The 115343-nt window shown below is 36.6% G+C and carries 101 protein-coding genes and 1 pseudogene; 61 read left to right on the top strand and 41 right to left on the bottom strand.

All coding sequences use genetic code 11. The features are described 5' to 3' along the window. Positions 1-538: 538 nt before the first annotated feature. The 4 genes from hemE to CXF79_RS03370 all read left to right on the top strand — a co-directional run bounded on the left by hemE (position 539) and on the right by CXF79_RS03370 (position 4181). A complete protein-coding gene (gene hemE / locus CXF79_RS03385; protein WP_011041309.1) occupies positions 539-1606 on the top strand; it encodes a uroporphyrinogen decarboxylase in 1068 nt (355 codons plus the stop codon). Positions 1607-2056: 450 nt separating this feature from the next. Continuing rightward, positions 2057-2416: a GntR family transcriptional regulator gene (locus tag CXF79_RS03380; protein WP_011041310.1), complete on the top strand. Its 360-nt coding sequence runs from the start codon at positions 2057-2059 to the stop codon at positions 2414-2416. Between the two features lie 2 nt (positions 2417-2418). Continuing rightward, positions 2419-3276, top strand: coding sequence for an ABC transporter ATP-binding protein (locus CXF79_RS03375; protein WP_101153964.1), 858 nt, complete (start codon positions 2419-2421; stop codon positions 3274-3276). Further along, on the top strand, positions 3276-4181 hold the full coding sequence (locus tag CXF79_RS03370; RefSeq protein ID WP_101153963.1) for an ABC transporter permease: 906 nt from the start codon (positions 3276-3278) through the stop codon (positions 4179-4181). The genes CXF79_RS03375 and CXF79_RS03370 overlap by 1 nt, the downstream gene beginning before the upstream one ends. A 116-nt stretch (positions 4182-4297) precedes the next feature. Here CXF79_RS03370 and CXF79_RS03365 read toward each other — a convergent pair whose 3' ends face one another. After that, positions 4298-5578, bottom strand: coding sequence for a sensor domain-containing diguanylate cyclase (locus CXF79_RS03365; protein WP_041736578.1), 1281 nt, complete (start codon positions 5576-5578; stop codon positions 4298-4300). A 265-nt stretch (positions 5579-5843) separates the two neighbouring features. Next, positions 5844-6173 (bottom strand): met regulon transcriptional regulator MetJ, encoded by a 330-nt coding sequence (gene metJ, locus CXF79_RS03360; protein WP_011041315.1) that lies wholly within the window; start codon positions 6171-6173, stop codon positions 5844-5846. 248 nt (positions 6174-6421) lie between these two features. Here metJ and metB point away from each other — a divergent pair, with 248 nt between their 5' ends. The 4 genes from metB (at position 6422) to CXF79_RS03340 (ending at position 12911) form a co-directional block, all read left to right on the top strand. Beyond that, positions 6422-7588, top strand: coding sequence for a cystathionine gamma-synthase (gene metB, locus CXF79_RS03355; protein WP_101153962.1), 1167 nt, complete (start codon positions 6422-6424; stop codon positions 7586-7588). 26 nt (positions 7589-7614) lie between these two features. Next, the gene (locus CXF79_RS03350; protein ID WP_101153961.1) at positions 7615-10161 is read left to right on the top strand and encodes a bifunctional aspartate kinase/homoserine dehydrogenase II; all 2547 of its coding nucleotides are present in this window, start codon (positions 7615-7617) and stop codon (positions 10159-10161) included. A gap of 202 nt (positions 10162-10363) precedes the next feature. Continuing rightward, positions 10364-11743 (top strand): hypothetical protein, encoded by a 1380-nt coding sequence (locus CXF79_RS03345; protein WP_101153960.1) that lies wholly within the window; start codon positions 10364-10366, stop codon positions 11741-11743. A gap of 40 nt (positions 11744-11783) precedes the next feature. After that, complete coding sequence (locus CXF79_RS03340; RefSeq protein WP_101153959.1) at positions 11784-12911, top strand: DUF1624 domain-containing protein; 1128 nt, start codon at positions 11784-11786, stop codon at positions 12909-12911. 63 nt (positions 12912-12974) lie between these two features. Here the strand turns inward: CXF79_RS03340 and argE are convergent, their stop codons facing one another. Further along, entirely contained in the window at positions 12975-14123 is a 1149-nt protein-coding gene (argE, locus tag CXF79_RS03335) for an acetylornithine deacetylase (protein ID WP_101153958.1), read from the bottom strand. Positions 14124-14244: 121 nt separating this feature from the next. On the opposite strand from argE, the gene argC reads away from it, so the two are divergent. From argC to argA, 6 genes are all read left to right on the top strand, one after another. Further along, a complete protein-coding gene (gene argC / locus CXF79_RS03330) occupies positions 14245-15300 on the top strand; it encodes an N-acetyl-gamma-glutamyl-phosphate reductase (RefSeq protein ID WP_101153957.1) in 1056 nt (351 codons plus the stop codon). A 73-nt stretch (positions 15301-15373) separates the two neighbouring features. Next, entirely contained in the window at positions 15374-16156 is a 783-nt protein-coding gene (gene argB, locus CXF79_RS03325; RefSeq protein ID WP_011041322.1) for an acetylglutamate kinase, read from the top strand. Between the two features lie 52 nt (positions 16157-16208). Continuing rightward, positions 16209-17150, top strand: a complete 942-nt coding sequence (locus CXF79_RS03320; protein WP_101153956.1) for an ornithine carbamoyltransferase — start codon at positions 16209-16211, stop codon at positions 17148-17150. 117 nt (positions 17151-17267) lie between these two features. Beyond that, entirely contained in the window at positions 17268-18524 is a 1257-nt protein-coding gene (locus CXF79_RS03315; protein ID WP_011041324.1) for an argininosuccinate synthase, read from the top strand. Between the two features lie 2 nt (positions 18525-18526). Further along, positions 18527-20464 carry an argininosuccinate lyase gene (argH, locus tag CXF79_RS03310; RefSeq protein ID WP_011041325.1) on the top strand — a complete coding sequence of 646 codons (1938 nt, stop codon included), beginning with the start codon at positions 18527-18529 and terminating at the stop codon, positions 20462-20464. 42 nt (positions 20465-20506) lie between these two features. After that, on the top strand, positions 20507-21817 hold the full coding sequence (gene argA / locus CXF79_RS03305) for an amino-acid N-acetyltransferase (RefSeq protein WP_011041326.1): 1311 nt from the start codon (positions 20507-20509) through the stop codon (positions 21815-21817). Positions 21818-21959: 142 nt separating this feature from the next. Here argA and CXF79_RS03300 read toward each other — a convergent pair whose 3' ends face one another. Then, complete coding sequence (locus CXF79_RS03300; protein WP_101153955.1) at positions 21960-24551, bottom strand: penicillin-binding protein 1A; 2592 nt, start codon at positions 24549-24551, stop codon at positions 21960-21962. Positions 24552-24678: 127 nt separating this feature from the next. Between CXF79_RS03300 and CXF79_RS03295 the strand changes: the two genes are divergently transcribed. The 11 genes from CXF79_RS03295 to CXF79_RS03245 all read left to right on the top strand — a co-directional run bounded on the left by CXF79_RS03295 (position 24679) and on the right by CXF79_RS03245 (position 37491). Continuing rightward, positions 24679-25758 carry a pilus assembly protein PilM gene (locus CXF79_RS03295; RefSeq protein WP_101153954.1) on the top strand — a complete coding sequence of 360 codons (1080 nt, stop codon included), beginning with the start codon at positions 24679-24681 and terminating at the stop codon, positions 25756-25758. Further along, positions 25746-26312, top strand: a complete 567-nt coding sequence (locus CXF79_RS03290; protein WP_101153953.1) for a PilN domain-containing protein — start codon at positions 25746-25748, stop codon at positions 26310-26312. Before CXF79_RS03295 ends, CXF79_RS03290 begins: the two co-directional genes overlap by 13 nt. Further along, positions 26312-26908 carry a type 4a pilus biogenesis protein PilO gene (locus tag CXF79_RS03285; RefSeq protein ID WP_101153952.1) on the top strand — a complete coding sequence of 199 codons (597 nt, stop codon included), beginning with the start codon at positions 26312-26314 and terminating at the stop codon, positions 26906-26908. The genes CXF79_RS03290 and CXF79_RS03285 overlap by 1 nt, the downstream gene beginning before the upstream one ends. Beyond that, on the top strand, positions 26905-27459 hold the full coding sequence (locus CXF79_RS03280) for a pilus assembly protein PilP (RefSeq protein ID WP_101153951.1): 555 nt from the start codon (positions 26905-26907) through the stop codon (positions 27457-27459). The genes CXF79_RS03285 and CXF79_RS03280 overlap by 4 nt, the downstream gene beginning before the upstream one ends. Before the next feature lie 11 nt (positions 27460-27470). Then, positions 27471-29591: a type IV pilus secretin PilQ gene (locus CXF79_RS03275; protein ID WP_101153950.1), complete on the top strand. Its 2121-nt coding sequence runs from the start codon at positions 27471-27473 to the stop codon at positions 29589-29591. 240 nt (positions 29592-29831) lie between these two features. After that, positions 29832-30350 (top strand): shikimate kinase AroK, encoded by a 519-nt coding sequence (aroK, locus tag CXF79_RS03270; protein ID WP_011041333.1) that lies wholly within the window; start codon positions 29832-29834, stop codon positions 30348-30350. Positions 30351-30385: 35 nt separating this feature from the next. After that, positions 30386-31450, top strand: a complete 1065-nt coding sequence (gene aroB, locus CXF79_RS03265) for a 3-dehydroquinate synthase (RefSeq protein WP_101153949.1) — start codon at positions 30386-30388, stop codon at positions 31448-31450. 61 nt (positions 31451-31511) lie between these two features. Beyond that, positions 31512-32921, top strand: coding sequence for an SPOR domain-containing protein (locus CXF79_RS03260; RefSeq protein ID WP_101153948.1), 1410 nt, complete (start codon positions 31512-31514; stop codon positions 32919-32921). Positions 32922-33359: 438 nt separating this feature from the next. Next, positions 33360-34169 (top strand): Dam family site-specific DNA-(adenine-N6)-methyltransferase, encoded by an 810-nt coding sequence (locus CXF79_RS03255; protein WP_101154026.1) that lies wholly within the window; start codon positions 33360-33362, stop codon positions 34167-34169. A gap of 740 nt (positions 34170-34909) precedes the next feature. Continuing rightward, on the top strand, positions 34910-36598 hold the full coding sequence (locus CXF79_RS03250; RefSeq protein WP_198560028.1) for a DUF262 domain-containing protein: 1689 nt from the start codon (positions 34910-34912) through the stop codon (positions 36596-36598). A 122-nt stretch (positions 36599-36720) separates the two neighbouring features. Continuing rightward, entirely contained in the window at positions 36721-37491 is a 771-nt protein-coding gene (locus CXF79_RS03245) for an ATP-binding protein (RefSeq protein ID WP_198560027.1), read from the top strand. Between the two features lie 854 nt (positions 37492-38345). On the opposite strand, the gene CXF79_RS03240 is transcribed toward CXF79_RS03245, so the two are convergent. Then, positions 38346-39365 carry a tyrosine-type recombinase/integrase gene (locus tag CXF79_RS03240; protein WP_101153946.1) on the bottom strand — a complete coding sequence of 340 codons (1020 nt, stop codon included), beginning with the start codon at positions 39363-39365 and terminating at the stop codon, positions 38346-38348. A gap of 109 nt (positions 39366-39474) precedes the next feature. Here CXF79_RS03240 and CXF79_RS03235 point away from each other — a divergent pair, with 109 nt between their 5' ends. The 13 genes from CXF79_RS03235 (at position 39475) to CXF79_RS03175 (ending at position 55972) form a co-directional block, all read left to right on the top strand. After that, positions 39475-39732 carry a hypothetical protein gene (locus CXF79_RS03235; RefSeq protein ID WP_101153945.1) on the top strand — a complete coding sequence of 86 codons (258 nt, stop codon included), beginning with the start codon at positions 39475-39477 and terminating at the stop codon, positions 39730-39732. Between the two features lie 403 nt (positions 39733-40135). Next, a complete protein-coding gene (locus CXF79_RS03230) occupies positions 40136-40741 on the top strand; it encodes a restriction endonuclease subunit S (RefSeq protein WP_101153944.1) in 606 nt (201 codons plus the stop codon). Between the two features lie 46 nt (positions 40742-40787). Beyond that, positions 40788-42317 carry a type I restriction-modification system subunit M gene (locus CXF79_RS03225; RefSeq protein ID WP_101153943.1) on the top strand — a complete coding sequence of 510 codons (1530 nt, stop codon included), beginning with the start codon at positions 40788-40790 and terminating at the stop codon, positions 42315-42317. After that, positions 42307-43371, top strand: coding sequence for a restriction endonuclease subunit S (locus CXF79_RS03220; RefSeq protein WP_101153942.1), 1065 nt, complete (start codon positions 42307-42309; stop codon positions 43369-43371). Before CXF79_RS03225 ends, CXF79_RS03220 begins: the two co-directional genes overlap by 11 nt. 14 nt (positions 43372-43385) lie before the next feature. After that, positions 43386-44660: an SMODS domain-containing nucleotidyltransferase gene (locus CXF79_RS03215; protein ID WP_101153941.1), complete on the top strand. Its 1275-nt coding sequence runs from the start codon at positions 43386-43388 to the stop codon at positions 44658-44660. A 7-nt stretch (positions 44661-44667) separates the two neighbouring features. Then, positions 44668-45282, top strand: a complete 615-nt coding sequence (locus tag CXF79_RS03210) for an SLATT domain-containing protein (protein ID WP_157825830.1) — start codon at positions 44668-44670, stop codon at positions 45280-45282. A 2-nt stretch (positions 45283-45284) separates the two neighbouring features. Next, on the top strand, positions 45285-48593 hold the full coding sequence (locus tag CXF79_RS03205; protein WP_101153940.1) for a type I restriction endonuclease subunit R: 3309 nt from the start codon (positions 45285-45287) through the stop codon (positions 48591-48593). A 5-nt stretch (positions 48594-48598) separates the two neighbouring features. Then, positions 48599-49420 (top strand): M48 family metallopeptidase, encoded by an 822-nt coding sequence (locus CXF79_RS03200; protein ID WP_101153939.1) that lies wholly within the window; start codon positions 48599-48601, stop codon positions 49418-49420. Positions 49421-49795: 375 nt separating this feature from the next. Further along, on the top strand, positions 49796-51217 hold the full coding sequence (locus CXF79_RS03195) for a site-specific integrase (protein ID WP_101153938.1): 1422 nt from the start codon (positions 49796-49798) through the stop codon (positions 51215-51217). Beyond that, positions 51218-53014: a hypothetical protein gene (locus CXF79_RS03190; protein WP_101153937.1), complete on the top strand. Its 1797-nt coding sequence runs from the start codon at positions 51218-51220 to the stop codon at positions 53012-53014. It abuts the gene before it with no gap. Further along, entirely contained in the window at positions 53011-54936 is a 1926-nt protein-coding gene (locus CXF79_RS03185) for a hypothetical protein (RefSeq protein ID WP_101153936.1), read from the top strand. Before CXF79_RS03190 ends, CXF79_RS03185 begins: the two co-directional genes overlap by 4 nt. Before the next feature lie 16 nt (positions 54937-54952). Next, positions 54953-55387 carry a hypothetical protein gene (locus tag CXF79_RS03180; protein WP_101153935.1) on the top strand — a complete coding sequence of 145 codons (435 nt, stop codon included), beginning with the start codon at positions 54953-54955 and terminating at the stop codon, positions 55385-55387. A gap of 342 nt (positions 55388-55729) precedes the next feature. Beyond that, complete coding sequence (locus CXF79_RS03175) at positions 55730-55972, top strand: hypothetical protein (RefSeq protein WP_101153934.1); 243 nt, start codon at positions 55730-55732, stop codon at positions 55970-55972. Between the two features lie 210 nt (positions 55973-56182). On the opposite strand, the gene CXF79_RS03170 is transcribed toward CXF79_RS03175, so the two are convergent. The 3 genes from CXF79_RS03170 to CXF79_RS03160 all read right to left on the bottom strand — a co-directional run bounded on the left by CXF79_RS03170 (position 56183) and on the right by CXF79_RS03160 (position 59312). Next, on the bottom strand, positions 56183-57658 hold the full coding sequence (locus CXF79_RS03170) for a serine hydrolase domain-containing protein (RefSeq protein WP_101153933.1): 1476 nt from the start codon (positions 57656-57658) through the stop codon (positions 56183-56185). A gap of 393 nt (positions 57659-58051) precedes the next feature. After that, positions 58052-58579 (bottom strand): GNAT family N-acetyltransferase, encoded by a 528-nt coding sequence (locus CXF79_RS03165; RefSeq protein ID WP_101153932.1) that lies wholly within the window; start codon positions 58577-58579, stop codon positions 58052-58054. A 124-nt stretch (positions 58580-58703) separates the two neighbouring features. Next, complete coding sequence (locus tag CXF79_RS03160; RefSeq protein ID WP_442871889.1) at positions 58704-59312, bottom strand: DUF998 domain-containing protein; 609 nt, start codon at positions 59310-59312, stop codon at positions 58704-58706. A 110-nt stretch (positions 59313-59422) separates the two neighbouring features. Between CXF79_RS03160 and CXF79_RS03155 the strand changes: the two genes are divergently transcribed. Further along, the gene (locus CXF79_RS03155; RefSeq protein WP_101153930.1) at positions 59423-60319 is read left to right on the top strand and encodes a LysR family transcriptional regulator; all 897 of its coding nucleotides are present in this window, start codon (positions 59423-59425) and stop codon (positions 60317-60319) included. A gap of 251 nt (positions 60320-60570) precedes the next feature. Continuing rightward, positions 60571-61359, top strand: a pseudogene (locus tag CXF79_RS03150) (Dam family site-specific DNA-(adenine-N6)-methyltransferase); the annotation flags it as partial. Between the two features lie 216 nt (positions 61360-61575). On the opposite strand, the gene CXF79_RS03145 reads toward CXF79_RS03150, so the two are convergent. Both CXF79_RS03145 and CXF79_RS03140 read right to left on the bottom strand, forming a co-directional pair. Beyond that, positions 61576-61752 carry a DUF2970 domain-containing protein gene (locus CXF79_RS03145; RefSeq protein WP_011041337.1) on the bottom strand — a complete coding sequence of 59 codons (177 nt, stop codon included), beginning with the start codon at positions 61750-61752 and terminating at the stop codon, positions 61576-61578. A 447-nt stretch (positions 61753-62199) separates the two neighbouring features. Beyond that, on the bottom strand, positions 62200-62889 hold the full coding sequence (locus tag CXF79_RS03140; RefSeq protein WP_101153928.1) for a TorF family putative porin: 690 nt from the start codon (positions 62887-62889) through the stop codon (positions 62200-62202). 318 nt (positions 62890-63207) lie between these two features. Between CXF79_RS03140 and rpe the strand changes: the two genes are divergently transcribed. Together rpe and trpS are read left to right on the top strand one after the other, a co-directional pair. Next, positions 63208-63882 (top strand): ribulose-phosphate 3-epimerase, encoded by a 675-nt coding sequence (gene rpe / locus CXF79_RS03135; RefSeq protein WP_101153927.1) that lies wholly within the window; start codon positions 63208-63210, stop codon positions 63880-63882. A 59-nt stretch (positions 63883-63941) separates the two neighbouring features. After that, complete coding sequence (gene trpS / locus CXF79_RS03130; RefSeq protein ID WP_011041341.1) at positions 63942-64949, top strand: tryptophan--tRNA ligase; 1008 nt, start codon at positions 63942-63944, stop codon at positions 64947-64949. A 104-nt stretch (positions 64950-65053) separates the two neighbouring features. On the opposite strand, the gene CXF79_RS03125 is transcribed toward trpS, so the two are convergent. After that, entirely contained in the window at positions 65054-66124 is a 1071-nt protein-coding gene (locus CXF79_RS03125; protein WP_101153926.1) for an FHA domain-containing protein, read from the bottom strand. After that, positions 66115-67386: a S1 family peptidase gene (locus CXF79_RS03120; protein WP_101153925.1), complete on the bottom strand. Its 1272-nt coding sequence runs from the start codon at positions 67384-67386 to the stop codon at positions 66115-66117. Before CXF79_RS03120 ends, CXF79_RS03125 begins: the two co-directional genes overlap by 10 nt. Positions 67387-67867: 481 nt before the next feature. Between CXF79_RS03120 and CXF79_RS03115 the strand changes: the two genes are divergently transcribed. From CXF79_RS03115 to CXF79_RS03095, 5 genes are all read left to right on the top strand, one after another. Beyond that, positions 67868-68779 (top strand): penicillin-binding transpeptidase domain-containing protein, encoded by a 912-nt coding sequence (locus CXF79_RS03115; protein ID WP_101153924.1) that lies wholly within the window; start codon positions 67868-67870, stop codon positions 68777-68779. Positions 68780-68960: 181 nt separating this feature from the next. After that, the gene (locus tag CXF79_RS03110; protein ID WP_101153923.1) at positions 68961-71195 is read left to right on the top strand and encodes a TonB-dependent receptor; all 2235 of its coding nucleotides are present in this window, start codon (positions 68961-68963) and stop codon (positions 71193-71195) included. Between the two features lie 247 nt (positions 71196-71442). After that, entirely contained in the window at positions 71443-73551 is a 2109-nt protein-coding gene (locus CXF79_RS03105) for a TonB-dependent receptor (protein WP_101153922.1), read from the top strand. Between the two features lie 22 nt (positions 73552-73573). Beyond that, positions 73574-74809 carry a sialidase family protein gene (locus tag CXF79_RS03100; protein ID WP_232769066.1) on the top strand — a complete coding sequence of 412 codons (1236 nt, stop codon included), beginning with the start codon at positions 73574-73576 and terminating at the stop codon, positions 74807-74809. After that, a complete protein-coding gene (locus tag CXF79_RS03095) occupies positions 74806-75327 on the top strand; it encodes a TlpA family protein disulfide reductase (RefSeq protein WP_101153920.1) in 522 nt (173 codons plus the stop codon). Before CXF79_RS03100 ends, CXF79_RS03095 begins: the two co-directional genes overlap by 4 nt. A 34-nt stretch (positions 75328-75361) precedes the next feature. Here CXF79_RS03095 and CXF79_RS03090 read toward each other — a convergent pair whose 3' ends face one another. Beyond that, entirely contained in the window at positions 75362-75670 is a 309-nt protein-coding gene (locus CXF79_RS03090; protein WP_101153919.1) for a hypothetical protein, read from the bottom strand. A 125-nt stretch (positions 75671-75795) separates the two neighbouring features. On the opposite strand from CXF79_RS03090, the gene CXF79_RS03085 reads away from it, so the two are divergent. Next, positions 75796-76200: an MmcQ/YjbR family DNA-binding protein gene (locus CXF79_RS03085; protein ID WP_101153918.1), complete on the top strand. Its 405-nt coding sequence runs from the start codon at positions 75796-75798 to the stop codon at positions 76198-76200. Between the two features lie 5 nt (positions 76201-76205). Here CXF79_RS03085 and CXF79_RS03080 read toward each other — a convergent pair whose 3' ends face one another. The 4 genes from CXF79_RS03080 to CXF79_RS03065 are packed head-to-tail and all read right to left on the bottom strand — an operon-like array spanning position 76206 to position 80947. Then, positions 76206-77957 carry an alpha-amylase family glycosyl hydrolase gene (locus CXF79_RS03080; protein ID WP_101153917.1) on the bottom strand — a complete coding sequence of 584 codons (1752 nt, stop codon included), beginning with the start codon at positions 77955-77957 and terminating at the stop codon, positions 76206-76208. Positions 77958-77986: 29 nt separating this feature from the next. Next, positions 77987-79213 (bottom strand): glycosyl transferase, encoded by a 1227-nt coding sequence (locus tag CXF79_RS03075; RefSeq protein WP_101153916.1) that lies wholly within the window; start codon positions 79211-79213, stop codon positions 77987-77989. Then, on the bottom strand, positions 79206-80069 hold the full coding sequence (locus CXF79_RS03070) for an HAD-IIB family hydrolase (RefSeq protein ID WP_101153915.1): 864 nt from the start codon (positions 80067-80069) through the stop codon (positions 79206-79208). The genes CXF79_RS03075 and CXF79_RS03070 overlap by 8 nt, the downstream gene beginning before the upstream one ends. After that, entirely contained in the window at positions 80066-80947 is an 882-nt protein-coding gene (locus CXF79_RS03065) for a kinase (protein ID WP_101153914.1), read from the bottom strand. The genes CXF79_RS03070 and CXF79_RS03065 overlap by 4 nt, the downstream gene beginning before the upstream one ends. Positions 80948-81406: 459 nt before the next feature. Here CXF79_RS03065 and CXF79_RS23480 point away from each other — a divergent pair, with 459 nt between their 5' ends. After that, positions 81407-81556, top strand: coding sequence for an MmcQ/YjbR family DNA-binding protein (locus tag CXF79_RS23480; RefSeq protein ID WP_187148286.1), 150 nt, complete (start codon positions 81407-81409; stop codon positions 81554-81556). 82 nt (positions 81557-81638) lie between these two features. Here the strand turns inward: CXF79_RS23480 and CXF79_RS03055 are convergent, their stop codons facing one another. The 3 genes from CXF79_RS03055 to CXF79_RS03045 form a co-directional block, all read right to left on the bottom strand. Continuing rightward, positions 81639-82328, bottom strand: a complete 690-nt coding sequence (locus CXF79_RS03055) for a DUF3667 domain-containing protein (protein WP_101153913.1) — start codon at positions 82326-82328, stop codon at positions 81639-81641. A gap of 211 nt (positions 82329-82539) precedes the next feature. Continuing rightward, positions 82540-83403 carry an alpha/beta hydrolase family protein gene (locus tag CXF79_RS03050; protein ID WP_101153912.1) on the bottom strand — a complete coding sequence of 288 codons (864 nt, stop codon included), beginning with the start codon at positions 83401-83403 and terminating at the stop codon, positions 82540-82542. Positions 83404-83533: 130 nt separating this feature from the next. Further along, positions 83534-84400, bottom strand: coding sequence for a kinase (locus CXF79_RS03045; RefSeq protein ID WP_101153911.1), 867 nt, complete (start codon positions 84398-84400; stop codon positions 83534-83536). Positions 84401-84645: 245 nt separating this feature from the next. On the opposite strand from CXF79_RS03045, the gene CXF79_RS03040 reads away from it, so the two are divergent. The 4 genes from CXF79_RS03040 (at position 84646) to CXF79_RS03025 (ending at position 86531) form a co-directional block, all read left to right on the top strand. Continuing rightward, complete coding sequence (locus CXF79_RS03040) at positions 84646-84906, top strand: DUF3081 family protein (RefSeq protein WP_101153910.1); 261 nt, start codon at positions 84646-84648, stop codon at positions 84904-84906. Between the two features lie 56 nt (positions 84907-84962). Then, positions 84963-85574 (top strand): HAD family hydrolase, encoded by a 612-nt coding sequence (locus CXF79_RS03035; RefSeq protein ID WP_198560026.1) that lies wholly within the window; start codon positions 84963-84965, stop codon positions 85572-85574. A 49-nt stretch (positions 85575-85623) separates the two neighbouring features. Then, positions 85624-86223, top strand: a complete 600-nt coding sequence (locus tag CXF79_RS03030) for a CIA30 family protein (RefSeq protein ID WP_232769065.1) — start codon at positions 85624-85626, stop codon at positions 86221-86223. A 92-nt stretch (positions 86224-86315) separates the two neighbouring features. Then, positions 86316-86531 (top strand): TIGR02450 family Trp-rich protein, encoded by a 216-nt coding sequence (locus CXF79_RS03025; protein WP_101154022.1) that lies wholly within the window; start codon positions 86316-86318, stop codon positions 86529-86531. A 103-nt stretch (positions 86532-86634) separates the two neighbouring features. On the opposite strand, the gene CXF79_RS03020 is transcribed toward CXF79_RS03025, so the two are convergent. Both CXF79_RS03020 and CXF79_RS03015 read right to left on the bottom strand, forming a co-directional pair. Next, positions 86635-87048 carry a DUF3429 domain-containing protein gene (locus tag CXF79_RS03020; RefSeq protein WP_101153909.1) on the bottom strand — a complete coding sequence of 138 codons (414 nt, stop codon included), beginning with the start codon at positions 87046-87048 and terminating at the stop codon, positions 86635-86637. Positions 87049-87086: 38 nt separating this feature from the next. Beyond that, the gene (locus CXF79_RS03015) at positions 87087-87752 is read right to left on the bottom strand and encodes a flavin reductase family protein (RefSeq protein ID WP_101153908.1); all 666 of its coding nucleotides are present in this window, start codon (positions 87750-87752) and stop codon (positions 87087-87089) included. 221 nt (positions 87753-87973) lie between these two features. Between CXF79_RS03015 and CXF79_RS03010 the strand changes: the two genes are divergently transcribed. Continuing rightward, the gene (locus CXF79_RS03010) at positions 87974-88243 is read left to right on the top strand and encodes a DUF6482 family protein (protein ID WP_101153907.1); all 270 of its coding nucleotides are present in this window, start codon (positions 87974-87976) and stop codon (positions 88241-88243) included. Between the two features lie 208 nt (positions 88244-88451). Here CXF79_RS03010 and CXF79_RS03005 read toward each other — a convergent pair whose 3' ends face one another. The 4 genes from CXF79_RS03005 to CXF79_RS02985 form a co-directional block, all read right to left on the bottom strand. Continuing rightward, a complete protein-coding gene (locus tag CXF79_RS03005; RefSeq protein ID WP_101153906.1) occupies positions 88452-88976 on the bottom strand; it encodes a hypothetical protein in 525 nt (174 codons plus the stop codon). A 438-nt stretch (positions 88977-89414) separates the two neighbouring features. Beyond that, a complete protein-coding gene (locus CXF79_RS02995) occupies positions 89415-90161 on the bottom strand; it encodes an SDR family NAD(P)-dependent oxidoreductase (protein ID WP_101153905.1) in 747 nt (248 codons plus the stop codon). Then, positions 90124-90549 carry a thiol-disulfide oxidoreductase DCC family protein gene (locus CXF79_RS02990; protein WP_101153904.1) on the bottom strand — a complete coding sequence of 142 codons (426 nt, stop codon included), beginning with the start codon at positions 90547-90549 and terminating at the stop codon, positions 90124-90126. The genes CXF79_RS02995 and CXF79_RS02990 overlap by 38 nt, the downstream gene beginning before the upstream one ends. 102 nt (positions 90550-90651) lie before the next feature. Further along, complete coding sequence (locus CXF79_RS02985) at positions 90652-91524, bottom strand: LysR family transcriptional regulator (RefSeq protein ID WP_011041392.1); 873 nt, start codon at positions 91522-91524, stop codon at positions 90652-90654. Between the two features lie 94 nt (positions 91525-91618). On the opposite strand from CXF79_RS02985, the gene CXF79_RS02980 reads away from it, so the two are divergent. After that, complete coding sequence (locus tag CXF79_RS02980; protein ID WP_011041393.1) at positions 91619-92119, top strand: lactoylglutathione lyase family protein; 501 nt, start codon at positions 91619-91621, stop codon at positions 92117-92119. Positions 92120-92429: 310 nt separating this feature from the next. On the opposite strand, the gene CXF79_RS02975 is transcribed toward CXF79_RS02980, so the two are convergent. From CXF79_RS02975 to CXF79_RS02955, 5 genes are all read right to left on the bottom strand, one after another. Continuing rightward, entirely contained in the window at positions 92430-92960 is a 531-nt protein-coding gene (locus CXF79_RS02975; protein ID WP_101153903.1) for a hypothetical protein, read from the bottom strand. A 516-nt stretch (positions 92961-93476) separates the two neighbouring features. Then, entirely contained in the window at positions 93477-95180 is a 1704-nt protein-coding gene (locus tag CXF79_RS02970) for an RluA family pseudouridine synthase (RefSeq protein WP_101153902.1), read from the bottom strand. Between the two features lie 296 nt (positions 95181-95476). Next, on the bottom strand, positions 95477-96310 hold the full coding sequence (locus CXF79_RS02965) for a THxN family PEP-CTERM protein (RefSeq protein ID WP_101153901.1): 834 nt from the start codon (positions 96308-96310) through the stop codon (positions 95477-95479). A 269-nt stretch (positions 96311-96579) separates the two neighbouring features. Then, a complete protein-coding gene (locus CXF79_RS02960) occupies positions 96580-97545 on the bottom strand; it encodes an NAD(P)-dependent oxidoreductase (RefSeq protein WP_101153900.1) in 966 nt (321 codons plus the stop codon). A gap of 138 nt (positions 97546-97683) precedes the next feature. Further along, the gene (locus CXF79_RS02955; protein ID WP_101153899.1) at positions 97684-98175 is read right to left on the bottom strand and encodes a putative 4-hydroxy-4-methyl-2-oxoglutarate aldolase; all 492 of its coding nucleotides are present in this window, start codon (positions 98173-98175) and stop codon (positions 97684-97686) included. A 326-nt stretch (positions 98176-98501) separates the two neighbouring features. Here CXF79_RS02955 and prmA point away from each other — a divergent pair, with 326 nt between their 5' ends. After that, positions 98502-99383: a 50S ribosomal protein L11 methyltransferase gene (gene prmA / locus CXF79_RS02950; RefSeq protein WP_011041401.1), complete on the top strand. Its 882-nt coding sequence runs from the start codon at positions 98502-98504 to the stop codon at positions 99381-99383. A gap of 171 nt (positions 99384-99554) precedes the next feature. On the opposite strand, the gene CXF79_RS02945 is transcribed toward prmA, so the two are convergent. The 10 genes from CXF79_RS02945 to CXF79_RS02900 form a co-directional block, all read right to left on the bottom strand. Further along, positions 99555-101381, bottom strand: coding sequence for a GGDEF domain-containing protein (locus CXF79_RS02945; protein WP_232769064.1), 1827 nt, complete (start codon positions 101379-101381; stop codon positions 99555-99557). 91 nt (positions 101382-101472) lie between these two features. Further along, positions 101473-101727 carry a hypothetical protein gene (locus CXF79_RS02940; protein ID WP_101153897.1) on the bottom strand — a complete coding sequence of 85 codons (255 nt, stop codon included), beginning with the start codon at positions 101725-101727 and terminating at the stop codon, positions 101473-101475. Positions 101728-101780: 53 nt separating this feature from the next. Next, positions 101781-102602 carry an SAM-dependent methyltransferase gene (locus tag CXF79_RS02935; RefSeq protein WP_101153896.1) on the bottom strand — a complete coding sequence of 274 codons (822 nt, stop codon included), beginning with the start codon at positions 102600-102602 and terminating at the stop codon, positions 101781-101783. A gap of 152 nt (positions 102603-102754) precedes the next feature. Then, positions 102755-103375: a GNAT family N-acetyltransferase gene (locus tag CXF79_RS02930; protein WP_101153895.1), complete on the bottom strand. Its 621-nt coding sequence runs from the start codon at positions 103373-103375 to the stop codon at positions 102755-102757. Between the two features lie 140 nt (positions 103376-103515). Then, positions 103516-105387, bottom strand: a complete 1872-nt coding sequence (locus CXF79_RS02925; protein WP_101153894.1) for a GGDEF domain-containing protein — start codon at positions 105385-105387, stop codon at positions 103516-103518. A gap of 34 nt (positions 105388-105421) precedes the next feature. Continuing rightward, on the bottom strand, positions 105422-105691 hold the full coding sequence (locus CXF79_RS02920; protein WP_101153892.1) for a hypothetical protein: 270 nt from the start codon (positions 105689-105691) through the stop codon (positions 105422-105424). A gap of 72 nt (positions 105692-105763) precedes the next feature. Further along, positions 105764-106024 (bottom strand): hypothetical protein, encoded by a 261-nt coding sequence (locus CXF79_RS02915; RefSeq protein WP_101153890.1) that lies wholly within the window; start codon positions 106022-106024, stop codon positions 105764-105766. Positions 106025-106421: 397 nt separating this feature from the next. Beyond that, a complete protein-coding gene (locus CXF79_RS02910; RefSeq protein ID WP_157825828.1) occupies positions 106422-106688 on the bottom strand; it encodes a hypothetical protein in 267 nt (88 codons plus the stop codon). A 115-nt stretch (positions 106689-106803) separates the two neighbouring features. Next, a complete protein-coding gene (locus tag CXF79_RS02905) occupies positions 106804-107364 on the bottom strand; it encodes a GNAT family N-acetyltransferase (protein WP_157825827.1) in 561 nt (186 codons plus the stop codon). Continuing rightward, positions 107357-108697: a pepsin-like aspartic protease gene (locus CXF79_RS02900; RefSeq protein WP_101153885.1), complete on the bottom strand. Its 1341-nt coding sequence runs from the start codon at positions 108695-108697 to the stop codon at positions 107357-107359. The genes CXF79_RS02905 and CXF79_RS02900 overlap by 8 nt, the downstream gene beginning before the upstream one ends. A 291-nt stretch (positions 108698-108988) precedes the next feature. On the opposite strand from CXF79_RS02900, the gene dusB reads away from it, so the two are divergent. The 5 genes from dusB to purD all read left to right on the top strand — a co-directional run bounded on the left by dusB (position 108989) and on the right by purD (position 114800). Further along, positions 108989-110005 carry a tRNA dihydrouridine synthase DusB gene (gene dusB, locus CXF79_RS02895; protein WP_101153883.1) on the top strand — a complete coding sequence of 339 codons (1017 nt, stop codon included), beginning with the start codon at positions 108989-108991 and terminating at the stop codon, positions 110003-110005. A gap of 62 nt (positions 110006-110067) precedes the next feature. Then, a complete protein-coding gene (gene fis, locus CXF79_RS02890; RefSeq protein ID WP_011041412.1) occupies positions 110068-110355 on the top strand; it encodes a DNA-binding transcriptional regulator Fis in 288 nt (95 codons plus the stop codon). Positions 110356-110502: 147 nt separating this feature from the next. Then, complete coding sequence (purH, locus tag CXF79_RS02885) at positions 110503-112104, top strand: bifunctional phosphoribosylaminoimidazolecarboxamide formyltransferase/IMP cyclohydrolase (RefSeq protein ID WP_101153881.1); 1602 nt, start codon at positions 110503-110505, stop codon at positions 112102-112104. A gap of 511 nt (positions 112105-112615) precedes the next feature. Next, positions 112616-113464, top strand: coding sequence for a class I SAM-dependent methyltransferase (locus CXF79_RS02880; protein WP_101153879.1), 849 nt, complete (start codon positions 112616-112618; stop codon positions 113462-113464). Positions 113465-113504: 40 nt separating this feature from the next. Next, positions 113505-114800, top strand: coding sequence for a phosphoribosylamine--glycine ligase (purD, locus tag CXF79_RS02875; protein WP_101153877.1), 1296 nt, complete (start codon positions 113505-113507; stop codon positions 114798-114800). Positions 114801-115343 lie beyond the last annotated feature (543 nt).

The raw sequence follows: 115343 nt of genomic DNA, 5'->3' as shown, positions 1-115343 counted from the left end.
CTTCTTATTATTAATTTTTTGTAGCTACTATTTTTTATTATTTTTAGTTTGAGCTACTTTTGTTTTCTTTCTGTCTTTGTTTTTATTTTTTGTTTTTATTATTGTTTTTCTTTAGCGCAGGCATTTTATACCAAAGCCTTTTTACCACCGCAACAACTTTAGTAGAGCATAAACTCGACGATGCCCTTCGTAGTAGGCTTGTTCAACAGGCATAAACTGCTAACCTATTGATTCAAAATTCATTGATGAAAATCAAGTATAATTTAGCGTATCAAAAAAAAAGTTATATAAATTGAACTTTTATATTTCAAAGGACTTTTATTATTGATTCAACGGTAGTTTATTTTTTCAGGAGTGTTGATTTAGCGCATAGATCAAATGGCTGGTCGATGCTAAACTGCGCAACATAAAAACCATTAACGAGATGCTTTTCAAATAGCAGCTGTTAAATCACTAAATTAAATGATTCATGGTGACACTATTACGCGTAAGTAATTTGTCTAAGTGATTACAAAGCATAAGATAAGAGGAACTATTGGTGACAGAATTAAAAAATGATACCTATTTACGTGCGCTATTAAAGCAACCAGTAGATTACACGCCGGTATGGATGATGCGTCAAGCGGGTCGTTATTTACCAGAGTATCGTGAAGTACGTAAAAATGCCGGTGACTTTATGTCGGTATGTAAAAATGCTGAATTGGCTTGCGAAGTAACTATTCAACCATTACGTCGTTTCCCATTAGATGCTGCGATTTTGTTTAGTGATATTTTAACTATTCCTGATGCTATGGGTTTAGGTTTATATTTTGAAACAGGTGAGGGACCAAAATTTGAACGTCCTATTACCTGTAAAGCGGATGTTGATAAAATTGCCGTACCTGATCCAGAAGATGAATTAGGTTATGTAATGAATGCCGTGCGTACTATTCGCAAAGAACTAAAAGGCGAAGTACCGCTGATTGGTTTTTCAGGTAGCCCTTGGACATTAGCAACCTACATGATTGAAGGTGGTAGTTCTAAAGCTTTCACTAAAATTAAAAAGATGATGTTTGCTGAGCCACAAACCTTACATTTGTTACTTGATAAGTTGGCTGACTCAGTCATTAGTTATTTAAATGCCCAAATTGCTGCAGGCGCGCAATCTGTAATGGTATTTGATACTTGGGGCGGCGTATTATCTCCACGTGATTATAATGAGTTTTCATTACAATATATGGCGAAAATCGTTGATGGTTTAACGCGTCATAATGAAGGTCGTCAAGTGCCAGTGACATTATTCACTAAAAATGGCGGTATGTGGTTAGAATCTATCGCGGCAACTGGTTGTGATGCAGTTGGCCTAGATTGGACCATTGATATTGAAAATGCAAAAGCACGTGTTGGTGATAAAGTTGCTCTACAAGGCAATATGGATCCATCAATGTTATATGCACCATTGCCACGTATTGAACAAGAAGTTTCAAAAATACTATCAGGCTTCGGTGAAGGTGGTACAGGTCACGTATTTAACTTAGGCCATGGTATACATCCAGATGTGAATCCTGATCATGCAGGTCACTTCATTGAATCAGTACACCGTTTAAGTAAGCCTTATCATAAATAAGATGCTTTAATTATCGCTGGAATATAAACCCAGCTTTATAGTAAATAAAAAAAAACCGCTATTAACTTACTTTAAGTAAATTAATAGCGGTTTTTTATTGCTCTATTTTAATCGGTAAATAGAATCATATTTTTGTAACTCCCTATTAATTTTTTCCCTTGCCAAGCTTCTTATCCTTCAATGGGGGTGTGTTGCGTTTGTCTATTTACACCTTCTAAACTCAGCATTTCATAAATTAATACCGAAAAACATACTCTGTTACATTGTTACTTCGTTCATAATATAAAAGTCATTTCCTATTAATTATCAATATTTTGAATGCCTTTGTTTAATCGTTAAGGTCTTGTAGTACGACAAAAAACTAAAAATTAATAATAACTGTACTTGTGTTTCGGTGTGCTAGTGATGTATAACACCAGTATCTTTTTGGTATTATTCAAGGAATAGGGCATGACACCTCAATGGGATCCAGAAAAACCAATCTACCTACAACTGTATCAGCAAGTAGTCACTCGTATATTAGATGGCTATATCAAAGAAGGAGAGGCTTTACCTTCTGTTAGAAAGGTAGCTGCTGAGTATCAGCTTAACCCAATGACTATTTCAAAGGCGTATCAAATGTTACAGGATGAAGAGGTTGTAGAAAAACAACGTGGTAAAGGTTTGTTTGTTATGCCTGGAGCACAAGTTTTGATGCTAGACAGAGAACGTGAAAGCTTCTTGTCACACCAGTGGCCAGAAGTATTAAAGCAAATCACTCGACTTAAACTCTCGCCAGAACAACTATTAACCAGCAGCTGGGACGGGTAATTATGAACTCATTAATTTCAGTAAATAATGTCAGTAAATCATTTGGCAACAAGCAGGTGCTTTCGTCAGTGAACTTTTCTGTTAACGCAGGACAAATTGTTGGTTTGGTTGGACCTAACGGCGCAGGTAAAACTACCTGTTTACAAGCTATATTGGGCTTGACCGATTTTGAAGGTGATATCAGTGTTCTAGGTCATCATCCAAGAAAAGATCGCGTTAGCATGTTAAATGATGTCGCTTATATTGCCGATGTAGCTATATTGCCTAAATGGTTAAAAGTTTCACAAGCCTTAAGCTATATGCAAGATATCCACAAGAATTTTAATCTAGAAAAAGCCCATGAATTTTTAGCAAAAACCAATATTGCGTTAGGCGATAAAGTTAAAGCTTTATCTAAAGGTATGGTGGCGCAATTGCATTTAGCGCTGATTCTGGCCATTGATGCCAAGGTGCTGATTTTAGATGAACCAACCCTAGGTTTAGATATTCTAACTCGTCGTGAGTTTTATAATCATTTATTAGAAGATTTTTATAACGAAGATAAATGTATTGTGGTTACTACTCATCAAATCGAAGAGATTGAACACATATTGACAGACGTTGCTTTTATTCAGGATGGGAGAATAGTATTGGCACAAAGTACTGAGGAGATAAAACAGCGCTTTAATATAGTGGCAGTAGCTAATGAACAGTTACCTCAAGCGGATGAACTGAATCCTTTATTTAAAAATAGCATGATGGGATTAACGACCATGTTATTTGATAATCAAGATAAAGAAACGTTACAAGGTTTAGGTAAAGTATCAATACCGAGCTTAGCCGATGTTTTTGTTGGTGTGATGAATAAGGAGACTTGTTAATGAATACAACAATAATGAAAGCCTCAATTAAAAAAGAGTTGTGGGAATTTAATGGCATGCTGACTTGGGTGCCAGTGACTTTAGCCGGAGTCTTTATATTCATTCCTCTACTTGGTGTGATATTAAATGGCGTTGATATGAAAGAATTGATGATAGGGATTGAGAATTTAGCTCAATTTCAATCATCTGACCGTATCAGTGAAGTATTTTTTGTTTCTGCGATAGCGCTGTTTAGTCCATTCATTGCAATAGGCTTTATTGTGCAAGTTTATTATTTTGTTACCTGCTTATTTGACGAAAGACGAGACCAATCAGTGATGTTTTGGCGTTCGTTGCCTGTGTCAGATAAAATGACTATTGCCAGTAAAGTATTAACCGGTGCTATTGTCATTCCAGTGATATTCTTTATGGCAGCGACATTGCTGATGTTATTTATATTGGTACTGGCAGTGATTGCTTGTTCAGTATTATCTATTGGGTTTGATATTTCATTATGGGGCATGCTGGCAGGCGCAGACATAATAAGTGGCGTAGGTTATATTTGGTTAACACTCGTACCAATCGCTATTTGGTTATTACCTCTGTACAGTTGGCTAATGTTGGCATCTATTTACGCGAATAAAGCACCTTTTTTATGGGCGGTATTACCGATAGTCGCGTTATTGGTCATTGAAGCAATTGTGGTTCACTATCTACATTTATCGCAACCATTCTTTGGGCATTTCTTGATGGATTATTTCTCTATGACTCCTGAACATCTTGCTGATGTATCAGTCGATCAAGATACGTCACGCTCAGCAACATTACTGATGTTAGTCTCTCAAATTGATTATCGAACAGTGTTGATTTCTACGGGGTTATTATTCACTACCTATTGGTTTAGAGTGAATAAGCAAGAATCATAATGAGTAAATGAGACACTAAAAGTATAGTTAAATCAGATGATTAAGTAGTTAATGCCAATATACTCGTTACCATGTATATTGGCTTTTTTCATATCGATAATTTAATCCGATTGGTATTATAGATAACAAACGGTATTCCTACCGGTATTCTTAGCTTGATATAAGGCTTTGTCTGCACGAGAAAATAACACATCAAAGGCCTTGTCGCTGGCGATAAGACTTGAAACACCGATACTCACCGAAAGGTTTATTTCTCCCTGCCAATCACCAGTAATGATTAACCTGCTTTGTTCTTCTTTAATACGCTCTGCAAAGGTCATGGCTGACATCGCCGAGGTTTCAGGTAACAGAATAGAAAACTCCTCACCACCGATGCGCGCTAGAATATCTGTTTGCCGTAAACTCGCTTTTAATTGCTTAGCAATTTCTATTAATACTTGGTCACCCGCAGGGTGACCAAATTGGTCGTTGATGCTTTTGAAATGATCAATATCAATGGAGATCAGTGTCATAGACAATGAATAGCGTTTTGCACGTTGATACTCTTTTTCTGCTTGCTCAATGAAAAAGCGTCGATTATATAAATTGGTTAATGGGTCAGTATTGGCAAGTAGTTTAAATTCTTCTTTAAGTTTGAATAGTTCGGTCACATCAGTTGAAAAACCGATTAATGCGGGTAATTTATCTGGCCGATCAAAGGGGACTTTAGTGCTGATGTAGTGACAGTTATCACCATTTTCACCATGAGTCGTTTCTTCAATGACCTGTTTTTGATTGGTTTCAAAAACCTGCTTATCTGATTGGTAAAAATGTTCGGCAATTTCTTTGGGTAAAATATCAGTATCTTTTTTACCTATGATGTTCTCGGCCTTATCGCCAAATAACTCGGCAACGCGATTATTCACATATAAAAAGGTACGTTCACAGTCTTTAACATAAATATGGGCATCTATATTATTAAGCATGGTCTCAAGTAAGTAACTTTGTTCATTGACTTGTTCTTGTAGTTGTTTTTCTACTGTAATGTCTGTCGATATACCACAAATGCCGTTTACATTACCTAAGTGGTCAAAAAGTGGTTTTTTGACCACTTTAAATATACGGGTTTCATTTTTCGCTCTGATAAAGTTACTTTCTTCATTTTCAATGCGGATTACTTGATCCATCACCATACGATCGTTTGCTTTTAATTGTTTAGATAAAGCTAAATCAAAAAAGTGAGTATCATCAAAACCAATAACATCTGCTAAGTTTTTTTCAAATAAATCTAAAACCGCTTGGTTTGCATAGGTGTATTTGCCCGATAAATCTTTGGTATATATAAAGGAATCGATACTGGCTAATATCTGATCTTTAATGGTGTCATCAGCGTTGTTTATGTTTTTTTCTTTACTCAAAGTATTCGCCTTAGGTAGAAGAGCTAACGAATCACAACCCAAATAGCTATGAATTGCTAAGTTATATATTAGCACATATAGATAACTAGCAAATTATCTGACCTTGCTCTTGGCGGTATTTTTAAGTGCAGTTAAGCGCTATGCTTTGTTTTTTCAGCTTTGTAGACAGAGGCGCATGCCTTACTCAGATTTTTCAAATACAAAGTGGCAATAAAAAAGGCACTTATTAGGTACCTTTTTTGTGTGTTTAACTTATCGTTAAACGTTATTCATCCTCAACTTCGTAAGCACTAAAGTCAGTAATTCCCTTTGCTTCAAGCAAGCGTCTGACACTTGCAGGTAACTTCTCATTATTATCTTTTGCTAAATCTTCATCATCAGGCAGGGGTTGCCCAGTAAATGCATGTAAGAACGCTTCACATAACAATTCACTATTTGTAGCATGGCGAAGGTTATTTACTTGGCGTCTAGTACGTTCATCTGTCAACACTTTTAAGACGCGCAAAGGAATAGAAACGGTAATTTTCTTTACTTGCTCGCTCTTTTTACCGTGTTCGGCATAGGGATTTATATACTCTTCATTCCACTGAGCCATCGATATTCCTCTATCTTGTTATAACGTATTCTAAAATGTAATAGTATAGATTTTACCTGTTGCATAAAACCAGTCAAGTAGAAGTTTAGAAGTCTAAAATTACTTGACCCAATTAATGAAAGTGTTTAGAGTTATAGACGTCCAAACATCTAAACGCTGATGTTGCTATATATCGGCGTTATTACTGATAAAACATGCGAATTAAACACTGCGTTTCATTACCTAGCATAATTAATGGAGAGAACTAAATGTCGATTACTAAAAAAGGTAATATTACCACTTCGGCAGTAAGAGCCGGTATTAATACCGACCAGCAGCATGGCGCTGTGGTTGCTCCTATTTACCTATCCAGTACCTATTCATTAAAGGGCTTTAATAACAAACGCCAATTTGATTATTCTCGTACGGGTAACCCAACACGAGCTACTTTTGCTGGCGCGATTGCAGAGTTAGAGCAAGGCAGTGTTGGTATTGTTACCAGTACTGGCATGGCAGCAGTGCATTTAATTTGTCAGTTATTATCTACCCAAGACACGGTCGTCATTCCTCATGATTGTTATGGCGGTAGTTTTAGATTATTTACTCATTTAGCTAAACGTGGTCAATTCAAGCTTATTGTTGTGGATCAAAATAATCAACAAGCACTGGATAATGCGTTAGCACATAAGCCAAAATTGGTGTTACTTGAAAGCCCAAGTAATCCTTTATTACGTTTGGTAGATATTGAAGTAGTAACCAAAGCGTGTCACGCAGTAGGTGCATTAGTCGCGGTAGATAACACGTTTTTATCTCCAGCGCTGCAACAACCTCTTACGCTAGGCGCTGATATTGTTTTTCACTCAACCACTAAGTACATTAATGGTCATAGTGATGTAGTGGGCGGTGTTGTCGTTGCTAAAACCGAAGAGTTAGGTGAGCAGTTAGCGTGGTGGGCGAATTGTATTGGTATTACCGGCAGTGCCTTTGATAGTTTCCTCGCGTTACGTGGTTTAAAAACATTACCGGTGCGAATGAAGCAACACCAAGAAAATGCGCTACGAGTTGCTGATTTTTTAAAAAATCACGATGCTATTGATGCGATATATTTCCCAGGTTTTCCTGAACACACAGGTCATCATATTGCCAAAAAACAGCAGTATGGCTTTGGTGCAATGTTAAGCTTTGAAATAAAGGGTGACGTTGAAGCGGTAAAAAAATTATTTGAAAACCTCGAATTGTTCACCCTTGCACAATCATTAGGTGGTGTTGAAAGTCTGATCAGTCACCCATCAACTATGACACATGCAGGTATGACAATCCCAGATCAGCTTGAAGCGGGGATTACTCAGTCTTTAGTACGTATATCTGTAGGCATTGAAGATATTGATGACATATTAGCTGATTTAGCCCATGGTTTAACGCAGAGCCAACTGTAATAACAAACAGATTAGCAGGCAGAGAGATGAAACAAGAGAATACGATTGTAAATAAGGTCAACGAAGATAAAGCAGTGTCTAGCAACGAAATTGCAGATATTGATTTTATTGCTGAAGTAGATGCAGAAAATAAATTGGCTAAACATGCTATTCAAGTACATAAATTTGGTGGTAGTTCATTAGCAACGCCCAAATGTATTAAACGTGCGCTTGAAATTATCCGTGAAAATTGTCAGTTAAACGATATCGTTGTGGTCTCAGCTAATGGTAAAACAACTGACCGTTTATTTGCTCTCTATTCTCTGGTCGAACGAACCATCGCAGAAGATACAATACAAAAAAGTGATGAATTAACTCAAGCGATTGATGAGTTAGCGAAAGAGCAAGCGCAACTTATTACTGAATTATTGAATGCTAATAATACCAAGCAATTATTGCTTAGGTTGCATAAAGACATTGAGCAATTAACGACTTGGTTAACCGCGGATATTGTTCAGCATCACAATGATGTTTTAGCCTTAGGTGAAGTATGGTCAGCAAGATTGTTGTCGGCGTTACTTAATGAGCAAGTTTGCCCAAGTAATAGTATCGATTCTCGTGATTTTCTTGTTATCGATAATGAACAAAGTTGCGTAGTGGATACTGCGCTAAGTGCTGCACAATTAAGACAAAGACGTCAGTTTGGTAAGTTAGCGGTTATTACTGGTTATATCAGTAAAGATTCTCGTGGTAAAAGCTGTACCTTAGGCCGTAACGGTAGTGATTACTCCGCGACTATTATCGCGTCTTTAGTTGCCGCTGGAAATGTGACTCTATGGACAGATGTTGATGGTATTTACAGTGCCGATCCTCGTGTTGTTCCTAGCGCTAGAAAATTACATCGTTTACCCAATGGCGTCGCAAAAGAACTAGGCCGCTTGGGTAACCCCGTTTTGCATGCTAAAACCTTATTACCATTGATTAACCCATTAAGTGAGCATCATACCCATCTGCATGTCGCTAGTAGTTTTGATGCCCAAGTCATCGGCACTGAAATTGGTAAGTTTGGGCAGATTGCTAAGCAAGAGTTATCTGTAACCTACCTTAATGATTTATTGCTAGCGCAATCGGTGAGCTTTATAGGTGAAGCTGCAACTAGGGCGAAGGCTGAGTTTTCCCCTATCTGTATAGATGACCAAAAGGGCTTTATGGTCATCACACAAGGACAACAAAAAGCCTTGAGTGATTGGTTGGCGAGTCATGATGTTGAAATTACTTTTAAGCCGGTTGCTATTATCGCAACCGTTGGCCATCGCGTAGCTGAACGTGGTGATATCAGGGCGCGCTTTAAACGCTCATTAAAAGCCGCTAAACCATTGAACTTGGTTGGTAGTGATAATAATCATAGCGTGATTGCTATTTTACCTGAACCTTGTTCAATTGAGCTCTTAAATACAGTCCACCATGAGATGACAAAAGATGCTCGTCATATTGGCTTAGTTGTTGCGGGTATGGGCAATATAGGCGAACGTTTTTTAGAATTATTACCCGCGCAGCTTAATAAAGTATACGCGTTAGAGAATTTACATTTAGTTGGTTTGCTTTCATCGAAAAAAGCGTTAATTAACAATGATGGTATTGATGTAAACCAAGCAACTTCATTGTTTGCTCAAGAAGCCCAAAGCTATGATCACGAACAGCTTATTTCTTGGTTGACCCAAAATCCATACGATGAGTTAATTGTGGTAGACATCACGCCTAGCGAAGATTTTAGTTTATTGTATGAACAGATGTTTGCTCTAGGTGTACATGTGATTGGTGCCAATAAGTGGGCTGCTTCAAGCAGTACAGCTCATTATAATAATTTAGTCAATACTGCGGATAGTCATAATAGTTTATGGTTAGGCAATACTACGGTAGGTGCGGGTTTACCAATCAATTATGCTATTGATGACTTGCGTCAAAGTGGCGATAGCATCAGTGAGTTATCAGGTATATTTTCAGGTACGCTCTCGTGGTTATTTGAAACCTATGATGGCAGTTCAAAGTTTTCAGAGCTGTTATTAAATGCTTTGGCACAAGGCATTACCGAGCCTGATCCTCGAGAAGATTTATCAGGTAGAGATGTAAAGCGTAAGTTACTCATTTTAGCGCGAAAAGCGGGTTTTGAATTAGCATTAGATGATATTGATTGTCAAAACTTAGTGCCAGAAGCATTACAAGCTTTATCAACTAGTGAATTCTTAGCCAGAGCTAATGAGCTAGATGAGTATTTTGCTACCGCGTTATCTGAAGCGAATCGTAAAGGTGCGTGCATTCGCTATGTTGCTCGTTTTCAGCATAATCCAGAAACAGGTATTAGTGCAAAAGTCAGTTTAGAAGTGCTGCCGCAAAGTGATGCTTTTGCCAACCTAACCCCTTGTGACAATATTTTTCAAATCAGTAGTCATTGGTATCAAGATAACCCTTTGATTATTCGTGGTCCCGGTGCTGGACGTGACGTCACGGCTGGCGGTTTACACTCAGATCTCGTTAAGATTTGTCAGCAGCTTGCTCATAAACAAAGTCAAGTGAAGATAAAGGGCATTAACTAGAGATTACGAGTGACAAAGTGCTGAAAAAACCAATGTTTTATGCCGTTCATTAGGTGTTTATCCTCAAAAGTAAACTGTTATTATCTTGATTCATAATGTTAATCAAATCATTGTGAATCAAGGTAATTGTCCTTTCTCTAAGTATTGCTTTTAGTAATAATTCCTAGCATGATAGATATTATTTATTCACTCTAGCGGTGCAATGGCTAAAGATACCCCCCATCAAACACATTACACACGACAAATTCATCATTTGTTGGCCAAAGTATACGGACGAAGTGCGGTTAAAGACTCTTTATTAGACCGCGCCGTTGGCTATTTTGAGCAAGAAGAATTTACTCCTTCAGACGAGAAAAAATCTGCAGAAGAGTCTCCTTTAAAATTAATGGAACGTACCGAGAGACATGCGAGTTTATTGGCCATTTCGTTAACAATCATAGAGCTCGCGGAAGGAGATAGTTATGCTGAAAATAACCGAAAATCAGCCCAATTCCTCGGTACTATTCAATTATTAAGTCCAACTGAGGGTAAACGTGTCGCCACGAGTAATGAGCAGAGTAAATCGATTTATAAAGCGTTATTATGCTTACGATTACTTGACCGCTTAATTATTGATGGTCAGATGCGTGAGCCTTACATTAATAAGTTTTTAACCGATATCTCTACTGAGCAATTTATTGATTTTGCTAATCATGATGCTGAAAAATATCAACGCTTTGTCGCGCAAGTTAAAGTGCCACTGGTTATAGCGGCGTTATTACAAGATATTGGTAATTATCACCCAAAAGCGCAAACTATACTGTGCGGTGCTGAGGGAGGATTAGACCCTTTTCGCACCCTAGAAATTAAGCAAAGAAAAGAATTACTACAAATTAATTATCGTGAGACTATAAAATACATCAGTGAAGGGATTGGCATTCCTACTTTTGTTGGTAATACAAAGGCAGAGCGAGAGCAATTCTTTTTAGATGAAAAAGATAAATTAGCTTTCATAAAACAATTACTGAAAAGTAGCGTTAATCCAAAAAATACTATTGGTAATATACTCAAAGTACCGCAAATTTACACTTCGATAATTTTATCTACCAAAGCAAGTTACAACTACAAGTTATTACCAAAAGTTTTTCAGGTATTAAATAAAAATGCTGAGCTTGGTGCTTGTGCACAAAGCGTTGTTGATGCCTTATATAAAATCACCGGTATGTTTCCACAAGGTTTTGGTGTTGTTTATATGCCGTTAGGGGAATTTGGTGACCACAGCGATTGTTATGAATATGCCATTGTAAATAGGCTTTATCCGACGAGTCCAGAGCAGCCTAATTGTCGAATGGCCACACGACAATTAACATTTATTGGCTATGGCCAGAATAGTGTCATTAAAAATACGAGCAATTTATATTTCACTCAAACAGCGAAGAAGTTGGCAACTTTGAGTAAAGAGCGCTTGAATGAAATATTAGCGTTATTAAGCTCAAACTCCCAAGAGAGGCAACAGTTAGATTTATTACCGCGTTGTTGGCATGCTAATGAGTACTTCTCAATTAAAGCCAATCAAAATCTTTGGAATAACATTGAGTCATAATACTTTGAGATAAAGTGATTTTACATAAGGATATGAAATAATGACAAATAAAGTAAAAAGTAAGCGTATTGCGGCAATTGATTGGATGCGAGGCTTTGTCATGATCATCATGGTGCTTGATCATGTGTCAATGGCCTATAACAAAGAGCATTTATCGACGGACTCAGCAGCCAGTTATATAATAGGCTCACCGCTGCCAGCATTTGAATTTTTTACCCGTTGGATAAGTCACATTTGCGCACCCGTATTTGTCTTCCTTGCTGGCACCGCTTTAGCTATAAGTGTCGAACGAAAGCTCTCTCGAGGTTTTGACAGCAAAGCGATTGATAAAGATATTTTGCTTCGTGGTGCTTTTATTGCGTTACTCGATCCAACAATCACTTCATTCTTTTCTGGTAAGCTTATTTTCCAAGTACTTTATGCTATAGGTATTGCCATGATGTGTATGGCTTTCTTTCGACGTTTATCGAGTACACAGCTGCTCATTATTGCCATGGCTTGGATTTTAGGTGGTGAATTAGTGACTGCTCAGTTTTGGTTTGCTGGAGGACAGGAGCAATCAATCATTGTTGCTTTGTTAATCGGTAAATATTCCTCAGCAGATTTAAGTATTTCTTACGCCCTCGTACCTTGGCTATCTGTGATGATACTGGGTTGGGTGTTTGGTCGGTATATTCTAGATTATGGTGATGGGAAAGTTACCATTAGCCCTGCCAATTTACTGTTCCGTTTAGGTTTCACCGCGTTAGCTGCTTTTATTGCTATCCGTTACTTTAATGATTACGGCAACATGTTCTTATTAAGAGAAGATAATAGCTGGCAACAATGGTTACATGTAAGCAAGTACCCACCATCGGCGAGTTTTATCATGCTTGAGTTAGGACTTATGGCGGTAATTTTAGCGTTAATGATTAAGGTTGAGCAGAAAATAGGTGTGCGACCTAATGGCGTATTGCTTGTTTTTGGGCAAACCTCAATGATGTTTTACTTAGTGCATCGAATCTTCTTAACGGGAACTGCCACCTATGGAGGTTTGAGTGATTTTACTAACCTTACAAATACCTACATTATTAGTGGCGTATTACTGTTGCTCCTTTTTCCATTTTGTATATGGTATCGAAGCTTTAAAGTTAAGCACCCTGATTCACTTTGGTTGAAATACTTATAAAAAAGCTAAGGAAACGCAGTCATAGTAATATTATGACTGCACTTTTGCGGGAATGTATCTTACCTATAAACAGTAATGTTGGATCATTTTTGTTAGCAGCTTTTCGGTTTTATCAATTTCACTATGCGCTAAAAATTCATTAGGTTGGTGGGCTTGATCGATTGAGCCAGGGCCAAGCACTATGGTTTGACAGCCAAGTTGCTGAATGTAGGGGGCTTCTGTGGCGTAATTAACAGCACAACAACTATGGCCACTAATCTCTTGTGCAATATCAATCAATGTACTGGGTTTCTTTTGCTCAAAACTTGGTGAACTTGGATGCATTTCTTCAAAACTAATTCTACCTGGGTAAAGTTCTGCCAGTGGTTTAAGTGCCTCGCTCAGCCAGTTAATTAATTCATCATCACTCATGCCTGGCAGTGATCGTAAATCGATATCTAAATGACAATGCCCACAAATTCTATTGGCATTATCTCCACCAGAAATAGCACCTAAGTTTAACGTTGGTGCCGGAACATCAAATGCTTGGTTTTCATAATAGAGCTGAAATTTTTCTTTTAGCTCTATTAACTGACCAATGACCTTATACATTATCTCTATGGCATTAATACCTAGGTTTGGTTTGCTTGAGTGGCCAGATTTACCTTCGACACTAATACGATGTGACATGTGACCTTTATGCATAACCACAGGTACCAAATTGGTTGGCTCACCAATAATGGCTACATCAGGTTTTATTGCCTGACTTTTAGCGAAAAAGCGTGCTCCTGCCATGGTTGTTTCTTCATCTGCGGTGGCAAGAATGTATAGAGGTTTTTTAAGTTGGTCAGCTCTCAAATTTTTACAAACTTGCAAAATGAAAGCGAAGAAACCTTTCATATCACAGGTACCTAAACCAAAAAATTTATCGTCTTGATTTACGACCGTATGAGGATTAGATTGCCAGCGGTTTTCATCAAAGGGAACTGTGTCACTGTGGCCTGCTAGTAATAAACCACCTTCACCACTCCCTAACTTGGCAAGCAAATTAAATTTATTACTGGTGTTGGGTACTGCTTGAATTTCAATGTTAAAACCGAGTTGCTCAAACCAAGTTGCCAAGAGTTGGATCACCTCTTTATTGCCTTGATCCCAGCTCGGTTGTGTGGAGCTGATCGAAGGGCAGGCGATTAACTGGCTTAAACTTTGACTAAAATTAGGCAGTTGTGTCATATAGAACCTATAAATTGAATATTTACTTAAATACTTATGCTGATTAGTTGCATAACTACCCACGTAGTGTTACTTTATATTACTAGTGTAAATAACATGCTTTCATAAGGCTACTTCAAAAATGACAAAGGCTATATTAGATTCGAATAACAGTGTACAAAAAGTAGCGATTATAGGCGCGAGTGGCTATGCTGGCGCAGAGCTTGTGGGCTTATTATATAAACACAGCCAAGCACACATTTGTCATTTAGTTGTCTCTGAAAATAGTAGTTCAGAAGGAAAGTTATTTAGTGAATTACACGGCAGATTCCAAGGGATTTGTGATTTACCGTTAGAAGCATTTTCTGCCGCTTGGTTTGATGAATACGCAGCAAAATTGGATGTAGTGTTTTTTGCCACTCCTCATGAATTTAGTGCGGATTGGGCGCAAGCGTTTGTTGAAGCCGGTGTTAAAGTGTTTGACCTTTCAGGTGGTTTTAGACTAAAAGATGCTGCAGATTATCCAAAATATTATGGTTTTGAACACGCTAATATCGACGCATTATCATCGGCTAAGTATGGCTTAGCTGAATGGCAACACGATGAGATTGCTAATACAAATTTAGTCGCTGTTCCTGGTTGTTATCCAACGGCAAGTTTACTTTGTTTAAAACCGCTTACCAGTAACAATTTAGTGGTAGAAAATTCATTGGTTGTGGTTAATGGTATAAGCGGAGTGAGTGGTGCAGGAAGAAACGCATCATTAGCGACTAACTTTAATGAAGTGAGTTTAAAAGCGTATAACGTATTACAGCACAGACATCAGCCAGAAATATCACAAGAAGCCGCTATAGATGTTATTTTCAATCCGCATTTAGCGCCCTACAAAAGAGGGCTTTTAGCAACGGTCACTTTGAAACTTAAAGCTGGGGTTACTACTGCGCAAGTACAGCAGGCTTTTCAACAGGCATATAGTGATAAGCCTTTAGTCAGATTAGTAGCAAGTTGGCCAGAAATAGGTAATGTTGCTCATACACCATTTGCTGATGTGCACTGGCAGTTTGATGAAGACAAGCAAGTTGTGGTGGCGAGTTGTGCTATAGATAACCTACTAAAAGGCGCCGCTTCACAAGCCGTACAATGTTTTAATATTTCACTTGGCTTGGCCAGCGAATACTCATTAATCAGCACTTGTTAATATATACCTATTAATAAATACTCATTAAGCAAAACGTAAAAAATTAGCGATAGCACCGAGTTAAGGAATAGTAATGAATAACCCAGTATTGAAACCATTAGTCATTAAAATTGGCGGCGCCATTCTTGAAAAAGAATCCGCGCTTAATGCCTTATTAAACGTAATTTCACAGCTGAAAAATAAACAAGTGGTTTTGGTCCATGGCGGTGGTTGTGTCGTTGATGAAATGTTGGCTCAAGCTGGTTTTACTACCGAGAAAAAACACGGTTTACGTGTAACCCCAAAAGAGCAGGTAGGCTTGATAAGTGGTGCTCTTGCTGGCACGGTTAATAAAGCTATTGTTGGCACCGCTAATAGTATGGATTTAGCCGCCGTAGGTTTATCGTTAAATGATGGTGATATGATCAGTTGTACGCTATCTACTCAAGACTTAGGTCAAGTGGGTGTTCCACAAACTAATAACAGTAAATTATTAGACTGTTTATTAAAAGCCAAATTTCTACCGGTAATTTCTTCTATTGGTGCGCTAGACAATGGTGATTTAGTTAATGTTAATGCTGACGATGCTGCAGTTGCTATTTGTCAGTTACTCAATGCGGAACTCTTGTTACTAACGGATGTGAATGGCGTTAAAGATGCTGACGGTGAGTATTTATCGTCACTTAACGCCGAACAAGCGCAAAAGCTAATCGAGCAAGGTGTTATTGCAGGTGGTATGACAGCGAAAGTAAATGCTGCCTTGCACGCCGCACAACAATTACGACGAAGTATCGCGGTTGCCAGCTGGCAATCGCCAGAGCAAATTACCCAATTACTTGATGGTCATGGTGTTGGCACACAAATCCAACCTAACTAAGTACAGCGGTTATCATCAAAGCGTTTTAAAGGAATATTGAGAGAAAATACTTATGTCGACAAATATAGCATTACAACAATTAAACAATTTTTTGGCTGATGATCAGCTAAATAAAAGCGAATTATTAGCATTAATCGAATTAGCGATTAACATTAAGCAAAACCCTGCGGATTATAGTCAAGTATTGGCTGGTAAGTCAGTGGCTATGATCTTTGAAAAACCGTCGTTAAGAACTCATGTTAGCTTTGATATGGGCATCAGTAAACTAGGCGGTCATGCACTGTACTTGGGCCAACAAAATGGTAAGTTAGGTGAACGTGAACGTGTTAGTGATTATGCAAAAAACTTATCTTGTTTTGCTGATGCTATCGTTGCTCGGGTATTTAGCCATGATTCAATTCAAGGTTTAGCTGAACATGCTAGTGTTCCGGTAATTAATGCTTTGTGCGATGTTTATCATCCATGTCAGGCGCTTGCTGACTTTGTTACTTTATCAGAGACTTACCCTGATTTAAGCCAAGTAAAACTAGCGTATGTGGGGGATGGTAATAATGTTTCCAATTCATTAATGATTATGGCGGCAATTTTAGGTGTAGATTTCACGTTAATTAGCCCTGAGGGTCATGAAGCGCAAGCTGACATCGTTGAAAAAACCAAACAACTTGCGCAAGAGTCAGGGTGTCAGTTGACGCTTACTAATGATATCAACGGCATTGGTAAACAAGATGTCATTTATACCGATACTTGGATTTCTATGGGTGATGAAGATAGTAGCAAGAAAGCTGAAATATTAGCTAAATTTGCACCCTATCAAGTAAATCATGATCTGATGGAAAAAGCGCAAGCGACCATGGTGTTACACTGCCAACCAGCGCATTTGGAAGAAGAAATAACCACGAAGTTATTTGATAGTGAATTATCAAAAGTATTCCAACAAGCAGAAAATAGAATGTGGGCACAAAATGCCGTACTTGTTGCACTATTTAGTAAGTAATCCCTGTGTTAAGTATTGGTCGATTTGACAGCGTTTTGAATAATTAATACAAACTAATTTTGGCTAAGTTAGTAATGATACTAACTAGCTATATCTAAAAATTTAAGAGAGAAGAACATGGCTTTAGCAAAGAAAACAATTAAAAAAGTAGTACTGGCATATTCAGGTGGATTAGATACTTCAGCTATCATTCCATGGTTAAAAGAAAATTACGACGGTTGTGAAGTTATCGCGTTTTGTGCTGATGTAGGCCAAGGTGATGAAGAACTTGAAGGCGTTAAAGAAAAAGCCATAGCATCAGGTGCATCAGAATGTTACGTAGTTGATCTTAAAGAAGAATATGTAAAAGAATATATCTACCCAATTCTGAAAACAGGTTCAGTGTATGAAGGTCAATATTTGTTAGGTACGTCAATGGCACGTCCTATCATTGCTAAAGCACACATAGAAGTTGCGCTTAAAGTTGGCGCTGATGCAGTGTGTCATGGCTGTACCGGTAAGGGTAACGACCAAGTACGTTTTGAATCTTGTTTTGCCGCTTTAGCGCCAGAGCTTACTGTTATTGCACCATGGCGTGAATGGGACATGGTTTCTCGTGAAGACTTACTTGATTATTTAGCAGAACGTAATATTCCTTGTGCTGCTTCATTAACTAAAATCTATAGCCGTGATGCAAACGCTTGGCATATCTCTCATGAAGGTGGTGAGTTAGAAGACCCATGGTGTGAGCCATCAAAAGAAGTATGGACCATGACGGTTGATCCAATGGATGCGCCAGATGTGCCGGAAAAAGTACAATTAAGCTTTAAAGAAGGTGAATTGGTTGGTATTGATGGTAAAGATTTTTCTCAACATGGCGCTGGTGCCTATGAAGCCTTAATGTACCTTAACGAGAAAGGTTCAGCACACGGTGTCGGCAGAATTGATATCGTAGAAAATCGTTTAGTCGGTATGAAATCTCGTGGTTGTTATGAAACACCAGGAGGTACTATTTTAATGGCCGCTTACAAAGGCTTAGAAACGCTTATTCTAGACAAAGAATCACTTAAATACCGTGAATCTGTAGGACTTGAATTCTCTCATGTTATCTATGACGGACGTTGGTTTACACCACTTGCTAAAGCACAGCTAGCCTCTGCTGCATCGTTTGCTGAAAAGCTAACAGGTGATGTTGTTGTTAAATTATACAAAGGTATGGCGCAAGTGATTCAACGTCGCTCTCCAAATAGTTTGTATTCTGAAGCGTTTGCTACTTTTGGCGCTGATGATGTTTACGACCAAAAACATGCCGAAGGTTTTATTCGTTTATTTAGTCTATCAAGCAGAATTACCGCGCTTTCTCAAAAAGACTCTTTAAAAGATAAGGCAGAATAACAATGGCTTTATGGGGCGGCCGCTTTAAAGGCGAAGCTAGCGTACAATTTAAAAGATTCAATGACTCACTACCAGTGGATTACCGCATGGCAGTGCAAGACATTGTTGGTTCAATTGCTTGGGCAGGTGCTATTAATAGTGTTGGCGTAATAAGTGATGAAGAGCACATACGTTTAGTGGCAGCACTTAATGAGTTAAAAGCGTCTGTTGAAGCCGATCCTGAGCAAATTTTGTTATCAGATGCGGAAGATATTCACAGTTGGGTGGAACTTCAGTTAATTGAAAAAACCGGTGATTTAGGTAAGAAGCTCCATACAGGTCGTAGTCGTAATGACCAAGTAGCAACTGATTTAAAGCTGTGGTGTAAAGAAACTGGTGGCGATTTATTGTTTGCACTGGTGAATCTACAGCAAGCGATGATGAATTTAGCTGAACGTGAAAAAGATACTGTGTTACCGGGTTATACCCATCTTCAAAGAGCACAACCGGTTACTTTCGGTCATTGGTGTTTAGCGTATGTTGAAATGTTTAACCGTGATATTGGTCGTTTAAAAGATGCGCTTTATCGTTTAGATGTTTCGCCATTAGGCTCTGGTGCTTTAGCAGGTACTGCTTATCCAATAGATCGTAATGCTTTAGCACATAGCTTAGGTTTTAGAACGGCCACGATGAATAGCCTTGATGCTGTTTCTGATAGAGATCATGTTATTGAATTGTTGGCTTCAGCCAGTATTTCGATGATGCATTTATCACGTTTTGCAGAAGATTTAATTTTCTATAATTCAGGTGAAGCTGGTTTTGTAGAGATGAGTGACTTAGTTAGCTCTGGCTCCTCATTAATGCCACAGAAAAAAAATCCGGATGCGTGTGAATTAATTCGTGGTAAATCAGGACGTGTTTTTGGTGCATTAACGGGCATGTTAACCACAATGAAAGCGTTGGCGCTTGCCTATAATAAAGATATGCAAGAAGACAAAGAAGGTTTGTTTGACGCGCTTGATACGTGGCAAGAATGTATGGAAATGGCTGTGTTAGTTGCTGACGGTTTAAAAGTTAATCGTTCTCGTACATTGGCGGCGGCTCAACAAGGTTATGCCAATGCGACTGAGCTTGCTGATTATTTAGTGGGTAAAGACATTCCGTTCCGTGAAGCACATCATATTGTTGGTGAAGTGGTATTAGCTGCCATCGATAAAGGTGTACCTTTAGAAGACTTAACCATAAGTCAACTGAAAGAGTTTAGTGATAAAATTGAGCAAGATGTTTATCAACACCTTTCAATTGAATCAACGCTTAATAAGCGTGAAGCGCTTGGTGGTACTTCACGTTCACAAGTTAAAAAAGCGCTGGCAACTACGCAGTCTGGCAATGAAGCTATTTTAAATGAACAAGTTGTTGGCGCACCAGGAAAACAACGAATTGAAGGGGCACTTAAGCAAGTAAAACAGCGCTTAAATGCACAACGCGCTGCAGCTATGTCTGTTCGTCGAGCCAGAATGTCTGATGTTGATTGTATCCATCAACTGACTAACTTTTGGGCTGATAAAGGTGAGATTTTACCTCGAACTCGTGACAATATAATCCATGATATTCAGAATTTCGTCGTAGCTGAACTTGACGGTAATGTTGTTGGCACCGCATCGCTTTACATTTATCAAACAGGTTTAGCAGAAATACGCTCTGTTGTTGTGCAAGATGATGCACAAAAGCAAGGTCAAGGTGAGGCGCTTGTTCAATATTTGTTAGAATTTGCTAATCAAATGGAATTAGAACAGATTATTGTTTTAACTTACATTCCTCAGTATTTTGAACAGCTTGGTTTTAACGTAATAGATAAGAACTCGCTCGCCGATAATATCATTGAAGACAGTGAACCAAGCCCGCATAAAGATCCTGCTGATGAAGTAGCGATGGAATATATTGTTGGTCAAAGTAAGTAGTCTTTACTGAAAATACCTAAGTTATATTAAAGAATGGAAAACATGAATAATAGCGAGCAAAATTACGTTAAATGGTTTAGAAATGCAGCGCCCTATATTAATGCCCATCGTGGAAAAACGGTGGTACTTATGTTTGGTGGTGAAGCAGTTACGCATCCAAATTTTGCTAATATTATTCATGATATTTCATTGTTACGTAGTTTAGGTGTGAAGTTAGTGGTAGTGCATGGCGCAAGGCCACAAATTGTAGATCGCATGCAGCAACGAGGTCTTGAGGAAAATGTTGTAAGCAATATTCGAGTCACTGATGCACAAACATTAGTGGCTGTGAAGGATGCTACCGGCTCCTTGCGTCTTCATATCGAAGCATTGCTTTCTACGGGGGTGGTTAATTCACCTATGCACGGCTCGCAAATTCGAGTTAGTACAGGTAATTTTGTCATTGCAAAACCTATGGGTGTTCGCAATGGCATTGATTATAAGTACACAGGTACTGTGAGAAGAATAGACTCAGATGGCATTAACATGCAGCTGGACTACGGCTCAATTGTTTTACTTTCTCCCATTGGTTATTCACCAACAGGTGAAGTGTTTAACTTGGCTTTAGAGGATGTGGCTACACAAACAGCTATCTCACTGAAAGCAGATAAGCTTATTGCATTCACTGAAGACGAAGGACTTATTGATAAGTCTGGAAAGTTAATTCGTAGCTGTAGTGTTCGCACGGTAAAAACCTTGCTTGATGAAAAAGACTGCCATGTGCGTCAGCTATTACTCCGCTCAATCATTCAAAGTGGTGAAAACGGGGTAGAGCGTTGTCATTGTGTTAGTTATCAAAGTGATACTGCATTGTTGCAAGAACTATTTACCCGTGATGGTGCGGGTACTTTGATTGCCAAAGATCATAAGGAATTGATTGCTACTGCAACTATTGATGATGTTGCTGGAATTCTAGAATTGATTCAGCCGCTCGAGGAGGAGGGGGTTTTAGTGAAGCGCTCTCGTGAGTTACTGGAGATGGAAATAGAATATTTCACTGTGCTTAAAAAAGAAGAAGTCATTATCGCTTGTGCTGCTTTATATCCTTATCCTGAAGCAAAAATGGCTGAGGTTGCCTGTGTTGTTATTGACCCTGATTACCGGAAAGGCAATCGAGGTGAAAGAATTATCAATGCATTAGAGTTGAGTGCAAAAAAGAAAGGCTTAACGTCGCTCTTTTTATTGACTACCGTCAGCGGACATTGGTTTCTAGAACAAGGTTTTGTTGAGGCATCACTTGAAAGGTTACCTGAAGGGAAGAAACAGATGTATAACTTTCAACGTAACTCAAAAGTCTTTATCAAAGATATATAACTGATGGTTCTAATGGTGATATTCAGCTAGACACTGGATCTGATGAAGACGATATAAACAAAAAGCAGCTAGTGTAAATCACTCGCTGCTTTTTTGTTTTTGTAAGATGAAGAACAACTGACTTTACAGAGTCAACTCCTGATTAAAACAGCTCTTCCTCTTCTTCTTTTTGCTGACCGCCAGATAATATTTCACTGCTACTGTCTTCAGTAACATATTCTGTTGGTACTTTTCCTAGACGGAAGTATTCAAATTGACTGGTTTTATCGGTCTTGGTGGTCAACTTTCCTGTTGTTTTATCAATACGAACCGAAACAATATCCACGGGAGGTTGAAAAGCTTCTGGCTCAGCGTCAGCCAGAGCAATACGCATAAAGTCAATCCATGCCGGCTGCGCTGATTTCGCACCAAATTCTTTACCCGTTGTTTGATTTTTCCCTAAGTTATTATTATAAACGGATTGCCCCAGAATATGGCGAGGATCATCGAAACCTATCCATGAGGTGGTAACAATATTTCGACTAAACCCGGAAAACCAAGCATCTTTTGCTTCATTGGTTGTTCCCGTCTTACCTGCAATATCACGTCGCTTTAATGTTCTCGCTCGAAATCCTGTACCTTGCCAGACATGTTTAGTATTCCAATCGGCGCCCCAAATTGCACTATTAAGCGCTTGAGTGATTAAAAAAGCATTTTGTGGACTGATAATGCGACTTGCTTGTTTGATCTCAACAGTTTGATCGTCCTCAGATTGCTTAGATAGTTGTTCATCTTCAATTGTTATATTGTGATCTGAAATATTATTGCTTAATAGCTCCTGTTCTTGGGCAGTGTCATCTAATAAATCAGTTTGAATGCATGGATCACAAGCTATGGCCGGATCAGCTTGATAAATAATTTCACCATCGCTATTTTCAATACGCTGAATTAGATAGGGCTTTACTAAAAATCCGCCATTAGCAAACGCAGCAAAGCCTGTGGCGACTTCTAACGGTGTTAAGGAGGCAGAGCCAAGTGCTAATGTTTCATTGCGCGGTAAATCGTTAGCATTGAATCCAAAGGTGGTTAAGTGCTTTATGGTATTGGTAACGCCAATACTTTTTAATAATCGAACTGCGATCACATTTTTTGATTGTGCTAGTGCTAATCTAACTCTCAATAGACCCACATATTTTTCAGGCGAGTTTCTAGGACGCCATACAACCCCTGAACTTTTATCCCACTGATTTATCGGAGCATCATTCACTAATGAAGCTAGAGTGAATCCATGCTCGAGAGCTGCAGAATAAATAAAGGGCTTGATATTTGAACCCACTTGACGCTTAGCTTGAGTAACACGATTAAATTGACTTTGTTTGAAACTAAAGCCGCCAACGGCTGCTTTAATTGCACCATCATTTGGAGATAAAGACACAATGGCGGCACTAGCGGTTGGAAGTTGTCCTAGACGATAATTATTATCAGTCATCTTACTAACTAAAATGACATCACCATACTTCAGGATATCTTTTGCAGTTTTGGGTGGTCTACCTTGCTTTTGGTCATTAATATAAGGACGTGCCCAAGCTAATCCTTGCCACTTAATTGTTGCAGTCACTTTGTTGCGTAATTGAATACTGACCGACTGCTCTTCAACGGCAAGCACTATCGCCGGTTCAAGCATTTGATAATAAGTCGCATCTGATAACGCCTTGGATAGCTCTTTTTGTAACAATGGAACTATCTGTATTTCAGAAGTGTCGTCAGTAGATATTACTTGAGGTCTAAGTGAAGAGAGAGGTCCACGATATCCATGACGTTGGTCATAATTCAATAAATTATTTACCAGGGCTTGTTCTGCAGCGGTTTGTAGTTTTGCCGTTACAGTAGTAAATACTTTGTAGCCTTCTGTATAAGCTTTATCTTTTCCGTAACGCTTAAGCACTTCATTATGAGCCATTTCAGCAACGTAAGGAGCATTTAATTCAATTTCAGCACCATGTCTTTTTCCTGTGATAGGTGCATTCTTAGCTGTTTGATATTGTAGGTCAGAAATGTAGCCGCTCACTAGCATACGTTGAAGAACGACAGACCGTCGAGCTTGAGCTCGTTTTGGTGAACGAATAGGATTTAATGTTGAAGGAGCCTTAGGTAGCCCGGCGAGTACCGCAATTTGAGCAAGATTAAGCTCGTGAATCTCTTTACCGTAATAAACTTGAGCTGCGGCACCAAAGCCAAATGATCTATGACCCAATTCAATTTTATTAATGTATAGCATTAATATTTCATCTTTACTCAGTAAATTTTCAATGTGAAATGATAAAAATATTTCACGAATTTTACGTGTGTAAGTTACCTCACGAGTTAGGAAAAAATTACGTGCTACTTGCATAGTAATAGTACTAGCGCCGCCTTTATCTTGACCCATTAGTTTACCAAGCACAGCACGACCCATGCCTATTGGATCAACACCAAAATGTAAATAAAATCGGTCATCTTCGGTAGCTAATAAAGCATCAATAAGTTGTTGAGGAACTTCCTCTAGTGTTAATGGTGTACGTTTCTTTTCACCAAACTGTGAAATTAACAAACCATCTTGGCTATAAACTTGTAATGGTGTCTGCCAATGCAAGTCTTTTAATGACTCAACACTAGGTAAATCTGAACGCATCGAAAGGTATAAACTATAAACAGCAATTGAGACTAAAATTAACAGTATCAAGCTGACTTTTAATAAATTTTTGATTGACAACACAGCAAAAGACCAATTGGTGGATAAAAATGTAAGATAGTACTAGTATATCGTGTAAAAGCATGTAATAAATGTATTTATGCGTATTTTGCGTCTAAAATAATTACAAAAATAAAAATTGTAGGTCGTTATGCTAGACAAACTATGGAAAAAGAAAAACTCAATGATGGTTGGAATCGATATTGGTTCTCATTCAGCAAAGGCTGTACTATTGGGTCAGGGAAATGAAGGCTTTATAATTGAAGATTTTGCCATTGAGCCAATGCCTCGAGGTTCGGTTGTTGATCGTGAGATTCAAGATATCGAAGCTGTTGGTGCCGTTATAGCGAAACTGAGGAAAAAGATTTCTCCAAAAGCCACTGATGCAGCAGCTGCAGTATCAGGGCAAACTGTTATTACTAAATTGATTTATATGGATGTAGCTTTGACAGAGGATGAACTCGCAAGCCAAATTGAAATTGAAGCTGATAGCCTCATTCCATTTCCCCTTGATGAAGTTAGTTTAGACTTTGAAACCCTTGATGTTAATGAATCGGACCCTAGCAAAGTAAATGTGTTGCTTAGTGCGGCTCGAACTGAATCAATTGAAGCGCGTGTTGCAGCATTAGATGCCGGAGACTTCCATGCCAAGGTCATTGATGTTGAATCTTATGCCGTTGGCCGAGCTTATGATTTATGTTTAACACAACTTCCAGATGACGCAAAAGATAAAGTTGTGGCAATTGTTGATATAGGATCAACGGTCACACTGTTCTCAGCAACTGATGCGGGTAAACATATTTATAGTCGAGATCAAATGTTTGGAGGAGAACAGTACACTCGTTCTATTGTCTCTTATTACAATAAATCCTTTGAGCAGGCTGAAGAAGCAAAAACCTCTAACGACTTACCACCAAACTATACTTTTGAAGTCCTAGCACCTTTTCATACGGTGTTAATGCAGCAAATACGTCGTGCAATTCAGATGTTTTTAACGACCAGTGGTCAAAACAAAGTCGATTACTTATTGATTTCTGGCGGTACAGCGGCATTAGAAGGCATTGAAAGCTTGCTTACAGAAGAATTAGGAATACATACCGTTATTGCTAATCCATTCAATGATATGTCATGTGGTGAATCTATTGAGCAAGCTGAGCTTGACAATGTTGCACCTCAATTAATGGTGGCAACAGGTTTAGCCTTAAGGAGTTTTACCCCATGGCACATATAAACCTACTTCCTTGGCGCGCAGCAGCACTGAAGGCTCAGCAAAAAGAATACTTTACCGTTTTAGCCGCGGTTGGTTTACTTACCTTAGCTCTGGTTTTAGTTATTAATTTTTATTATCAAGCTCATATTGATGGTCAAAATAGTAAAAATCAATATTTGAAAAATGAAATTGCACAACTTGATATTCAGATTGATGAGATAAAAACCTTAAACGCGAAGAAATTAGCGTTACAAAAACGAATTAATGTTGTTGAACAATTACAACGTAGTCGTAATGTAGGCACACAAGTACTTGATGAAATAGCAAAAATCATCCCTAATGGTATCTATATAATCGAGCTAGAAAAACAAGGTAATACTTTACAGCTAACTGGAAAGAGTGAATCGAACAACCATTTAGCTAATATGATTCGTGCGGTTGAATTATCTGATTTATTTGTTGATGCGACTCCTGAATCTATTACTGCTGATGACGGCTCTCCTAAACTACTTAGTAGTTTTAAAATGAAAGTGAAAATTAAAGGCTTAGATGATGCTAATAAAGGGAGCAAATAATGAAATTTGATGCATCCCAGTTTGACAATCTTGAACTTGAAAATATAGGTCAATGGCCAGCAGCAGCAAAGTTGCTTTTAGCTATTTTCCTAGCGGTTATGGTCGGTTTTTTAGGTTATATGGGCTTGATTAGCGATCAAATGAAACAACTTGATCGTGTATCATCTGAAGAGCAAACTTTGAAAGAGTCTTACCGTGCTAAATACCATGTTGCCGCTAATTTAGATTTATTTCGCGCTCAAATGGTTGAAGCAGAAGATACTTTTGCTAATCAATTACGTAGTTTACCAAATAGTCATGAGATACCTGGTTTATTAGATGATATTACGTTTGTTGGTACAACAAGTGGTCTTGATTTTGTAAAATTAGAGTGGCAGCCAGAAATTAGTAAAGAAATTTATATTGAATTACCGATTGATATTGAAGTAATAGGTCCGTATCACTCCTTTGGCCAGTTTGTTAGTAAAATTGCTGGCTTACCTAGAATTGTGACCTTACACGACTTTAAAATTAGTATTTCACAAAGTGATAGTGAAATATTGAATTTAAAATTACAAGCTAAAACATACCGTTATCAAGAGGAGGCAGCCAAATGACAAACGTACGAAAAATATCGACCAAAATTATTTACAGTCTCACGGCGCTGACATTGGTATCGGGGTGTTTTGACGATACTACAGAAATAAAAACTCACATGGCTCAAGTGCAGGCAACAACGACCAATTACATTGATCCTATGCCAGAGGTGAATCCTTTTAATCATATCGCCTATTCTGCTGATGACCTACGTAGCCCATTTGTGTTACCTAGGCCTGAAGCTATTCAGCAAAAAATGCAACAGATGGCAGGATGTTTAAGTCCTGATACTAATCGTCGTAAGCAACCGTTAGAAAAGTATGCTTTAAGTGATTTAACTATGCGCGGTACTTTGGGTGATGCAAGTATGCTGTGGGCTTTATTGGAAGCCTCAGATTTGAGCCTGCATCGAGTTGCTTTAGGAAATTATCTTGGTTTATATAATGGCCGAATTACACAGGTGAGTGCAAAAACAGTGAAAATAATTGAATTAGCTCCAGATGGTGCAGGGTGTTGGGTAGAGCGTGAAGCTACATTAAATATCGTACAATCTGAAGAGTCAAATAAGTAAAGGAATTAATAATGCTATTTAATCAAATGAAAAATTATAAAGGCTTTACTGCTATAAAAGAACTCTGGCTTTTGAACCTATTTCTATTGTCTATATTCATGCTATCGTTTTCAGTAAGTGCTGCGAGCAATGATGTTTCTATAAATAATAATGAATTGATTGGTATCTCATATAACACCATTCAAAGTGATCAAATTGTAGTTGTTTTTAGTTTTACAAAAAACATAACTTCTTTACCTGTAGTTAAAACATCAATGACTCCTGCGTTTGTAGAAGTGACGTTTGACGCCAATACTTATAGTAAAGATCTAACTGAGACTTTAATTAACCATGCAGGCATAAAAGGAATTAATTTAGATGCTAAAACTGGCAAAGTTGTAGCATTAATTAGTCTAGAGAAACTGGCTGTTTTTGATGTTTCATTGAATAACGATAAAGAATTTTCTATTACTTTTAACTATGGAGAATCAGCTGAAATTGTTGAAACATTAAGCCCTGCAGGTGATGATTTTATTAATTCTATAGAGTCAATCGACTTTAGACTAAATGGTGATAATGAAGGGCAAATATTAGTTTACCTAAAAGACAGTATGTTAGCAGCTGATGTAAATGATAAATTAGGCAAATTAAATGTCGAATTTCATAATACTGAAATTATTGACGACTTACTTTATAAGTTAGATGTTACTGACTTTGGTACACTCGTTACCAGTATTGAAACGTTTAAAGAAGGACGGAATGCACGCTTAGTCATTGACGTTGAGAGTGGTTTTATTTTCACTCAAAAACAAGAAGAAAACTTATTCATATTAACGGTAAAGAAAAAACCTGAGAAAGCCCCTACCTACTTAGGAGACACTGATGACTTTACTGGTCGTAGTATTTCATTAAGCTTTCAAGATATTCCTGTTCGAACTGTTTTACAGATAATTGCGGATTATAATGAATTTAATTTAATTATCAGCGACACCGTTACAGGTAATATAACGCTTCGTTTAGATGGCGTACCTTGGGACCAGGCATTAAGTATTATCTTAAAAGTGAAGGGCCTAGATAAGCGCATGCAAGGTAATATCTTAATGGTCGCACCGAGTGATGAACTTGCTGCCCGAGAAGCGCAAACCTTGCAAGCAAAGCAACAAGTTGAAGAGTTGGCCACTTTATATTCTGAATATCTACAGATTAATTATGCAAAAGCAAGTGAATTTTCAGAACTGATAAAAAATGAAGATACCAGTATTTTATCTGCTCGCGGCAGTGTGTCAGTAGATGAGCGTACGAATACACTCTTAATACGCGATACCGCTAAGAGTATTGAAGATATCAAACGAATGATTACTATCCTTGATGTACCAGTTCGACAAGTGGTTATTGAAGCTCGTATGGTAACTGTTAAAGACAATATGAACGAAGAGTTAGGAATTCGTTGGGGTGTGACTAATACAGATGGTGAGTTTGCCACTTCAGGTTCTATTGAAGGAGCTAGTAGTGCCAACGGTACAAGAGGAGTAACCACCCCAGGAGTGGGTCAAGTCCCTACTATAGGTGATGGCCTAAATGTGAATCTTCCGGTGGCTAATGCTGCAGGCACAATTGCTTTTCAGGTCGCCCGTTTGGCCAATGGTACTATTCTAGATTTAGAGCTTTCTGCACTTGAGAAAGAAAATAAAGGTGAAGTTATTGCTAGTCCACGCATAACTACAGCTAACCAAAAGGAAGCTTACATAGAACAGGGTGTAGAGATCCCATATCAAGAAGCGGCTTCAAGCGGTGCAACAGCAACACAATTCAAAAAAGCAGTCTTGAGTTTAACAGTAACGCCACACATTACCCCAGATGACAAAATCATTTTAGATTTAGTAGTGACACAAGATACTATATCGGATATTACAAGTGGCCTTGCTCCGGCGATTGATACTCAGCGAATTGGCACTCAGGTTTTAGTTAATAACGGTGAAACTATCGTACTAGGTGGTATTTACCAGCAAGCCATTATCAGCACAGTGTCTAAAATTCCAATCTTAGGTGATATTCCTTACCTTGGTTGGTTGTTTAGAAATTCAAGTCAGCTAAACGAGAAAAAAGAATTATTAATTTTCGTTACACCTCGAATTGTAACTGAACACTTTTAGTCTATATTTATAGAAAATCCATTAAATGCCGTGATTTTTCGTCATTTAATGGATTTTTTGTTTTAATAAGAGAGTTTTTAACTAAGATAGTACTATTGTTGCTTGCAATTCATGCTTAACACTTGCGATAATTACGCCCTTGAAATTTCCGAGGGAGACCTCTTTTGCGTCAAAAGTTCAAATTCACAGTATTTAGACTTTTGACTGTTCTGTTAACCCAACGAGTATTAAGTAAATCTAATGGCAGAAAAACGTAACATATTCCTTATAGGCCCTATGGGTGCTGGTAAAAGCACTATCGGTAGAGAAATAGCAGACCGATTACATCTTGAGTTTTTTGACTCTGACCAAGAAATAGAGCGCCGCACAGGAGCAGATATTGCTTGGGTTTTTGATCTTGAAGGTGAAGAAGGTTTCCGCAAAAGAGAAGAAACGGTCATTGAGGACCTAAGTGAAAAGCACGGTATTGTTTTAGCTACCGGCGGTGGTTCAGTTATTAGCACTAATGTTCGTAATCACTTATCTGCTCGCGGTATTGTTGTATATCTTGAAACAACAATCGATAAACAAGTCGCTCGTACCCAAAGAGATCGTCGTCGTCCACTTCTACAAACATCAGAAGAGCCGCGCACAGTTTTAGAAAATTTAGCTGTTGAACGTAATCCGCTTTATGAAGATATCGCTGATATTATCGTGCAAACCGATGATCAAAGCGCCAAAGTTGTCGCTCATAAGATTATTGAGCGTCTCGACTTTTAAATTTAATCAGCGTTGGAGTCTAGTAGTACCCTTATATGGCAATTCTTAATCTTGATCTAGGCGAACGTAGTTATCCTATCTATATTGATTCAGGTCTGATAAATAAAACAGACCTGCTCTCTTCTCATATTCGTGCGAAACGAGTGTGTATTGTAACAAACGATATTGTTGCACCTTTATATCTAGACTCATTAAAAGCGAAGTTAACCGACTTTGAAGTCGATGAAGTCATACTCCCCGACGGTGAAGCTGAGAAAAATTTAGCTAATTTTGAGGTTATTATTTCCCACCTGCTTACTCTTGAGCACGGAAGAGATACAACGTTGATTGCATTAGGTGGTGGAGTTATTGGTGATATAACTGGTTTTGCTGCTGCATGTTATCAGCGTGGAATTGATTTTATACAAATTCCGACAAGCCTGCTTTCACAAGTTGATTCATCAGTAGGTGGCAAAACAGCAGTAAATCATCCACTAGGTAAAAATATGGTGGGCGCATTTTACCAGCCTAAAGCTGTATTTATTGATATTGATAGCCTTACTACTTTACCAATTCGCGAGTTTAATGCGGGAATGGCTGAAGTTATTAAGTATGGTATTTTAGGTGATAAAGAGTTTTTCTTATGGCTTGAAGATAATATTTCAGCCATTAAAGCGGGTGAAAAACAAGTTTTAGCACAAATGATAGAAAAGTGCTGTCAATGTAAAGCTGATATAGTCGCTAGTGATGAGAAAGAATCAGGAGTTAGAGCACTGCTGAATCTAGGTCATACTTTTGGTCATGCTATTGAAGCCGAGCAAGGTTATGGAAAATGGTTGCATGGTGAAGCTGTAGCTACTGGCATGGTACTTGCTGCTAAATTAGCATTAGCAATGAATTTGCTTGAAGTGTCAGAATTTCGACGTATAGAAAAATTAATTGCAGCGTTTGATTTACCCATAACGGCTCCTAAAAACATGGGCTTCGCTGAGTTTATTCGTCATATGCGTCGAGATAAAAAAAATATCGCCGGTAAGCTGAGATTTATAATACCAACAGCTATTGGTCAATCTGAAATTCGTGACGATGTCACTCAAGATACGCTTCAAGAAATTCTATAATTATCTTTTCTCGTAGGCGTGCTGTCTACGAGAAGAATTTAAAGTATAGAAAGGAATAAGCATGTCAGCATCCGCAAACTCCCATTCGACATATCAAACAACACATAGGCTAACTGAGAGCGAATCTACATTAGCGGATAGTAGTGTGGCTATTAGTGTTACGGCACGTATTGACTACAACTTACGGTTTGCTAAACAAGCTGTGCTAGTCGTTGGTGATAATACCGAACAATACTCACAGCTGGCTAGCCAATTTCTAGTCAGTCTATCAAATGTGAACCATTCTGATACTCAAGATAAGCACATCAATGTGGCGTTTGTTGCCGCGTCTTCAAAATTAAATGATATTCAAATACGTTGTCGTTTAATTGAGCAGCTATTTGTAAATACTTTGTTTGATCCTGAGAAATCTTTAGCAGTAAGTGTTTTGGGCTTCGCCAAGCAACATGGTGAATCTATTTCTATCGTAATAGATCATGCCCATGCGCTTTCATTACAAGTTAAATATGAATTGTGTCAATTGGTGACTTTAGCCAAAAAAAGCAAACTAACGATTAACGTTGTACTTTTTGGTTTAACCGAAGCTGCACAGCAGTTAGCGATTAATAAAAGCTTGTTCAAGAACAAAATGGCTATCATTGATGCTGAATCCGGCCAAGTGATTGGCTTAGATGATAAAAAAATGATGATTACAAAGAGTGCTAGTCCGATACTTTTATGGCAAAAAATAAGTTTGGTTAGTGCTATTTTGCTTATTGGTGCGGCACTTACCTGGATTTATTTATTAATAGCTGAAGATGTAAATAATCAAGCGTTCAACATAAAAGAACAAACTGTTCTGGAAAGTGGCACTTTGCACAGTTTATCATCGCCTAATGTAAACGATATTTCTGATAACGAAAATACCAGACAAATGCAAAAGAAACAAAAGACCGCTCTATTAGAACTATCGGTCCATGCCAGTGAATCCTCAGATATAGTACAAGCGACAAGTGAAGAAATTAATCAGGCGTTAATGACTATCCAGTCAGTTACTCCTATCAAAAAAATACCTGCTAAAGCTGGTGATGTTCTTCAAGCATTAGCTATTGCTGATAATAAAATTGATGCCGAGGTTATCAACATTCTGAGTAAAGAAACGGTTAATCAAAACCCTGCCGCTGAAATCACTAATAACTATTATCAAAGCAAAGCAAAAGAATATGAAAATGGATATGTGATCCAAATTGCCGGTTTTTCTGATGAAAGATTATCGGATCGATTTTTGTCACTTTACCCTGAAGAAAACCTGCATAGCTACCAAAAGCAACTGAACGGGAAAGAATTTACTGTTATCACAACGAAAGCCTTTCCAAATAAAACGGAAGCTAAGTCAATAATTCAGTCATTACCAATACAACTGATTGAGCGTAAACCTTGGGTCAAGCCTATTTCGTCAGTTATCAACGAAATTAATACCTTTAAGCGATAATTCAAGCTACAATCCGCCATTAAATTATTAAGTAGACCCCAGCCTAGCTCTGTAGCAATAAGAGTAAAGAACAAGCTTGAAGAAGGTAAACTTCTAATATTCAATAACATTGTTATTAGACTTGTATACTTTGTTCCTGCTAAGATCTAGGCGAAAGATTACAACTGCTATATTCTTCAGAAAATTACGCCAGCATAAATTACAGTATTGGCAATAAGGTCTAGAGTGAGTAAAGATACATTGCAAATTAATATGCGATCACCTTTAAAGTGGGCGGGTTACTCTTACGCTTTTAGTATGAAATTCACCTCCAACGTTTTTTGTTTTTCAAAAGTATGAAAATTCATATATCATCTATTTATCGACAATCCTTCATGTTAGCTTTAGCTACGAATAATTTATAGGTTTTTTGTGACTAAAGTAAAATCAATAGCAAGTATGAGATCCGCCTTGAAATGGGCAGGTGGTAAAAAAAAAGTTGTACATGAAATAGCTACACTCTTACCTTCAAAAGGAAGGAGAAGATTAGTTGAACCCTTCGTTGGTGGTGGATCTGTATTTCTAAATTTAGATTTTGATGAATATCTATTGGTAGATTTAAATCAAGATTTAATTTCACTATTCAATATAATTAAAAATGAGCCTACTAAGTTTATTTCAGATGCTGAGAAGTTCTTTAATGGGGACTATAATCAGCAAGAAAAGTATTACGACTTTCGAAAGCAATTTAATCAATCTACTGATTCATATGAGCGCTCTTTATTATTTTTATATCTAAATAGACATGGTTATAATGGATTATGTCGATATAACAAAAGTGGCGGTTACAATGTACCTTTTGGTAGATATAAACATCCATACTTTCCCAAAGAAGAGTTAAAATATTTTTCTGAAAAAGCTCAAAAAGCTACCTTTATACAGGGTGATTTTGAAACTGCATTCTCTCAACTCCGAGCGGACGATGTAGTTTATTGTGATCCTCCTTATTCACCGATAAACCCAACTTCAAACTTCACTGCATATGCGGGTAATTCTTTTACTGATGAAGATCAAAAACGTCTAGTTGGTTATGCTGAATTAGCGAAACAAAAAAATATACCTACATTAATATCAAATCATTATGTGGACTTTACACGTGAGCTATATAAAGGCGCAACTAAGAGCAAATTGTTTCAGGTGCAACGTTCAATAAGTCAAAAAGGAAAAGGGCGAGTTAAGGTTCAAGAAATTTTGGCACTATATAAGTAAGAGAATATTATGTTATTTGGTATATGTAAAAGAAGATTAAGTTAATGAAAAATAGGTGAGTCATGAAGTCTTACCATAACTTTTTTGTTAATAATCATAATTTATGATATTCAGTCAGCAATCTTAATAATCACCTTAAAAATATCATAATATTATTAATCAGCTTTAATCATTAAAGTTTCGATCAAGAATCAGCTTCAAAATAGCGAAATATTATTAATCAGCTTTAATCATTAAAGTTTCGATCAAGAATCAGCTTCAAAATAGCGAAATATTATTAATCAGCTTTAATCATTAAAGTTCCGATCAAGAATCAGCTTAAAAATAGCGAAATATTATTAATTAGCTTTAATCATTAAAGTTTCGATCAAGAATCAGCTTTAATACTTAGAAGTTGAAATTGGACAATTACATCAGTTGTACCACTAATAAATTATGATCACTTTGTGCGCTAAGGGACATTAGCTGAATTTTTCTGCTCTATCTTTTATAATAAAAATTTTATGTCATGTTAATGAGCTGGCTCAGTAACACATATCTACCAGTAGGATATCTCGTTAATATTCTAAAATTATGTCAATTTGTCAGTAATATCTAACTATTTATAGGAATGTTGTTTTATGCGGTATTTAATACTTTGATATTATGGGATATTAACGTGAATTAAATAATGATTATGGATAGATTATTACTGAAACGTATCCATAATATACTGTTAGTTTTTACATGGAGGATTGGCATTGTCAGCAGAAAATTTTTTAAATGCAGAGACGGATACTTTTGGCGGAATAATCAAAGGTGATAATAAATTCAAAGTCCCTTTATACCAAAGAGATTATTCATGGAATAAAACTCATTGGAATGATCTTTGGTTAGATATAGAAGCAAATAGACACAACGACTCTAAACATTATATGGGGTCTGTTGTGTTAGTGTCTAAACACAAAAAACAATACGATATTATCGATGGGCAGCAACGTTTAACAACGCTTACTATTTTAGTTTTAGCTGTTGTAGATACATTAAAAGATCTTGTGAAACGAGAGATCGATGTAGAAAACAATGAAAAAAGAATAGACCTGTTAATTACAGACTTTATCGGTAAAAAATCACTTTCCTCATTGAATTATGAAAATAAAATTGAATTAAATGAAAGTAATAATCCTTTCTTTTCTACATATCTAACTAACTTTAGAAAGCCAGTAAATATAAAGTCGGAAATCAAAAGTAACAAACTACTTTTTGATTGCTTTAATTACTATAAAGATCTAATTAAAGAGGAAATTTTTAAAGATGATGATGTTTCTTCATTAATTTCCTTTGTTGAATATATATCTGATAGCCTGTTATTTATTCAAATTACAGCTACTGATGATTTAAGTGCTTACCTTATTTTTGAAACTTTAAATGATAGAGGTTTAGATCTATCTGTTACTGATCTATTGAAAAACTATTTATTTTCCATTGTAGATGAATCAGATAAAAGCCATGTTAAAAATATATGGGATGTAACAATCAATCATGTCTCATACTCAGGATTTCCAAAATTTTTGCGTCATTACTGGATGATGCAAAATGGATTAATTCAAGAGAAAGAGTTATTCAAAACTGTAAAAAGATATATCAACACCCCTAAAACAGCCTTTGAATTATTAAACAGTATGAGCGAGGTATCAGAAGTTTATGCTGCACTGAGTGACTCCAATCATCAATTATGGGAAGGTGAAGAAAGAGTTAAAAAACACATTAGGGAATTGAACCTATTCAATGTAACCCAATGTTATCCATTGCTAATAAATGCATATTTATTTTTAGATCATGATGACTGGATTGCAACGTTAAGAATATGTTCAGTTATATCATTTAGGTACATGCTTATATCTGGGTTAAACCCTAATGCTTTAGAGTCAAAATATAATGATGCTTGTAAAGCAATAAATTCTGGTGCGGTAAAAGGCGCTAGAGATATATTTACTATATTACAGCCTTTATATGTTAACGATGAAGACTTTGAGCGTAACTTTGAGTCTAAGTCCATTCGAACTAAAAGATCAGCTAAATTAGCCCGTTATATAGTTTATAGCGTTGAAAATCATTTATCAGAACATGTATTAGATTTTGAATTTGATAATGGTTCTTTAGAGCATGTTTTACCTGAAAATCCCTCAGAAGAATGGAATGAAAATTTCCCAAAAGATATTGAAGAAAGTTTTATATACAGGCTCGGTAATTTTACGTTGTTAGAGCCAGATAAAAATCGAATTATTGGCAATAAAGGTTTTGTCCATAAATCCGAAGTTTATAAAACAAGTAGATATGAACTAACAAAACGCTTTGGTTATCAGAAATGGGATCAAAATAACCTTAATGCAAGACAAAAGTATTTAGCAAAACAAGCTAAAGCTATTTGGAGTTTACCTTACGTGTAAAGTAAAAATTAACAAACTGTTCAAGCGGGACAAATTACAATTGGCTGGTTCCGCTTTCATTTTAGCCAACTACAATTTGTCTCTAATAGGGCACTAGTTGTTTCTCACGGTAGGGTTATTAATTGAAAGTTACGATTGATCAAAAGTGGAATTTTATTGAAGCTTTAAATGCTGCTCGCAAGGCTTATATTGGTTGGGGTAAGACAAGTACAGGCTATAGAAATAGTGTAATGATGGTCTGGGGAGCCACTGTGGGTAAAACTAGAGCATTGAATGATTTTAATCAACTAATAAAAGAACATGGTTCTAAGAAAAAATTAGCTGAATATCTCTATTTAAGTGATTACTCATTAGGGAGTTTAGTTTCACACTTTAAGTCCTTACCTGATGACCTTGAACTTATATCACATGATAACCCTTTCAACTTTATTGAAAGTCAAAAATGTAGTCTCGAAGAGGATTTAACTCACGAATTTAAAGAAATTAAAGGTTCAAACCCTACAAAAGCAATTCAAAGTTTAGTTGATGAATACATTTTGGCATTTATTAATAGCTCAGGAGGTAGTGTCTTTTGGGGGATTTGTGACAATGGTAATGTCAAAAGTATAAAGTTGAACTCTGTGCAAAAAGATGAAATAAGAAAAGTCATAAATAATAAAGTTCACACAATTGAACCTAAAATAGATCCTACTAAAATAATAGTTTTATTTCATGGAGTACTAAACTCAAATGGAGGTTTTGTACTAGAGGTCAAAGTTCCAAAATCAAACTCAATTGGTTTATATTTTAATTCGTCTGGTAATACATGGGTTCGTGTAAATGGTTGCAAGCAAAGATTACAAGGACTAGCGTTACAAGACTATATAATTCAGCGAATGCATAAAAATAACTAACATGAAAATCAACAAGGACTTAACAGTTGGATACGTTTCGTTTCGCTACACATTTTAGCAAACTATCATTCTCTGCTTAGTAAGGTCTTATCGATACAAAATCTAATCCACATCAACGCTACAGGTTAGCCCGCAGTGGTGGTAAAAGGGTGCACTAGCGGTGTTCTATAAAGCCAAAGATAACAGATCTGATAAAGTCGAAATGTTGTGGCACAGTTAAATGTAATTAGATGGCACTGATGCTAGATATTTTCCATTTTGATCAAGAATCAGCTTAAACATTATATGCAAACATTACGGCAAGTTTGCTACATACTTTATCGATAGCTCCAAAGTACTTAGTAACTAACACTTTTAAACGTTTAGTAATAAGTAGAACCGAATGATGCTGGTTGTGTAAATAGGTTTATAATGCTGTTTATTTGCAGGTTATTAATCCAGATTTCTTAGCTTCAAATCTTGGAGTTTGGGTTTATCCAAACCTAGTTCCTTCAATTCATCCAAATAATAATTACGAAATTCAGTGCTTTTACTGGCATGACCGAATTGGAAAAAGCCTTGATTAGGTTGATATTCGAATAATTCTATATGGGACTCAGGATACAGGTTATTATTTCCAACCCAAAAGTCTAGTCTTTGCTTGTGTTGTTTTACTGGAAAAAAACCAGAATGCTGATATTTATACTTTGAAAAACTTTCAATTTTTGCATATTGAAAATGTGGACTCTATTCGCGTGATTCTTTCATAATATTCCTTTGAAGTATTCAATGTTTAACTCTAAATAATATTAATGAAGCAACTCTGAATGTTGGGCTAAGTTGTTGCTTCATTAATTTTAAAATCCATTTATCAATTATTTATTTTTTATGTAATGTTGTGCCATATGTAGCTGTGACACGCCTATTACTTCTTCGATTACCTTGATTTCATCACCACGCTTGAGCATTTCATTAACCATATTCATTGTGAATGTATGTCGTAAATTGGAAATAGAAAACGTTATGTTTTTTTGTAATACTTTTAATTCCAAATTAGCCTTGCTCAATATAGTACTTATATAGCTATTGTCTAATCTTCTTCCGGTCATATTTGTGAATACAAATCCAAGGTCAATATCTTTATTTGGATAATGTTTATTGCGCTCTTCAGCAATGTAGGAATCTAAAGTATTCATCACATGTTTTGATAGATAAACAGTGTTTTTTCTCCCACGTTTATAGCTATTAAATTGAAGATAACCTTTGTCCTGATGTCGGGCTAACGATTCTATTTTTAAATTAATTACCTCTGATGCTCTAAGCCCTGAGAGTAAGACTAATTCAATCATCGCTTGGTTTTTTTTATTCGAAAGAGCCTTACACTGGAACAGTTGAACGGATTCATAACGATTATAAATTATTTTGTTGTGACTAATTCTAGGTATGCGGATTGAAAAATTCCAACTAGGATGCTTAATTTTGTCACCTGTAATAAAGTGAAAAAATCCCTGTAAATGACTCAATGTTATTTTAACAGACTGAAAGGTTAACTTTTTTTGTTCAGCTTTCTTTATTAAAGAGTCTTTGAAAATAGATATTTGTTTAATATCTATTGGGTTCAATATCGAATTTTCCTCTGTAAATATTACGAACTTAGCTAAAGACCCTGCAATCTGTCTAATTGAATTTATCTGTAGATTTTTCTTCAGATATTTAAATCTCAAAAAAGAATTTATATCATTGCATAAGGGGGCTGAATTTGAAGATTCCAATTGTGGAAACTTCGCATTTAATCCGTGATCTTTGACTTCTTTATTATTAATAGCGTACTGGTTCTCGGCAGTTAATAACTTCATTGGTATCATTTTAATTATTTCATTTTTACGTTTAATCATTTTTTTTGCTCCATTAGGTTACTGCAAAAAATATATATCTTTTACTTGTGCTCGTCAAGTATTTATTGCAGTATTCAAATACTGCAATTTAAGTTAAAAGGAAAAATATATGAAATTAATTAATGAAGTGCTAAATAAAATAGAAGAACTTGGTCAATCTAAATCAGCGGATTTACTTGCTAATGGATTGGCCTCAGCTTGTAACTCTAATTATAAAATCAGCTTGTTAGACATAGCGGTATCATTAGATACAAGTAATAAAAAGCTAGTGAAACGCTTATCAGAAATTACTCAAGAGGAGGATTATAGTAATGCTAGCCAAGACCATGCTCTTACTTGGTTAAGACAAAGAAAGTATATAATTTAGAAGGTTGTTATTTTTTATAATTTGACGTGGAAGTATCTAACATCGATATGAAATAATAGAACTATATGATCTTATATTATTCGTATAGTTCTCTACTTTCGGTGCCACATGTTTAATAACATGGCTAACCTAAGAAAGAGCAACTTCACCTGACTCTGGATAGTTGCTACTAAAATTAATTCTATCTATTCACATGCATAGATAAATATGGAAGGTATTGTAACAGGAATTAATAATTGCAGTATTTAATTACTGCAATTATTAATTGACCTTTACTTATATCTACGTCAAGATAATTTACATTAAATTAATTCATGGTCATAAGCGGTTTAAAAGCCGTATGTACTTCAATGGGTTCCCCATATAACAGGAAGTGACTGTTAGAAAAAGGTTGTAAAATCTAATGAGAATAAGTTTTTATGGTAATACGTTAGGTGATATTGCAGATGTCTGCTCAGGCCATCCATTTCGCGGCACGATTAAGCAATATGACAACGGAGACGTTAATGTTTTACAGGTTAGAAATACTAAGGATACAGGTGAGATAAATCAGTATGGAATGGTCGAGACTAAGCTTTCAACAAAAAAGCAACCAGACTGGTTACAAAATGGCGATGTGTTATTTGTCGCTAAAGGAGCTAAACACTACAGTGTGCTCGTAGATAATATTCTTGACCGAACTGTTTGTTCTCCGCACTTTTTCTTGGTTCGTATCAAGACTAAGTTTAGAGATACTGTGTTACCGGAATTTCTTGTTTGGCAGCTTAATCAGCAGCCTGCACAGCGCTACTTTAAGGCAACAGCCGAAGGCTCAATGTACTTGAGTATTCGCAGACAGGTATTGGAAAACGTGCCGATTAAAGTACTGTCTATAGATAAGCAGCGTCAATTAACATCTTTACACCGCTGCGCAGTAAAAGAAAATAATTTATTACAACAGCTTATTGATAACAGACAGAAACTACTTGATGTCATTGCAGACGATGCTCTAGAAGAAGATGTTATTTAAAATATTAATGAAAAATAAAGAAATAAAAAATAAGGATTAAACCGCAATGACAGCAACAACGCCAACAAGTCAAATAAGTCAGGACGATATTAATAAAGCAGTATGGGCTGCTTGCGACACCTTTAGAGGGGTAATCAACGCTGATACATACAAAGACTTTGTGCTTACTATGTTGTTCTTAAAGTACGTCTCTGATATTTATAAAGACGAATATCATAAACTCGTTGAGCAATATGGCGATAACACTGAACTGATTCATGCGATGATGTCAAAGCAGCGCTTTGTATTACCTGAAGGTGCTAGCTTTTGGGATTTATACGAACAACGCCACAAAGCGGGTAACGGTCAACGTATTGATCAGGCTTTACATGCATTAGAAGAGGCCAATGGGACTAAACTTAAAAATGTATTCCAAGATATCAGTTTTAATACAGATAAGTTAGGACAAGAAAAAGAAAAGAACGATCTATTACGCCACTTATTAGAAGACTTTGGCAAAGACATTTTAAACCTCAGTTCTGAACGTGTCGGTAGTTTAGATGTAATTGGTAATGCCTATGAATTTCTTATCAAACATTTTGCTGCTGGCAGTGGCGCAACAGCCGGGGAATACTATACCCCGCCAGAAGTTTCAGATCTACTCGCTACGATTTTAGAACCTGTTGAAGGTGACCAAATATGCGATCCGTGCGTTGGGAGTGGCTCACTCTTGTTAAAATGTGGCGCAATGGTCCGTAAAAACTCAGGCTCAAAAAAATATGCATTATTTGGTCAAGAAGCCATTGGTGCAACTTGGGCACTAGCAAAAATGAACATGTTCTTGCACGGTGAAGACAACCACCGTATTGAATGGGGTGACACTATTCGTAATCCGCTTCTGTTAGATAAAGATGGTAAGGCTTTGTTAAACTTCACAATAGTGACATCGAACCCACCATTTTCGTTGGACAAGTGGGGTCATGATAAAGCTAGTGATGACCCATACGGGCGTTTTCATCGGGGGATCCCACCAAAAACAAAAGGGGATTACGCCTTTATCAGTCACATGATTGAAACCCTAAAGCCAGAAACAGGCCGAATGGGGGTCGTTGTGCCACATGGTGTGTTATTTCGCGCATCTAGTGAAGGTAAAATTCGTCAAAAATTGATTGAAGAAAACCTACTTGATACTGTAATTGGCCTGCCAGAAAAGCTGTTTTTTGGTACGAGTATTCCTGCCGCTATATTAATTTTCAAAAAGACAAAAAATGATAACAAGGTATTATTTATTGATGCCAGTCGAGAATTTAAATCAGGAAAAAATCAAAACCAATTAACGTCTGCCAATATTGAAAAAGTTATCGATACCTATAAAACTCGTGAAACAATCGACAAGTATTCATATTTAGCTACTTTTGATGAGATAAAAGAAAACGACTTTAACCTCAATATTCCACGCTATGTCGATACTTTCGAAGAAGAAGCTGAGATAGATTTAGTTGCAGTGCGTACTGAGCGTGTTCAACTACAAAAGGAGTTAAAAAATATTGAAGTTGAAATGGAAGGCTATTTAAAGGAGTTAGGTTATGGTACCTAATGGATGGAAACATACAAAACTGGGTAGTGTTGCCGAACTTCAGCGTGGTTTTGATCTACCGTCTTCAAAAAGAATTAATGGATACATACCAATTATTTCATCAGGTGGATTATCTGGCTATCACAATGAATTTAAGGTGAAACCGCCAGGAATAGTAACAGGACGATATGGCACTATTGGTAATGTATTTTACATGGAAGAAAATTTCTGGCCATTAAATACCTCGCTTTGGGTAAAAGACTTTCATGGCAACGAACCGTTTTTTATTTATTATCTTTTATCAAGTTTTGACTTTAAAAAATTTAGTGACAAAACAGGAGTTCCTGGCGTAAACAGGAATGATCTGCATGCAGTAAAGGTTTTTGTTCCTCCTAAAATAGAGCAACGAAAAATCGCCAAAATTTTATCCACTTGGGATCGTGCTATTAGCACTAATGAGTGTTTAATCGATAATAGTAAGCAGCAGAAAAAAGCCCTAATGCAACAACTACTGACAGGTAAAAAACGCTTACTTGATAATACAGGGAAACAGCTTAGTGCTGAGTGGAACGATGTAACCATCGGAAGTGTTTTATCAATTGGGGGAGGAAAGGATTATAAACATTTATCTAGTGGAAATATCCCGGTATACGGTTCAGGGGGACATATGCTGAATGTTTCCGAATACTTATACGATGGTGAAAGTGTATGTATTGGTAGAAAGGGAACCATAGACAAGCCTATGTTTTTAAATGGAAAGTTTTGGACGGTCGATACGCTTTTTTATACTCATAGTTTTATTAACTCGTTACCACAATTTATATATCAATATTTTCTTACTATAAATTGGCGAAAATATAGTGAAGCCAGTGGTGTACCAAGCTTATCTAAATCAATTATAGAAAAGATAAAAATAAAACTGCCTACGTTACCAGAGCAAAAATTAATTATTGAAGTTTTAATCAATGCAGATAAAGAAATTAGTCTACTCGAACAACAACTGGATGACTTTAAACAAGAAAAAAAAGCATTGATGCAGCAGTTGTTAACTGGCAAGCGCAGAGTTTTAGTTTAAATAAAGGAATATTAATGACAACAACCGAAATGTTTACCGATTTTTTAAAAAATGTTGCTATTGATAATAGTGCTTCGATTACATCTAAGTATGAAGAAATCACAGCGGCATTAAATAAAAAATTCAGAAACACAGAGTCAAAAACGGCCAATAGCTTGCAAGTAGGCTCTTATGGTCGTTGGACAGGTATAAAAGGCATATCGGATTTAGATATGCTTTATATAATGCCAAGCTCAAAATGGAATGATTATAAAGACGGTGAACAATCGAAGTTGTTAGATGATACCAAAGAAGCCATTCAAGCGAGATACCCAAAAACTATAGTCAAAAAAGATAGGTTGGTAGTTCAAGTTCTATACAAGAGTTTTACTGTGGAAGTCCAACCCGTTTTTGAACAAGATGATTCGAGCTTTAAATACCCAGATACATACAATGGTGGTAGCTGGAAGATCACAAAACCACGTGATGAAATAAAAGCCATGAAAGAGTTCGTTGACCAAAAAAACAAAAATCTACGAAAGCTTTGCAAAATGGGGAGAGCTTGGAAAAACAAATGTGGCGTTGGCATGGGTGGTCTTTTGATTGATACCCTAGCTTATAACTTTCTTAATTCTAATTCAGATTATGATAATCGCTCTCTAGCTTATTATGACTGGATGTGTAGAGATTTTTTTAAATATCTGTCAGAAGAACCTAACAAAGACTATTACTTAGCCCTTGGCAGTAACCAAAGAGTGACAGTTAAGAGTAAATTCCAACGAAAAGCTAAAAAAGCATATGAGCTGAGCTTAGATGCTATTAATGCTGGTGAATCATCTTCAGCAAATAAAAAATGGAAAAAAATATTTGGCCGTCCTTTTCCTGCCGCTATCCAGCAAGAAAGTAAATCCTCTGTTTATAGAAATACAGAACAATTTATTGAAGATTTATACCCTATCGATATTAGGTTTAACGTCAGGCTTGAATGCGAGGTTTCTCAAAATGGCTTCAGAGAAGCTTTACTTAGAACGATGCTGGCTAAAAAGTTAAAATTACAGTCAAAGAAAAAGCTTAACTTTTTTATTGCTGATATTGATGTTCCTGGTGAGTTCATCATCAAATGGAAAGTGCTTAACCGAGGTGCTATAGCTGAGCAAAGAGATTGTGTTCGTGGTGACATAATTATTGATAAAGGCTTTAGGAAGAAAGAAGAAAAAACAGACTTTAACGGAGAGCATATTGTTGAATGTTTTGTGATTCAAAATGATGTTGTTGTGGCAAAAGACCGAATCGATGTACCAATCCAGTGAGGCGATAATGGATAATAATAACTTAAAAAAGCACATTGCTGAAACAGGCTACAACGTTGGTTATTCAGCTAAGTTGCACTTTGCTAGCTTTGAAATGATCGAAAAACTTCCTGGTGTCATAAGCTTCATATCAATGGCCTTTGGCGTTTATGCCTTAGCGTTTTCTGAACTATCAACCAAGTTTATGTCTAGCACTCTACTTGTACTTGGTTTAGTTGGCATTTACATCAGTTTGAAAAATGGTGATAAAAATAGCTATGAAGAAAAAGGAATAATACTTACGGGCTTGTTTAATGAGCTGAAACATTTAATGGCTGATGCCAAGGAACAATCTGATCAAGCTGCGTCAGTTTCAGACAAATTAATAAATATTGAAAACAGATATAATCAGAGCTGTGCATCTCATCATATTATGTTTGCAACTTGGTTTGCTCATTACAAGTTTTTCTGGGAGCAGCAAATTGAATGGATTGCTGAATATAGATCTTTTGGCTTTTGGCGAGATAAAGTTCCTTTAACCTTATGGGTAACTATCTTTGTTTTACTCATAATCGTTATTGTTAATTACACCGAAATTTTCACCGTTCTCTGTGATCTTTTGAACATGAAAGGCAGTCATTAAAAATGAACACCAACTCAGTTAACTTTCAAGAAGAGTTCAGTTCCAAAATACCAGCGTTAGCTCTGTTAAGTAACTTAGGTTACCAGTTCATTCCCCCTAGTGAATGTGAAGCATTGCGTGGTAATCCATTTACACCAGACAAAAAAAGTACTCATCAAGTTATCTTATTGCCTATCATGCGTGCATTTTTGGCAAAACAGACCTTTTCCTTTGCAGGAAAGCAACACAATCTTTCAGATGCAGCGATTGATAAAGTTTTGCATGAATTAAACCCTGCAATGAATTTAGGGCTTAAAGCGGCCAATGAAAAGCTCTACAACGCCATGATGTATGGCGTTAGTGTCACAGAATTTGTTGATGGTAAAAAAACTTCTCCGACTATTCAGCTTATCGATTGGCATGAGAACGATAATAATAGTAATCAGTTCCATTTCACTGAAGAGTTGCTGGTTCAAAATGCTGAAGGCACTGGCAACCGTATTCCTGATATAGTCTGCTTTGTAAATGGCCTACCTTTAGTAGTGATTGAGGCGAAACGTCCTGACTCAAATAAAGAAGGCAAATCAACCAATTCAGAGGCTATTTCACAGCAAATACGTAACCAAGGCCAACAAGAAATCCCTCACTTATTTGCTTATAGCCAGTTACTTTTAGCTGTAAATGGACACGAAGGGTTATATGCGACCTGTGGTACGCCTGAAAAATTTTGGGCAAAGTGGAAAGAAGAATTAATACCAGAAGTTGAATTTATTCGCTTAAAAAATAGTAAGCTTGATGATGAGCAACTTAATGGATTGTTCAACCATCGATCTGTATTTGCTAAAAATGAGTACTTGTCTTTAATTGCCGCAGGTTGTTTAGCCGTAACAGATCAAGACCGACTGATTATCAGCTTATTACGTCCTGAACGGCTGTTAGAAATGACGCGTTTATTTACTCTATTTGATAAAAAAGTAGGTAAAATAGTCGCCCGTTATCAGCAAGTCTTTGGCATTAAAGCCTTGGTTGAACGTATTAATACCTTCGATATCAAAGGCGCTCGTGAAGGAGGTGTAATTTGGCACACTACAGGCAGTGGCAAGTCATTTACCATGGTATTTTTATCAAAAGCCCTTATTTGGCTAGAAGATCTTACTCAATGTCGTGTGATTATTGTGACAGATAGAGTGGACTTAGAAGATCAACTTAGCCGTACTTTTGCATCAGGTGGCGTGCTGACCGACAGAGATAAAAGAGATGCCATGGCAACTTCTGGTAAGCGCTTAGCCGAGCAAATAGGTAAAGGTAATGAACGCGTTATTTTTTCAATAATTAATAAGTTTGGTTCAGCTATTAAACAAAAAGAGTGCTTTAACAACAGCCCAAATATTATTGTATTAGTGGATGAGGGCCACCGCAGTCAAAACGGTGAAAATAATATTAGAATGCTACAAACACTGCCTAAGGCAGCATTTATAGCATTCACAGGTACTCCATTGTTAAAAGATGATAAGACCGAAAATAAATTCGGTAAAATAATCCACTCCTACACCATGCAACAAGCAGTTGAAGATAAAACTGTTACTCCTTTGTTGTATGAAGAGCGTATTCCAGAGCTGAATGTTAATGACAAAGCGATAGATGCTTGGTTTGACCGTATGACACAAAAGCTTACTGATAAGCAGAAAACTGATTTAAAGAGGAAGTTTTCTCAAAAAGGTCAAATATATCAAACCGTAGGTCGCATAGAATTGATTGCCCATGATATTTCTGATCATTTCCAGAATTTCAAACAGCAAGGACTAAAAGGGCAACTAGCCTGTGATTCAAAAGCCTCTGCTATTAGGTATAAAAATTCGTTAGACAAAATTGGTAAGGTGACTTCTGTCGTGGCCATGTCAGAACCTGATACACGTGAAGGTCATGATGTAGTTGACCAAGAAAGTAAAGATATCGTACAGAATTGGTGGAAAGGTAATGTCGCCAATACATATGGTGGCGATGAAAAATCCTATACCAAAGCAATAATCGAGGACTTTAGCCGTGATGATGGCCCAGACATCATGATAGTTGTTGATAAGCTTTTAACTGGCTTTGATGAACCTAAAAATACGGTGTTGTATATAGACAAGCCTCTTAAAGAGCATAGCCTTATTCAAGCAATTGCTCGCGTAAATCGTTTACACAGTAAAAAGCAATTTGGTTACTTGATTGATTACCGAGGGATTTTGAAAGAACTCGATACAACGATTGAAAAATACCAAGACTTGGCTGAACGCACACAAGGTGGCTTTGATGTAAACGATCTTAAAGGTTTATATAACCCCATGGACACCGAATACAAGAAGTTATCAGGACTTCATAGTGACCTTTGGGGGATTTTTATTACTGTTCAAAATAAACAAGATGGCCCCGCTTTAAGGCAAGTTCTAGCACCTAAGGTGCAAGAGTTTGAAGGTCAGATTGTTGATACAAACCTTAAAAATCGTGACGATTTTTATTCTGCACTTACTGCATTTTCCAACTGTATGAAAGTGGCTTTACAGTCCGCTAGCTATTTTGGAGATAAGTCTCTCGATAATAAACGAGACTTATATAAATGTGACTTAAAAGCCTTTGTAGATTTGCGTAAACAAGTACGTGAAGACGCGAATGAAACCATTAATTATGATGAATATGCCGAAGATATACGTAGCTTATTGGATAAACATATAGCAGGAGTTGAAGTAAAAGAACCTGGCGGTGCTTACTTGGTTGGTAGCTTAGGCAAGGATGTAAAACCACAAGATCTGAGTGATGATGAAGCACGCAATCAAACTGACAAGATTACAGGTCGTATCACAAAAATGATTGAACAAGATCTTGCTGATGATCCTTACGCACAAGAGTATTTTTCTAAATTACTTAAAAAAGCAATTGAGAAAACCAAGGAGATGTTTGATGCGCCAGTTAAACAATACATTTTGTTTGCTGATTTTGAGCAAGATATAAAAGAGCGAAAAATTGCAGGTATACCAAACGACTTTATCAATGATTCAGGTAAGCTAAATAAACATGCTCAAGCCTATTTTGGCTTGTTTAAGTATACTTTTGACGCAGACTATTTAATCGAGCAATCATTAGATAATGATAAATTAGTAGAACTGACCTTTAATATCGATGAGGTAGTTAACAACGCAGTGGCAGAATATTCTATTAACCCGGCTGAAATTGAAAATGCTATCAGTATGAAGTTATTACCCATGTTGTTTGCTGATTTGGGGATTGATAATGCTCAAAAACTCATTGAAGAAGTACTTAAAATTACACGCCTTGGTTTAGCAAGGAGGTAGTTATTATGGCCAATTCATCAGTTACTGCTGCCATTAATAAAAAAATAAATCACCCGACAACGGCTGAGTGTGGTGTCTTTTCTTACGGTAATGCCATAATTAATTATGATGTTATCCGTAAATCTGTGAGTAACAAGGTTAAGTCTCGTAAGGTAGTGATAAAGGTTCATCCTGATAAACGTGTGGTGGTAACGGTGCCAGATGATGCTACAGATGAATCAGTTCAAGAGGCTATACTAAAACGAGCTAGATGGATTTGGCAAAATATAGAAGAATTTTCAAAGCAAAAAAATTATGTTTTACCTAAGCGTTACATTAGCGGTGAAACTCAATTTTACTTAGGTAGACGCTATGTTTTAAAAGTACTAATTGACCCTGATAAAATGTCTAACGTTAAGCTTAATCGTGGAAAATTAAATGTAACCTTACGCCACGACTGTGCTTTAGATCCAGAGAGTGGGCGGCTAGTTAAAGTTAAGCCATTAATCGATAAGTGGTATCAACATAAAGCTAAAATAATTTTTTATGAACGTCTAAACAAAATGCTTATCAAAGCAACATGGGTGACCGATATCCCGTCATTCAGAATAATGGCAATGAAAAAGCAATGGGGAAGCTGCTCTACTAAAGGTAATTTAGTACTCAACCCTCATTTAATTAAAGCCTCAAAAGAATGTATTGATTATGTGATATTACATGAGCTTTGCCATATTGCCGAGCACAACCATAGTGAAAGATTTTGGCGACTGTTAACTCAAGTTATGCCTGACTGGAAACAAGTGAAATCCAAGCTGGATGACATGGCAGAGATCTATTTGAATGAGTAAGCCTGACTACGGACCTATATTTTAGGCCACTATTTACGATAGTAGAAAAATCCCTTTTTTTGAAGTGAATATAATCCCCAAAAACTTAATATCTGATTTTTATGTTCAGGTAGTTCCATATATTTTAATCTAATAATAAACATATCAGTATTCCCTCTCAAATTTATATCAGTAACTTATTGATAGTAAGTAGTTATTTTTATTTTAAAATTGGCTTGATCGTTTATTAGTCATATGAATTTAATAAAACGCTATCAAGTAATAAATGTAATTATATTAGCTTTCTTTATTGCACCATTTAAATATTGCATTTAATGTTTGACATTGTAATGTGTATATATTATCTTTATTGCAGTATTTAAATGGAGCATTCAGGTGATAGGTAGACAATCAATACTTAAAAACGTAGATAAAGAAGAGATATCAATAGAAATTATTAGCTATAAAATAGCGGGATTTAAATATAGACAGCCAATAATTGTTATTGATAATACTGATAAAGTGACTGTTGAATATAAAGAAAATAATTCAATAAATATCCCTAAGATAACCTTTCTGTACAGAGTTATTTCTAATAGTGATACCCAAGAACAAATTATTATCGGTCTAGATGTTGTCAATGTTTACCTAATGCATTTATCGGTTAATGGTAATCTGAAAGATACATCAACTTATTCAAGAGCATTTATACATTATTTTTCTTTTTTGGCTGCTATCAATCAAGAGTGGAATGACATGTCTTTTATTCAAAGCCAGCGTCCCACATATATGTTTAAAAATCATTTAGAGGCGATGTATAGAAGTACCGATCCGGAAAGTAATTTAGCGGGTAGTACTGTTAAATCCTATATGAGAAGTATAGTCAATTTTTATCGTTTTTATGTTTCAAAAAAATATCCTTTTATTAACCCTCCGTTTGAAAATAAAGTTGTGAAGTTGAATTTACCTAGCCCTTCTTCTTCGATGAATAGCAATACAACTATTGAAGTTCAATCAAGTGATCTTAGACCGAATGTGCCTGCTCAGAAAGCAGGGGTAATTCTTCACAAATTACGCAGTGTAAATAAACATGAATGGGATTTATTGGATAAGATACTTAGAGTTGATCGAAAGATTTTAAAAAATTCAAATGGATATCTTTACTCCGGTTCACTTCCTCTTGAATTTAGTTATATTTTCTTAATCATGAGGTATACAGGGTTGAGAAGAGCGGAGGTTTTAACTTTAAATAGCTCGCTTATTTTCAAACCAAATATTGAACAGTTAAAAAGGGGGTATGTTTCTATTACTGTAGGTCCAAAATTTGGAGTGGATACAAAAAATGATAAAGAAAGAGAGATTGAATTTCCAACAGGTTTAATGGATAAAGTTTATGAATACCTATTATCTGAACGCTTTATCAAAAGAAGGAATAAGTTTCTTAACCTTAACCAATCTGGTGATCAAAAACGAATTCCCATTTTTCTTAATAACAGAGGAACTATCTACTCTAAAGAAAGCGCCAATGCACGCTGGAGTGAAATTAGGCAGTCGATAGTAAAAAAACTTAATTACGAATTTACGCATAAAATGCACAATTTAAGAGCTACCTATGGTGTATTCCGGTTGTTTTCTTTATTAGATGCAGGGATGAAACAGAGTGATGCCTTAGTCTTTGTACAGACAAAGATGGGACATGAAAAACTTGCTACGACATTAGAATATCTTAAGCAAACTGAGGGAGCAAAAAGCGCAGATGAACTATCAGAAATAGCTCTTAATCATTTATTTGATATTCATGACAAGGCTATAAAATAAATGGCCTTTCAAAATAAAAGACGTAAGTCATTTGTAGCTAATAAAATTGAAGAGGTATCATTAGCCTCAGTCTCATATATATCTATAGATTCATTAGAAATAAACTTTAATGGCTCTATTGCTTACTTCAGAAGATTGAAGTATCGGGGTTGCCCTAAACTGATATTAAACTCTCTGAAAAAGTTGGATTTCAATAAGAAAGATATTCAACATTTGAAAGATATGAATCGAAATGATTTTGTAATGAGTATGTATAACATTTTTTTGAGGTATTCAACACACAGCACGACAGCTTATGGTCGTTTTGCTTTTTTGGCTAGATTTGTTTCTTTTTTAGATACAAAAGAAGTGGAAGCGGAGATCAGTAATAGCACAGTACGACTCTATCTCGAAAATAGAAACCTTGAAGTATTAAAGGGTTCTATTAATAAAAATACATTGCAAAAAGATAAATCACATCTTGTAAATTTATTAAAAGAATTAGGGATGGGTGATATTGCTAGGGATTTACCTGAAATAAAAAATAGAAGACAAGCAGCAATACCCACAGATGCACTGCCAGATAATGACCGTATAGACATAGCCAAAAAGCTTATAAAAGCATTCAATATTTGCGTAAAATATGTCTTTTCTGGAGAAAAACCATCTGCATGTCCTTTGTTTGAGGAAGATGATTTTTGTGTTGAGAGAAAATTTATTCGAGGAGCTAGATATATATCTAAAGGTGAAGACTGGCTGAATTTTGTTACTCGTCTAGCATTGATGATCACCTCATTATGGACAGGTGGGAACCTATCTCCTTTATCTCAGCTTAAGAAAAATGATGTTAAAAGCTTTAAAAAAGGTGATGGTAATAACTATACGCTAAATTCAATAAAGTCTCGTGCACAATACGAAAGACAAGGATTAGAAATAGGGTTTAATAAACGATCAAAAGAGTTTATTGAAAACTGGTTGCTGGTTTCTGAAATAATAGCTCCAGGCCATGATAGTGATTTATTCCCATATCTGAACAAAGCTGGAAATCTCACAGCATTTAGTTGCGGCTACCCAAAACCTCACCAAAGTATTAATAAGAAACTAACAGCGATGGGCTTACCTGAGATTACTACAAGAATCTTAAGAAGTACTCGAAGCTCGACATTAATGCGAGCATACGATGACGTATTTATTGTGGCATCAGCAAATAAAAATACAGTTGAATCAACATCACAACATTATTTAGAAGGTGCAAAAGAAACGCATGAGATGCAGCTAGCAAGTGCCTTTCAAGTTCAAAAAGCAATGGTAGGAGGCATGGAAAAGAAAAAAGCAATAGACAAATATGCGCAGTCTATTAAGGACCCTTTTACGCAAGATGAGTGGCTTGAAAAAAAGAAGAATGCTTTAGCAAATAAAACTCTTTCAGGTGTGAGGTGTACAGAACCATTCGGTGAAAAAGCTAAAAAAAGCTTACGTAAATATAGAAAGTTGGAAGCAAGTAATGACGGAGCTTGCATTGATTTTTTAGATTGTTTTGAATGCCCGTACCACGCTTTAATAGCTGAAGTTGATGATATCTGGTTAATGCTTTCATTTAGATCCATTGTTATTTCATCTATTTCTAGACCGTCCATCAATAGCGTACCATCTGAAAAATTTGGGGATGTACTTGTAAAAGTTGAACTTATTCTTAATAAGTTTAAATCAAAATCTGAAATAAATTATAAGCACGCAGTGGAAAAAAACAGTAAAAAACCTCACCCATTATATTCGGATGAAGATTCAATTAACGATTTACTAGGAATTTATCAATGATCCAATTAGCCGAATTCGAAGCTTTAGCACCCCAAGCACCGAAAATAGTTACAGATAATTCGGAAGATAATTATGTTGTAACTTTAGATGCAAATGATAAGCCGTTATCTTTTTTATATGATGATGAATGGGAGTTTTGTTTTATACGAAAATTTACCCAAGGTAACCCTGTGACTACAGTTTCATTCAAGGGGCTTCATGAAGATCATCGAGCCTGTGTACAACGTGTTTTAGGTGGAATATTGACTATTAATGCTCATAACTATTCGGTTAGTACAATGCGAATTCAGGTTAGCAACTTAACCAGGATTATTAGGTGCTTAGGGACTAAAGATTGGACGCAACTAGATAGCAATTCTTCTTTTAGGGGCTTTAAATTAAGGCTGAGTGAGTTAAGTCTTTCTGCTCAGACGATAAAAGAAACGGCTTCAACAATTAATAAATTATACGATCTTAAATTAACTTCCCGATTAATCACAAGGCCAAAAAAATTGGCAAAAGAATGTGCGTGTATTAATAAGCAAGTCCAAAAGCAACACATAGCGATACCTGAATCTATAGCTAAAAAAATATTTTCATCAGCTATTAAAACCATTGAGGAATACTACCCATATCGTTCGGATCTTAGTAACCAATTTAAGCACTTTTATGAAAAAAGAGAGGAGTATCTTCTTCTATATCCAGAGGGAAAACCTAGTAAATTTACGAAAGAGTATAAAATAAAGTATCCAAGTAAAATTAATATATCTGGATTCTCTGTATCACAAAGTGCCTCTATTTTAGCTGAAATTAAAACAGCTTGTTTGATTGTAATAACAGGCTTTAGTGGTATTAGGTTCTCAGAAGCATCAAGCCTTAACAAATCTAGCTATAGTGTGAAAAAATATATTGATATGGACGTGCCTATTATTAAAGGAGAGTCTAGTAAACAACAGGAAGGTGGGGTAAGTAAACCTGAGTCATGGATAACACACCCGATTGTTGAAAAGGCGATAAAACTAGCTTTTGATATGTCTGAATATGTTAGGCAATATTGCCAAATAAATTATGCGGGCAATCCTAAGATATTAGTCAATATCAACTCTCTATTTGTAAATAATAACATTGGAAACTTAAACGAGAAGAACCTTATATCTCCTCATCCATTTTATAGCTACTTTTCTAAAATCATGACTAAAAATAACATTCAAGCAAGTCATGCTGATGTTAAGGAGTTTGACTTACTCAATCCCATCAGAAAAGGAGAATTAGAAGTTGGTGGTTATTTGCCTAAATTAAGTACCCATGATTTTAGACGAACATTTGCCGTTTTTTTAGTTAGAAATAAGCTTGGAAATGTCATGGCTTTGAAGCATCAGTACAAACATTTAAATGTTTTCATGTCGCAGTGGTATGCAAATAACTCTGAATTAGCACATGCAATGGACATTAGCCTTGACACTGAACTTCAAGAGTTAATATTTGAATCTAATATTGTTGTAACAACTGATGCGCTTTTTGAAATATACAATAGCCCAACGTTATCAGGAAAAGAAGGAAAAAGAATCCAAGAAGAGCGCAGCAAAGAGGAATATAAGGGTTCCATTTATATGACTCGTGAAGAAATTGAACAACGAGTTAGAGCTGGAAAAGTAAGTATTGTAAAACATCCTACTGGTTATTGTTTTAGCCCCTCATGTGATCGTATTTGTGCTTCAAATTTATCTTCCGCCTCTTGTGAACATGAAGCTGTAACAAGAGAAATAGCTTTATCAAAGGTTCCTATCAGAGAAAGGCTAATAAAAAAAATTAGCTACCTCAGTAATGACTTTGGGAGTATGGCTAACATTCTTACTAGTATGAAACTTGAAGTTGAAGCTATTGAGGAAGTCTTAAAAGATCATGGGATTAAATTCATATTCCCAAATAATATTACCAACTAGTTAACAAGGAAAACTTATGACAGGCCAAGATACAGAGAAACTATTAAGAGATGCTTTTGCAAGGTTACTGGAAGGAAAGCCGATCAATACCGAAGCGGATGGAAAAGTTAGTATTAAAAGGATAAATGATGAGGCAACTCTCTCTTTAAGCTCTATTTATTATTATAAAGACTTTGTAAAGGAGGCAAAGATTGCGATTAGAGATTACAAAATATCGAAAAACAAAAAAAATTCTGAAAAAGAGTTTGATGCTGAAGAGGAAGAAATAACTAAGTTAAGAGCTGAATTAAAAAATGAAAAAAGACTCAAAAGTAAATATAGAGATGAAAAAAACAACCAAAAATCACTTAATAATGAAGTTGTTATTGAGAACACTTCATTAGCCTATAGGCTTTTTGAATTACATGATGAGCAGAGAAATACGTTCAATAGTAATGTTTTTCCATTTTAATAAATTCATATGATTTTGTAATTATTTAGGTTAGATGTACTGAACCTAATATTATCAATTTAAAATAGAGGTATAAAATGAAAAAATTAGTAAACAAGATGAGTTGGTAAATTTACTTAAAAATGATGAAACAATAGTGTTTGACCCTCATTCGGATAGCTCATTTAGTCGCTTTATTAGCGGAGAGGGACCTAATACCTGCGTACTACTATGATGCCGAACGGAGCAGAATACTTTTCGCCAGCATGGTATTAAATACTCGTTTTATTTAAATATAAAGTACAACTTTTAGACACTTCGAATATAAAATTTAAAATTCTATATTTAACAGGTGATTGTATTATGAGAAAATTTAGAAATGTCACAACGACTAAAAAAGTATTAACACTAATATGTGATGCTTGTGACGAGCAAGCTACCCATGATGATCTTAAGTTTCATGAATATATATGTATCAATCAACGCTGTGGCGAAGCATCTATTCACGTGAAAGGTGCACAACTTATGATGGATTTATGTCAAGATTGCTTTGCAAAAATCTGCTTTTATCATTTTACTTTGATTGATGAAGAAGATACTAGGTAATGCTTTAATTATATAAGCTCAAACTTGAATTGACACTTTGGGTAAATAGATTTTTATCGAGTATGGCAGTCGCAAATGCCACCATAGCGGCCATAGATATTTTAAATTAAAGCGACAACTCTTCCGGAAATTACAGGCATAACGCAATTAAATAACACGTTAACTAAAGCAACAGAAAAAGACTAATAGATCGAAAAATAATATGTTTTTCTATTTTTGCACTGTACCTTCGAGTTTCTCAATTTGTTCTTTAGCTCTTCTAGACTTGGGAGATACTTTTAAAACTAATCGGTAGTTTTCAATTGCTTTCTTTTTATTGCCAATTTCAGACCAAGTATCAGCTAGGCTTTCTCTTGCGTTGGCTGAATTAGGGAATTTAGTGGTAAGAAACTCAAAAGCGGGAATTGAAGATTCCGCCCCACTACCATACCTAAGCGCATATGCCCGATACAGTAAAAAACGCTCTATCAATGCTTCATCACCATCGAAAATATTCGACACTGCTTTGTAAACTTCTATTAGACCCTTATCGTTTTTTTCTAAAATGTTACTTAAAAATTGTTCTTTTATGGCTGCCATTTCAAATTTGTCAGGATCAATAATTGCCATTAAACTATCTGCCAATACATCAGTCCAAACATCATAGGCATTGCCATTAGTCGCATAGACAAGCGTATAATTATCTGCGCTATCTTTGGGATTAAAATAATGGCGTAGCTTTACATGATTCCCACCATCATGACCAAAATGATAATATCCATCCTCAAAAGCGTACTCAAATCCAAATGCATAACGTCCTTTATTTCCGTCAGCCAACTTCATCGGTTGCCACAATTGCTTTAAAGTTTTTTGACTGACAAATTTGCCAATGACGAGTGCAGTCATAAATGTTGCAAGGTCTTCAGGGGTTGAATAAAGTGCAGAATGTGAAAATGTATATTCTGGCCAATCAATATTCATATTCTTTCTAATCTTGCCGTTAGCCCCACGATAACTAGTAACATGGTTGTTGATGATATCTTTTGCGCTTGTATGCCCTGTGTTTTTTAACCCTAAAGGGTTAATGATTTCCTCTGCCACTAATGCTTGATAAGACTTACCTGTCTTGGCTTCTAAAATAGCAGAGAGTAGGAGGAAATTTGTATTGTTATAGCTGTTTTTTGTGCCTATCTCAAAATGTTCAGGTTCATCAATAAGAGACAAGAAAACTGCTTTTTTGGTTGGTAAAAAATTGCCTTTTTTCATTGCTATATCAAAATATCGAGGAATACCAGATGTGTGGCTTAATAAGTGTTCTATCGTAATTGGCTGCCATTTTTTTGAGAGATAGGGTAAATATGCGCGTATTGAGTTTTTAAGATCAACTCTCCCTTGCTCAACTTGCTGCATCATCAGCACACTTGTTAATAGTTTGGTAATAGAATAACTAGGGAAAATGTGTTTTTCGGTAATATCAACATTCAGTTCGATGTTAGCGACCCCATGCTGACCTCGATAAAGTTGTTGATGATTCTTTAGAATTAAAACCGACTGGCCAACGACCCCATATCTTTCATTATTTATCGCCAATTGTTGGTTAAGTGATGTATGCATAGAAAGAGGGATTTCTTCCAATGCGTTGGCTGAATTACAGTTGGTTAAGATAAGTAATGAAGTTGTGAAGAAGGCGGAGAATAAATATTTCATCGTTTCCCTTGGTAAATGATTAAAGTCGTTAATTAGATGAAGCAAGTAACTAAAAGGTTTAAGACTGTTAAATATTAATATTTTATTTGCTCTTTTTTACAGTATTACACATACGAAATATAATCTGAATCTACTTTGAATACTCTATGATTAATGCCCACAAAAAGGTATGAACTTCAATTTTATATAGAAATTGTGAACGGCAGGAATGAGCTTGCAGGAGCCATACCCTGTAAACTTATAAGAGCATTACCGCGACTGGCTTCTGAACCACCAAAGCAGTCATAGAGACTTGGAATCAAAGCAGTTCCGGCTCCGACTAAGCAGGCATGAGTAATTATTGATAGTAAGGTAATAACGAACCAACTGAAGGAGCAAATTCAAGGTGTTTTCTTAGTTGTATTTAAGTAAGCATTTAACGTTATCCCATACAAACTTGTATGTTGGAACTACTGTACCATTTGGTGCTACCCACTTAGTAATATCCTTATTAACTCCTCCAAGTCGCTTGTAGAATTCTTGCGCTCTAATATTGTGTTGTGTTACCAACAAAAACAATTTTGAACTAGATGAGTAATCATCACATAACTGGGCTGCGGTTAATAAAAGTAATTTCCCAATACCTTTAGATTGGTGAGTTGTTTCGATATGTAAATTATCTATATAAGAGCCATGAGTTGGGTCTTCATCTAGTAACACACAAACAAAACCAACTATATGATCATCAACCTCTGCAACAAATGTTTTTTGATTAGTTTTAGGGAATTTAAGTGTCGAGTCCCATATGATTTTTCTCTCTTCTGGGACGATATTATTGAGGTAATCTTCACTTAGTACATTCTCATAACCAATTTTCCAACTCTCTGCATGTATTGAAGCAATAACTCCATTATCTTTGTATGTCGCTATACGTATATTCATTAAAGCTAAATCACATTTTAAATTTTGATTAAGGTTTAGCCTAACCTATATAAGTGTATTAAATCAATCAACTACCCCTTCACCCCTGATTTATCAGAATTAATTTTTTCAACATTTATAAATTTTATTGAGTTAATACTAAGGATAATCCACTTAGCCATACTAATTGTGCTCCATAGCTAAGTCTTTGATATAAACCTGGGTTAGTTTTTTTCTTAATGGTTTTTGCCATTTTATAGATAAAGTAAACTGTCGCTAAAATACTGGCTATTGAAAATATTTTAAAGGGAGTTGTTATTGACTGGTTTATAGGGCTAAAAACCATTAATAATTGTGCTATTAGTAAAGCTAGTAACATAATAAAGCCTGCCCATGAGTGAACTTTACAATTAAAGGATGGAGATTTCGTATATGCGTTTGCATCCATAGGAAAATACCCTGCAACCAAAGTACCAATACCGTGAATTATGATCAAGGAACCTGTTATAACCGAGACTATAGAACTGTCTTTCATTTGGATAACAGCGAAGCCAAAAAAACAAAATAAAATACCTAAAGGATAGTTATTTATTATCGGGGATAATCTTTCAGTTGGACTTCCTTTGGCTCCTAGCTCACTACAAAATTGCTTATTATGGTTATAATTTGGGTAAAACTTAGCAGCGAGAAAGACTCCAAATACAATCCAAATTGAAGCAATTAATCCGCAGTAAGCAAAATAAGTAGTCATTATATATCCTGATTTATATCGTAAATTATGGATACATAGTAACATCCCATTAATAACGGTTAAATTACTTAAAAAGGGATTTAGCATCCCATTAGTGGAATTAAGGTTTTTTGATGTGGCGATATGATGATCTTTTAATAATAACAGAGGTAATAAAGCAAGGTAGCTTTATTAAAGCTTCTAAAAAACTAAATATACCTTCTAGTACTATTAGTCGAAGAGTTAGCGAATTTGAATTGGAATTAGGTGTAAGGCTACTTGAAAGAAACTCTCGTAAACTCAGTTTAACTGAAAAAGGAGAGTATTTATTTAATCATTGTCACCCACAAATGCAGACAATTAAAGATGTTATTCAAGCTATCCAGATAGATAATGAAAAAACAGTAGGAAAGTTAAGGGTAACAGCACCTATAACATTGGGCAATGAACTATTAAATGGTTGGTTTTGTGATTTTGCTAAATTACACCCTGACATTAAGCTAGAGATTGTACTTAGTAATGATTATGAAGACCTTTTAGATGACAGTTTTGATATTGCTATCAGGGTTGGACCTTTAAAAGACTCTGAATTCATTGCTCAGTTTTTATTTGACTCATATTCAGTCTTATGTGCTAGTGAAAAATATTTAAATCAAGTTAAGCCTAACTTAGATTCTTTATATCAAATTGAACAATGTGACTTTTTATCATATCAATCAGATAATAGTAGCTTGCGTTTAATTAACTCTATTAATAATAAACCTGTTGAACTTAATGTAAATGCTCGAATATCATCTTCAAGCACAGCGATTTTAAGACAAGCTGCTGTTGATGGTCTAGGGGTTGCTTGTTTACCGATGATTAGTGTTAAAGATGAAATTACATCAGGTGAATTAATTCATTTATTTAAAGAGACAGTAGGAATACACAGAAGGGAAATTTATGCTGTTTATCCTAGTAAGATTCACCTCTCCAAAAAAATGAAGTTATTCATTGAACATTTAAAACTGAATGCAGCAAAAATATTTTGAACTATTGAACGGCAGTAATGAGCTTATTGTTGTCTGTCATATTTAGTTAAATTCTGATATTTAAAAGCGTAAGATCAAGTTTGAGCTACTACAGCTAATTATTGTACTCGGTCAAAAGTATGAAATATATCTTCAGTTTTCATGTTTTTTAGTCACTTTTTCTTAAAAACGTTAAAAAGTATGAACTAGGTTGTAACTAGTTGTTAAATATTGCTTTTAATACTTTTTTCATAAATTGATTCGTAAGAGTAGCTGGGGGCAAAAAAAGAGTTGTAGGTGAAATCCTAAAGGTCTTACCTGTAAAGGGTAAAAAAAGGCTCGTTGAACCTTTTGTTGGTGGTGGCTCTGTTTTTCTGAATATAGATTTTGATGAATATCTGTTAATTGATATGAACAAAGATCTAATCTCGCTATTTAACATCATAAAAAACCAATCTACACAATTTATTGCTGATGCTCAAATGTACTTTGCTGGTGATTACAATCATCCTGAGAAGTATTATGAGTTACGTAAGCAGTTCAATGAATCCAATGATTCATACCAACGCTCAGTACTCTTCTTGTATCTAAATAGACATGGTTACAATGGACTATGCCGCTATAATAAAAGTGGTGGCTACAATGTGCCATTTGGAAGATATAAGCACCCATACTTCCCTAAAGCTGAGTTAGAGTTTTTCTCAAAGAAAGCTCAAAAAGCAACGTTTGTACAAGGTGATTTTGAAAAAGCATTTTCTCAACTTAAAAGTGATGATGTTATTTATTGTGATCCTCCTTACTCTCCAATTAATAGAACGTCAAATTTCACAGCTTATGCTGGTAATTCATTTACTGATGAAGATCAGATAAGATTGGTGGCTTGTGCTGAAAAAGCAAAGCAGAAAGGTGTAGCAACTATTATTTCTAATCATCATGTCGATTTTACTCGTGAACTTTATAAAAATGCGGATAAAAGAGAATTTTTTCAAGTACAGCGTTCAATTAGTCCAAAGGGACAAGGACGAGTTAAAGTTAAAGAAGTATTAGCACTGTATAAATAAGCGTTATACTCCGTATCAGAGACGATAGCACTGGATTCAGTTAAGTCAGACAACCCAAGGTTGTCTGTTAGCCGGCTTAGTTACTCAGCCTTTAAGTAATGAACAACACCTACCTTCCGCCCTTACAGCAATCCATAAGCGATAAACCTCTGAGTCAAGGTAATAGATCTTTTGTCGTGATTAGTCGTGCCAGAAGAAATAGATAGCTCAGCTGTATCAGCTTGGCATTACTAAGCTAACAACTGCTATTAAACACCCTATAAAAATCAGTACAGCGATGATGCCTGCAATAATAAAGTGAGATAGTTTTCCTTCAGAGAAATCTCGCTTTCGGTTACTTTCATTTTGCACACCAAAAAAAGCAGCAGCAACACTTTTGAAAGTGTTTTTCATGCTGCTTTGAATGATAAAAGCTAAAGTTGTTTTAATGGAAGCTATAATGAATAAGCTCTACTAAATCTAAAAAGTGTAAATGCGTAGATTTACTTTCCCCTGATAACCATGATATCCAGCTTTTGTTCGACATATTAGTGATATGGCATGGATGATTTATATGATTCATAGGCAAGTTTGACTCTACAAGCATACATGAACTTAGTAATTTTGCTTGTATGCTTTGACTAGCGGTATGCTTGTTTAGAGTAAATAAAAGAACAATAGTAAGGGTAAAAGCAAAAGATAATTGCTTAAACTTTGTAAAATAAGCGTTTGTCATAATCCGTTTTGACATGGTTTTTTTCACTGTGTACGAAAAGAGGTGAACAAGTATAGCTCAAGTTCACCTCTATGTCTTTGACTGTTTATTCGTCAATTAATCGAAAAAACAATCAATAAACTATTCTATAAATCGATATCAATAGAATAAGAAACTGTAAATTTCATATCATCGTTATCCATATCAGTATCTGATACCGCGAAGGTGAAGCCACCTTTACTTAAACTTACACCATAATCGCTATAATCATCACTTTTGTAGTCATCATCGAAAGAATAATCACCTATGTGTAGCGCTAAAGTTAAGCCTTCAGCAACTTCAAATTCCGCGTCAGCAGAAATATATAGTGCGCTATCAGCCCATTCAGCACCATCATCATTATTTACACCATAGTTGGCTGAAACTGAAAAGTATGAGTAGCTTAATGAGCCGTAGACTTCACCAAAATCATATTCATTAGTACTGTCAGTTTGAGCTGAATCAGGGTAAGCATAATAAATGTAACCAACATCGTAACCAAAACCTTGACCTAACTCACCACCAAATCCTAAGTAAAAATCTAGTTCAGCACTAGCATCATCACCAAAGTCTACATTAGAAGCCCAAGTACCAGCATAGAATCCTGATTCGTGTGCATAGTCAATACCACCAGAAATAGCGGCAGCGTCATCTGTTTGTGTTACGCCACGCCATAAATAGTTGCTAGTTGCTCCAACGTTTGCTGACAAACCTTCAACAGCAAATGCTGAAGATGCTACAAGTGAACCTGCTATTAAAGCGGAAGTGAGTGCGATATTTACTAGTGTCTTTTTCATATTATTCTCATTGTGTGAAAGTTATTAGATAAATTAAAGATAGTTTTAAGCTAATTTGATAATTGCAAGCTTAATGCCTAAGTTGATCTTTAAACGTTTATTGGGTTTTTATGTATAAAAAACAGTGGGATAAGTTGTTTTTGTTAAGTTGTGCCATATCATTAGGAACGTTGTGTCGCGCTTTTTTGGTGCGTTAATTTACACTATGTTCAAAAGCAGTGCGTTATGACATTCATTTAAGCTATTCTCTGTTAGGCTATTCGCATTTAGATAACGCTTGGGTATAATAGCGGCATATTTTTTTAGGAAACTTTGCTCATGTCACCATTTTTAATTGCCCCTTCTATATTATCAGCCGACTTTGCTCGCTTAGGTGATGATGTTGCTAAAGTCTTAGCTGCAGGCGCTGATGTTGTTCATTTTGATGTGATGGATAACCACTTTGTCCCAAATTTAACGTTTGGTCCTATGATATGTAAATCACTACGTGACTACGGCATAACAGCCCCAATTGATGTCCATTTAATGGTTAAGAATGTTGATACGCTCATTCCCGGTTTTGCTGAAGCGGGAGCTGACATAATCACTTTCCATCCTGAAGCCAGTGACCATATCGACAGAAGCTTACAGCTGATAAAAGACAATGGTTGTAAAGCAGGCTTAGTACTAAACCCAGCGACACCTTTACATTGTTTAGACTTTGTTATGGATAAGCTTGACGTTATTTTATTAATGTCAGTAAACCCAGGTTTTGGTGGCCAATCTTTTATTCCAACAACATTAGATAAATTGCGTTTGGTAAAAGAAAAAATTAAGCAAAGTGGCTATGATATTCGCTTACAAGTTGATGGTGGTGTTAAAGCCAATAATATTGCTGAAATTGCTGATGCAGGCGCTGATATGTTCGTTGCGGGTTCTGCAATATTTTCTCAAGATGATTATAAAGTCGCAATTGATGAAATGCGCGCTGAGTTAGCGAAAGTTTCGCAATAAACAGTAAGTGAACATAAGCAATAAATAAGTAAAGCATTCAGAATTTAAAGGGTAAAAAAATGACAAGTAAACCTATTGTATTAAGTGGCTGTCAGCCGTCAGGCGAGTTAACTATTGGTAATTATTTAGGCGCATTAAAACAATGGGTTAATATGCAGTCAACGCACGAATGTTACTACATGTTGGTAGATCAACATGCTATTACCGTTCGTCCTAAGGCTGCAGATTTACGCAACGCAACCCTAGACGGCTTAGCACTCTATTTAGCTTGTGGAGTTGACCCAGAGCAAAGTACTATTTTTATTCAATCGCATGTGCCAGCACATGCACAATTGAGTTGGGTGCTGAACTGTTATACCCAAATGGGCGAGTTAAATCGCATGACTCAATACAAAGATAAGTCTCAAAAATCTGAAGCCAATATGAATTCAGGTTTATTTACTTACCCAGTATTGATGGCTGCTGATATTCTTCTTTACGGTGCTGACCGTGTTCCTGTAGGTGATGATCAAAAGCAGCATTTAGAATTAGCTAGAGATATTGCTACACGTTTTAACAACCTGTATGGCGATATTTTTACAGTACCAGATCCGTTTATACCTGAGCACGGTGCTCGTGTAATGAGTTTGCTTGAACCCACTAAAAAGATGTCTAAATCTGATACAAACCCAGGTAACTTCATTGGTTTATTAGAAGACCCTAAAAAGGTTGCCAAGAAAATTAAACGTGCAGTTACTGATTCTGATGAACAAGCTCGCATATATTATAATCTTGAAGAAAAACCGGGTGTATCAAATTTATTGTCACTATTGTCTTGTGCCACAGGTAAGAGTGTTGCCGACTTAGTGCCTACCTATGAAGATAAAATGTATGGTCATTTAAAAGGCGACGTTGCTGATGCAGTAGTCGCTTTGTTAGAGCCGATTCAAACTAAGTTCCACCAATACCGTGCAGATACAGCATTCTTAGAGCAAGTTATGCATAGTGGTGCTGAAAAAGCCTCTGCCCGAGCGAATAAAGTACTTGCTTCAGTATATGAAGCGGTAGGCTTTATTCCTCGACCGTAACACCGAGCTACTCAGTAATTATTTAGACAAAAAAAGCTTATTTTCATAAAGAAAATAAGCTTTTTTATTGGCTTTTTATCAGCGCTATATTATTTTATTTGGTATTAGTCTTCTTCTAATGCTGCTTCACTTGCTTGTTCAAATAAAGCATTACTTTGTTTAACAAAATCGTCAACACTGTTGCTAGGTGCTATTAAAAATACAGGTGCCATTATGGTGGCATTATAATTAGGGTGCGGATTGAATTCACGCTTTTTACTGTATTGTAATAAATAAGTGCCGCCAAACAATAACGCAGTAATGCTGATGGCCACGACAATCCTCCGCTTTGCGCTCATATGAAAACCAATATAACTATTTAACCAGAACAAGCTAAAAGCTAACAAAATAGGCAGTAACATAATTAATAAGCCTAAGGCGGAGTTACTAGCTGAATTAAAGGCAACAACCTCTTCGAGTAAATCACTGAACCACATCAGTATGAAAAAGACAAAGCTAATGCCAAACTGAGCTAATATCCTCGGTTCATTCTTAGTGAGGTGTGATACTAAGGCAACGCCTGCAGGCCATAGAGAAAATAATAAGCTCATACTAAAAGCGCTAACAAATAACTGACTTATATTAGTTTCTACTTGTTGGTTTAAATAGGAAATATTACCGGCTATTAGCATAAACAAAGCAACACTAATAAAGACCGCAATAGGATGTCGGATTAAATCAATAAGGGACTCAAATGGGCTAAGTGCAATAGTGTTTGATACTTGATGATCACTAAATAGTACTCTTAATTGGCTTTTCCCTAAAATGATAACATCGCCGTCGTTAATCACTTGTTGATGAGCATCTTGCCGCTTATCTAGGTTGTTCTCTAATAAGGTCCCATTAACTGAGTTGTTGTCATTAAGGTGCCAGATGCCTTGAGAATATTTTAATGATAGGTGCTGCGGACAAATATGTGGGTCTGTTAAAATAATATCATTGTGATAATTTCGGCCAATAGATACTTCATTTCGTTTTAATTTATGGCGATGTAATAGTTTATGATTGCGGCTAATTTCTTCAATAATTATCTCACCTTGCTCAAGTGATAAATCATCGTTTTTAAGCTGTTTCGTTGGCTCTATCTCTGCAGTGTAATCTTCAGTGCGTTGAGTTACTTCCATACCTACTTCCATGACACGGCCTCCATAAACTTACCGGTAAATGCCATAGCATTTTCTTGGCTAACTCCAGCAATGGTAAAGTGACTCACTAATGCTTGTTGATTCTTATCGACACTAGCGCCTAAATACAAAACATCAAATAATCCAGGGAAGTCTTTGTAAGCACGAGTACAGAAGATACTCTTGTTATTAATAGCCTTATTTGTATTAGCAGTACTTGAAGGCGTAACTAAATCATTATGGCATTGATACTCACTGACATCATTTTTTCCTGCTCTATTACCGGCACCTGCTCGGGCTATTTGTTGCTGGTATAAATGATAAAATTTATTATCACTTAAATTTTTTGCCTGCATATAGCGAAATTCAATCTCGACACTGCCAGTAAAAAAATGTGATGAAAGATAAGTATTTTCATCGAGCGAGCAATTTGCAATGGCTGCTAAAATAAGCGCATCGGTTTTATCTGCATTAGAGTCACCCCAACAGCGAATAAAGGGGACCTCGATAATTGGGATCATTGCTTTGCCTGCCAGCTCTTTGCTTTGCCAAGTATTATTAAGTAACGCCGTCATCAGCTTGTTTTGGTTAGCTAATAACTGTTCGGCCATTTGTTGCTTAATATCGGTAGGGGCTTCTTTGTTATAATCATTAAAAAGTTTTACCAATTTATCATGAGGTACTAAAAAGCCAATTTGGTTGCCTGATGTCGCGACATTAATACCCACTACCTTTTCAGACTTGTTTACTACAGGCCCGCCACTCATGCCGGAGTTTATCGACCCGGTGAAGTGAATACGCTCATTAAATGATTCTTTTTTTAAACCGTTGTAGGTACCCGGTACCACAATCATACCTAAATCATGAGGATTGCCTAAGGCAAACAATTTTTCACCCTTAATAGGTTTTTGATCAGAAAGCAGGAAATAAGGCATTTCACCTTCAACTTGACGTTTTACTAGTGCCAGATCATTAATGACATCAACACTGACCAATTCCACCTCAGCCATTTTTCCTTGGTGATCCAAGTATTCAATACGATATTTTTCGGGATGACGAGCATAGCTAGATATCACATGATAGTTGGTTGCAATAATGCCATCTTCACTGATTTGAAAACCTGAACCAATAGAGGACTTCTCTCCACTGGCTTTATCAATTAATTTAATTTGGTAAAGAGAGGGGGTGAGTTGCGCAAATATTTCTTCAGCTTGCTCAGAGGCAAAAGTAGTAGAACTTAATAGTATAAAAACTAAGGTAAAAAAAGCTTTCATTCATTTTCCTGTTGATAACCTATTTAACCATTGTGACACTAAATTTGTATTTGTCACCTTATCAATGACATAAATCTGCTTGCTTGATTTATATCATTGTTCCCCATGTTGAAGCCGCGTATGATTTTTCTTTTATCTATACCCGTTCCACTTGAAGATGCATGATTCAGCTGGAATTAGAAACACTTTTAGGCAAGGCATTGATTGAAGAGAATAGTTATTCTATTATCGAAATCAATAACGTAGCATAAAGCGTTTATAAACCAGCCCTTTGGGTGAGTCTGAGCAAATCATACTCTGCGTTACATTTCTTTTTAAGGGAGTAACCCTTAATAAAAAAATGCGTCTTGATTATGAATCGTTCAGACTTCCTGAAACGAGCATCTCCGAGTGGAGCGGGTATATGCCCGTTATACTGCAATATGCAAGTTCAGTAGATCGGTTATAGTTTCCTATTCAGTTTTCCAATAAAGAGGTTTGTGTGAAAAAAGTTATCAGTATTGTGAGTGTATTAGCACTGAGCAGTTTTACCCACCAAGCAGTTGCCAGTAGTGAACTCTGCCTTGTTAGTAATAATGATTGTACTTTTGTGTTACTTAGCGAGAAGAAAAGTGAGGTGATGACACAAGTAGTCAGTGAGACAACGAGTGAAGATGTAAATACTCACCATAGCGCCAAAGTGACTCAAGGCTCTTCATACACAGAAGAAAATGAGATGCTATCAGTGGTAAATGAAGAGAGAGCTAAGCAACGATTATCACCTTTTTCTACCTTTAAAATCACTAATAGCCTTATTGCATTGGATAGCAAGAAAATAGCTAGCGCACAACAAGTGTTAACGTTTGATAAAGAAAAGTATCCGGTAAAAGCGTGGTGGCCATCGGTTTGGAAACTTCCAGAATACGACCTTACCACTGCATTTAAATTTTCTATGGTGCCCATTTTTAGACAACTAGCGACGGATATTGGTCAAGATAAAATGCAGTCTTACGTCACAAAATTCAATTACGGAAATCATGATATCTCATCGGGATTAGATGATTTTTGGCTAAATGGCAGTATGAAAATTTCGGCATTAGAGCAAGTACGTTTTTTACAAAAAATGCATCGAGGACAATTAGGTGTTAGTCAGCACAGTATTGATACTCTAAAAGAAGTTATGTTAGTTGAAAAAAATGCTAACTACTTACTCTATGCAAAAACAGGAGCAGGCAAAGCAAATAGCAATGATAAAAGCAGTAAGGCCATGCTAGGTTGGTATGTGGGCTTTGTTGAAAATGATAAAGGTGTGCATTATTTTGCTTTCAATTTTACCCGTGGTAGTTATGCAGAAATGAAAGCGGTTCGCGTTGAAATTGCTAGAAATCATTTGAAAAAAGCAGGTGTTATTTAAAGTTTTTTTTAGTTATCAATTTCTGCTTTTTTGACCTAGCGCAACTAAGCGAGTTTTAAGGTGTGACACTTTGTCGCACATTGCCTAATTCCATTTGTTTCCAAATGTAATCACTTACAGAATAGCGTTATACCAATTCAATTAATTGAATTTATTTCATATTACTGTAAGTGAAAATCACATGAATTTTACTCTAAAACCTATTGCTCTCGCTGTTAACCTCACCATCTTAGGTAGCAGTGCTATGGCGCTACCTGCTTTAGCCAATAATGCTCAAGGCACGATTAAAGATATTGAAGTCATCACTATCTCAAACCAGCGTCATAATTCACTCGTAGACAATCAAAGTTACGCGCAAGGTAAAACTACCGAAGCTGATTTAGCCAATTGGCTAGCTTCTGTCCCCGGTGCGAACATTAACAGTAATGGCCCAATTACAGGCATAGCTCAGTACCGTGGTTTATTCGGCGACAGAGTTGCTACTTCACTTGATGGCCATCCTATTATTGGTGCTGGCCCTAATGCAATGGACACACCTTTAAGTTACTCAACGCCACTTATTGTTGATTCAATGACGGTATACCGTGGTATTGCGCCAGTTTCTGCTGGCATGAGTACAATCGGTGGTGCTATCGATATTTCAATGCGTAAAGCAGAGGTTATGAATTCGGAGAATGTGCAAGTATCAGGTGATTTGCAAGCAGGCTATCGAAGTAATAATAGCGCGAGTACACTTTCAGGTGTGACAAATATTGCTGCAGGTGATGTTGCGATATTGCTTTATGGCAATACTCAGACTGGTGATAGCATGGAAAGCGGTGACGGAACGGTTATTGAACTAACTGATTTTGATAAAACTCAAGCAGGTTTTGATGTAAGACATGCGACTGAAAATAATACTGTGGGTTTGAGTTATCACTATACAAAAACGACTGACTCAGGCACGCCAGCACTGCCAATGGATATAGAATATATAGAAAGTAGCCGATTTAATGTAGATGGTGATTTTCAATTAGGACAATGGCAAGGTGAATGGTCAGTAGGCTATTTAGATGCTGATCATGGTATGACTAACTTTTTAATGCGTGCCCATGATCCAATGAAAAAACGTCGTAACACCGCTCTTGCAGACACGACAGATTTTAAGTTTGTACTAAATCGTGAGTTCAGCTTTGGTGAATTGAGTTTTGGTGTTGATGGCTATCTTGCAACGCATGACTCAGTTATTACCAATCCAACGAATGCTATGTTCGAAGTAGTCAACTTTAATAATGTGCAAGATGACCGTTTTGGCTTTTTTACTGAATGGCAGAATCAATATGGACAAACTACTGTTCAGTTAGGCGTTAGAGTAAAACATGCACTATCAAATGCTGATGAAGTAAGCGGTAATATGGCAATGAATATGGCTGACATGAACATGGACTCAGGAATGGGTGGCATGGATTCAGGTATGGGCGATATGGACTCAGGCATGGGTGATATGAATTCAGGTATGGACGACATGAACTCAGCTATGATGCCAAGCATGGGAAGTTTGTTAAGTGATCTTGAAGGTGACTTTAATAATGCAGACCGCAAAGTTTCAGACACTAATGTAGATGTTGCCTTAAGTACTCAAACACAACTAAGTGAAACTCTATCACTTTATGTTGGTGTGGGTATGAAAAGCCGTGCACCATCATACCAAGAGCGTTACTTATGGACACCAATGGAATCTACCGGTGGTTTAGCAGATGGTCATACTTATATTGGTGATATCGACCTTGAATCAGAAACAGCGTATCAAGCTGACCTTGGTTTAACCTGGCAATCAAGTGACTTCATGATTGCGCCACATGTATTTTATCAAAACATTGATAACTACATTCAAGGCACGCCACTGGATATGGACGATGCATCAGCTAAAATGATGGCGTCGATGATGGCTCAAGATGATAACCCACTTAAATTTAGTAATGTTGATGCTAAATTATATGGCGCGGATGTTAATTGGTATTACAATCTCACAGACAACTTCCAGTTATCGGGAATCGCCAGTTATGTTAGAGGTGAACGTCGTGATATTGATGATAACTTATACCGCATTGCACCACTTAATGGTCAAGTAAGCGTTAGTTACCATAATGAAAATGTCATCACCAACTTAACGTTAGTTGCTGTTTCGGCACAAGATGATGTTTCTGCAACGAATACCGAGCAGGCAACCTCTGGTTATGGTTTAGTTAATATTGATATTGAGTATTTTGTAACAGCTGATTTTACCCTACGTGGGGGGGTTGATAACCTACTTGATAGAGAATATCAAAATCATTTAGGCGGCTATAATCGTGTTAAAGAAGTTGGTACGCCAGTAATGGATAGATTGCCCAGTGAAGGTTTGAGCGCGTGGGTAGAAGCGACATACTCTTTTTAATGACGCTTTATTGAGTAGATGATGTAGATCATTTACCTAATAAAAATCGACCGATATTAATTCCAAAAGCCTTTACTTTTTAACGTAAAGGCTTTTTTGTTTTTACCAAGGTTTTTATTTTAATTGACTGATTTTTAATGGTATTTTATTTTTGTTAATTGCTGTTTTGCGACAATATGACGCACCTATACGTACTTTTAAACTGCTAAAATAATACAAATTTTTCACACTAATTAACATTATAATTATGCAGCCTTACGTTTTTACTCCATCTCTATTGGCTTTACTTATTGCCAATACTTGTTATGCATCATCAGCTGAAACATTACCCGACGGTTCGGCCAAAAGTGATCTTGAACGAATAACTGTTACCGCAACCCGTAAAGAAGCCCTCGATACAGATTTAGCCATGTCTGTGCATGGTATAAGTGAAGAAGAACTCCAAATGGATAATGGCCAGCATGTCGCTGAATCATTAAACAGTATTTCAGGGGTGTTAATTGATCAGTTATCAGGTGGTCAAGGTCATAAAACATCAATCAGAATGCCGATGAATACCAGTGGTTACTATTTATTTCTGCAAGATAATGTGCCTTTACAGTCAGCTGCATTTTTCAATCATAATGCCTTGTGGTGGTCTAGTTTCAATTCTAATGTTGGCCGAATGGAAGTACTTAAAGGGGCAGGAACCGCTTTGTATGGCTCGGGCGCTGTTGCCGCCACCGTAAACATTTTGACCAAACCGGTTGTCGAACAAACTGAAACCGCGATGGATGTTGTGTTGGGTCAAGAGCAATACGGTAAAGTACAAATTAGTCACAGTAATAAACTTTCAAATACACAAGGTATTCGAGCATCTGCTTCCTATGTAACAAATGAAGGCTGGCGAGATCATACAGCCTCACAGCGTGCAGAGATCAACTTGCGCCATGAATATGAATTAACAGCCAATGAGCGATTAATCACCTCTTTTACTGCCTCTGATCTTGAACAAGAAATGGCAGCGAGCTTGAATGACGACCAGATTGAAAACGATCGTACTAACTCTGGTTTATCTGAAGAAGTACTGGCGAGTGATCCTTTGCGTAAAACACAATATATGCGTTTAACAACACAGTGGGATCAAATGAATGAGGACAGTTATTATTCTGTAATCCCTTACTTACGTCACCGTACTAATGATTATACGGCGACATGGAATAAGAACATGCCTAGAGTGCAATCGACAGTGAATACTGTAGGTTTATTAGCGCTGGCGAATTTTGTTCACACGGCTGACAATGAAACAACAGTAGGTGTTGATTTTGAATACACTGAAGGTGACCAACTCTCTTATCAGCCACTAGATTTCACCACGACAGGTTGGGGCGCTGATACCTTTGTCAAAGGTGAGAAATTCTACGATGACACCACAAGTTACACCAGCATTTCACCTTACCTGCAACACAAGCGCACATTGACAAAAAATCTCGATTTAACCCTTGGGGTTCGTTATGACTATGCGAAATATGAATTTACTAATCACCTTGGGGTTTATGGTGATATAGGACATGGAAAAATAAGCTTAGAAGACAGAGATGATGATTTTTCACATCTCAGCCCTAAAGCAAGTTTGAATTATCATTTATCTGAGAATACGAGTACCTACTTTCGGTATGCCAACAGCTTTAGATTACCAACAGCGGGTAGCCTTTATCATTTAACCACTAAGGATAGTGAAGTTGCTGAACCTGTTGATCCTGAAACTTCAGACACCTATGAGATAGGCTATAAAGGTAATTTTGATAACATAACATTCGATGCAGCTCTATATTTTATGGATGTTGATGACGGCATAGTACATGCCTATAACGATCAAGGTCAGCGTTATTTAACTAACGCCACTCGAGTACTTCATAAAGGTATTGAGCTATCTACTTTATGGGTAATCAATGACGAATTAAATTTGAGCGTTGCTTACAGTAAAAGTAAACATGAATTTGATGAACATGACGATTATTCAGGTAATGAAATGCGTATGGCACCCGATTACATTGCTAATGTTCGCTTACGTTATTTACCAAGTTACCTTGAAGGTTTCTCAAGCCAAGTAGAGCTACAATCGGTTGGCGAATACTGGATGGATGATGCAAACAGCACAGACCCTGACACTGGCCTTGAAAGAAAAGATGATGGTTACAGCATTGTTAACTTAAAAGCGCGTTATCAGCTAAATAGTCAACTTTCTTTCAATGCAAGAATTCTTAATTTAACAGACAAGGTCTATGCCCAAGGCGGTGAATATCGTTATGGCAAAAATTCTTGGTCACCGGGTGCGCCCAGAACTGCTTATATGGGTATGAGTTATCAATGGTAATAATAACTAAATGAGAATTCCTATGAAAAATATTAACAACCGACTAAAGCTATTAATTTTGGTGACCTTTATCTTAAGCACGGGCATTAGTCAGCAAGTGTTGGCTGAGCCCATGGATCATAGTCAGCATCAAGGTCAAAAATCAGTAAAGCAAGCGAAGACAATTTGTCAAAAAATTGCAGTGACATGTGGAAAAACGGTTACCAGTGCTTTTGCACCTAACGGTGACTTTTGGCGAATTTGGAGTCAACAAGATAACATTTATTATCAAATTTCACCTGATAAGGGTCAAAATTTTGGTATAGCTAAAGCTGTTGGTATAGCCAAAGAAAAGATATCAGCACGAAATGAGAATAGACCCAAAATAGCGTTTGATTCAAAGCAAGGTGTCTATTTGTCGTGGGCTTCACCGCGTGAAAAAAAATACACCGCAGATATTCGATATAGTTATTCCAGTGATTACGGTAAAACTTTTTCCACGCCTATTACCGTAAACGATGATGGTTTGCTCACGGGACATAGCTTTAATGAAATGGTAGTCAATGACGAAGGCGACGTTAGCATCGTCTGGTTAGATGGTCGTTTAAAGCAAAGGAAAGATGCCGGCAATGGCTCTGCCATTTTCATTGCCAGTGGCAACATGACAAAAGCAAAATCACAGTTTGTTAATCAAAAAGTCGTTAATGGCACCTGCGTTTGTTGCAGGTTAGCGGTGGATTATAACCAGCAAGGTAAGCTCGCTATATTATGGCGTCATATTTATGGGGATAATATCAGAGAATTTGCCATTACCACGCTAGGTGAGCAGAGTACGCCCTATCAAGTAAGTCATGATCACTGGAAAATAAACGGTTGCCCACACCAAGGTGGCGCCTTATCTATAGCTAAAGATAATCGCTATCACATGGTGTGGTACAACCAAGGCGATAAAGGCAAAGGTATTTTCTATAGCTATTCTAACGATGCAGGTAAGTCATTATCATTACCTTTAGCGGTTGGGGAACAAGCAGCACAAGCGGCTCATCCACATCTGAGTGAAAGAAAGGGTGTTATTGATATTGTTTGGACCCAATTCACAGGAACTGAACATCAGTTATGGCATCAACAATCTACCGATAAAGGCGTGACGTTTGGAATTGCTAGGGTGTTAGCAACATCGACTAAGGGTTCTGATAGACCTTTTATAGTCCAAGGACAAAACAATAGTTTTGTGTCTTGGCATCGTTTTCAACAAGGTCATTGGTTGAACCAATTATGAAAAGGCTAATGTGGGTAAAAACACTACTATTTACTAATGTAATTTTTCTTACTAGTGCGCTGCTGATGGGCACGCTATTCATTAGTGGCTTAGTTCAAGCAGAGCCTGTAGGTAATAGCTCTATTGAGTTTAGCAAAGTTCGTTTTGAACAAGTGACACAAGAGAGAAAAGGTCAAAAGTGGTTAGCGTTACTTTGGTCTGTTGACTGTCCTCCTTGTATGAAAGAACTCGCATTAGTGCAAAAGTTACAACAAAAACAGAAAAATTTAGCGGTAGTGATCATAAATACAGACACTGAAGAGAGCAGTGAGCAGGAAAGAGCCGACATTATAAAACACTTTAAACTGATGAATTTTAAAAACTTTCACTTCACACAAGGGCAGGAGGCTCAACAAAGGTACCAAGTTGACCCTCAATGGTTTGGTGAATTGCCGCGCAGCTACTTTATTGATGAACAGGGAAAGTTTCATGGAAAGAGTGGTTTAATCGCTGAAGAGCTTTTAACGCAGTGGTTATAAACACTTTAAAATTAAGAACTTGTGTGTTTTAGCGTTATTTCATTGCATGATTTTTATGGAATAGCGTTTGAAATATTTCACTAAAACTAGCGCTTATCAACCAATAATGCCATGGCTTACTCGTCATGGTCTTTTTCTTTAACGGAGCATGAGCTTTATTCTGATCTACCTGAATTTGTTCTAATATAGCTTTTTGTTTTTTTATCTCTCGTCGTACACTCGCTTCATTGGCACGTTCAGCAAACTGTTTCCTTTTTTCAGCATTCATCTGAGATAAAATACTGACCACATTGGTTGAGGTTTTACCTTTAATTTTTTGCTTTGGTTTTGGTGTACTACACATAAGTTCACCTGTGATATAAATCGAACTGATACTAAAGAAGAACCTGATACTGGGATTTATATTTCATCTACTATTGAATTGCTATAGATTATTAATCAGGATTTTATTCGCTAAGGAACCAAGCTATGACTGATAGCCCAGACCATACTGAAGCTGAGCACTATTTACTTAATAAGCCAGAAACAACATTAGAATTCCCATTCGGCGAGGAAGTTAAAGTATTTAAAGTGAAAAATAAAATGTTTGCGACGCTGGCCATTGGAAAAATGGGCAAGGGTAATAGCGAATCGTCTGAAAAAGAGGATTGGTGGATGAACTTGAAGTGCGATCCCGATGAGGCAGTTATGTTACGTGATATATTTCCATCGATTATCCCTGGCTATCATATGAATAAGCGCTTGTGGAATACAATCATTCTCGATGGCTCAATTCCACAAGGTGAAATTGAGCGCATGATAGATAACTCGTTTAAGTTAGTGGTGAGCAAAATGACTAAGAAAGATCAGCAGTCAATCCTGATACATTTTTAATGCGTTTATGTTATTACATTACTGATCCAAACTGTTTGATAAGGTGTTAATAGTATTTTTTGTGTTAATTCAGTGATTTCTTTCTTGCTAATAAGCTCAAACCAAGATTCCGTAATAATTAAATTAAGCTCACTTAATGGCAGTGTTATGGGTTGATCAGAAACATTACTGACACAAAAAATACTTTGTTTTCTGTCTTGGCTTTGTCGCCAAAAGCCAAATAGTTGTAAACCTAAATGAAGTGTAAACTGCGTCGCATTGGGATGAAAGGCTGGTTGCTTAATGCGAGTATTTAACAATGACTTTAACGTCGAGAGAACTCGTGAATGATGTAAACTTTTATTAGCGAGTGCCTCTTCTAAAGCCTTTTCTTGCCAACGACGTCGATTAATAGACCGGTTATGGTGGGTATTTGCTAATTTTTGATAGTCGTTTTGCGTACCCAACAGACTATGAATATAAATACCTGGTATGCCTTCAAGAGCAAACATAATGGCATGTGCACAAATAAAACGTTCAAAATTCCATTGATCTTTTCCATCAACCGTCCCTTGCATCGCATCATAGAGTGAGATATTTATCTCATACGCTTTTTGCTCGCCAGTATCAGAAGTACGCCATGAAATTTTACCACCAAAATTTTCTACCGTGTGCACTAAGGTATCAAGTTCATTTTCACTTAATAAACCTTCAGCCGGACGTAAACCAATACCGTCATGTGAGGCAATAAAATTAAAATATAGGGTGCCGTCTTGTGACGGAGGCATACTCATTAACCAACGTTTTAAATATAAGCAATTACCTGTGAGTAGGGTGTTTAATAGAAGGGGCGGTAATGAAAAGTTATAAATGCCGTGCGCTTCGTTAGCATTACCAAAGTACGTCAGGTTTTGGGTATTAGGGATATTTGTTTCGGTGATGATAATCGCTTGAGGTTCAGCCGATTCAATGAGAGTTCTCAATAACCGAACAACCTCATGCGTTTCAGGTAAGTTGATGCAGGTAGTACCTGTTACTTTCCATAAAAAGGCGATAGCATCTAAGCGGAATATCTTAACGCCGATGTCTAGGTACTGCCTGATGATTGACGTAAATGCCGCTAATACTTCAGGGTTACGAAAATCAAAGTCGACTTGGTCGTGGCTAAAGGTGCACCATACAAATTTTTTGCCATTACCCGTTTCAACTTCTTTGAGTAATGGTGAGGTACGTGGGCGCACTACATCTGTTAAATTATCATCGGGTAGTGCAGTGAAAAAATAATCGCTACCTTGACCTTCTCCTTTAACAAAGTTATCAAACCAAGCACTTCGGCTGGAGCAGTGGTTAATCACAAGATCTGACATCAAGTGATAGTCTTTACTGATATCTTCTATATCTTGCCATGTTCCTAAAGATTCATTGACTGAAGAATAATCAATAACGGCAAAACCATCATCTGAGCTGTAGGGGAAAAAGGGTAAAATGTGAACACTATTAATGGTATTTTCAATGGTAGTGTCTAAAAAATGCTTTAATGTTTGTAATGGCGGTTGATCTGCTTTGATAATGCTATCACCGTAGGTGATCAAAATAATATCTTCCTCGGACCATTTGTTGGTAAAAGGTTTTACAACCACCACCTCGCTTGATAATCGCATAACGTTCATGAGTCTTTGTGCAATATCATCAAATGATTGCTCAAGAGGTACATCTTTATAAATAGTCGAAAGCTGCTGAGTTAACTTATGTTTTAGTTGATCAACCTGCGGTTTCATAGTTTCGCCTTCTTTTAATACTGATAATTCTATTTTTTACTAAATTCTTCGTTATCTAATTCAACCGCTTCTTTTAATTGCGAGAGAATATCTGGGATAGCACTTACAACACGATTCCAAGACGGTATAAAAGGCGTTTCCATGGGTTGTTCTAAGAAAGTGCTTCCTGCTGTTAAGATATTTTCAGCGAACATTTCTACCGCTTTTTCTTCATTATGAATATCGAGCTTAAGTCCATTCATCATGGCGTCATTTCGATAGGTTTCCACGTAATCTAGCGCGATACGATAGTAGGTTGCTTTTAACGTTCTAAACTTTTCAGCGGTGAATGTTTCACCTTGTGTGGCGAGCTTTCGAATAAAGGCTTTACTGATATCAATCGACATTTTTGATAAGCCGCCAGCGGAGTTATCCAAAGACAAATCTTGGTGCTTATGATCATACGTTGAGGCTATATCAACTTGGCATATACGGTTCGGTGAGTAATTACGGTACATCTCGGATAAAACCCCAATTTCTAATCCCCAATCGCTTGGGATACGAATATCATTTAATACGTCTCGACGAAATGAAAATTCCCCTGCTAATGGGTATAAAAAGCTATCCATGTATTCAAGGTAATCACAATGACCCACTGTTTTTTTCAGTGCTTTAATTAAAGGGGTAACTAATAAACGAGATACGCGACCATTGATTTTTCCGTCAGCTACACGTGCATAAAAACCTTTAGAAAATTCATAATTAAACAATGGGTTGGCAACAGGGTAGAGTAACCTATCCAGTAAATCTCTTTCATAAGTCAAAATGTCGCAGTCATGTAATGCAATAGACTCAGCTTTACCTGAGGCTAAAATGTATCCCATGCAATACCAAACATTACGGCCTTTTCCTAGCTCTTTAGGGGCTAATCCGAGTGCTTGTAATTTTGCATCTATAGCTTGCAATCTCGGACCATCATTCCATAATACTCGATGATGTTGGGGTAACTGACTAAAAAATGATAAAGCGTGTTTATATTGCTCAAGATCTGCTCTGTCTAATCCAATAACAATTTCAGATAAGTATTTTACTTCCTTAACTTTATTAATAATGTCAGGTAAGGCTTGACCTTCTAACTCCGAGAATAAAGACGGTAACATCAACCCTAGAGAACGGGTTTTTGAGAACGTTAATAATTCATCTGCCATATCCGCAGGTTCACGTTGCGCCAAGTTGTGTAACGTTGTTACTGTGCCATTTTGATAAAAATCAGCCATGATTTACTCCTGAGTTAATTGAAGGTGAAAGTAGTTGATTCGCTAAAAGTTTTTGAATGGCTTCAGCCCAACCTTCCGGACCGTATAATTGGGTTTGAGTGGTTTTATACTGGCGATATAATGTGGGAAAGTCATGGACAGGAGAGCGTACTTGAACCGCTATATCTGCAGCTTCTAACATAGTGATATCATTTTCTCCGTCTCCTAAGGCAATAGTGAAAATGGAAACGTTATCGAAATGCTCGCGGTATCGCTCAGTCAACCAAATTAGTGCTTGGCCTTTATCGCAAAAATCCCCTACATGAATAAACCTTCCTCCTTGAACGACATTGACACCTAGATTAATCAATCGATCTATAAAGGCTTTTTTCGTCGGTTCATCTCCTAACCAATGAAGTGGCTCAGCAAATTGTCGTTGTTTAGCTCGTTCAGTTTCTGCTAAATTTAACCCGGTGATGTTGCATAATTCTGATGCTGATAAGGCTGAAAAACCCTGGTAGTACTGGCTAAATTCATCAGTATGTTTTGCTAATAAATTTATCCAATATTGTCTAGGTAAACTAAATGGTTTTACCCAGTAATGATCTATAACCACGGTACCCGCAGGCTGCGTTTTGAAGGTGTTTATTGGGATATATATCGCGGCGCCATTTTCTATAATGAATGGTGTCTTTAAATTGAGATCGTGATGAATTATTTCTAATTCTGCGAGTGTTTTACTGGTATTTAAAATAACTGGGATCTCAGCACTTTCTAACTGCTGAAGTGTTTTATCTGCAGCGGTTGATTGATAAGTGAAATGATCTAGCAGTGTTCCATCGAGATCACTGAAAATAAGCGTTTTCAATTTTCTCATACACTTTCCGTGATCGACATTTTTGTGATTTTACGGTCGTAATCTAAGTAGAAAATAGCATCAGCAGATTGTGAAAATGTTTTGCATCCTTGAACGCTAAGTCTTTGGAAATATTGAGTGAAATTTAGTATCTCTGCGGGAGACATAATTTTTGAATTGACTAAACCGATATTTCTATCTTTTAATTTTTGTTCTTGCTCTAAACGCCATTTATACACGCAATCAAATGAAGGCGCTTGAAGTGCTAACCAGAAATCCATTTTTTTATACAAAGGTTTATAAGCGATTTTAAGTTGTTGATTAACATAATCTCGCCATTGCCCAGTTTTATCGTATTGGCATTCAAGTTCATTGATTGGCGCTTTTAGTTGTTCTACTGTTTGTGGCTCTACGCCCCAGCACCAACCTTCCACTATGATTATATCTGCGGCTTTTTCAATGGTCGGCCATTGCTTTTCAGGATAAGGGTTATCAGTAGCTTTGTTGAACTTTTGAATAGAAAACCCTGTTTTCTTTTCCTTTAGCTGGGTTAACACATGATTAAGTTCAACAACATCATGTGTTCCAGGTACGCCTCGTGTTGCTAAAAGTGGGTGAATGTCTAGTGCTAACGACTTGCGCTTTTCACTCGAAAAATAAAAGTCATCTAAGGACATCACCACAACATTGAGTTGATACTGTGTCGTTAAATAGCTGGCAATGAAATCAGTTAGTGTTGACTTACCACTTCCTTGACAACCATTTATACCGACAAAATAAGCCTCCTTACTTTGCGAAAATCGGTTAAATATCTGATCTGCCAATGGTATGTAATATTCGTTGACTGCAAGTTTAAATTCTTCAGGTAAATTGTGTTGTTTAATAAAAGTTGAAACCATAATTTTCATCCGAAATAAAAAATACAAGTTATGGTTGTTACTTCAAGTCCTATGCCATTCCAGTCAGATCCCAATTACTTTTTATAATTCATTGTAAAATAATGATTATTTATATCAATTAGATTTGTTGTTATGTGTTTTTACTCTATTGAAAGTGCACAGTTTTAAAACAATTGCCTAATGTTGGTGCAATTAAAGAACAGTAATTAAGCAATTAGATATACACTGTTTTTTAAATAGTATGTAGAACGTGTTTTAGATAACAACATGCTACAAAGAAATATTGAGAAAGCATGATTAACTCATTGCAACAAGTCATTGCGATTGATAAAGGCTTTTAGCATGGTAAGGTTTTCAAATAGGCTATTAGAGAAACTTATCATCAGAAGTATCAAATTGCTGTGCTCACTTTTATACGGCATAAGCTACTTTTACTATAATAGTAGCGCTAATGATTACATGAATAAGAGACTATGGAATACAATCATTCTCGATGGCTCAATTCCACAAGGTGAAATTGAGCGTATGATGGATAATTCATATATGTTGGTAGTCAGTAAAATGACTAAGAAGGATCAGCAGTCTATTCTTTTGCATATAGGCAGCTAACTTCACTAAAGCCTAATACCTTTACTCGATAAAATTGTTAAAGTAGCCTTTTAAAACTACATCTTGTGAGATAGTTACTAGATTAAAATATATTTTTCATCACCACATCAAATACTATTCCTAGAATAGACATATATATTAAATAGATTGCCGAGGCTTTTCCTAATATTCTCCACCAACTCTGCTGATATACGGTTTTAAAAGCTGAAAATACATACCATATCAAATATAAGGTAGGAGGAGCTTGAAGTAGTAAAAATATCAGATGAGATTGTTCCAAAGCTTCTAAAGGCGCGATAATCATTAACATTAAATAGATTATGCTATGTAGATGCATGGAAAAAACTAAATTACCGATATAGAAGCTCTGCCGAAAAAAGAGCTGCACAATTAATGCAAATACTGGGAATAAAACAAACATTGCCTTGGAGTAATAGCTACTCATAGAGTCTGTTAATGCATAATTGGGATCGTAAACTTGATATATGCTAGATAAAAGGATGAAAAACAGAATGCTGATCGCCAAGTATAAACGTAGAGGCGGTGTATACTTTACTCGCTTTCCTTGATTAAATTCGAGCGTCAGCTGTCCCGGTTTGCTTAACATAGTGCGAAGAGTGAACCCCAATCTTCCATCAATATCTAATAATTCATGCAGCATGTCTTTGGCCACAACAAAAAATGGTCGATTAAGGCTGGCTGTACTTTGCCCACATTTTAAGCAAAAGTGAGCTGTCTCCTGAAGTTTTGTCTGGCAATTTTTACAATCCATACTTTTATCATAGAACGAAGGCGCCAAGCTATGCAACCTGTTAATTTTGAGTTAGTGGCTTTGGGTGACAATGAAATGACAGGTCTCGGTCAGGCTGATGTTAGAAAATTCGTTTATGTTGGTGGTGAGTAAAATGAGTAAGAAAGATCAAACATCCCTCCTACTGCATCTGTAAAAGCAAACTGTATTTATTTAGGCATTAATATTAGCTTTAATACTTTTCTAACCAGTTCAAAGCATGGATCCATAACACCTGAGATTTTCGACTAAAGAATTTCATATGGCCTATTTCATCTAGTGCATAGTCATCAGCAGATAAAGTGAGTGTTTCTGCCTTTATTTTTGTGAAGACACTGAGCATGTCCTCAACATTTGCATCAATCGCGATATCATCATCAGCTGCATTCACCCACATAGATGGCGTTGATAAATCGTCATATAAATGAGTATGAACTGTTTTGCCGAAGGAAGATTTTACGTAGCCTTCACTATTGCACCATTCTCGCCATTGTTGAGCGACCACTTTAGGTAAAGGCTCGCCCATACCTAACCATTGAGATTTCGTATGACCAAAAAGCGTATAACTCAATGGGATAAAGAAATACATAAAAAAGTGTGCCTTTATCGCATAGGTTCCGCTCATGTTCTTTAATTGACCGGATGAACTTGCAAAATTGAAGATGGAGGTGAAATCCTTCGCATTATGCATTAACCCAACAAGTTGACCTCCTGCACTATGTCCAATCAAATGATATTTCGTATTAGGAAATGTGGTTTTCAATTGCTCTAATACGGCAGGCATATCTTTTTCCCCCCAACATTGTAATGACGCATCACTTTTACTGACGCTTCCAATTAAAGAGCCACCAATACCTCTATTATCAAAGGTGATCACGCCATAGCCTTTTTCTGCAAGAAAAGCAGCAAAGCTCGCATAAAATTGTCTTTGTATTCCTGTCGCAGGGCCTATTAAAATTGCACCCCTCAGCGCTTCTTGTGGCGTGTAGATTGTTGCTGCGATAGCGTACTGATCTACACATATAATTTCTACTTCAGTTGAATAAAAGTTAGCCATAAAGGTGATGTTTTAGTTTTAATATTGAGCTATCTGGTATGACCACTTTACAGGGCTTATGATAAAAATCAATAGCTGGGAATATTGAGTATCGAGACATAGAAATCCCCCCTGATTTCCTAATCGTCCTTTAAGGGATATCTATAATATGACGAGTATTATCTAAATGAAAAACAGCATCTGCAGAATTTGAAAGGGTAGTACTCCCGTGCACGGTAAGCCTTTGGAAGTACTGTGTGAAGTTTAATACCTCTGCAGGCGACATGACTTTTGAATGAGACAAGCCAATGTTTTTGGCTTGTAATTTTTGCTCTTGTTCTAATCGCCATTGATAAACACAATCGAAAGTCGGCGCTTGTAATGCTAACCAAAAGTCCATTTTTTTGTAAAGCGGTTCATAACCCGTTTTAAGTTGTTGATTAACGTAACTACGCCATTCACCATCTGCATCGTGTTGTAATTCTAGGTCGTTAATTGGTGTTTGTAATTGCTCGTCTGTTTGAGATGTTACGCCCCAACACCAACCCTCTAATAGAATAATGTCTACCGGTTTTTCAACTGAGATCCAATGGCTTTGGGGACATGGTTCATCGATAGCTTTGTTGAACTTTGGAATTGAGAATCCTGTTCTGTGCTCTGATAATTGGTTTAACACCCGATTAAGGGCCGTTATATCATGCGTGCCTGGAACACCTCTAGTTGATAACAGTGGGTGAATGTCGTCTGCTAATTGATTACGCTTTGTGCTCGATAAGTAAAAATCATCTAAAGACATGACGACAACATTAAGTTGGTATTGTACGATTAAATATTCAGCAATGAAGTCGGTAAGGGTTGATTTACCACTGCCTTGGCAACCATTTATCCCGACGAAATAGGCATTACTTTTTTTGTTAAATAGTCTAACAATTCGATCAGCGAGTGGTTTGTAATGCTCTTCTACTGTTAGCCTAAATTCTTCAGGTAACTTATGTTGTTTAATAAAATCTGAAAGCATTCTTCATCCTTGATAATTAATAAATATTGTTATGGTCTTATCGATTACGTCATTTTAAATAAGCCCAGCTATTGTTTCTAAGTATTACTTTTCAGTATTGTTGAGCGTCGATATGTTTTTTTATGATAGAACGGCACAATATGAACTTATTTTGTTGTTCTTACGTAATGCTATTATGAGCTTAACCGTAGGAGTCATTATATGTTTTACTTGTTGTTCCCACCAAATGATAGTGTTTTATCCCTATGACTAATAACATATTAAAATATAAAGACTTTTTGTATGTTTTTAATTTAATACAGACCAAAGGTACTAAATTAGGGAGTGAATATGAGTTTCTGGGTATTAGAGCGCAACATGATTTTGATGGTTATACTTGTTGGTTAACCTATAAAGATCTAACCATAACTTTATTATTTCATAGCAAATTCGACGTTCAATTTGACAAAAAAGAGACCTTTAATGAGTTTTACAAAAAGATTAATTCACTGATCGCACTTAATTGATAAGTTTTGTTGATTGCTTTGAAATGCATGATGCGGATAATCGGAGATATAAAATAGTGTTAACACATAAACTGCTAGGCGTTATTTTTGACCTCGACAACACCTTGGTTTCTTCATCTTTAAATTTTGATAATATTCGAGAAGCATTAGGTTGTTCGAAAAATATCGATTTATTGAATTTTGTTGACTCACTACCGAAACAGCAAAGAATTGATGCCCATCAAGTGTTAGTTGACTATGAAATCGATGATGCCCATAGCGCTAGTAAGTTGGCGGGAACTGATGAACTCTTAGCATTATTGTCTAAACTCTCTATACCTTGCGCTATTGTTACACGAAATTGCAAACAAGCGGCTTTGATAAAGCTAAACAATAATAATATTGATGTTCCTATCCTATTAACGCGGGAAGATCACAAAGCTAAACCTGCCCCTGATGCTTTATTACATTTAGCCCAATACTGGAATACCCCACCAGAAAACTTATTGTACGTAGGTGATTATTTATATGATCTGCAAGCAGCACAAAATGCCAATACTATGTCTTGCCTTATTACTTATGCTAAAGCGCTGAGTTATGCGGATTTAGCGGATATTGTAGTGGATGATCTTACTGAGCTAAGTGATGCTATTGCACAAATATTTCCGGTTCAGGAAATGAATATTTAACCTCTATAAGTAATAAGTAATAAGTAATAAGTAAATAGTGAGGATATCTATGCAACTTATTAGTTACGGGTTGATGTTATTTACTTTTTTTACTCACAATGTGCTCGCTGCCCATGACATGCCCAATCAAATAGTACAACAGAGTTTAACAGCCACAAAAGAGTCATCAATTATGATCAACTTAACTGAGCAACATAGCGTTAATAATTGGCGCATAACTAATGATGGAGTTATGGGAGGGAAATCGGAAGGACGTTTTGTCTTCAAGCAAGGCAAAGGGATTTTTTTCGGTGATATTTCACTTGATAATAACGGTGGATTTAGTTCGGTATTTAAAGAAATTGAACCACTAGCTGAAGATCTTAAAACGGTTACTATTGATATTGAAGGTGACGGATTAACGTACCAATTAAGAATGGTAGTTAATCTCAATGGTTATCGCTTAGCGTATAAACACAATGTTGAGACCGTTGCTGGGCAAAGAGATAAGTTAACTTTTACGCTGGCTGATTTTCAAGCGTCGTTTCGAGGACGTAGTATAGATAATGCACCAATATTAAAAGCGGAAGATATTCGTGAAGTCGGGTTTTTAGTCACCAGAAAAACCGCAGGGGCATTTTCTTTATCTGTTTTTAGTCTGAACTTTTAAAGATGTTCATTAAAAAGTAAACAAATATAAGACGTTATTAAAAACTAAATAATTCACTTAATGAAGATAACAATATAAATATGAATAAGAATATAAATAAGGTAAACCCTAAATCACTTCTCCACAGTAAGTGGACCAAGGTCGATATAACGAATAAAGAAAAGCATTTTATCATTACGCTTGTTAAATTTGATGAAGACCAAAAGCTTGTTGAATGTATTATCGAGGCGGTGATGACTAAAAGCGAATACAGTATTGATTGGCGTGAATTAAAGGACATTAATAAGTGGGGAATAGGATGGCAGTAATAAGGTCGTTATATTTGTTACTATAAGCCTAAGTGCCCGAGGACTCAGATTATCGAATATGACTCAATTAAGTACCTAAGTTAACAACGATGAAAAAAGCAGGTTAATCATACCATTGCAAAAATGCAGTAATATGAAGTAAGACCACAATCTGGGTTAACCAGAAACGCATATTCATATAATCAGTTGGTTTTTTATCTTGTTTTCCTATTGAGTTTTCGTAGACAAATAACAGCATAAAGCTCAGTGCTAATATTATTAGAGCAACCTTCAGTGCAACCAGCAAACAAGCAAAGGCTATCAGACTAAAAATGTTACTGATGATATAACGTTTGTCGTGATGAGTGAGTATATCACCGCGCCATATCGTGCCAGCAATAAAGCTTAATATTACTGCACTATAAGCAACAAAGGCTTGTTTTGTGGATATCCCCCAAAGTTGTGCTTCACTACTCAAGTAAAGACAAACTATGAAGGGTATTAAACCTAGATAACCAAGTACTTTCCACGTTTTCATTTAACCTCCTTAGTGGTTTTAAGCATTATTTTATCTTTTTATATCAGTGTATTTCCTAGTTCACCGTTCAGTGAAAGTGGTACTGGTTTCTTATCCGGTTTAGCATAATTTAAGCGGGATAACCTTTTACTCGTATGGTAGCTATCTAGGCCTGAAATCATCACCGTATTTAATGACTCTATATCTATATAACCGTCACTTTTTATCGCTTCTTTATCGCAAATAATATTCGTTATCTCACCAATGACTAACAAGGTTCCATTCTGTTGAATTGGCACTATTTCTTTCAACGTTAAAGCGTATTTAAGTCGACTCTCTTTCACAAAAGGAGCCTTAATCTTGTGGATAGTTTCGGGAGTTAAACCTGTCGCTTTAAATTCACATTCACCTTCGCTATAACGAGCAGACGTTTGATGAGCTTCTTGCCAAAAATCTTCATTTACTTGGTTAATAGTAAACTGCTTGGTTTGTTGAATATTTTCTAAGGTATGTCGCTCAACACTGCAGGGACGAGTTATAAAGCCAACTAGTGCAGGTGAAGAGCCTAGGTGAAATACGGAACTAAAAATGGCTAAGTTATTTATATTATCATTACTGACTGTGCCAATAAGGTTTGCACTTTTAAATCCAGATAAGCTATTTATTACCCGTGCTTTGTAGCGTGGTGTCATCTTTGCTAGATCATTGTGATGTATATATTGCATTTAACTGGGGTCGTATAATGAGTATCGGTAGTTATTTATACGTAAAGAAATCACTTTGCGATCACCTAACGCTTCTCATGAATTATTCAGGAGTGAGATTTCTTCCTTACTTTTAACTTGTTCATCAGTCGACCAAAGAGGAAAATTTTACTGTCATTGATCTCATTCCCTTAATTGCTCGTAAGTAATATATCTACATACAGACATTACGGAAATTTACTATGAACAATATATTAAATACAGAAATGATGCCGACGATTATGGCTATCGCAGAGTCAAGCCATTACCTTGTAGGTGCTGTTGACTCCTCAAATAATTTTATTGGCTTAACTGAAGTGATAGATGTTGAAGTGCTAAATTCCTTAGCAGACGCTAAACAATATTTACGTAGTCATAATATAGTGACGGCAACGTTAGAATTTCAGTCAGCATATGATGAAATGTGCGGCACAGATACGGTTGGGTCATGTAGGCAAATTATTAACTTGTAGTAACAGTGTCAATAATACTTTCTGTCTCGTCGCGAAAATTTTCAATAGTTTATTGGCCCATATTTAGGTTATGGGACATATAGACAATTAAAAAATAATTCCTATCCTACTCTAATCAATTAGAAAAAATAACCAAGTATTAACAAGCGTTAATCTTGGTTTATAACTCTCTAAGCAATAAATAACTATTAACATGCCTTTCATCACGCTACTCAGTTACTAAGTGATTTCTTAATTGGTTTAGGGCATCTACCGAAAACCCTTCATCGTAAAAATGTACTATGCTGCCGTCTTTAGTGAGTAATACCACTCTAGCGTTATTCGGATTTTCATTTCCGGTGAAGGTTTGTACTTCATCCCCATCTTTATAAACAGTAACTACACCTTTCCATAGAGGTTTAGGGATACCTGCTCTCATACCATTATCAATAACGGTGCTGAACATTCTAGGAAATAAGCCCTGAATGGTAGGTATTTCATAAGTAGGCACGTTCGTTTCAGTCATGTCTAAACCAATTAACCATCGGTCGATATCAAATTGTGAATTTTGTTTGTAACCAATGAGTAGAAGGGTAAAGTCGTCATCAAAATCTCCGGGTATATTCATTGTCTCTTCTTCAAGTGTTTGACCACTAATTGATGGAAAGACTTGTCCGGTAATATCTTTATTAGGGTGGTTAGTGCTACACGCAGAAATTAGGCTGATGAAAAGCAATAAGGTAATTAGACGCATTTATAAGTACTCTTTGATTAATACAATTAACTACTTATACGTATCTGAATCTACTTCAGTTCACAAAAATTATATTTATACCTGTTCTTCTTGAAGATGCATGATTCAGCTGGAATTATAAACGCCTTTAGGCAAGGCATTGATTGAAGAAAATAGTCATTCTATTGTCGAAATCAATAACGTCGCTTAAAGCGTTTATAAGCCAGCCCTTGGGGAAGACTGAGCAAATCATGCGCTGAGTTACATTTAATTTTAAGGACGCTACATGGATGTAGTCTATTAGAGAATGCAGGAGCATATTCTCCTGCATGACCCTTAATAAAAAATGTGAATTGATTATGAATCGCTCAGGCTTCCTGAAACGAGCATCTTCAAGTGGAGCGGGTATATAGTAATAAATACTTTATTTTTTCAGCAGTAAATGAGCCTATTAGCTATTTACCAATTGATAGATTTACCTTGCCAGTCGAGATAACTCGCGGTTTGATCGTATGAGCTGTTTTCAACAATGGTTAACAGTTGGCTGGCAACGAAATCACAGGTGAAAAGTTTATTCGCAGGCACATTTTTTTGAAAGGGTTTTGATAACGGCGTATCAGTAGTACCGGGATGAAATGCAATTATTTTAATATTCTTATTTCTGCGGGCGATTTCAATTGCTGCAGTCTTTAGCATCATATTTAATGCTGCTTTAGATGCTCTATAACTATACCAACCGCCTAAACGGTTATCACTAATGCTACCAACTCTTGCACTAAAAACTACAATCTTACAGGGAGAGTTTCCCGTTAAGGTTGGCATTAATTGTTGAATCCATAACATTGGAGTTAATGCATTAGATGCCATTACCTGATTAAAGGATTCAACCGTTAATTCTTCTATACGCTTTTCCGGTTGAATACTTTGGTTATGGAGTATGCCGTTACAGATATAAATGCGGGTAATAGGAGCATGATTATACGTGGCTATCTCTTCAATGGCTTGTTCGATAGATTGTGACTGGTAATCTTTAACAGTAATAGTATTTACATGGCTAGTGTTTTTATCACGGTTGAGTAAGTCATAAGCGTTAACATCACGACTAATAAGAATCAAACCGGTAGTTTCACTCTCTATTAATTGTAAAGCGAGAGCTTTAGCAATATCACTATTTGCGCCTATGATCAGTGTTTGTTGAGTTATCATAACAAGTCCCAGAAATACATTGAGTGTTTGGTAAAGCAAATATTTTTGCTAGCAGCGCAGATATTTGATGACGATATTTAGCTAAGCCTAGATAAACCCAATGACTTAGTGTTTTAATTACAGGCCAATTCAATGGGGCAACCCAAAATCCTTTACCGACGATAGTCCAAGCTCTATGAGTGACTTCTAAGCCGAGTAAAACTTTCCCATTATAAAAGCCATGTAAAACTTTCATCGCATCGTCAACGCTAACTGCGGAGTAAAGCGTTGCAAAATTCTCTTGATGTATATTAACTAAGTGGATCTCATTATCGACATCGAATCTTTTTAAGTGATTCATCTCTGCCAAGCACATAGGGCAGTTACCATCATAAAATATCGTTATCATTAAATTACACCTAAATATTGCTACATTGCTGTTGGTATTTAAAACAGCTTTTGCATGATGAATTTATACGTAAAGAGTGCGCTTAACGATCACTTAAAGGTATTAACTAATAAAATCAATGATGAGAGATTTAATATATTGCGTGCGACTATTTTCAAAGGAGAGACTGTTTTGGCAAAGGTATAAGGTTTCATTAACCGTATGTTTTAAAAAATGTACTGCAATGTCGTCTTGCTTATGAAAAGCATTCACAGCATGTAGAGGTAGCACAGTAAAACCTAAACCGCGACTAACGGGTTCTAAAATTAAGCTGATTTGATTTGAAAATCCAGTACGTTCAAACTGATTGATATGTTCAAACTCATGATAATTTTCACTTAATAATTGTTGCGTATGATGCTCAGCATCAGGATGGCCGATAAAACCAAGAGCAATTAATGTTTGCCAGTTAATCACTTGAGTTTGCTTTGATGTAACTAATACTAAGGGCTCTACCGCTATTGGCGTGCTCATTAAGGTTGAGCTTTTTGTCTGCTCGGTAAGTAAACCTATATCCACCTTTCTATCGATTAAGTCTTGTTCTATGCTTGAATTTGGCGCAAACATATAATCAATAACTAATGTTGGATGGGATTGTTGTATGTCCAATAGCTGGGGATATAACTTTAAACCGACACTGCCAGGCGTGGTTATTTTTACTGTGCCTATTAAGGGATCATCATGTTTAATCGATGCTTCTATTTCTTCTGAGCTTCTTAATAAGATTTGACCTTGCTGGTAAAGCTTATCACCGGCATCGGTAAGTGAAAAAGATTTCCCTTCGCGCACAAGTAGGAAGGTATCTAGGTGCTGCTCCAGTTTCTTTATATGTTGGCTGACTCCTGATTGAGTCATAAATAACTTTTCAGCAGTTTGTGTAAAGTGGCCAATATCAACGAGGGAGCAAAATGTTTTTAACCAAACAAGATTAATCATTACAAAACGTACTCATAATTATGATTTATGATAATTGTACGTAATTTATCGTCCGTCGTAAACTACACCTATCTGAGTAACTGAGGAAAATAAAATGAGTAAAGCATATCCTAGAACATTCTCCCACATTGGGATCTCTGTACCTTCAGTAGAAAAAGCCGTTAAATTTTATACTGAAGTGCTGGGTTGGTATTTGATTATGGAGCCTACTGAAATAGAGGAAGACGATAGCCCTATTGGTGAAATGTGTACCGACGTATTTGGCGCTAATTGGGGGAAGTTTAAAATTGCTCATATGTCCACCGGCGATCGTATTGGTGTTGAACTGTTTGAATTTAAAAACCAAGAGAACCCAGAGAATAACTTTGAGTACTGGAAAACAGGCGTGTTTCACTTCTGTGTGCAAGATCCTAATTTAGAAGAGCTAGTTGAAAAAATTGTCGAAGCTGGTGGTAAAAAACGCATGGCAGAGCCTCGTTATTACTACCCAGGTGAAAAACCTTATCGTATGATTTACATGGAAGACCCGTTTGGAAATATTTTAGAAATATATAGCCACAGTTACGAGTTAACTTACGCAGCAGGCGCTTATTAAGCGGGATTGGTATTACATAACCTGAACTCTGGATAAGCAGCACTTGCTCAACTTTCCCATTTTTGTGGTTCTCATCGTTAAAACGTCGATAAATAGCCAGCTATTCATAAACTTTTGCCTTGATAACCTCAAAAATTGACACATTGATCGGACATTTAACTACGTTGTTCCTGCTAATTTTTCTGTGTTACAACCTAATCTATTGGTTTTAAATAAACATCAAGCACTCATTATCCAGAGTTCCGGTTACATAAATAATGCAGTGTTATAGCATTCACACGCTAAAAGTGTGAATGCTTACTTACCAGGTTTAATAGTCTTTCTGTCTATTTCTAATCACCGCACAGGTTATTTTATCCCAAGCTACACTATTATAACTAGCCACCATGTCATGCTCTATCTCTGCCCAAGATGATAATAGCGCTTTATCTAACTTAAACACTTCAATATAGTCTTTCTCTACGACAATAAATTGATTTTTATAAGGCAACAGCCATTTTGACGTCGGACTGTTAACCAAGGTGTTTCTAGCTTGAGAGTAATCGGCAAACCATTCATTAATAAAACCACCACAGCCTTTGGGGTAAAAAAAGCTACCCATGTTTATCATCATCAATTGCGATTTATTACCAGATAAAAGCTGTTGAGCTTCATGCCAATCTTTAAAACCTAGCTCCATTGAAACCAGTCCTAGGCAATGTTTTAGCTGTAACGCCTCGGGTGATGATATGGCAATTTTCTTTAAAGGTATTTGCATAGCTCTGACTAAGCTCGGATCTAACTTCAATGCTTTTAATAACTTCTTTGCTTGGGTTTTAACTTCTTGTAATGCATATTCCATTTTAGACCCCTACTTCAATTCAATTGTTGTATGAAATGAAAAAGTATTCGATAAAGATAGCTCAAAGCTTGCAGTAAAAGTGTTCATTGACAATAGGTTGTATGCATCACATATAACAAAGCACAGTATTAAGAAAGTGAGCTTACTGAATGTGGAAGTACATTTGCTGAAAGTAGTGAGTTTATTTTTTGCTGTTGATTTAGCTGTTTTGGGGTGTTCGGGGCAAACCCGATGATTTTCTTGAAAAGTCACAATTCAATTCCTCTAAGTAAATTGGCATTCCGCAAGGCCTACTTAGTTCGTATTGAACTGATTAATCATTGATATCAGAGTGAATTCATCTTGAGCGGAAAAGGCGTCTCTGCAACCTAGTGATGATTCTAGTGGACTCATTTTTTGAAGTCAACTTATGTTTTTCCGAGGATTAACCCATCATTAAAGACACGATGGAGTAACTTTACTGATTCTTAACGGGCCGCTGTTCTGCTTTTATTGGTGCTTAAACTGTGTGTATGACTAAAAACTCTCTGCTATTTCAAAGGTTAACAACTCTTTAGTTATGGGATGTGTAAAGCTTAAACGTTGAGCATGTAAATGAAGTCTATCAGCACTATTGCCATATAAACTATCGCCAATAATGGGCAGGTTAAGTCCATCAGGATGAGCGCAATGCATGCGTAATTGATGTGTTCTACCTGTAATAGGATATAAAAATAACTTACTGGTATTATCCTTTTCTTCAATAAGCTGCCAATGCGTTTCAGCATACTTACCATGCTCATAGCAAACCATTTGTTTTGGTCTATCATCAAAGTCACCACGAAGAGGTAAACATATCTCACCAGACGTTTTTTCTAATTTACCTTCAATAGTTGCCACATAACGTTTGTTAACTTCTTTATTCATAAACTGTTGTTGCAAATGTTTATGGGCACGTTCATTGAGCGCTAACATCAATAAACCTGAGGTAGCCATATCTAACCTATGAACAATCAAACCACCGCTCGCTTGAGGGAATTGTGTCTTAATACGTGTATACACTGAGTCTTTAATCGACTTTCCAGGAACAGATAATAAACCAGCGGGCTTATTTACCACCACAACATCTTCATCTTGAAAAACAATCTCTAGGTCTATACCTTCAGCTGGATTAATCAATAGAGGGTTTTTATCTACCTCCATACCATCAAGCATGTGACCTAAAATAGGGAGGCACTTACCTTGGCAGGCAGGGTAGAAGTGTTTGTGTTTTCTTATTTCTGATTTAGGCTGTTTTCCCCACCAAAATTCAGCCATACAAAGCGGTGTTAACTTATGTTCAAAGGCATACTGTAACAACTTTGGTGCTGCGCAATCACCAGAACCCGCCGGCGGTTTTTGCAGTAAGGTATCGGCAAAAATTTTAATTAAGTCCTTTCTCTCACCTTTACTATTTAGCATTTGATATTGTTTGAAAAAATGCTTTTGCAGTTTTGCGGAGAGCTTTTTTCTGAGATTTTTTAACGACTCTATTTCATCAGTAAGTTGCTGCAAATTACTTGAGGTTAAGCTGATCTTTGTTTGATATTGTAGCTTTAGTGCTTGCAACGATTTTTTATCCGTTACGCTGGCGCGAGATAGCGCAATGCTAATGTCTCTGTATTCATCTTCAGGTAAAACAGTAGTACTCAGCCAAGTACGTTGGTCTTTACGTGCTTTTTTATTATCCCGCATTTGCTGTTGCAGAGACTGTATTTCTTCATCAGACTTAGCGACTTCTGTCTCCAATAAAACCGTTAATCTATCAATCTCAGGATTAGCTGCGAGTAGGTTGATTTTTTTGTTAATACCATTGATTTCAACTTGTTGTTGTTTCTCAAATTCACTCTGGTTATATGCTTGATGTATTGTAGGAACAAAGTTAATTGAAGAGTCGTTGTCGATATTACGCTTATCTGTATTGCTCTCATTCGCATTGCCGGAAAGCGCAGCTAAGTAGCCAAGTGAGCCTTGAGTATCTTTAACTATTAATACCCCATACATTCTTCCTTGTTGTTCAGACTCAACAGGATGGAACTTTTCCAATTTTTGTTGTAATTCTTCACTCGCCGCTAACGCTAACGGATGTGGCTGATAACAAAAAGGGTAGGTAAACTTACCGGGAAAGGAGCCGGGTAATGAGTAGTGTGAAATATCACTGACAAAAGTGGAAAGGTAAGTTGAAATAGACTTATTAGACATAGACGTTATTGCTACAGTGGAGTAACCCTAAATAGTAACCTTGGCTTTATCATGGTTACTTTATTGACAATTGTGCGTATTCTAATCGTAATTAATATAATACGCACTTTTAAAATAACACTATTTTACCTAGTTAATAAGAAGCTAAAGTTATTTCACTGTTTCGTTTGTAGTTTTCAAATTTTTTTTGCTTAATCCGTAAGCAAAAAAAAACAGCCTTACAGCTGCTTTTCATTATAGTTTACTTACTAATACATATTTTCGGTGTAGGTAACTTTATCTAGCTCTTTAATTTATTAAATACGTTTACTACGCATACTCGCTACTATGCCAAACATTGCTAAGCTTAATAGCAGAATTGTTGATGGTTCAGGAACAGATGTTATTGTCATCAGAACTTGGAACTCGTTCGACTGTGCTTCAAAAGTTGAAAAACCTATACAACCATTATCTGCACCTACAAGTGCACAAAGATCATCATGTAGGATCGTTAAACCGGAGCCAACTTCTGTAGGTACTAATGTCAACTCGGTATTGTAGGTGTGTTCCAATATATTAAATTGTTGATTTAGAGTGCCTTTACCTTCATCAAACATAACGCCTGCTGGTAGAGAAACAATAAAAATATCATTTTCACAAAGTACTCCACCGCACATACCAGGAACGTTAGGAGTTTCAGCAAATAATATATCAAAAGCAAGCGCATTCGCTAGATTTGGCGGCGGAGGGGCAACGCCAGCAGGAGTCAGTTGTAAAAGAGTACTTAGAATCGCGGTATCTAGAACACTAGAGCCTCCCGGTATAGTAATGTTATTGTGGACGAATAGAGATGTTTGTACTTGGTCGCCACTTGCTAAATTCATTCCACTTACAAGACCGCTGCTTCCTGAAGATATATCTATATTACTTTGATCAACTTGGTTACCCCAAGCTAGATTTGTTGGAGCGCCAAACAATATGTTTGTGTCACTCGGTGTCGGAGTTCCGGTTCCCGCTGTATACGTTGCTGCTGTAAAAGCTGAATCGACAACGAAATCCCATGATGTAATTATTGGGCTAGCACTACTACTAAATGCAAAGCCCAGTGTAGAAAGTGTTAATACTGTTATAAGTTTTTTAAGTGTTTTCATTTGTTTACTCCTTGTCAGTATAAAATTAAAATACACCTTAAAATTAGTAATAAGTGAAAAAGACAACTTAAGCCATTAAGTAGATCACTAATTGATACATTCCATGTAGTGTGTTCACAGATTAAACTGCATAGAGCGCGCCAAAGTAGCTATGTGGTTAAATTGTAACCATTTTGTGTTTTAAATAAATAGAGTTATTACTCAGTCTGTAAAAGAATCTGACAGTACTTTTGTGCAATTTTATTTTTGAGCTGTCAGCCTTTTAAAAACTAGTTACCATTGGTGATGATTGTGGTGTTAATACCACTAGAAATTAAGGCAGCATTACTGGGTAATTCTTCATTACCGCTGAGTAAGTAAATAACCTGTTGCCCTTCTTGGGCAAGCTCTAACGCATGTTGGTAATTAAGCATAAGGGTTGAACTGATACTCTGAGGATATTTTTCTGCATCACGACGAACATATTCAATCAACTCAACATTGACCTCACCATCATAAAAAACAGCATCAGCAAACTGTAAAGCGCGGTGGGCTTTCAATGTTAAATTATCAGGATTACCCTCAAGGGTTTGAATAAAAATAATTTCACCCTGAGGCGGGGCAATTTTTTCTTTTAAGCTCACGATCAATAATTGCTCAGCCTCTTGATGCTTACCATCCAGTAATGCTTGCCCTATTGAACCACGTAAGGTGTTTTCCCAGAAAGTGCGGCGATTACGTATACCTTTAATGCGTGCTTTTACATGGTCACGAAACTTTAATGAAAAATCAGCCAAGCGACCGTAACCTTGCGGTAATATTTTTTCAATCTGTTCTCGTAACATGCGAATGAGAATAGGCGCACTGCCTGAACTTGAAAGTGCAATAATCATAGGTGAACGATCAATAATTGCTGGCGTGATATAAGTGCAAAGGGCAGGTTGATCAACCACATTAGCAAGAATATTAAATTCAACCGCTTCATGATAAACCTGCTCATTAACATCGGTATTATCAGTGGCAGCAATAACTAAGGTAATTTTAGTTAACAAACCCGCTTGATAGTTATGTTTTAACCAGCTTAATTTATTTTCGTTAATTAAGCGCTCAACACCATCCGTAACGTTTTCCGCCATTATGGTAATGTTTGTTGTGGTCTTTAACAGTAATTCAATTTTACGGGCGGCAACATCACCACCCCCAATTACCATGGCATTAATTTTACTACCATCAAGAAAAACGGGAAAATATTTCATCTACAAGCCAACTTTTTTACTTACCTATCTTATTTCGCTCAGATTAACATAGCAGAAAAGATAAAACCTTAATCTGCATTACTTTGATAGAGAATTTGATACCTAATTTAGCACTTAGTCCAGCACTGAATTTACTCATTAACCTGCTGTAACGCTTAACTTTGATTCACTTACTGCTAAGCCATTTTCATCACCATATACATACCAACCAGGTATAAATTCAACATTGGCAAAATTAACGACAACATTAGTGTCGCCTACACCTAGCTTCTCTGTTTTTATCGGGTTACAGCCAATAGCTTTTACCGCAATCTCTAAAGTTCTGATAGTACCTGCATCGCGAATACAGCCATTTATTACTACAGCCTGCCAATGATTTTTAACCGCATTCTCAGCTATCATATCGCCTAAAAGTGCACGGTTCATACTGCCTTTACCATCAACAACCAGTACTTTACCGCTGCCATCAGTCGCTAATATCTCTTTTACTTTTGAATTGTCTTCAAAGCAAGAAACGGTGACAATCTCACCATAAAAAATAGTGTGCTTGCCGTAATCAGTAAAAGCTTGGTTAGCGAGGCTAAGTTGCTCCGGATATTGATCAAATAAGTCAGGGAGAAGATCTAGCATATTATTTTCCTTTTTATGATTAGAGCCACTTCATTCGATTATTACTCTGTACGTATTAAAACATTCTAAGATCACATTGTTCTTAATCTCAATAGTCAGCTATGGCTCAATCGTTGGCCTTGCATTGATTTGTTTTTCTATGTACAAAAAATGTCAAACTTAATGAAAGTGGTATTATTTATGCCTACTCTAGCAGTAATGGATGGTAAACTAGCATCAAGCTTATTTATTGCTACTATTTGTCAACTACATCGGCTCTTTGCACTAACGACAGAGACAGCGACAACCAGAAGCAGCAAACACCAAATACCAGTAGAGAAAATCAAATGCCTTGGATACAACTTAGATTAAGCGCCAACGAAGATAACGCCGAAAAATATAGTGATTGGCTTTCAGCCTGTGGTTCACAAGCCGTTACCTTTATTGATGCTAAAGACACCCCAATATATGAGCCATTACCCGGTGATGAAGTTATCTACTGGTCGAATACCGTCGTCATGGGCTTATTTGAAGCTAGCCATGATATGGACAAAGTCATTAGTTACTTGCAAAGTATTCATCCAGATAAAGAGCAAATGCGCTATAAACTGGAGCAATTAGAAGACAAAGACTGGGAACGTGAATGGATGGATAACTTCCACCCAATGAAATTTGGTGAACGCTTATGGGTTTGTCCTAGCTGGCGCGATGTTCCAGACCCTGAAGCGGTTAATGTAATGTTGGACCCAGGCCTTGCGTTTGGTACCGGAACTCACCCTACCACAGCTTTATGTTTAACGTGGTTAGACGGCTTAGACTTACAAGATAAAACCGTAGTCGATTTTGGTTGTGGTTCAGGAATTTTATCATTAGCAGCGCTTAAGTTAGGAGCCAAGAAAGTTATTGGTATTGATATCGATCCACAAGCCCTACAAGCAAGTCTTGCTAATGCTGAGCGTAACAATGTTTCCGATAGACTTGAATTATACTTGCCTAAAGATCAGCCTGAATTCAAAGCTGACGTAGTAGTAGCAAATATTCTAGCTGGACCGTTACGTGAGTTAGCACCAGTTATTATCGAATATGTCGGTGATAAAGGGCTGTTAGCTTTGTCTGGTGTATTAGAAGAGCAGGCACAAACCCTACAAACAATTTACGGGCAATGGTGTGATATGGAGCCAGTGAGCGTTCAAGAAGAATGGGTTCGCCTAAACGGACAACGCAAGTAGTTATAGATGGAAATCGTTTTATCATCACAGTAATGCAATGTCATTTCTGTGATGTAATCTCTGAAGCGCTATAGATTCCGACTTAATAGATGATGGAATCTATAGCGATGAACAGTATAGTGTCACTGCCAATATGTCTCAGCAAAGAGTAGGTGTTAACTCTCTTAGTAATTAAGGAGCAACACTCCATGAGTTACCTAACGACTTTCCTGTTTCATCCTCTTGAGGTTCAAAAACAGTAACCCGATTTCGACCTGCATGTTTCGATTCATAAGCAGCAAAGTCAGCATCAGTTAATAACTTCTCTAAATTATAGCCAGAACGTGTTACATCAGTTACGCCAAAACTGGCAGTAATACTAAAGTCATTACCAGACTCTTCAGTAATCGTATTTTCAATAGCGGCACGACAAGCTTCAGCCCGCAATACTGCTGCTTCAATATTACAACTTGGTAATAAAATACAAAATTCTTCACCACCTAAACGGGAAAATATATCATTTTTACGGCCAATGTTTTCACATACTCTAATGGTTTCTTTTAATGCCCAGTCACCACAGATATGACCAAAATTATCGTTAATCTTTTTGAAGTTATCTAAGTCAAACATAATCAGACTTAAATCTTGCTCAGCGCTTTGACAATACTTCAGGGTACTTACGGCAATTTGAGTAAAGTGTCTGCGGTTATATATACCGGTTAACTCATCATATTCAGATAATGCTTTTACGCGTTTATGAGATCTCCATAAGCGTGCACCCCAAATAATTAACATAATAATGATCAAAGTCATCACAGTTATAATCAGCTGAATATTAGCTACTTTAATATTTGATAACGCTTGCTCTGCAGCTAAAAAAGTATTTTGTTCATTCAATAATATTATTTGGTTTTCATGTTCAAACGTTTTTAATTCAGCCAATTGAAACGCAACATGCTTAGATTTTTCGTCCTCCAAATGCGCCACTTCTAACGCGTTATATTTCTCATGGTAACTCAGTGCTAAAGCGATATTTTTTTGTGATTTATTTATTTGGTAAAGTAATTTATAGCTATCAGCACTCTGCTTAATAATTGTATTGTTTTTATTAGCCCTGAGTGCTGCTAAAGCATATTTTTCAGCGCTCTTAATATTACCTATTAGATAATTGCTCTTGGCTAGAGTGTTATTCATACCCGCAATCAACATGGGAAATAGCGTTGTGTTGATTTCATCGTAATAAGGCAATATTTCAGCAAGTGCCTTCTCTGGCTGCTGCGCTTTTAAATATAACTTTGCTCGATACACACGAATTATATTGGTACTTATCTTGTTTCCAGCTTGCTGACAAATGTCTAAACCGTTATCAATACTTTTATCGTCAGGTTTTATTAGTTGTAAGTTAAGTTTTGCTTCAAGCGAAAATTGTTCGAGAAAACAATTATGTTCTTGAGGGAGATTATCTCGCTTTACCTGCGCTATATTTTTAATTACTAAATCAAACTGTTGAAGTTGATTATAAAAAATAACTGCGGTTAGAATACTTAGTTGATAATGCTCTTTATCAGCAATAGATGGCAGCATTTCTTTGTTTACGGCAATATGTCTTAAACCGTCAGACCAGTCTTTTTTGGCCGCAGCAACATTAATCAAGGTATAGTTTGCTCTAAACTTAATAAGTTTATCGGCACTAGAATTTAGAACCTCAGACAAGAGTTTATCGGCTTGCTCATAATCTCCATGGTAAATGGCCAAGTAACCTTGAAGAAACTGATAATAAGAGTGTTGATCACGAGTAAATGATTTTTCTAATGGTGCCAACTCAGCTAAGATTTTTTTATATAGTACTGGATTTTCGCGTCTGTTTCTGTCGGCTATAAGTAATTTTTCAGAGATATACTCTGGACTAAACTTTAATTTCAGTACATCTGTTTGATCGTTCTCATATTGAAAGGATTCAGCAATTGCTTGGGGGGAGGTTGTAATTAGTCCTACGGGAATACTAATAAAAACACACAAAAATAATGACTGCACCTTAAGGTGAAGACTGTTTTTTAATTCCTTTAAAACGCAGTTATTATTCATTTGTTTTTAATTTAAATTAAGTCGATTAAAAGTTAACTACAGTGTTATTAATTACAGTGCTTACTTCTTCATTTTTATCGTCAGGAAGTAATATTGGGTAGCATCTGATTTCAGGTAAGTTATAAGTCGCTGCTTTTAAAGCATCCATGTCTTTAGTTTGAATAGCGAATTCTTGAGCCTGAGTGAGGCTAGCATTGCTTAGCATCTCAGCGAGTGAGTTTTTGTTGCTCATCTCGGCATTACCCGCTATTTGCATTAATACTTCAATTACTTTACTCATAGTACTTACTCCATTTTTAATGATAAATTTATTTACCGTGGTTAATTTTTTACTTATAACACCAAAGTTAATGCGGGACGGTTTTTATTACGCTCTTCTTGTTTGTCAATTTTTGCGAGCTTAGCTAACAACTCTTCATTGGCTTGCATTGCACTGCAGGGTGGGATCACCAAAGTAGTTTGCATTAGCAAATCAGCATCAACAAGTTCAGTTAACAGTATTTTGTCTTCGCGCATCGGCTCAATGGCAATGCCTTTTGCTTGATATAATATAACTTCGTGATCACGGGGGTAATGTTCTAGCAGTAAATCAACTAATACTTGGCGATAAGCTTTTCCTGTAGAGAACTTTCCTAAAGATTTATCACCAGCAAGCGCGACTTGCCATAATATTAAATGGGCAGAGGTATCAATATTACGCTTATAAAACATAAACTGGCTGGTTTCATAATGCATGCAACCTGTTTTACCAGGATCTATACCTAAGTCGGCATAGAGGCAATCTTCTGCAGATATGCCGGGCTCCATCGAAGCGGGGAAGTCGTCTAATTTGGCTTTTTTAATCGCTCGGTGAGCAACACAGGCAAATACACCAGGGTGGCCATAAAAAGCAGCAACCACTTTTTTACCATTACGCACTTCGGTTAAAATAGCGTCAACCATTTCGTTATAGGTAATATTGCGATTTTTGCCTTCTTGGTAGAAGCTCTGCAAACAGCGAACATCAGTATTCATTCCTTCAAGCCATTTTTGGGCAAAACCATTGGCCATCAGTGAAAATACAATATCAGCTTGTTCGATATGACTCTGAGAAATAGGGCTAATGTGAGCGCCTAACGTCATGCCAGTACCAACACATACTAAACTGCCTGACATGATAAATTCCTTTTTATTTTTTAATGATAATTTGACGATAACTACTGTGCGTTGCTTACTAAAAAGGCAAGAGGTAAAGTTGTTATTATTTTGTAACTAAATTAGCAGAAGCAAGCACAAGGGGCAACGAGTATATTAGTTTATAATCGTATTTATACAGTTAGTCGCGAATCAGTAACAGTAGGTTCTGTTTTATCGATTTCTTCGGGAAAAAGTTGAGTAATTATCATACCATTCCACTGGTGTTGGTCAAAATACTGGTAACCATTGTCGGTAGTGTTATCTTGCAAGCTGGGTTCGAATATATAACCAATTTTTTTCAATATACGTTGGGTAGCTCTATTTTTATTAGCATAAAATGCATTAATTCTATTAATATTGAGCTGCTTAAATCCGTATTCCATGATGGCAGATACTGCTTCTTCAGGTAATAACTTTCCATTAGCTTTAGTCGCTAACATAATACCAATTTCTACTTGTTCAATAGGTAAGGAGCTTGGTTTGGTAGCTTGTTTCGCTGCTAACCAAGATAATGCCTGAGTACCGATAATGTCATTGGTTGCTTTATCGACAATTGCCCAAGTACGTACGGTATCTTGTTCTAGTTTATTGGCCTTCAATGCTCTATGAAATGCAGCACTGGCTTGTTCTTGGGTTAGTGGCTCGCCAACAATGCGCATCATTTTTTTGTCAGTGTATTGATAACAATAAAAGTGTTCATCTTCTGAGATTAACGGTCTGATTAACAACCGTTCAGTAGTAAAGGCGTGCATAAAAACTCTTCAATTGAATATATACCCGTTACCATTGAAGATGCATGTTTCAGAGTGCTTGAGCGATTTAAACTCATGGCATTGTGATGAAATCATGGTAATGGGATACATGTTATGGGGAATACATTAGAAACAAAAGGTTAGTTATAGTTCCATGAGTCATCTAATTTATTTGCTTTAGCTGTGTAAGGTACTTCGAACAGAGTGACTCTGTTACGGCCTGCATTTTTTGATGCGTAAGCGGCCATATCAGCATCCGCTAATAGCTTGTCTAAAGTAAATCCAGAACGTTTGATATCAGTTACGCCAAAGCTAGCAGTGATTGAAAAATCATTCCCAGATTCTTCGGTAATTATTTCTTCAATTGCCGCACGACAAGCTTCGGCGCGCAGCATTGCCACATCAATAGTACAACCTGTTAATACCAAGCAAAATTCTTCACCACCTAAGCGGGCAAAAATATCATTTTTACGGCCAATACGTTGACAAACTTTTATGGTCTCTTTTAATGCCCAGTCACCGCAGGCATGACCAAAAGAGTCGTTAACTTTTTTGAAGTGATCTAAATCGAACATAATCACAGACAAGTCTTGTTGAGCATTTTTACAATATTTTAAGGCGCTATTGGTCACATGGGTAAAATGACCTCGATTATAAATTCCGGTTAACGGATCATATTCGGCCAATTCTCTTACACGTTTATGTGCTTTTAACAAACGAGCTCCCCATAACACTAATAAAGCGAGCGTCACCATTAAGATAGAAATCATTAACTGGATATTGACAACTTTGGCCTTACTTAATGCTTGGTCACTGAGTAATAAAGAATTTTTTTTATTGAGTAGTTTAATCTTACTTTTTTGTTCTAAAGATTTGTGCTCAGCGAGTTGAAAAGCAAGATGTTTTGCTTTTTCTCCTTCTAGATAAGCTTTATCTAATTCAGCATATTTTTCATGGTATTTTAGAGCTAAGTTAAAATCTTGTTCCGATTTTGCTATTTGGTAAAGTAATTTATAGCTATCCATCCCTCTTTTAACCGCACTGTTATTTTTATTAATCTTGAGCGCTTTTAAAGCGTAACTCTTTGAGTTATGAATATCGCCAGTTTGATAATAAGCCTCACTGAGGGTATTATTCATACCTGCAATTAGCATAGGAAAAAGAGTACTCTTTATGTTTTCTATCTGGGGTAATAGTATAGCTAAGGCTATATTGGGTTTTTTTATTTGAAGATTAAGCTTAGCTTGATAAATACGTATTAAACTTGCACCAATTTTGTTTTTAGCTTCATGGCATAGTTCTAGCGCTTCATTAATTTTAACATCTCTAAGTGATAATTGTTTTAAATGAAACTTTGCTTCAATATTAAACTGCATTAAGAAACATTGAATTTGAGGTGTTGTTTTTTTGCTTGCTAATTTATCAATAGACTGAAGGGCGAGTTGATATTGCTTAATTTGAGTATAAAAGATAATCGTTGCTAGTATATTAGTTTGAATATGCTCTTGATTTTCAACCGAAGAGATTAGTTCATTATTCGTGGAAATAAATTTTAATCCTTCCGCCCATCTTTCATTGATAGCTGAAATATTAATTAATGTGTATCTTGCTCTAAACTTTATTAAATCGCTAGCATTTGAGTTTAATATAATTTTCAGCTTTCGTTCAGCTTCATCGTGTTCTCCACTGTAAGCTAGACTGTACCCTTCTAAATAATCTAACAAACTTTGTTGAATTGCAGTTAACCTAAGCTTCTCTAAAGTGAGTTCATTCATTATTTTTTTAAATAAAAGAGGATTAGCGTGTCTATTGTTATCAGCTAACTCTAATTTTTTTGCAAGATTTACATTATCTATAACTGTTAACTGTTGAGTAATGTCCCTCTTTTGTTGTATGTCTTGTGCACTAGCTTCGTTCGTAGCTAAAATATAAATACTAAAAAATATAAATAATGTCCACTTAGATTTTCGTAGTACTTTGCTATCTATATAAAAAGTGGCATTATTATTCATATTTTATTCTGATTAGGCTATTAGTAATTTGCTATCACACTACTTTAATTTTCACTTTAGGCTCTTGTTGTGTTTCTTTTTCTGAATCGGCCTCATCATCATCCTCAGCAGGTACTATCGGAATACATTTAATTATAGGTAGATCATGGATCGTCTCTGTTAAAGTATCGAGATCCCTTGCTTCAATTGCCAGTTTTTGTCTTTCAGTGATTTCAGTATCAATCAACATGGTGCTCACATCGGCTTTACTGATTAACGAAGCATCGCTAGCCATTTTCTCTAATACTTTGATTACTTTACTCATAGTGCATTATTCCATTTTATTTTTGTTGTGGGTTTTATTGGGTAACCTTAAAAAAGTTAACAAAATTGCTTCTTAACCTTGCTTAAAGTTAATCAAATGTTGATTAATGATACTAGTTTTGTGTTCTTCATCTTCGGGAATAACTATAGGGAAGCACTTGATGTCAGGCAGATCATGAATGGAGTCTGTTAATGCATCAATGTCCATTGCAATCATCGATTCTTTCTGATTTTGGCTTATTTCTGCTAAAAGTAACATTTTAGTAAGAGAATCTTGGTTGATTAATAACGCATCGCTAGCTATTTGGGCTAAAACTTGAATTACTTTACTCATATCTATACTCCATTTTATTGCGCTTCTAAATGAGTTTAATGTGATTTTTAAGTAATCACACTTCCCTGACTCAAGTGGTTACTAAATTACCAGATAAAGTACTACTAAAGCAATTAGAACAGCTTATTTTATCTGTTTGGTACTACTAATTTTTTGATGCGTAAGTAGTACTGTTGTCCTCAGTTAATAATTGCTTGTTGTATGTGAGTTATATTTGAATTAGCTAATATATTTAAAGTATTTTCTTCAGTATTGGAAGAAGCGTCAATAGCTAAATTAAACGCACAAGTATTGTGAATTTTACGTATGAGAGTGAAGTTACAAAAATAGCAGCAGCGTATAATCTAATGAGTGCAAAAGTTTATTTTTGTGCTGCTGTATATCATTAACCTTTTTATTAATTATAAGCTAACTGAGAATTTGTCTCATTTCTCATTTCACTTTCTTTTGGCTCGTCATCGTCAGCGGCAATAAGCGGAATGACATACTTAATTTTGGTTAAGTCACTAAGGCTGTCAGCCAATTTATTGATATCCCTAGCAACAATGGCTTGTTGTTGGTTATTCGTGATATCAGCATCAGTTAGCATTGTCGTTATGTTTTCTTCATTTAATAATGAAGCATCTCTTGCCATTTTTTCTAATACTTGTATTACTTTACTCATAAGCATTCCCATTATTATCCTTATTAATAGTACATTTAATTGCAGCGACTAAATTATCAGAGAGTATTAAGCGAGGCAATGATTATTAGTTTTTCTTTGTAGTGAGTTGAGGTGCTTATCCATAATTTTCTGTCTGTAGGTAACAATATTCAGTATTTTTTAATCGTGACGAAGAATCATGAATAAAATTTAAGCGAGCAAAAATGCGGGCACAAGCAAGGTTACTTTTTACATAATAGGCATTAATTCTATCAAGTGATAATGAATTAAAACCATACACCACCAAAGCAGCGAGCGCTTCTTTGCCTAACCCTTTTCCTTGTGATTCTATAGATAGCAGGATACCCACCTCAGCTTGAACTATTCCATCAAGCTCAGTTTGTTTCATTACATCACTGTTATGAGGCAAGATCAGAAATGACAGTGTTTGACTGCCAATAATTATTCCTGTACTTAGGCGTACTATTGCCCAAGTAAGTACTGACTTTTTTCCACCACTGCTTGCACGTTCATTTGCCTTGAGTGAACGTTGGAATTGTTTTTCTGCATCTATTTGGCTTAAGGCACCGCCAGTATTGTCCATTACCTTTTCATTAGTATATTGCTGACAAAAAAATGTTTGGTCTTCAGCAAGTAATGGTCTTATTAATAAGTGCTCAGTAGTAAAACTATGCACTAATATGCTCAACTTTTTGTTGTGCAAATTTCACTACGCCGGTTTTATCTTTAGAACGGTCAAACACCACGTAATAGTTATTTAACAGTGGTAAGCCAATAATGCTTTGATTTGGCCATTGCGGTAATTGGCTCAGTAAACGAAAACACGCTTTGTCATAATTAGGCGTATTAATTTGCCAATAAGTTTCTGGCGTACAAGCAAGTTGTACAATTTTTTCTTCGGTATTAGCGGTTGCCGGCTCGCTAACAAAATTGAAATAGATTGTTGGCCATTGCTCTAGTTTCAGCTCATCCATATCTATTCCGACAAGTTGCGCGCTCATTTCTTTAAAAGGTGCTAAACATTGAGCAAAGTTAGCATTATAAGCAATGAGATCATTAATCACTTGTTGGTATATTTCAGCAGTAAGTACGATACCACCGGCACCGGTATCAATAATGGCATTAGTGAAATAACTTTTTAGATGTTTCTGGTTAAGCGGCTCAGCTATTACTGGCTTGCTTGTTCCAACCTGAACGGATTTAAGGTCCACATTGTAATAAACATCATGCTCAACCTTGATACTTTGAAATTCACCTTGGTATAAGTCGGTTTGTTCTTCACCTCCCCCTAATATTAATAAACCTTTGTTCAAGGGATCTTTGGCTAACTCGTCTGAGGGTATTTTGTGAATCTTATTTGAGTGGCTCTTATTAACATGTATTGCAGAACGTTTACTGTAGAAAGCAAATTTATTAGCGCTCAGCTGCTGTTCTTCCAATAAGGTGAAGTAGGGCGTTACATCATGTTCTGGGTATTTCCACATCAGTTTTTTAAAACTAACCAAGTCTTCACTTACTTCATGACTAAAAGGCCACGGGTAACTCAGCGCAGGTGTAATCTTATGTTCAGTAAAATAATCGCTAAAATCAAAACTTTTATTTAGGTGATGGTAAGCCAAACCTAAAATCCCATCGGCATCGCCAAATGTTTTACTTTGTTTGTCAGAATGCACCAGTGCAACGGGCGCATTACTTAAATTCATGCTTGGGCTTTTCGCAATGCTTTGCGGATGATCAGATTTATGACAATGCTCATGAATATTAATACTGGTGAATATAACAGGGCCATTCCAACCGCCAACACCGTAATTAACTTCTTGAACTGCGGTACTCGGTGTTAATTTTTTATCCAGGTTAGCTTGGTAAGTCGTACTTTTTACTACAAGCGTACTACTACCCGTATCGAGCAGCAGGTTAACGGGGGATTTTTCACTACCAAGGTGCAAAGTTACGCTGTAATCACCTTGTCCAAATACATTAGTAATGGGAATTCTTAAAAGTGTTGTCATTATATTTATAATTATTATTAGTTTAGGTAAGAGTCAGTAATTTTACTTTGCCACAGTTGCAGGCGTTGTTCGAGCTAAGTTTTCGACATATTTGGCTTTATCTTTTTTATCAACTTTGTCAACAAAATTATTCGAAAATCGTACGATTAACGCTCACTTTAATATTTTAATAAATGTCAATATCAAAAAGGTGAAAAAAATCAAATATTGTTCAAATTCTATGCTTTTCAATTGAAATAAAAACGAGTAAACTTAGCGCCCTTTTGAAAGGTAGCTCAAAAAAACAGCAGTATGAAAATAGGTACTTATCAACTTAATTCGCAGGTAATGCTTGCCCCTATGGCAGGGATCACCGATCAACCTTTTAGACAATTATGTTGTCAATTGGGTGCGGGTTTAGCAGTGTCCGAAATGCTTTCGTCAAATCCGAAAGTATGGAACACCGAAAAGTCTAAATTGAGAATGCTGCATGGTGATGCTGCGGGTATCCGCAGTGTACAAATTGCCGGAAGTTGCCCTGATGAATTAGCGTTTGCTGCCAAAGTAAATGCTGATAACGGCGCACAGATTATTGATATCAATATGGGCTGCCCGGCAAAAAAGGTAAATAAGAAATTAGCGGGTTCTGCTTTGTTAAGGGAACCAGCACAGGTTGAGCGTATTGTTCAGTCAGTGGTGAACGCGGTAGATATACCGGTCACGCTAAAAATTCGCACAGGATGGTGTGAAGATACCCGTAATGGTATTGAAATAGCAAGAATTGCTGAAAACAGTGGTATAGCATCACTCGCAGTGCATGGCCGTACACGTAATGACTTTTATAAAGGCAATGCGGAATACGACACTATTAAAGCAATTAAATCGGCTATTTCAATTCCGGTAGTGGCAAATGGTGATATTACGTCACCTGAAAAAGCACTACAGGTTTTAGACCATACGGGCGCGGATGCCATAATGGTTGGTCGTGGTGCACAGGGTCGTCCGTGGATTTTTCGAGAAATTAATTATTTCTTGGCCACGGGTAATAAGATGTCTGCACCCGAATTGAGCGAAGTTCGTTCAATTGTATTGGCACACGTTATGGAGTTACATCAGTTTTACGGCGATTTCAAAGGTGTGATGATCGCCAGAAAACATGTTTCTTGGTATGTACAAAACCTAGTTGAGACCCTAGACGGTTTTAGCACAGCGTTTACTATTGACCAAGGCAAAGCGTTTAGGGCTATTTTTAATAGTTTAACGTCTACCGATGAACAATTGGTGACGTTAGACAAATTTTTTGATGACTTTGCGACTGGCTCTTATTAGGGCGAGTTCAAGTTGTTGTAGTTTTATTTTATTTTTATTAACAAAAGAAAGAGTTATATCATATGTTCGAACAAAATGTTTCTTCTCCATTTATCACTGGCGATATTCAAACACAAACAAAAACTTCTCCATTACGTAGCCAAGCTAAAATCGCAATCAGCAACTACTTATCACAATTGAATGGTAACGATGTTGATGATATGTATGACCTTGTATTGAGCGAAATTGAAGCGCCAATGTTAGAAGAAGTTATGATGTACACTCGCGGTAACCAAACACGCGCTGCTAACTTACTAGGTATCAACCGCGGTACGTTACGTAAGAAACTTAAAAAATACGGTATGAACTAATATCGAATTTCAATGAAAAGCACCCTCGGGTGCTTTTTATGTTTTAAAACATTGAAAATAATTTTAAATAATCATGTAACCATGCAAGTTAACGGCACATCGGCGGCAAGTTAGCAGTAAGTTACAACTAAGAAGGTAAATAAACAGATGGATACTCCACGTCCAATTAAACGCGCACTGTTAAGTGTTTCTGATAAAGCAGGTATTGTTGAGTTTGCTCGACGTCTAAGTGAGAAGGGTGTTGATCTTCTTTCTACTGGCGGTACAGCAAAGTTATTAGCCGAAAACGGCATCAAAGTAACTGAAGTTTCAGATTATACTGGTCACCCAGAAATCATGGATGGTCGTGTTAAAACGTTACACCCTAAAGTACATGGCGGCATTTTAGCGCGTCGTGGTATTGATGAAGTCGTAATGGACGAAAACGGTATCAGCGCAATTGATATGGTAGTGGTTAACTTGTACCCGTTTGCTAATGCAGTTAGTGATGAAAACTGTTCATTAGAAAATGCCATCGAAAACATTGATATCGGTGGACCAACAATGGTTCGCGCAGCAGCTAAAAATCATAAAGACGTGACTATTGTTGTAAATGCTAGCGATTATGAGCGAGTATTAACTGAATTAGATAACAACAATGATTCTTTAACGTATAAAACACGTTTTGATTTAGCGATTGCAGCTTACGAGCATACAGCTAGCTACGACGGAATGATTGCTAACTACTTTGGTAAAATGTTACCAGCGTACGGCGAAACTGAATCTAAAGCTTCTTTAGAAAACAAAGTTAAGTTCCCACGCACTTTTAATAGCCAGTTTATTAAAACTCAAGATTTACGTTACGGTGAAAACTCTCATCAAGATGCTGCTTTTTACAAAGAAGCAAATCCTGAAGAAGCGTCAGTTTCTACTGCGACCCAATTACAAGGCAAAGCCTTATCTTATAACAACATTGCTGATACTGATGCGGCATTAGAATGTGTTAAAGAATTTGACGAACCAGCTTGTGTTATCGTTAAGCATGCTAACCCATGTGGTGTTGCTATTGGTGATGATATTTTAGCGGCTTATGAAGGCGCTTATAAAACTGATCCTACTTCTGCTTTTGGTGGCATTATCGCGTTTAACCGTGAGTTAGATGCAGATACGGCTGAAGCAATTGTTTCTCGTCAATTTGTTGAAGTAATTATTGCACCAAGCGTTTCAGATGCTGCTGCACAAATTGTTGCTGCTAAACCTAACCTACGTTTATTAGAATGTGGCCAGTGGGATAATAAAACCACAGGTTTTGATTTTAAACGCGTTAACGGTGGTTTATTAGTACAAGACACAGATCAAGGTCGCGTAACAAGTGATGACTTAACTGTTGTAACTAAACGTCAACCTACTGATGAAGAGATGCGTGATTTACAATTCTGTTGGAAAGTAGCAAAATTTGTTAAATCTAACGCAATTGTTTACGTTAAAAACAGCTCTACTATCGGTGTTGGTGCAGGCCAAATGAGCCGCGTATACTCAGCGAAAGTTGCGGGTATTAAAGCAGCTGATGAAAACTTAGAAGTGAAAGGGTCTGTTATGGCCTCTGATGCATTCTTCCCATTCCGTGATGGTTTAGATGCTGCAGCTGAAGCAGGAATTACTGCTGTAATTCAGCCAGGTGGCTCTATGCGTGATGACGAAGTTATTGCAGCAGCAGACGAACATAACATCGCGATGGTGTTTACAGGTATGCGTCACTTCCGCCATTAAGATTGATTCTTGTCGCTGTTAGGCACAATTTAGTTGTCGAATGTACTCACTGACTAACGTCAGCTCCGTGCTTTTTCCTATAAATTGAGATTAACAGCTTAAAGAATCTTTCTTAAAGTGAGATAGAAGTACAGAAAAGCAGTGTTGATTTATTTACTTACAATGAAAATTAGTATGGAAATACAATCAACACTGCTTGTTTGTTTTAAATCTGTTATAAATATTGCCGTTAATTAATACATTAATCGCTATATAATATATACCGACTTAAATACTAATAATTTCATACCAGTTTCATTAATTAGATGATCTATTTTATACGTAGGAAAAATAGCCAAATACAAGGCATTTGTTTTAATAACTAGTTGTTCAGGACAATAAGCTCCAGCATTGTCTAATAAGCTGCATCCATGCAGCGTTAATTATTAAATAAATAACGAAGTAATAGGTTATTTTAACAAGTAGAAATGAACACATAGTTAGTGAGATGGGTATCACAAGGAAAATAGTTATGACAATTAAATCAAACTCGCTTAAATCAATTGCTATTGCAATAACCCTAAGCTGTAGCGCATTAAGTTTATCTGCTATGGCGCATGACACTCATGCACACGAAAATACTGCTTCAGTAAAAGCACTTGAAAATGCTGTTTCAGGCGATCACCGTACCGCTAAAAACAAAGCGCGTGATCAATACCGTCATCCTATTGAAACGTTAGACTTTTTTGGTTTTACACCCAATATGACTGTAGTTGAAATTACGCCCGGTGGTGGTTGGTATACTGAAATACTTGCTCCAGCCTTAAAAGGTACCGGTAAGCTATATGGTGCCCATTACCCTGATACGGGTGAAGATAACTATTACAGTAATTCTCGCAAAAAATTAGTGAAGAAACTTGCTTCCGATGCTGTGTTCAGTGAAGTTGTTTTAACAGACTTCACACCACGTCAAGAAAGTGAATTAGCACCACAAGGTACAGCTGACCTAATTTTAACGTTTAGAAATCTTCATAACTGGAAAGATGCTGGCGTAGAGCAAGTGTTCAAAGATGCTTTTAATGCACTTAAACCCGGTGGCGTTTTAGGTATTGTTGAGCACAGATTACCAGTAGGTGTTAGCCCTGAAAAAGCAAAAGGTTACGTATCTGAAGTACACACTATTAAACAAGCCAAAGCGGCTGGTTTTAGGTTTGCTGGCTCGAGTGAAGTTAATGCTAATACAAAAGATTTAGCTATTCACCCAAAAGGTGTGTGGACTTTACCACCAGTATTGCGCTTAGGTGAAACGGACAGAGCAAAATATTTAGCGATAGGCGAAAGCGATCGCATGACATTAAAATTTGTTAAACCAGCCAAGTAGTTGCTGATTTAGCGTAAAAGAAAATTTATAGGAAAAACATATGAAAATCTTAGTTATTGGCGGCGGTGGTCGTGAACATGCATTAGCGTGGAAAGCGGCTCAATCAAGTCAGGTTACTAAAGTGTTTGTTGCCCCAGGTAATGCGGGTACAGCTACTGAAGCAAAATTAGAGAATGTTGCTATTGATGTTAGTGACAATGCTGCCTTAGTTGCTTTTGCTCAAAGTGAAGACGTTGCCTTAACTATCGTTGGTCCAGAACAACCACTTGTTGATGGGGTTGTTGATGCTTTTCAAGCGCAAGGTTTAGCTATTTTTGGCCCAAGTGCTAAAGCGGCTCAGCTTGAAGGTTCAAAGTCATTTACTAAAGACTTCCTAGCTCGTAATAAAATTCCTTCAGGTAGTTACGCAAAATTCACTGAAGTTGAACCAGCATTGGCTTATGTTCGTGAACAAGGCGCACCAATCGTTGTTAAAGCCGACGGCTTAGCTGCTGGTAAAGGCGTTATCGTTGCACTGACATTAACTGAAGCTGAAGATGCGATTACAGATATGCTCGCAGGTAATGCCTTTGGTGATGCTGGTCATCGTGTAGTGATTGAAGAGTTTCTTGAAGGTGAAGAAGCAAGTTTCATCGTAATGGTTGACGGTAAAAATGTTTTACCAATGGCAACAAGCCAAGATCATAAACGTGCGTTAAATGGTGACTTAGGTCCTAACACTGGTGGCATGGGCGCATATTCTCCAGCACCAGTAGTAACACCTGAAATTCATGATCGTATTATGGCCGAAGTTATTATGCCAACGGTTGAAGGTATGGCTAACGAAGATGCACCTTACAGTGGTTTTTTATATGCTGGTCTAATGATTGCTGAAGACGGTACACCAAACGTTATTGAATATAACTGTCGTTTTGGTGATCCTGAAACACAACCTATCATGATGCGCTTACAATCAGACTTAGTTGAATTATGTTTAGCCGCTACACGTGGTGAGTTAGACAAAGTAACGATTGAGTTTGATAGTCGTGCTGCTGTGGGTGTTGTACTTGCAGCACAGAGTTACCCAGCGGATTACCCTAAAGGTGATGTTATTTCAGGTCTAGATACAAACAATAATGTATTAGCCAAGACCTTCCATGCAGGTACTAAGTTAAACGAGCAAGGTGAAGTAGTGACTAATGGTGGTCGTGTATTATGTGCGACAGCATTAGGTAATAGCGTGACAGAGGCGCAACAGACAGCTTATGAGTTGCTACATCAAATTTCGTGGCAAGGTGTAGAGTTTAGAACTGATATTGCTTATCGCGCGATAGAACGTGAACAAGAAAACAGCTAACTAATTTGATCGATAGGTAAGGGCTTAGATCACCTTTGAGATCGAGCTTGTTTATATCTGATGATCATTTTGATAACTTTAAAAAACCGACCTTAGTGTCGGTTTTTTTTATTACTACATAAAAGTAATGTTATTAACTGGCTATATAGTGACATCTGAGGGTGTCGAGGACTAGTTTAAGAGTCATCTAATAAATGAGGATTTTGCTATAAATAGATGGATGATCCTTTATGATCGTGCCATATAGCCCAATAAGAAAGCTATGTGTTCAATAACTGACCGAACAAACACAAAGATGAAAATAACCCTTGATCAAAAGTGAAAAGTCTCTAAAATGCGCCACCAGTTCCAAGGGGTTACCCAAAGAACTGTTTTGATACGTTATCTACTCGCTTTAGCGATAAATAACGTAAGTTAACTTGAAATTTTAAATGTTTCTCAAAATAATTTAAAATAAACGTTGACATCAAAACTCGGAAGCGTATTATACGCCTCCTGCTTCGGGGCAACAGCAACGAGCAACGCAAATTAAGTTCAACTTAC

The sequence above is a fragment of the Colwellia sp. Bg11-28 genome (genome assembly GCF_002836245.1).
Classification (GTDB): Bacteria; Pseudomonadota; Gammaproteobacteria; order Enterobacterales; family Alteromonadaceae; genus Colwellia; species Colwellia psychrerythraea_A.
Note: the sequence above shows the minus strand (reverse complement) of the source record. Positions and strands in the feature narration are given on the sequence as shown.

Bases quoted from the DNA above. Each gene is read 5' to 3' on its own strand.
- CXF79_RS03380 (WP_011041310.1), top strand. From the start codon at position 2,057: ATGACACCTCAATGGGATCCAGAAAAACCAATCTACCTACAACTGTAT.
- CXF79_RS03375 (WP_101153964.1), top strand. From the start codon at position 2,419: ATGAACTCATTAATTTCAGTAAATAATGTCAGTAAATCATTTGGCAAC.
- CXF79_RS03370 (WP_101153963.1), top strand. From the start codon at position 3,276: ATGAATACAACAATAATGAAAGCCTCAATTAAAAAAGAGTTGTGGGAA.
- metJ (WP_011041315.1), bottom strand. From the start codon at position 6,173: ATGGCTCAGTGGAATGAAGAGTATATAAATCCCTATGCCGAACACGGT.
- metB (WP_101153962.1), top strand. From the start codon at position 6,422: ATGTCGATTACTAAAAAAGGTAATATTACCACTTCGGCAGTAAGAGCC.
- CXF79_RS03350 (WP_101153961.1), top strand. From the start codon at position 7,615: ATGAAACAAGAGAATACGATTGTAAATAAGGTCAACGAAGATAAAGCA.
- CXF79_RS03345 (WP_101153960.1), top strand. From the start codon at position 10,364: ATGGCTAAAGATACCCCCCATCAAACACATTACACACGACAAATTCAT.
- CXF79_RS03340 (WP_101153959.1), top strand. From the start codon at position 11,784: ATGACAAATAAAGTAAAAAGTAAGCGTATTGCGGCAATTGATTGGATG.
- argE (WP_101153958.1), bottom strand. From the start codon at position 14,123: ATGACACAACTGCCTAATTTTAGTCAAAGTTTAAGCCAGTTAATCGCC.
- argC (WP_101153957.1), top strand. From the start codon at position 14,245: ATGACAAAGGCTATATTAGATTCGAATAACAGTGTACAAAAAGTAGCG.
- argB (WP_011041322.1), top strand. From the start codon at position 15,374: ATGAATAACCCAGTATTGAAACCATTAGTCATTAAAATTGGCGGCGCC.
- CXF79_RS03320 (WP_101153956.1), top strand. From the start codon at position 16,209: ATGTCGACAAATATAGCATTACAACAATTAAACAATTTTTTGGCTGAT.
- CXF79_RS03315 (WP_011041324.1), top strand. From the start codon at position 17,268: ATGGCTTTAGCAAAGAAAACAATTAAAAAAGTAGTACTGGCATATTCA.
- argH (WP_011041325.1), top strand. From the start codon at position 18,527: ATGGCTTTATGGGGCGGCCGCTTTAAAGGCGAAGCTAGCGTACAATTT.
- argA (WP_011041326.1), top strand. From the start codon at position 20,507: ATGAATAATAGCGAGCAAAATTACGTTAAATGGTTTAGAAATGCAGCG.
- CXF79_RS03295 (WP_101153954.1), top strand. From the start codon at position 24,679: ATGCTAGACAAACTATGGAAAAAGAAAAACTCAATGATGGTTGGAATC.
- CXF79_RS03290 (WP_101153953.1), top strand. From the start codon at position 25,746: ATGGCACATATAAACCTACTTCCTTGGCGCGCAGCAGCACTGAAGGCT.
- CXF79_RS03285 (WP_101153952.1), top strand. From the start codon at position 26,312: ATGAAATTTGATGCATCCCAGTTTGACAATCTTGAACTTGAAAATATA.
- CXF79_RS03280 (WP_101153951.1), top strand. From the start codon at position 26,905: ATGACAAACGTACGAAAAATATCGACCAAAATTATTTACAGTCTCACG.
- CXF79_RS03275 (WP_101153950.1), top strand. From the start codon at position 27,471: ATGCTATTTAATCAAATGAAAAATTATAAAGGCTTTACTGCTATAAAA.
- aroK (WP_011041333.1), top strand. From the start codon at position 29,832: ATGGCAGAAAAACGTAACATATTCCTTATAGGCCCTATGGGTGCTGGT.
- aroB (WP_101153949.1), top strand. From the start codon at position 30,386: ATGGCAATTCTTAATCTTGATCTAGGCGAACGTAGTTATCCTATCTAT.
- CXF79_RS03260 (WP_101153948.1), top strand. From the start codon at position 31,512: ATGTCAGCATCCGCAAACTCCCATTCGACATATCAAACAACACATAGG.
- CXF79_RS03255 (WP_101154026.1), top strand. From the start codon at position 33,360: ATGAGATCCGCCTTGAAATGGGCAGGTGGTAAAAAAAAAGTTGTACAT.
- CXF79_RS03240 (WP_101153946.1), bottom strand. From the start codon at position 39,365: ATGATTAAACGTAAAAATGAAATAATTAAAATGATACCAATGAAGTTA.
- CXF79_RS03235 (WP_101153945.1), top strand. From the start codon at position 39,475: ATGAAATTAATTAATGAAGTGCTAAATAAAATAGAAGAACTTGGTCAA.
- CXF79_RS03230 (WP_101153944.1), top strand. From the start codon at position 40,136: ATGAGAATAAGTTTTTATGGTAATACGTTAGGTGATATTGCAGATGTC.
- CXF79_RS03225 (WP_101153943.1), top strand. From the start codon at position 40,788: ATGACAGCAACAACGCCAACAAGTCAAATAAGTCAGGACGATATTAAT.
- CXF79_RS03220 (WP_101153942.1), top strand. From the start codon at position 42,307: ATGGTACCTAATGGATGGAAACATACAAAACTGGGTAGTGTTGCCGAA.
- CXF79_RS03215 (WP_101153941.1), top strand. From the start codon at position 43,386: ATGACAACAACCGAAATGTTTACCGATTTTTTAAAAAATGTTGCTATT.
- CXF79_RS03210 (WP_157825830.1), top strand. From the start codon at position 44,668: ATGGATAATAATAACTTAAAAAAGCACATTGCTGAAACAGGCTACAAC.
- CXF79_RS03205 (WP_101153940.1), top strand. From the start codon at position 45,285: ATGAACACCAACTCAGTTAACTTTCAAGAAGAGTTCAGTTCCAAAATA.
- CXF79_RS03200 (WP_101153939.1), top strand. From the start codon at position 48,599: ATGGCCAATTCATCAGTTACTGCTGCCATTAATAAAAAAATAAATCAC.
- CXF79_RS03190 (WP_101153937.1), top strand. From the start codon at position 51,218: ATGGCCTTTCAAAATAAAAGACGTAAGTCATTTGTAGCTAATAAAATT.
- CXF79_RS03185 (WP_101153936.1), top strand. From the start codon at position 53,011: ATGATCCAATTAGCCGAATTCGAAGCTTTAGCACCCCAAGCACCGAAA.
- CXF79_RS03180 (WP_101153935.1), top strand. From the start codon at position 54,953: ATGACAGGCCAAGATACAGAGAAACTATTAAGAGATGCTTTTGCAAGG.
- CXF79_RS03175 (WP_101153934.1), top strand. From the start codon at position 55,730: ATGAGAAAATTTAGAAATGTCACAACGACTAAAAAAGTATTAACACTA.
- CXF79_RS03170 (WP_101153933.1), bottom strand. From the start codon at position 57,658: ATGAAATATTTATTCTCCGCCTTCTTCACAACTTCATTACTTATCTTA.
- CXF79_RS03165 (WP_101153932.1), bottom strand. From the start codon at position 58,579: ATGAATATACGTATAGCGACATACAAAGATAATGGAGTTATTGCTTCA.
- CXF79_RS03155 (WP_101153930.1), top strand. From the start codon at position 59,423: ATGTGGCGATATGATGATCTTTTAATAATAACAGAGGTAATAAAGCAA.
- CXF79_RS03145 (WP_011041337.1), bottom strand. From the start codon at position 61,752: ATGAAAAACACTTTCAAAAGTGTTGCTGCTGCTTTTTTTGGTGTGCAA.
- CXF79_RS03140 (WP_101153928.1), bottom strand. From the start codon at position 62,889: ATGAAAAAGACACTAGTAAATATCGCACTCACTTCCGCTTTAATAGCA.
- rpe (WP_101153927.1), top strand. From the start codon at position 63,208: ATGTCACCATTTTTAATTGCCCCTTCTATATTATCAGCCGACTTTGCT.
- trpS (WP_011041341.1), top strand. From the start codon at position 63,942: ATGACAAGTAAACCTATTGTATTAAGTGGCTGTCAGCCGTCAGGCGAG.
- CXF79_RS03125 (WP_101153926.1), bottom strand. From the start codon at position 66,124: ATGGAAGTAGGTATGGAAGTAACTCAACGCACTGAAGATTACACTGCA.
- CXF79_RS03120 (WP_101153925.1), bottom strand. From the start codon at position 67,386: ATGAAAGCTTTTTTTACCTTAGTTTTTATACTATTAAGTTCTACTACT.
- CXF79_RS03110 (WP_101153923.1), top strand. From the start codon at position 68,961: ATGAATTTTACTCTAAAACCTATTGCTCTCGCTGTTAACCTCACCATC.
- CXF79_RS03105 (WP_101153922.1), top strand. From the start codon at position 71,443: ATGCAGCCTTACGTTTTTACTCCATCTCTATTGGCTTTACTTATTGCC.
- CXF79_RS03100 (WP_232769066.1), top strand. From the start codon at position 73,574: ATGAAAAATATTAACAACCGACTAAAGCTATTAATTTTGGTGACCTTT.
- CXF79_RS03095 (WP_101153920.1), top strand. From the start codon at position 74,806: ATGAAAAGGCTAATGTGGGTAAAAACACTACTATTTACTAATGTAATT.
- CXF79_RS03090 (WP_101153919.1), bottom strand. From the start codon at position 75,670: ATGTGTAGTACACCAAAACCAAAGCAAAAAATTAAAGGTAAAACCTCA.
- CXF79_RS03085 (WP_101153918.1), top strand. From the start codon at position 75,796: ATGACTGATAGCCCAGACCATACTGAAGCTGAGCACTATTTACTTAAT.
- CXF79_RS03080 (WP_101153917.1), bottom strand. From the start codon at position 77,957: ATGAAACCGCAGGTTGATCAACTAAAACATAAGTTAACTCAGCAGCTT.
- CXF79_RS03075 (WP_101153916.1), bottom strand. From the start codon at position 79,213: ATGGCTGATTTTTATCAAAATGGCACAGTAACAACGTTACACAACTTG.
- CXF79_RS03070 (WP_101153915.1), bottom strand. From the start codon at position 80,069: ATGAGAAAATTGAAAACGCTTATTTTCAGTGATCTCGATGGAACACTG.
- CXF79_RS03065 (WP_101153914.1), bottom strand. From the start codon at position 80,947: ATGGTTTCAACTTTTATTAAACAACACAATTTACCTGAAGAATTTAAA.
- CXF79_RS23480 (WP_187148286.1), top strand. From the start codon at position 81,407: ATGAATAAGAGACTATGGAATACAATCATTCTCGATGGCTCAATTCCA.
- CXF79_RS03055 (WP_101153913.1), bottom strand. From the start codon at position 82,328: ATGGATTGTAAAAATTGCCAGACAAAACTTCAGGAGACAGCTCACTTT.
- CXF79_RS03050 (WP_101153912.1), bottom strand. From the start codon at position 83,403: ATGGCTAACTTTTATTCAACTGAAGTAGAAATTATATGTGTAGATCAG.
- CXF79_RS03045 (WP_101153911.1), bottom strand. From the start codon at position 84,400: ATGCTTTCAGATTTTATTAAACAACATAAGTTACCTGAAGAATTTAGG.
- CXF79_RS03040 (WP_101153910.1), top strand. From the start codon at position 84,646: ATGACTAATAACATATTAAAATATAAAGACTTTTTGTATGTTTTTAAT.
- CXF79_RS03030 (WP_232769065.1), top strand. From the start codon at position 85,624: ATGCAACTTATTAGTTACGGGTTGATGTTATTTACTTTTTTTACTCAC.
- CXF79_RS03020 (WP_101153909.1), bottom strand. From the start codon at position 87,048: ATGAAAACGTGGAAAGTACTTGGTTATCTAGGTTTAATACCCTTCATA.
- CXF79_RS03015 (WP_101153908.1), bottom strand. From the start codon at position 87,752: ATGCAATATATACATCACAATGATCTAGCAAAGATGACACCACGCTAC.
- CXF79_RS03010 (WP_101153907.1), top strand. From the start codon at position 87,974: ATGAACAATATATTAAATACAGAAATGATGCCGACGATTATGGCTATC.
- CXF79_RS03005 (WP_101153906.1), bottom strand. From the start codon at position 88,976: ATGCGTCTAATTACCTTATTGCTTTTCATCAGCCTAATTTCTGCGTGT.
- CXF79_RS02995 (WP_101153905.1), bottom strand. From the start codon at position 90,161: ATGATAACTCAACAAACACTGATCATAGGCGCAAATAGTGATATTGCT.
- CXF79_RS02990 (WP_101153904.1), bottom strand. From the start codon at position 90,549: ATGATAACGATATTTTATGATGGTAACTGCCCTATGTGCTTGGCAGAG.
- CXF79_RS02985 (WP_011041392.1), bottom strand. From the start codon at position 91,524: ATGATTAATCTTGTTTGGTTAAAAACATTTTGCTCCCTCGTTGATATT.
- CXF79_RS02980 (WP_011041393.1), top strand. From the start codon at position 91,619: ATGAGTAAAGCATATCCTAGAACATTCTCCCACATTGGGATCTCTGTA.
- CXF79_RS02975 (WP_101153903.1), bottom strand. From the start codon at position 92,960: ATGGAATATGCATTACAAGAAGTTAAAACCCAAGCAAAGAAGTTATTA.
- CXF79_RS02970 (WP_101153902.1), bottom strand. From the start codon at position 95,180: ATGTCTAATAAGTCTATTTCAACTTACCTTTCCACTTTTGTCAGTGAT.
- CXF79_RS02965 (WP_101153901.1), bottom strand. From the start codon at position 96,310: ATGAAAACACTTAAAAAACTTATAACAGTATTAACACTTTCTACACTG.
- CXF79_RS02960 (WP_101153900.1), bottom strand. From the start codon at position 97,545: ATGAAATATTTTCCCGTTTTTCTTGATGGTAGTAAAATTAATGCCATG.
- CXF79_RS02955 (WP_101153899.1), bottom strand. From the start codon at position 98,175: ATGCTAGATCTTCTCCCTGACTTATTTGATCAATATCCGGAGCAACTT.
- prmA (WP_011041401.1), top strand. From the start codon at position 98,502: ATGCCTTGGATACAACTTAGATTAAGCGCCAACGAAGATAACGCCGAA.
- CXF79_RS02940 (WP_101153897.1), bottom strand. From the start codon at position 101,727: ATGAGTAAAGTAATTGAAGTATTAATGCAAATAGCGGGTAATGCCGAG.
- CXF79_RS02935 (WP_101153896.1), bottom strand. From the start codon at position 102,602: ATGTCAGGCAGTTTAGTATGTGTTGGTACTGGCATGACGTTAGGCGCT.
- CXF79_RS02930 (WP_101153895.1), bottom strand. From the start codon at position 103,375: ATGCACGCCTTTACTACTGAACGGTTGTTAATCAGACCGTTAATCTCA.
- CXF79_RS02925 (WP_101153894.1), bottom strand. From the start codon at position 105,387: ATGAATAATAATGCCACTTTTTATATAGATAGCAAAGTACTACGAAAA.
- CXF79_RS02920 (WP_101153892.1), bottom strand. From the start codon at position 105,691: ATGAGTAAAGTAATCAAAGTATTAGAGAAAATGGCTAGCGATGCTTCG.
- CXF79_RS02915 (WP_101153890.1), bottom strand. From the start codon at position 106,024: ATGAGTAAAGTAATTCAAGTTTTAGCCCAAATAGCTAGCGATGCGTTA.
- CXF79_RS02910 (WP_157825828.1), bottom strand. From the start codon at position 106,688: ATGAGTAAAGTAATACAAGTATTAGAAAAAATGGCAAGAGATGCTTCA.
- CXF79_RS02900 (WP_101153885.1), bottom strand. From the start codon at position 108,697: ATGACAACACTTTTAAGAATTCCCATTACTAATGTATTTGGACAAGGT.
- dusB (WP_101153883.1), top strand. From the start codon at position 108,989: ATGAAAATAGGTACTTATCAACTTAATTCGCAGGTAATGCTTGCCCCT.
- fis (WP_011041412.1), top strand. From the start codon at position 110,068: ATGTTCGAACAAAATGTTTCTTCTCCATTTATCACTGGCGATATTCAA.
- purH (WP_101153881.1), top strand. From the start codon at position 110,503: ATGGATACTCCACGTCCAATTAAACGCGCACTGTTAAGTGTTTCTGAT.
- CXF79_RS02880 (WP_101153879.1), top strand. From the start codon at position 112,616: ATGACAATTAAATCAAACTCGCTTAAATCAATTGCTATTGCAATAACC.
- purD (WP_101153877.1), top strand. From the start codon at position 113,505: ATGAAAATCTTAGTTATTGGCGGCGGTGGTCGTGAACATGCATTAGCG.